The sequence below is a fragment of the Pantoea sp. AS142 genome, from assembly GCF_037152305.1.
Classification (GTDB): Bacteria; Pseudomonadota; Gammaproteobacteria; order Enterobacterales; family Enterobacteriaceae; genus Pantoea.
On record NZ_JBBCMO010000009.1, the window covers coordinates 57,672 to 173,014 of the forward strand.

The window sequence follows — 115,343 nt, forward strand, 5'->3', positions numbered from 1 at the left end:
TATCGTCACGCCAGAGGGCAACGTTCTGACGATTCACTGCGCCAATACCGGCGCCATGACCGGCTGCGCCACGCCAGGCGATCGGGTCTGGTATTCGACATCCGACAGCCTGACGCGCAAATACCCCCACAGCTGGGAGCTGACCGAAACGCAACAGGGCCACTGGATCTGCGTCAATACCCTGCGCGCCAACCAGCTGGTGGCTGAAGCACTGGCTCAGGATCGGCTGCCGGCGCTGGCCGGTTACGCCCATCGTCAGGCGGAAGTGAAGTATGGCAGTGAAAAAAGCAGAATTGATTTCCTGCTCAAAGCAGAGGCCCGACGCAACTGCTATATTGAGGTGAAATCCGTAACCCTTCTACATGAAGGCAAAGGTTATTTTCCGGATGCGGTGACGATCCGAGGACAGAAACACCTGCGTGAACTGGCGACAGTCGCGGCAGAGGGTCATCGGGCCGTTTTGTTGTTTGCCGTTTTGCACTCGGGGATTGAGGACGTTTCCCCGGCACGTCACATTGATGTGGCGTATGCAGAACAACTGGCTCAGGCGCAACAGGAGGGCGTAGAGGTGTTAGCGTATCAGGCAGACTTATCGGCGGAGGGAATGTTTCTTAAATCGCCGATCAACGTAACCTTGTAATATCTTTTGCAATTTTATGTGTTAAGAATGTTCTGAGCTAAAGGGCTGATTACGCTGTTCCTCACAGGCTTGTCAAGGTGTGTTCATGAAGAATTGCCAACCCTGACTGCTTCTGTTATTTATAGCGGCCTGTTTTTTTCCCCAATGGGGGATCGATGTACCCCGCAGACGTCAAATACAGGCTGGCAGCAAGGCCCCTGCGAGACGAAATTCGAAGGGTATAGTGCGTGTTATCCAGGAGAAGCAACATGCAAGAAGGTCAAAACCGTAAAACATCGTCCCTGAGTATTCTCTCTATCGCTGGAGTTGAACCTTATCAGGTGAAGCCTGGCGAAGAGTATATGAACGACGCGCAGCTGACCCATTTTCGCAAGATTCTGGAAGCCTGGCGTAATCAATTGCGGGACGAAGTCGATCGTACCGTATCGCATATGCAGGATGAAGCCGCTAACTTCCCGGACCCGGTTGACCGTGCCGCGCAGGAAGAGGAGTTCAGCCTGGAGCTGCGTAACCGCGATCGCGAACGTAAACTGATTAAAAAGATCGAGAAAACGCTGAAGAAAGTCGAAGATGACGACTTCGGCTATTGCGATTCCTGTGGCGTTGAGATTGGTATCCGCCGTCTCGAAGCACGTCCTACTGCCGATCTCTGCATCGACTGTAAGACGTTAGCAGAAATTCGTGAGAAACAAATGGCCGGCTGATGCCGTGTCCAGCCGGTTACCCCGCAGCGGAACAACCGTTGTTCTGTCCGCTGCGGGGTCACTTCTGAAACCTATGTCATCCTCCTGTATCGGTCGCTTCGCCCCTTCTCCCTCTGGTGAACTCCACTTCGGCTCGCTGATTGCTGCGCTGGGAAGTTACCTGAGCGCCCGCGCGCAAAACGGCGTCTGGCGGGTGAGGATTGAAGATATCGATCCGCCACGAGAAGTGCCGGGTGCCGCCAGCCGTATCCTGCATCAGCTGGAACATTACGGATTAGCGTGGGATGGAGAGGTGCTGTGGCAGTCACAGCGTCATGAGGCCTACCGCGAGGCGCTGGCCTGGCTGCAGCAGCATCGGCAGAGCTATTTCTGCACCTGTTCCCGGCGGCGTATTCAGCAGATTGGCGGGTTCTATGATGGTTACTGTCGTGAACGGCAACGCGGACCGGAAAATGCCGCGCTGCGGTTACGCCAGCATGCACCGGTCTTTGCGTTTGACGATAGGCTGCGCGGCCGCACCGAGGCAGACAGACGACTGGCACAGGAAGATTTTATTATCCATCGCCGTGATGGCCTGTTTGCCTACAATCTGGCAGTCGTCGTCGATGATCATTTTCAGGGCATCACCGAAGTGGTACGCGGCGCAGATTTGATTGAGCCAACGGTGCGACAGATTGCGCTCTATCAGCAATTTGGCTGGCCGGTGCCCGCCTGGCTGCATCTGCCGCTGGCGCTTAACCACGATGGCAATAAGTTGTCGAAGCAGAATCATGCCCCTGCGCTACCGGATAGCGATGCCAGACCGCTGCTGGTGGCGGCGTTACGCTTCCTGGGACAGCCTGTTTCAGGCGGCTGGCAGGACTTAACGCAGGACAAACTGCTGTCTGATGCGGTGTCGCAGTGGAATATGGCTTTGATGCCGCAACAGAACGCCCTGAAACCGGATGCGTAGACAACAGCATTCTCAAACGGTTCTCAACAGGCTATGATTAGCCGCTGATTTTACCTACACCCTAATTGCCACTGTCGAGGTGTCCCATTTTTACCCGAGTAGCTAATTTTTGCCGGAAAGTCCTGAAGCGTGATGAAGAGGAAGCCCCAGCAGAGGTTGAACCAGAGCATCTGATGACCATCATCCCTCGTGAAAGCCACACCATCTCACGTAAAGACATCAGCGAAAATGCCCTCAAAGTGCTCTATCGCCTGAACAAAGCCGGTTATGAAGCCTATCTGGTAGGCGGTGGTGTGCGCGATTTGCTACTGGGGCAAAAACCCAAAGATTTCGACGTGACCACCAACGCCACGCCTGAGCAAATGCGCAAGCTGTTTCGCAACTGTCGCCTGGTCGGCCGTCGTTTCCGTCTGGCACACGTGATGTTTGGCCCGGAAGTGATCGAAGTCGCCACCTTCCGCGGACATCATCAGGCGGAAGAGCCGGAAGAGGATCGCAACAGTTCCCAGCGCGCCCAGAGCGGCATGTTGCTGCGTGACAATATCTTCGGCTCTATCGAAGATGATGCCCAGCGCCGCGATCTCACCATCAACAGCCTCTACTACAGCGTGGCCGATTTCAGCGTGCGTGACTATGTAGGCGGCATCAGCGATCTCGAACAGGGCATCATTCGTCTGATTGGCGATCCGGAAACACGCTACCGCGAAGATCCCGTTCGCATGCTGCGCGTTGCACGCTTTGCCGCCAAACTCAATATGAGCATTGCGCCGGAAACCGCTGAGCCGATACCACGTCTGGCCTCGCTGTTGCGTGATATTCCGCCCGCTCGCCTGTTTGAAGAATCGCTGAAAATGTTACAGGCAGGCTACGGCTACAGCACTTATCTCAAGCTGTGTGAATATCAGCTGTTCCAGCCGCTGTTCCCGACGCTGGCGCGCAACTTTACGGAAAGCAGTGATAGCCATATGGAGAGGATGCTGGCGCAGGTGCTGAAAAACACCGATAACCGCATTCACAACGACATGCGCGTTAACCCGGCGTTCCTGTTTGCAGCGATGTTCTGGTATCCGCAGCTTGAAACAGCAGAACGCATTGCGCAGGAAAGTGGCCTGACCTATTTCGAAGCCTTTGCGATGGCGATGAACGATACGCTGGACGAAGCCTGCCGTGCGCTGGCGATTCCGAAACGTATTACTTCGCTGATCCGTGATATCTGGCTGCTGCAGTTACGCATGTCGCGCCGTCACGGTAAACGAGCCTGGAAACTGATGGAACATCCGAAATTCCGCGCCGCTTACGATCTGCTGGCGCTGCGAGCGGAAGTGGAGAATAACCCGGAATTGCTGCGGCTGAGCCAGTGGTGGGGGGAATTCCAGGTGGCTGCGCCGCCGCATCAGAAAAACATGCTGAATAATCTGGGTGACGATCCGGTGCCGCGCCATAAATCGCGTCGTCCGCGCCGCCGTCCTTCCGCGCCGCGTCGTGACAACCAGAATGTCTCATGACACGGGTTTACCTCGCGTTAGGCAGTAATCTGGCCGATCCGCTGCATCAGGTTGATGCCGCGCTGAGGGCACTTGATGCGTTGCCGCAGACGCAACGCATCGCCACCTCACCGTTCTACCGCACGCCGCCTTATGGCCCACCCGATCAACCCGATTTTCTCAATGCCGCCGTGGCGCTGGAGACCGATCTCAGCGCAGAAGCACTGCTTGACCATACCCAGCGGATTGAGCGGGAGCATGGCCGGGTGCGCAAGGCAGAACGCTGGGGGCCGCGGACGCTGGATATCGATCTGATGCTGTTTGGCGAGGCGCAAATCAACACGGAGCGGCTAATTGTGCCGCACTATGATCTGCTGAATCGCGCTTTTATGCTGGTGCCGCTGCTGGCGGTTGCGCCGGACGCCCGCTTACCCGATGGCCGGGCACTCAGCACCATTCTGGCCACCCTCGACAGTAGCAGCATCGCCCTGTGGCACCCCTGAACAGACAAATACACATCTCTGATTCCGCTCTTTAACGCTATCCAGTAAACTGCGCCCATCAGAATTCCTGAGTTGAGAGCGCCATGAAAACCACCACGATTTCACATCTGCGTCAGGCGAAAGCCAGCGGTAAAAAATTCGCGACGCTGACCGCCTACGATTTCAGTTTTGCCCGTCTGTTTGCCGATGAAGGCATACAGGTACTGCTGGTTGGTGATTCTTTAGGGATGACGGTACAGGGGCATGATTCCACCCTGCCGGTCACGGTCAGCGACATCGCCTATCACACCGCCGCCGTGCGCCGTGGCGCGCCACAGGCACTGTTGCTGGCCGACCTGCCGTTTATGAGTTATGCCACACCACAACAGACCTTTGACAACGCTGCACAGCTGATGCGTGCCGGTGCCAACATGGTGAAACTGGAAGGCGGCAGCTGGCTGGCTGAGACAGTGCTGATGCTGACCGAACGGGCCGTGCCGGTGTGTGGTCATCTTGGCCTGACACCGCAGTCGGTGAATATCTTTGGCGGCTATAAAGTGCAGGGCCGTGATGAAGCCGGAGCAGAGCAACTGTTGGCCGATGCGCTGGCGCTGGAAGCCGCCGGCGCACAGCTGATGGTGCTGGAATGCGTACCGGTGTCGGTGGCGCAGCGGATTACCCACGCGCTCACCATCCCGGTAATCGGTATCGGTGCCGGTAACGTCACCGATGGTCAGATTCTGGTGATGCATGACGCACTGGGCGTGACCGGCGGCCATATTCCCAAATTTGCCAAAAATTTCCTGGCGGAGACCGGCGACGTTCGCGCGGCAATTCGCCACTATATCGCCGACGTTGAGGCCGGTACTTACCCGGCGGCAGAGCACAGTTTCCAGTAATCCAGGAGAGTCACCGTGTTGATCATTGAAACGCTGCTGATGCTGCGCCATGACGTCCGTCGCTGGCGCCAGCAGGGTAAACGCATTGCGCTGGTGCCCACCATGGGCAACCTGCATGAAGGACATCTGACGCTGGTGGATGAAGCACGGGCGCGCGGCGACATCGTGATTGTTTCGATCTTTGTTAATCCGATGCAGTTCGATCGCGCCGATGATTTAGCGCGCTACCCGCGTACGCTGCAGGAAGATTGTGAAAAGCTGAACCGCCATAAAGTTGACGTGGTCTTTGCTCCCTCACCTGCTGAAGTCTATCCGCAGGGCGCTCAGAATCAGACCTTTGTTGAGGTGCCTGTGCTCTCTTCCCTTCTGGAAGGGGCCACGCGTCCAGGCCATTTTCGCGGCGTGGCGACCATCGTCAGCAAACTGTTTAATCTGGTGCAGCCTGATATTGCCTGTTTCGGTGAAAAGGATTTTCAGCAGCTGGCTATCATTCGTAAGATGGTGGCTGATATGGGCGTCGACATTGAGATTGTTGGCGTGCCAACTGTACGGGCGAAAGATGGCCTGGCGCTGAGTTCGCGCAACGGCTATCTGACGGCAGATGAGCGTAAGCTGGCCCCGGCGCTAAGCCAGGTCATGCACCAGATGGCTCAGCGGCTGGAGAACGGCGAGCGTCACATTGAAGAGATCATCGAGGCGGCCAGTGAGGCACTGCTGGCACAGGGATTGCGTCCTGACGGCCTGGCGATTTGTGATGCGGAAACGCTACAGCCGCTCACGGTGGACAGCCAGCGTGCTGTGGTGCTGATGGCCGCCTGGCTGGGCAAAGCCCGCCTGATTGATAATCAAACCGTTGACCTGACGCAGTAACTACGCCTGCTGCAGGTTATTTTTTTCTCTGACAAGGTTTCTGGCTATGATTCGCACAGTTCTGCAAGGCAAATTGCACCGCGTAAAGGTGACGCAGGCGGACCTCAATTATGAAGGTTCCTGCGCTATCGATCAGGATTTCCTGGATGCTTCCGGCATTCTGCAATATGAAGCGATCGATATTTATAACGTCACCAACGGTCAGCGCTTTTCCACCTACGCTATCGCGGCTGAGCGTGGCTCGAAAATTATTTCTGTCAACGGTGCGGCCGCGCGCTGCGCCTGCGAAGGCGATATTTTAATTATCTGCTCTTATGTGCAGGTAGAAGATGCCGAAGCGCGTCAATGGCAGCCTAAGGTCGCCTATTTTGAAGGTGACAACCAGATGAAGCGTCTGGCGAAAGCGCTGCCCGTGCAGATCGCCTGATTAAGAAAGGGCCGCCGGTAAAACGGACGGCCCTTTTCATTTCTGCTTCCGCAATTAAACCGGTTTGGTTGTCATTGGCATCGATGACTTTTTCATCGTTAAGAGGAAATTAAACCCGCCGCGTTTTCTCATCAGACACACTGTCCACGCCAACGCCATCATAAACGCCGAAATAAACTTCAGGTCATTCACCCAGGCTGACGGGCTTTCAAACTTCACAATCTTACTGAAGAACTGAATTTCCAGATAATGCGACAGGTAGAAGACGATAGAATTGAGGCCAATGTAGCAGACCAGTTCAGACTTCAGCTTCAGCGCAATCCAGACAAAAAACAGAACCGATAATAGTGCAAGCGGTGATAATAACGCCTGGGAATGAGGGTCCGGTACAAAGATATTCAGGCAGGAGAGTGGCACAAAACTGATCACTGAAATAAACAGCGTCAGGCCATGCTGCAGTTTCCCCGCGATCTCTCCCTGCTTTCTTACCACGTAATCGCCAGGATAGAAGAAAACAAATAGATACAGTGATTTGTTAATAGGCGCATTGTTGAAGCTGGCAAACACATCATCAGCGTCAATCGCCGGCAGCGCCCCGCTCAGTGTCATAGAGAAGGCAAATACCAGCAGGAATGGCAAATGACGGGCAAAGATAATCACAATAAAGAAGATAAACAGCGAATGCAGGAATCAGGTGATATCTCCGCCACCTGCCAGATGGGAAAGAATAATATTCATCGGTGATTGCGGCGTATTTCCATCGAACTGAACACGATTTTTAACCCGCCTTAGACTGTGACGCCTATCACAAACGGATAAATAATTCAGACCATCTTGTTATTAAAACAAGCACCCAGGCCTTTTCTCAACCCGGCATCGACAAATAAACCAGAAACAAAGCACATCAGTCCCCGTCTTACCGGTGAAATTATCTCATTTAACAGGCTACCGAAGGCGGTAAAATGTCCGGCATTATTATGTACGTCGATAGTGCCATGCAAAAAAATGATTGCGAGAATACTTAATCCACACAGATTATCAATCCATGTTATACGATTCATCCCTTCCTGCTTTTGACTAAAAAACGCCCCCAGGTAGAAGTCATTTTTCTTATCGAAAACACCACTTATCCATTTCATCCCTGAACAGAGAAATAACCTTATTTCGGCAGTATTTTTATAATTCACACTGAAAACCAATAACCGCCCTACGAGGCTATCCTTAAAAAGATTTAATAATTTAAAATCATTAAGATAGCGGCATTAGCTACATTACTATCAGATAATAATCAGGGCTATTGTTTGCCAGAAGAATGAAGGTGAGGCTATTACCAATGGCGGAGACCAAAAAAGCGATGAGGCAGCAATTAATGCCATTCTCAAGACCAGTCGCAACCCTAATTGTGGCTATCTTTATCCACTCAAAAAAAAGCCACGCCCTTATCGCAGCGTGGCCCTTACCATTCAATTTATTCTCAGGTGCGTAATCCGCGACCGCGCTGAATCAGCGCATAGACCAGCCAGTAGAAAACCAGAATAAAGGCTATCAGTACCGAGAGGGTAAACACCAGCGGCACATCATTAATGCCGAGGAAGCCATAACGGAAGCCGCTAATCATATAAACAATTGGATTGAGTTTAGAGACAGCCTGCCAGATCGGCGGCAGCAGACTCAGTGAATAGAATACGCCGCCCAGATAGGTCAGTGGTGTCAGCACAAAGGTCGGGATCAGGCTGATATCGTCAAAGGTGCGCGCAAAGACAGCATTCAACAAACCCGCGAGTGAAAACAGAATTGCAGTCAGCAGCAGTGTGATCGCCACCATTGCCCAGGAATGCACGTGGAACGGCACAAAGAACAGCGAGATGGCCGTCACCAAAATACCTACGCAGACACCACGCGCGACGCCGCCGCCAACATAACCGGCAATAATAATGTGGGTCGGCACCGGCGCGACCAGCAACTCTTCTATGTTGCGCTGGAACTTAGCGCTGAAGAACGACGACGCCACGTTGGCATAGGCGTTGGTGATGACCGCCATCATGATCAATCCCGGCACGATGAACTGCATATAGCTGAAGCCGTGCATCTCACCGATGCGCGACCCAATCAGGTTGCCAAAGATGATGAAATAGAGCGTCATGGTGATCACCGGCGGCACCAGCGTCTGAATCCAGATACGGGCGAAACGGTTAACCTCTTTGGCCCAGATACTCTTCAGCGCCACCCAGTACAGATGTGTCATGCTTTTGCTCCTGTTTTTCCCTGCGTCGTCAGGCCAACGAATAGCTCTTCCAGACGGTTGGCTTTATTGCGCATACTCAGTACCTGCACACCCTGTGCGCTAAGCTGGCTGAAAACGCTGTTAAGCCCCTGCTCACGCAGCACTTCCACTTCGAGCGTTGAGGTATCGGTCAGCCGGTACTGAAACCCTTCCAGCTTAGGCAGTGGACTGCGCGGTGCCAGATCCAGGATAAAGGTTTCTGATTTGAGCTTGGAGAGCAGCGCTTTCATCGAGGTGTTCTCTACCAGCTCACCGCTCTGGATGATGCCGATGTTGCGGCACAGCATCTCCGCCTCTTCCAGATAGTGGGTTGTCAGAATAATGGTGGTGCCTTTAGCATTGAGATCTTTCAGGAACACCCACATTGAGCGTCGAAGTTCGATATCGACCCCGGCCGTGGGTTCATCCAGAATCAGCAGTTTAGGCTCATGCATCAGTGCGCGGGCGATCATCAGGCGGCGCTTCATCCCGCCTGAGAGCATGCGCGCACGTTCACTGCGTTTGCCCCACAGATCGAGCTGCTTCAGATACTTCTCTGCCCGCTCGTTGGCTTCACGACGCTCGACGCCGTAATAACCCGCCTGGTTAACAACGATTTGCATCACCGTCTCAAACGGGTTGAAGTTAAATTCCTGCGGCACCAGGCCAAGCTGACGTTTGGCATTCACCACATCTTTTTCCAGATCGTAGCCAAACACCCGCACGCTACCCTCGGATTTGTTAACCAGCGAACTGATGATGCCAATGGTGGTTGATTTACCGGCACCGTTTGGTCCCAGCAGCGCATAAAAGTCACCCGCTTCAACGTTAAGATCGATGCCCTTCAGCGCCTGCACGCCGCCGGGATAGGTCTTGGTTAGCCGGGAAAGTTCCAGTGCATAAGTCATTCTGCATCCATACCCTGTTTTGATGGCATTGCAATGCCGTTTAAATTTATCAGGCCCTGGCATATAGTACGCGCGCGCACTCTGCGCAGTAACCGGTCGCTCAACGCCATGACAGACATCAATACCCTGATCAGAAACAACCGCGAATGGTCAAAATTGCTGGTTGAAGAAGATCCCAGCTTTTTTGAGCGGCTCGCCCAGACGCAAAAACCGCGCTTCCTGTGGATTGGCTGTTCTGACAGCCGTGTTCCTGCCGAACGTCTGACCGGACTGGAACCGGGCGAACTTTTCGTTCACCGCAACGTTGCCAATCTGGTGATCCACACCGATCTGAATTGTCTCTCCGTAGTGCAGTACGCTATCGAAGTGCTGGAAGTGGAACACGTTATCGTGTGCGGCCACTACGGCTGCGGGGGTGTGCAGGCGGCGATGGATAATCCGGAGCTGGGATTAATCGACAACTGGCTGCTGCACATCCGCGACCTCTGGTACAAGCATAGCGTGTTGCTGGGGGAACTCTCGCCGGATAAGCGCCTGGACAAACTGTGCGAAATCAACGTTATTGAACAAGTCTATAACCTGGGGCACTCGACCGTCCTGCAATCGGCGTGGAAACGCGGAAAGAATGTCTCCCTGCACGGCTGGGTATACGGCATTCAGGACGGCTGTCTGCGTAACCTTGACGTTACGGCAAACAGCCGGGAGACCCTTGAGCAGCGCTACCGTCACGGCATTGCTAATCTGTAGCTGGACGGCGAGGCCTGAGCCGATCGCGGCGTAAAGCGCAACATAGCCTACACCAGGCAACAGGTGCAGGCCCTGGAAGAATGTGCGGTCAGAACGGTATCAGGATTCCAGCGGCACCACTTTGCCGATATAAGGCAGATGACGATAGTGCTGAGCATAGTCGATACCAAAGCCCACCACGAACTCATCCGGAATAGCAAAGCCGACATACTCCACGTTCACCTCGACTTCACGGCGCTCTGGTTTATCCAGCAGGGTACAGATCGCCAGTGATTTGGGCTGACGCAGCCGCAGAATCTCACGCACTTTGCTCAGGGTGTTACCGGAGTCGATGATATCTTCGACGATCAGCACATCCTTGCCACGAATGTCTTCATCCAGGTCTTTCAGGATTTTCACATCACGCGTGCTGGACATGCCGCTGCCGTAACTGGATGCCGTCATAAAGTCGACTTCATGTGGCACATGAATGGCGCGACAGAGATCAGCCATAAACATAAAGGAGCCGCGCAGCAGCCCCACCAGCACCATATCGCTGCCGCTGTCGCGGTAGTGGTCGTTAATCTCTTTGCCCAGCTCAGCGATGCGCGTGGCGATTGCCTGTTCAGGGATCATCACTTCAACAGTGTGTTTCATTGCGTTCAGCCCGGTTACGTCAGAAAAGCCCGGAAGTCTATCATAGACACAGGCGTGACGGCTGTGCGGCACCACAAGCAAACGATTACGTCGCGAAAATTATTAGCCGCAGCCTGACGGTGGCTGAAATGCGCATTACCTTAGAACATTCTGGCATTTACCAGCATGATTCGCTGCGTGGTAGCCTTTATCCAACAGATCGTTACCCTACTCGTGCCGCAGGCCGGAGATCACAATGACCTCATCTTCAAGCAAACGAACACATATCGGCGACAGGCCGCTGCACCCTGAAACGCAGATGCTGAACTATGGCTATGATCCTCGCCTCTCTGAGGGTGCAGTGAAGCCACCGGTGTTTCTGACCTCGACCTTTGTCTTTGACAGCGCTGAAGAGGGGCGGGATTTCTTTGATTACGTCTCTGGCCGACGTGAGCCACCGGAAGGTAAATCGGGCGGGCTGGTCTATTCCCGTTTTAACCACCCTAACAGCGAAATCGTTGAAGATCGTCTGGCAGTCTATGAGCAGGCAGAGAGCTGTTCGCTTTTCTCTTCCGGCATGGCCGCCATCTCCACTGCCCTGCTAACATTTGCCCGTCCGGGCGAGGTGATTCTGCACTCCCAGCCGCTCTATGGCGGCACCGAAACCCTGCTCAGCAAGACGCTGCACAATCTGGATATTCAGGCAGTGGGTTTCAGCGACGGGAATGATGACGTCACAGTGCGTAAAGCCGCTCAGCAGGCGATGGCCCAGGGCCGGGTGGCGGTAATCCTGATTGAAACACCGGCGAATCCTACTAACAGCCTGGTCAATATTCGTCTGATGGCGCGCATCGCCGATGAGATTGACCAGCAACAGGGATCACGCCCGATTATCGCCTGTGACAACACCCTGCTCGGCCCGCTGTTCCAGCAGCCGCTGATGTTGGGCGCAGACCTGTCGCTCTACTCGCTGACAAAGTATGTGGGCGGTCACTCTGACCTGATTGCGGGCGCGGCGATGGGCAGTAAAACACTGATGGCGAAAGTGCGCGCCCTGAGGAGCGCAATCGGCACGCAGCTTGACCCGCATTCAAGCTGGATGCTCAGCCGCTCGCTGGAAACGCTGTCGCTGCGAATGGAGAAAGCCTGGCAGAATGCGGAAGCGGTCGCAGCGTTTCTGCGCGATCACCCGAAAGTGGCGAAGCTGCACTGGCTGCCCTATCTTGATGCGGAGAGCGCCGAAGGGAAAACGTATCGTGAGCAGTGTAGCGGCGCCGGTTCGACCTTCTCATTTGATATCATCGGCGGTCAGCCCGCTGCGTTTCGTTTTCTCAATGCGCTGTCGCTGTTTAAGCAGGCGGTGAGTCTGGGCGGCACCGAATCACTGGCCAGTCATCCTGGCAGCACCACCCACTCCGGCGTGCCGCAGGCGGTGCGTCAGCGTATTGGCATTACTGACGCCACGGTGCGGCTGTCGATTGGCATTGAGAACGCTGGCGACCTGATTGAAGATGTGAAGCTGGCGCTGGATCAGGCGTGATCAGCTCACAGTAAAGCCCAGCATCATGCCGGTGTCTTCATGCTCCAGCAGATGACAGTGGGCCATATAAGCGTGCTCGGCGGCGGCGACATAGTTGAAGCGTACCAGCACTTCACTTCGCCAGCCGTCGACATTCACCATATCTTTCCAGCCCTGACGATGAGGGGCCGGAGGTTTGCCGTTCTCGGAGAGAATACGGAACTGGGTACCGTGAATGTGGAACGGATGCAGCATCGCGTCACCTTCACCGGAAATGGTCCACTTCTCATAATCACCCAGCTTCACCGCAAACGACGGCTTCGTCATATCAAAAGCCTGGCCATTAATCTTGTTGCCGTTCCGGAAATCGTAACCTGCGGGCTGTGCCATGCCGTGCATGCTGTGATCCCTGTTTTCCATCGGCGGCATCGGCTGTGCAGCCGTTTTTTCGTGCATCTGCGGCATCGCGTGATGAGTGCCGTTACCCATCGCTTTTTCGCCGTAGCGCTGCATCAGCGCCTGCATTCCCTGTTGATCCAGCTGCGGGTCCATCATCAGCTGTAGCCAGCGTGTCGTCAGCCCATCGGTTGATAGCAGCGCGGGCAACGTTGCCAGCTGATCTGGCAGCGTGGCGCTGGCCATCACCCGCAGCGGCAGGATCTGAACCAGGGGCAGAGGCTGGTCAAACGGCGGCAGCGTCATGCCCATCTGTTCGGTCGGCAACGTCATCAGATCAAAGCTCTTACCGTCAGAGGTATCGATCATCACCTCAAAACGCTCGCCCGGCAGGATTGGCAGCGCGTCGAGCTTCACCGGCTCAGCCAGCAGGCCACCATCGCTGGCGATCACATAGAGAGGACGGCGATCGCTGGCGGCGATGTGCAGCGAACGGGCATTACAACCGTTGAGCAGACGCAGACGCAACCAGCCGCGCGGCACTGCATGCTGCGGATACTGGACGCCATTGGTCAGCATCATGTCACCAAACCAGCCTACCGCCGCGCGCATCACGTCGAGCTGATAATCGATGCGGCTGCCCTCTTTGGTCAGCTGTTTATCCTGAAAAATCAGTGGCACATCATCTACGCCCCACTGCGTGGGCAATCGCAGTGTTCCGCTCTCTTTGTCTTCCAGCAGGATCAATCCCGCCAGCCCCTGCGCCACCTGATGCCCGGTCTTGCCGTGCTGATGCGGGTGATACCAGCAGGTCGCGGCGGGTTGATCGGGCGTAAAGGAGACCTGACGCGAGCCGCCTGGCGCAATTACCGCCTGCGGGCCACCATCCACTACGCCAGGAATTTCCAGCCCATGCCAGTGCAGGGTTGTCGCTTCGCTGAGCCGGTTATGGATGTTCACCGTCACCGGTTTACCGCTCTGCAACTTCAATACCGGCCCCAGCAGGCTACCGTTATAGCCCCAGGTTGGCACCGCTTTGCCGTTCCACTGGGTGGTGCCCTGCATCGCCGTAAGGCTGTAACTGCCCCTTGCATCGGGTTCCAGCAGAGGCGGGATCGGCAACAGCGGACGAGTGGCAGCCATCAGCGAACGGCTCCAGAGCGGCAGAGCACCAGCTGCACTGAGTGCAGCCGTCATTTTCAAAAAGTATCGTCGTTGCATGATAATCATCCTTGTCACATGGGAACAGAAAGCCTAAACCCTGCCCTTAGGGCAAGGTCAATAATTGGCCCCCGAAAAAGACTCAAAAAGTGCAGCCGGAACGTGCCCGCGGCAAATTAATCGAAAACCTGAGAGCAACTGTGCTAACGTCATTAACAATATCCATTGAAGAGAACGACTATGAAGCAAAGCATCAAGATCCTGCTGTTGACGGGACTCCTTGGCTTCTCCTCCACCAGTTTTGCCCTGAGCGAATCCGAAGCGGAAGATCTGGCCGATCTTACGGCGGTTTTCGTCTATCTGAAAAATGATTGCGGCTATCAGGATTTACCGGACGCGCAGATTCGTAAAGCGCTGGTCTTTTTTGCTCAGCAGAACCGCTGGGATCTCAGTAACTACAGCAATTACAACATGAAGGCGCTGGGTGAAGATAGCTATCGCGATCTCAGCGGCATTGCCATCACCAACGACAAAAAATGTAAGTCACTGGCCCGGGATTCGCTAAGCCTGCTGGCCTACGTCAGGTAACGATTCTGCCCTCTGCTGCCGGACATTGACCGTGCAACCACGGTCAGTGTTAGCTATCATGTGCCGCCCATCTTCATGGCGATGTCATCAGAGGAGAGCACCATGGCCCACAATGAAACGTGGTATGAAACCCTTCATGCCGGTTTTGGCCAGTATTTCACGGTAGATAAAGAGTTGTACCGTGAGAAGACTGCGCATCAGGATTTAATCATTTTCGAAAATGCCGCGATGGGCCGTGTTATGGCGCTGGACGGCGTGGTGCAGACCACCGAACGAGACGAATTTATCTACCATGAAATGATGACCCACGTTCCGCTGCTGGCGCACGGTGCGGCGAAGAGCGTTCTGATCATCGGCGGCGGTGATGGCGCAATGCTGCGTGAGGTGTCACGTCATCCGGAGGTCGAAAAGATTACCATGGTAGAGATCGATGCGGGCGTGGTCACCTTTTGTCGCCAGTATCTGCCGAATCACAGCGCAGGCGCCTATGACGATCCGCGCTTTACGCTGGTGATTGATGACGGGGTTAACTTCGTTAACCAGACGCAGGACACGTTCGATATCATCATTTCCGACTGCACCGATCCGATTGGTCCGGGCGAGAGTCTGTTTACTTCAGAATTTTATGCCGGTTGCAAAGCGGCCCTTAATGAAAATGGCATCTTTGTCGCGCAGAATGGCGTCTGCTTTCTGCAGCAGGATGAGGCCGTTAACAGCCATCGCAAGCTGGGGCATTACTTTACGGATGTCAGCTTCTATCAGGCGGCGATTCCGACCTACTATGGCGGCATCATGACCTTTGCCTGGGCGAGTGATAATCCGGCGCTGCGCCAGCCTGATATTGCGACCCTGCAGGCGCGTTTCGGGACTGCTGGCCTGACCTGCCGATACTACACGCCAGCAATCCATACCGGCAGCTTTGCCCTGCCGCAATATCTGTTGAATGCGTTATCTGCCGCGGGCTGATAGTGCATTTCTAAGGGGGTGACCGAAATTGCAAAAGCTAAAACTACACGGCTTCAACAACCTGACGAAAAGCCTGAGTTTTTGTATTTACGATATCTGCTATGCGAATACTGAAGCTGAACGCGATGGTTACATCGCCTACATTGACGAACAATATAACGCTAACCGCCTGACAGAAATCCTGACGGAGACCTGCTCAATCATCGGGGCTAACGTGCTTAACATTGCGCGCCAGGATTATGAACCGCAGGGGGCCAGCGTCACGATTCTGGTGAGCGAAGAGCCGATCGATCCCAAAGATATCGACAATTCCGAGCATCCAGGCCCGCTGCCAAACTCGGTGGTGGCGCATCTCGACAAAAGCCATATCTGCGTGCATACCTATCCGGAGAGCCACCCGGAAGGCGGGCTGTGCACTTTCCGTGCGGACATTGAAGTCTCAACCTGCGGCGTGATTTCACCGCTTAAGGCGCTGAACTACCTGATCCACCAGCTGGAGTCAGACATTGTCACCGTCGATTACCGGGTGCGCGGTTTCACTCGTGACGTGAAAGGGATGAAGCACTTTATCGATCACGAGATCACTTCGATTCAGAATTTTATGTCTGACGATATGAAAGCGATGTATGACATGGTGGATGTGAATGTCTATCAGGAAAACATCTTCCATACCAAGATGTTGCTGAAAGAGTTCGACCTTAAACACTATTTGTTTAATACCCGCCCGGAAGACCTCAGCCCGCAGGAGCATAAGCGCATTACTGACCTGTTGTGGAAAGAGATGCGTGAGATCTATTACGGCAGAAATATTCCCTCTATGGGTCTGAAGACACTCTGATTACCCGACGCGCAGCGTTACAATCCGTGACGTGCGCGTCTTCCCCCCCGCCCACTTTTTTCACAGTACGGCGACTACCGGAATTCTCTGTTCGAAAACAATCATTATCCGCCTCGGGAATGTTATGTTCTGCGCTGGATGCTTGCCTCTCATACACCTTCAGGCAGAAAAAATGGCAAGTATTAACAGCATTGATTTTGATGCCGTTCCAGATGCCATTTTCCTTTCCACTCAGGCTATTCAGCGTGTTATCGACAGCGGCGCAGAGGGCGATACCGTGCAGGTTCCCGCAGGCCGCCCCACTGGGGGAGTGGGTGCTTAACGCCAGCGCACGCTTATGGTAACGGCATGTTGCCGTTGCAGAACAGATGGCGAATCATTTTGCCCGCCGGATGAGTGCTGCTGGCAGGATCGTACTGCAAGGACGCCGCACGACAGGTGGGGCCGCAGTCAGTATGTGGACCACCAAATCGGCGATGATCGGCAGGCAGGGTACGAAGCTGGGCACCGTTCGGCATTACGGCCAATATTGTGGCGCCAGGTGCCCCCGAAATACCGATGTTGCAACCGCCGGGCCGGGCCAGTTCACCGCCTCGTCTGCCACCAATGGGTCGCTATATTCAGCTGCAGGAAGTAGCCGGACGGGTGAATTTCCTGCTCTCCCCAGCGGCTGTGGCGATGACCGGCCAGCAACTGGTGATGTGCGGCGGTGCATCGCTGAGTCAATGAACAGGCTGGGCAGCTCAGGTCGCCGGGCTTTTACTGCCTTACTGGTTTGCCGTACTGGTTCACAAACTGGCGGTAGGCGGCAATCACCAGCTGAAAATCTTCGATGCCGCAGAATGAGAGGCTTTCTTCGTCATAGTAATTCATCCCCTCTTCCATGCCGTCATCTTCCAGTGCCAGCAGATTAGCGCGAATCATCACCTCTTCCTCATCCAGCAGAATGGTGTACTCGCTGCCGATGCGCTGCCACTGCCGCACGCTACCTTTGACATCCTCTATTGCGGCTTCAACTTCATCCAGTAAGCCCGGATCGTTCTTCACTTCTTCGTTGAACCAGTGGCCGACCGCTTCATGATCCATCGACATGCGAACCTTAATCTGTCCGGTCACATCGCGTAAAAATTCGTATTCCATCGCCCGTCCTCTCAACGTCGTCGCGTCATCAAATGAGTGTCAGTGCTGCCTGAGTGGATAAGTTTGACACGTCGCGCATTATTGCAGGCTGTCTGGCGAAATCCAGCATTTGATCGTCTCTCTACCCAGCGCTGAGACGTAAAAAAGGGGCGAATCATCGCCCCTTTCTGTTGTTGCTGACAGGAGAATAGTCAGACCGCGGTCTGGAAAATCACGCCATCAGCTTTGTCGGTGTACTGCGTTAACTGGTCGAAGTTGAGATAGCGATAGGTGTCATTGGCCGTTTTATCGACCTGCGCCATAAATTGCTGATACTCATCCGGCGTTGGCAGCCGGCCTAGCAGAGAGGCAACAGCAGCCAGTTCTGCAGACGCCAGATAAACGTTAGCGCCGGTACCCAGACGGTTCGGGAAGTTACGGGTCGAGGTGGAAACCACCGTCGAACCATCTGCTACACGTGCCTGGTTACCCATGCAGAGTGAACAACCTGGAATCTCAATGCGCGCGCCGCTTTTACCGAAAACGCTGTAGTAGCCCTCTTCGGTCAACTGCGCCGCATCCATCTTGGTTGGCGGCGCTACCCACAGACGGGTAGGCAACTGGCCTTTGTGGCTATCGAGCAGTTTACCGGCGGCACGGAAGTGACCAATGTTGGTCATGCACGAGCCGATGAACACTTCGTCGATCTTCTCGCCCTGAACGTCAGAGAGCAGACGTGCATCATCCGGATCGTTTGGTGCACAGAGGATCGGCTCTTTAATCTCGGCCAGATCGATTTCGATCACGGCGGCATATTCAGCATCGGCATCCGGCTCAAGCAACTGAGGATCGGCCAGCCATTTCTCCATACCTTCAATGCGACGCTCCAGCGTACGACGATCGCCGTAGCCTTCTGCGATCATCCACTTCAGCAGCACAATGTTAGAGCTGAGGTATTCGATAATTGGCGCTTTATCCAGCTTGATGGTACAGCCCGCAGCGGAACGTTCAGCTGATGCATCGGACAGCTCAAACGCCTGCTCGACTTTCAGATCCGGCAGACCTTCAATCTCCAGGATTCGGCCGGAGAAGATATTTTTCTTACCTTTCTTCTCAACGGTCAGCAGGCCCTGTTTGATGGCATACAGCGGAATAGCGTGAACCAGATCGCGCAGAGTAATGCCTGGCTCCATCTTACCTTTGAAGCGCACCAGTACCGATTCCGGCATGTCGAGCGGCATAACGCCCGTCGCTGCGGCAAACGCCACCAGACCTGAACCCGCCGGGAAAGAGATGCCGATAGGGAAACGAGTATGCGAGTCACCACCGGTACCTACGGTATCCGGCAGCAGCATGCGGTTCAGCCAGCTGTGGATAATACCATCACCCGGACGCAGCGACACACCGCCACGGTTCATGATGAAGTCCGGCAACGTGTGGTGCGTGTTCACATCAACCGGCTTAGGATAAGCGGCGGTATGACAGAAAGACTGCATGACCAGATCGGTCGAGAAGCCCAGGCAAGCCAGATCTTTCAGCTCGTCACGGGTCATCGGGCCGGTGGTATCCTGCGAGCCAACCGAGGTCATCTTAGGTTCGCAATAGGCTCCCGGACGAACACCGGTAACGCCACAGGCGCGGCCAACCATTTTCTGCGCCAGCGAGAAGCCACGGGTGCTCTCCGCAACATCTTTCGCCTGACGGAATACGGTGCTGTGTGGCAGACCCAGCGATTCACGCGCTTTAGTGGTCAGGCCGCGGCCGATGATCAGCGGAATACGGCCACCGGCGCGCACTTCGTCAATCAGCACTTCGGTTTTGAGTTCGAAACTGGCCAGCAGTTCATGGGTTTCGTGGTTGCGCACTTCACCTTTGAACGGATAGATGTCGATCACATCTCCCATGTTCAGGTCGTTGACGTCAACTTCAATCGGCAGTGCGCCCGCATCTTCCATGGTGTTGAAGAAGATGGGTGCAATTTTGCTGCCCAGCACCACGCCGCCGCCTTTTTTATTTGGCACGTTCGGGATGTCGTCGCCCATAAACCACAGCACTGAGTTGGTGGCAGACTTACGTGAAGAACCCGTTCCGACCACATCTCCCACATACGCTAGGGGGAAACCTTTGGTCTTCAGTGCTTCGATCTGTTTGATCGGGCCGATATTGCCCGCTTCATCCGGCTCAATGCCTTCGCGGGCATTTTTCAGCATCGCCAGGGCGTGCAGAGGAATATCTGGACGTGACCAGGCATCCGGGGCCGGAGAGAGGTCGTCGGTGTTGGTTTCACCCGTGACTTTGAACACCGTTACGGTGATCTTCTCAGCCAGTTCAGGCCGTGACAGATACCATTCCGCCTCTGCCCAGGATTGCATCACCTGTTTCGCGTATTCATTACCCGCTTTCGCTTTCTCCTCGACATCATAGAAGTTGTCGAACATCAGCAGCGTGTGTGAAAGGGCTTTCGCAGCGCCAGGAGCCAATTTGCTATCGTCCAGCGCTTCAATCAGCGGATGAATGTTGTAACCACCCTGCATAGTGCCGAGCAGTTCAACCGCTTTTTCAGGAGATATCAGAGGAGAGGTTGCTTCGCCTTTGGCGACAGCCGCCAGGAAACCGGCTTTGACATACGCCGCTTCATCGACGCCAGGTGGGACTCGGTTGACCAATAAATCGGTCAAAAATTCTTCTTCACCCGCAGGTGGATTTTTCAGCAGTTCAACCAGCGCGGCCATCTGGGAAGCCTCTAAAGGCTTAGGTACAATTCCCTGGGCAGCACGCTCGGCAACGTGCTTACGGTATTCTTCTAGCACGACGTTATCCTCGCTCTCATTATGTAGGGCTTTCCGACCACCTTGCTCACTTATGGAGAACACACTTCCCTTTCTCGTCCAGGTTGAGGTGCCCGGTTTCGCGGAGGGCAGAATAGCAGGATTTCGTCTGTTTGTTAATCTGTTTACAAAAATACAACATAATCGACTGTGCGGCTTCTACCCGTATATTTCCCCGCATCAGCCCGCTGACTTAGCTGAAACGGTCAGTTTGCCGCGTAGCGGATTCCGTAGAAATAACGGCATGATAACGTCATCTTTGCAGCGGTTTTAGATAAGTGATTCAGTGAAATAGATAACGGGCAGGAATAGAAGTCGAAGTACGTCTGGTTTACAGCAGAGGTGAGTTCGTCACCCTATCCATACCAGGCCGAAAATCTGCCTGGTGCTCTTTATGCTGAAGATGATTACAGCGTGGTTTTCATTTCCCGCAGGGATTCTGGCCAGTCACCCGACCAGACGTAGTGATCTTTCAGAATCCGCGCGCTGTAGTCGAGACAGATTTTCACTGGCAGGTTGGGATAAATTCGCTCCATTTCCTGCACCAGCTCTTCGCTGTCGTTGACCTTATGCAGCGTCTTAATGAAATCTTTGATATAGGTGCGGGTAAAGCCTATCGCCGACGGGCTAAGGGTTGGCGTGGTTCGCGAGTGCCCGGGAATCAGCACTTTCGGCTCCAGCGCGTCGAGCGTATCCAGACTTTCCATCCATTTCGCCATACGCTCCGGCGTACGCATATCGGCAATCCAGACGTGTGCGTCAGCGAAGACCACATCTGAGGCAATCAGCGTTTTGGTCGAGGGGATCCAAAGCGGTGTGACCCGGATACAATCGCCGCTGAGACCGCTCAGAATTTTAATCTGCTGCCCTTCCAGCCAGATTGTGTCCTCCTCCAGTTCAGTAATCGGAAAGGTAGTGCGGGCACCATTCTCTTTTAATACCTGCTTACCCCAGTAATCAATTTTGAAGTCGAAGGCATCATTAACGTCCTGGGCGACCTGCTTATAAGAGAAAATTTCGGCATCCGGAAAGACGGATTTAATCACTTCAAGACCCAGAAAATGATCGGGGTGCAAATGCGTAATAAAAATGCGTTTCAGGTCGAGACCAGTTTCGATAATTTCCGCGACTAACCGATGGGCATTCGCCAGCGTAAACTGGGCATCAACTAACATCGCCTCTTTCTCGCCCATGATGAGGGTGGAACTGACACCGAAACCGTCATGCTGGTCACTACTGATAAAAACCTTCGTCGATAAATCCATTTTTCGTCCTCGCAAGTTACGCGTCAGAAGCTACAAGACAGAAACTGCTATTCAGAAGAGGTCGTCATGACCTCTTCTGTACATGTTTAATTTTTCAGATTTTCCGGAAAATTGGCGGGCAACTGGTCAGGCGGACAGTCGATCACGCTTTCGTTATTTTCACCCACATCACGGATTACGGTCAGCGTCGCGAACTCATCAATCACTTCGGTTGGATAAGCCGGGCCCGCTTCGCGGAATTTTGCCATCTCTTCCAGATAATCATTCTGGAAGCAGACGGTTTTTTCCGGATTGTTCATTACCCAGCGTGGGAAGAAGATAGTGCCATGGAAAATTTTATCAGCCAGATTAACGGCCAGGCTGACATCGGTACCGGTTGGTTCAGTCCAGGAGACTTTATAAACATCCTGCGCCAGGCGAACGACATAGACGTGCTGATTTTTAACCCAGCGATTACCGACCATGCCACTGTGAATGCGATAGTCGATGGTACTGGCATTTTTAATGTAGAGCTCGTAGTTCCAGCCGTTGTCATAGGTGTAAACCAGATGTTTGCCGACAATGCCAGACAGGTCATGTTTATCAAAAGTGATCATGATTAATTCCTCATTTATTTTCCTTGAGAAGATTATTGCGCGTTACAAAATCGATTAATAACGCTATTTTTAGAACTAAATCATCCAATTTTTAGATGAGTATTCATGTACAAAACAACACTTGAACAGTGGTATCTGCTCGACGCAGTGGTAAATGAGGGAAGTTTTGCGCTGGCAGCGGAGAAGAACAATCGCAGCCAGTCCTCACTGAGCTATCAGCTCAGCCTGTTACAACAGCGGCTGGGTTTGACCCTGTTAGAACAGGAAGGCCGCCGTGCCATCCTCAGCGCGGAAGGACATCAGTTGCTCGCTCAGGTTCGTCCGCTGCTGGAGGGATTCGGCGCGCTTGAGGCTCAGGCCAATGCACTGCAGCGCGGCGAGCGTTCGCGCATCGATTTGATGGTCGATGCGACGCTGCCCAAACCTTTGCTGTTTGATGTGCTCCAGACCTTTCAGCAGCGCTATCCACATGTGCGCATCTGGTTCAGCGAAATCGTCCGAAGCGAAACGCCTGACAGACTGGCGGAGCATCAGGCGGATCTCTGGCTGGTGGCGCAGTATGGCGATACGCCCGTAGCAGGCGAAAGTCTGATGAGTGTCGATTTTATTGCCGTCGCTCATCGCGACCACCCTCTACACCGCGAAACCGCCCCGCTTAATGCTGCCACACTGGCACGCTGGCCCTGCATTACTATTCTGGATCGTCAGCAACAGCAGCAGTCAGAGGTTAATGGCGATCAGGCGGAGAACTGGTCCTTCACGACGCTGTCGGCAGCAATTGAAGCGGTCCAGCATGGGTTAGGTTATGGCTGGCTGCCGGAACAGAACATCGCCGCGCTCCTGGAGAGCGGTGAACTTCGGCCCCTGCCACTGCTGCAGGGCCGCCGACGCAGTAGTTCGCTGGTGATGCATATGAACGAAGAAAGACTGCCCGGCAACAGCGCCATTGCTGCACTGGCGCAGATGTTTGTTGAGCGGGTGGCGCAGAGAGCAGTGCGTGACTGAGTGAAAGATTTGCAGGGGTTTGTGTAGGACAGGCCGGGTATTGAAAACAATATCGGCGGCGAACTGCGGGTGTGTTCCCCAGTGTACAGGACAATGACGTAATCATACTTTGGGAATTGAGTCACATCGGTTTACCCCCTCTCACACAGGGAATATTTTACGCTATCACGCTGATTACAATGCATTTTTACGCCCGATGATTTCACCGGATTTTACACCCTGAATGAACTGCAATGCACACTGAGTCTACAGCACAAAATCCAGGCGAAAAAAAAGCCCCCGAAATGGGAGCTTTTTTCTTTAGTAGCAGAAACTTATTTCTTCTTCGCTTTCGCGTTAGGCAGATCGGTGATGCTGCCTTCGAAGATTTCTGCCGCCAGACCGACTGATTCATGCAGGGTCGGGTGAGCATGGATGGTCAGCGCAATATCTTCCGCATCACAACCCATCTCAATGGCCAGACCGATTTCGCCTAACAGCTCGCCGCCGTTAGTACCGACAATCGCGCCACCAATAATCCGGTGGGTCTCTTTGTCGAAAATCAGTTTGGTCATACCGTCTGCACAATCAGAAGCGATAGCACGGCCTGAGGCTGCCCACGGGAAGGTGGAGGTCTCATAGCTGATGCCCTTCTCTTTCGCTTCTTTCTCGGTCAGGCCAACCCAGGCAACTTCAGGCTCAGTATAAGCAATAGAAGGAATGACTTTAGGATCGAAGTAGTGCTTCAGACCAGAGATCACTTCAGCCGCCACGTGGCCTTCATGCACGCCTTTGTGCGCCAGCATTGGCTGACCGACGATGTCGCCGATAGCATAGATGTGTGGCACGTTGGTGCGCATCTGTTTGTCGACGCGGATGAAGCCGCGATCGTCCACTTCCACGCCCGCTTTACCGGCATCCAGACCTTTACCGTTCGGCACACGACCGATGGCCACCAGCACCGCATCATAACGCTGCGCTTCGCCTGGTGCTTTTTTACCTTCCATGGAAACGTAAATGCCATCGTCTTTCGCTTCAACGGCAGTCACTTTAGTTTCCAGTATCAGGTTAAATTTCTTGCTGATTTTTTTGGTAAAGACTTTTACCACGTCTTTATCCGCAGCCGGGATAACCTGGTCGAACATCTCAACCACATCGATCTCTGAACCCAGCGCATGATAAACCGTCGCCATTTCCAGACCGATGATGCCGCCACCCATAACCAGCAAGCGCTTCGGCACTTCTTTCAGCTCCAGTGCATCGGTAGAATCCCAGACGCGTGGATCTTCATGTGGAATGAAGGGCAGTTCGATTGGACGTGAACCCGCAGCGATGATGGCGTTATCGAAGTTGATGGTGGTTGCGCCGCCTTCTCCTTCAACCACCAGGGTATTAGCACCCGTGAATTTGCCGAGGCCATTAACGACAGTGACTTTACGGCCTTTTGCCATACCTGACAGGCCGCCAGTTAACTGGTTGATGACCTTCTCTTTCCAGCTGCGAATCTTGTTGATATCAGTAGAAGGCTGGCCAAACACAATGCCGTGCTCTTCAAGGGCTTTCGCCTCTTCAATCACTTTAGCAACGTGCAGCAGCGCTTTAGATGGGATACAACCGACGTTCAGACAAACACCGCCCAGGGTGCTATAACGTTCTACCAGTACGGTTTCCAGACCTAAATCCGCACAACGGAAGGCTGCAGAGTAACCTGCAGGACCTGCCCCAAGTACCACGACCTGGGTTTTAATCTCTGTACTCATCATGACCTCTTAATTGATATCCGGCGGGTCAGACGTTCTTATAATGCCCTTGTTCCACCGGGACTTTCACCGCAAGAGTTTACAGAATTGTTAACAAACTGCCAACCGCGGCGCGACGAATCGTTAAAGGAAGGCCGGCATCCGCCGGCCTTCTTTACATTTACATAACTAAACGACGAATGTCGGACAGCATATTGCCGATAATGGTGATGAATCGCGCACCATCAGCACCGTCGATCACGCGGTGGTCGAAGGAGAGAGAAATCGGCATCATCAGACGCGGCGTAAACTCTTTTCCGTTCCACACCGGCTCCATCGCCGATTTAGAGACACCCAGGATAGCCACTTCCGGCGCGTTAACGATCGGCGCAAAGTGTGTGGTACCCAGGCCACCCAGGCTGGAGATGGTGAAGCATCCGCCCTGCATGTCGCCCGCGGTCAGCTTACCGTCACGCGCTTTCTTCGAAATCGCCATCAGTTCACGCGACAGCTCGGTGATGCCTTTTTTGTTCACGTCTTTAAAGACCGGAACGACCAGACCATTTGGCGTATCAACCGCCACACCGATGTTGATATATTTTTTCAGCGTCAGTTTCTGCGCATCTTCAGACAGCGAACTGTTGAAGCGAGGCATCTGCTCAAGCGCCGCCGCGACCGCTTTCATGATGAACACCACCGGGGTGTACTTCACATCCAGCTTACGCTTCTCTGCTTCAGTATTCTGCTGCTTACGGAAGGCTTCCAGATCGGTGATATCGGTTTTGTCGAAATGCGTAACGTGCGGGATCATTACCCAGTTACGGCTCAGGTTTGCGCCAGAAATTTTCTGGATGCGGCCCAGTTCGACTTCTTCGATTTCGCCAAACTTACTGAAATCAACTTTCGGCCATGGCAGCATGCCAGGCAGACCGCCACCACTTGCCGCAACTGGCGCCGCTTCAGCGCGTTTCACCGCGTCTTTCACGTAAGTCTGAACGTCTTCTTTCAGAATACGACCTTTACGGCCAGTGCCTTTGACTTTCGCCAGGTTAACACCAAACTCGCGCGCCAGGCGACGAATCACCGGAGTAGCGTGAACGTAAGCAGCGTTCTCTGCGAACTCACCTTTGCTCTCTGCTTTGGCGGCTGGTGCCGCGGCTGCTGGCTTAGCATCAGATTTCGCAGCCGGTGCCGGTGCAGCTTCCTGTTTCGCTGCCGCAGGGGCGGCCGGAGCAGCACCTTCGACGTCGAACACCATGATCAGTGATCCGGTGCTGATTTTATCGCCCGTCGCGACTTTCAGCGCTTTGACGGTACCCGCAAATGGCGCTGGCACTTCCATTGAGGCTTTGTCGCCTTCAACCACAATCAGTGACTGCTCAGCTTCAACTTTGTCGCCAACCTTGACCAGGATCTCGGTGACTTCAACTTCATCACCCCCGATATCCGGCACGTTAACGTCTTTGGCGCCTGCAGCCGCGGCAGGTGCCGTTGCCGCGTCTTCTTTCACTTCTGGCTTCGCATCAGGGGCAGGTGCTGCGCCTTCTGCTTCAAAAACCATGATGGCTGAACCGGTGCTGACTTTGTCGCCGGTCGCAATGGTGATCTCTTTGACCACACCCGCGAACGGTGCCGGGACTTCCATAGAGGCTTTGTCGCCTTCAACCACAATCAGTGACTGTTCGGCTTCGACTTTGTCGCCAACCTTCACCAGAATCTCCGTGACTTCAACTTCGTCACCACCGATATCCGGAACAGCGACTTCTTTGCTGGCAGTCGCAGCAGCAGCGGCTGGCGCAGGCGCCGCGTCCGCTTTTTTCTCTGCAGCGGGGGCCGGTGCTGCTTCAGCAGCACCTTCGGCATCAAACACCATGATCAGCGAGCCGGTCTCAACTTTGTCACCGGTGGAGATTTTGATCTCTTTGACTACGCCAGCCTGCGGCGACGGCACTTCCATTGAGGCTTTGTCGCCTTCCACGGTGATCAGCGACTGCTCGGCTTCCACCTTGTCGCCAACTTTCACCAGAATCTCGGTGACTTCAACTTCGTCAGACCCGATATCCGGTACCTTAATTTCGATAGCCATTACTCTATTACCTCTTAAGCCAGACGCGGGTTAACTTTATCGGCATCGATATTGAATTTGGTGATCGCGTCGGCCACCACGTTCTTCTCGATCTCGCCGCGTTTAGCCAGCTCACCCAGCGCGGCGACCACTACATAAGATGCATCCACTTCAAAGTGATGACGCAGGTTTTCACGGCTGTCAGAGCGACCAAAGCCATCGGTACCCAGTACGCGATAATCGCTGGCCGGGACGTAGCTACGAACCTGCTCAGCGAACAGTTTCATATAGTCGGTTGACGCAACAGCAGGTGCCTCGTTCATCACCTGAGCGATGTAAGGTACTCGCGCTTCTTCTGTCGGATGCAGCATGTTCCAGCGCTCACAATCCTGGCCATCACGCGCCAGTTCAGTGAACGAGGTAACACTGTAGACATCAGAACCGATACCGTAATCTTTCGCCAGGATCTGTGCAGCTTCACGCACATGACGCAGGATAGAACCTGAACCCAGCAGCTGCACTTTGCCTTTGCTGCCGTCTACCGTTTCCAGCTTATAGATACCCTTGCGGATACCCTCTTCCACGCCCTGCGGCATGGCAGGCATGTGGTAGTTTTCGTTCAGCGTGGTGATGTAGTAGTACACGTTCTCCTGCGCTTCGCCATACATACGCACCAGACCATCATGCATGATGACTGCGACTTCATAAGCGTATGAAGGATCGTAAGAGATACAGTTCGGGATAGTCAGCGACTGAATGTGGCTGTGACCATCTTCATGCTGCAAACCTTCACCGTTCAGGGTAGTACGACCGGAGGTGCCGCCGACCAGGAAGCCGCGCGCCTGTTGGTCGCCCGCCAGCCACATCAGATCGCCGATACGCTGGAAGCCAAACATCGAGTAATAGATGTAGAACGGGATCATCGGCAGGTTGTTGGTGCTGTAAGAGGTCGCCGCAGCCAGCCAGGATGAACCTGCGCCCAGTTCGTTGATTCCTTCCTGCAGAATCTGGCCTTTCTCGTCTTCTTTGTAGTAAGCCACCTGCTCGCGGTCCTGTGGCGTATACTGCTGACCGTTCGGGCTGTAGATACCAATCTGACGGAACAGACCTTCCATGCCAAAAGTACGCGCTTCATCAGCAAGAATAGGAACCAGACGATCTTTGATCGACTTGTTCTTCAGCATCACGTTCAGGGCACGCACAAAGGCGATGGTGGTCGAGATCTCTTTGTTCTGTTCATCCAGCAGCGCACTGAACTCTTCCAGCGCTGGCATTTCCAGCTTTTCAGTGAATTTCGGCTGACGCGTTGGCAGGTAGCCGCCTAACTTCTCACGCTGACCGTGCAGATAAGCGTGCTCTTCTGAGCCTTTTTCAAAGGTCACGTACGGCAGTGATTCAATCTTGTCATCGGCAACTGGCACGTTGAAGCGGTCACGGATATAGCGTACGCCATCCATGTTCATCTTCTTCACCTGGTGAGCAATGTTTTTGCCTTCCGCAGTGTCGCCCATACCATAACCTTTGATGGTATGGGCCAGGATGAGTACCGGTTTGCCTTTGGTATCCTGCGCTTTTTTCAGTGCCGCGTAGATTTTCTTGGGATCGTGACCGCCACGATTCAATGCCCAGATTTCATCATCGGACAGATCTTTAACCAGCGCTGCGGTTTCCGGATATTTGCCAAAGAAGTGCTCACGCACATAGGCACCATCACGGGATTTAAAGGTCTGGTAGTCACCGTCAACGGTTTCATTCATCAGCTGAATCAGCTTGCCGCTGGTATCTTTGCGCAGCAGCTCATCCCAGCGGCCGCCCCAGATGACTTTGATCACTTCCCAGCCCGCGCCGGCAAAGATGCCTTCCAGCTCGTTGATGATCTTGCCATTACCGGTAACCGGGCCATCCAGACGCTGCAGGTTGCAGTTGATGATGAAGACCAGGTTATCCAGTTTTTCACGGGTGGCGATAGTGATCGCACCTTTGGATTCAGGCTCATCCATCTCACCATCACCCAGGAAGGCGTAAACGGTCTGCGCAGAGGTATCTTTCAGACCACGATGTTCCAGATATTTCAGGAACTTCGCCTGATAGATAGCCGACAGCGGGCCCAGACCCATTGATACGGTCGGGAACTGCCAAAATTCTGGCATTAATTTCGGGTGCGGATAAGAAGAGAGACCTTTACCCTCAACTTCCTGACGGAAGTTATTCATCTGATCTTCAGTCAGGCGACCTTCAAGGAATGCTCGAGCATAGATGCCTGGAGAGATGTGGCCCTGGAAATAGACCAGATCGCCGCCATCTTTGTCACTGCGTGCGCGGAAGAAGTGGTTGAAGCACACTTCATAAATGGTGGCAGAAGACTGGAAGGAGGACATGTGGCCACCAAGTTCCAGATCTTTCTTCGATGCGCGCAGCACCGACATAATGGCGTTCCAGCGGATTGCGGAACGGATACGACGTTCAAGAGAGGTGTTGCCCGGATAGTCGGGTTCATCTTCAATGGCAATAGAGTTGATGTAGTTGCTGATTGCAGAAGATCCTGCAGCCACTTTTACGCCGCCTTTTCGGGCTGCACCCAGTACCTGATCAATCAGATACTGTGCACGTTCAACACCTTCTTCACGGATGACCGATTCGATCGCCTGTAGCCAGTCACGAGTTTCAATCGGGTCCACGTCATTGTGTAAACGTTCTGACATGGGTGTATTCCTTATCTGTGTCTAATACGTTGAATAATCGGGAGCCTGTTAAAGCAGATGCAGGCAGGCTCGTCGCACATGTCCGTACGATCTTTGTCGCACGTTATTCCTTACGTTGCTGTAAACGACGCAGGGAGCGTTCTCGACGGCTCTGCTCCCGACTTCTATCCAGCAAGATTTCCTCTATGAACGCCAGGTGACGGTGTGAAGCCTCGCGCGCTTTTTCTGGCTCACGAGCCACAATCGCCTCAAAGATTCTGGCGCGGTGACCGCTCACTTTTGCCAGCATTTCCCGGCGCGAGTAGAGCAATTCGAAATTCTGACGGACGTTTCGTTCCAGCATAGGGCCCATTGAGCGTAGCAAATGTAAAAGCACAACATTATGGGCCGCTTCTGTGACAGCGATCTGATACTGCATCACTGCGTCTGCTTCGGCGTCTAAATCGCCGCTGTCCTGCGCCTGCTGGATGTGCAGATGGCAGTCGCGTATGCGCAGCAGGTCTTCTTCGGTTCCGCGCAGTGCCGCGTAATAGGCGGCGATGCCTTCTAAGGCATGGCGTGTTTCCAGCAGATCAAACTGTGATTCCGGATGGTCAGCAAGAAGCTCAACGAGTGGATCGCTCAGGCTTTGCCAGAGATGCTCCTGTACGAACGTTCCGCCGCCCTGTCGGCGCAGCAATAATCCTTTGGCTTCTAAGCGCTGGATCGCTTCGCGGAGAGACGGACGTGAGACATCGAATTGTTTAGCGAGTTCGCGCTCAGGGAGCAGCTTCTCTCCCGGACGCAGTGTCCCTTCCATAATCAGGGATTCGAGCTGTTGCTCGATAGCGTCGGAGAGCTTAGGTTGGCGAATCTTACTGTAAGCCATCGTCCCTTCTTAATTAAGCCAATCGTCCAGAGTAAATTGGTAATACCAATTGCAACGAGGTGTCGGTAAAGTAACAAAGTATTCACCTTGTGTCTATATGGTGTCTGCCTTATTCACATCCCCCGAAAGCCTGTGCTGACGCTAACTTGCGGTTAAAAAAATGAAAATATGGCGTGACTGAAATTGTTAAATAAATTCACTTTTACCAAACCTTACACCCGTTAAGCGCCTGAGTGCAGCGGCAACCATAAGTGAACCCTATTCGTCATTATGGGAATTTCATGGCAGAAGTTTCTGTAGAAAGACGTGACCAGAACGGTGGTTTTTCAGTCAATGCTCAGCACGAAAGGCGAAAGCAGGTGCAAAGCGATTCGCTTATCACTATTCTTGTCGCCAGGGTAGCAGATGGCATCATTCAGCACGTCAGATACCGTAAAATAATCAATACGTTATTGTAACCACTTCATTACAGCGAACTGCGCTGCGAACGAAGAATAAAAACATCACGAGGTTTGTATGGAACAACAGCATGGCGAAGCGCTGAAACGTGGTCTTAAGAACCGCCATATTCAGCTCATCGCGCTGGGGGGTGCAGTGGGAACCGGCCTGTTCCTGGGCAGTGCATCGGTCATTGAATCCGCCGGACCGGCCGTTATTCTGGGCTATGCGATTGCTGGTTTTATTGCCTTTTTAATTATGCGCCAGTTGGGTGAAATGGTGGTCGAAGAGCCAGTAGCCGGCAGCTTTAGCCACTTTGCCTACAAATACTGGGGCAACTTTGCTGGTTTTGCTTCGGGCTGGAACTACTGGGTACTCTATGTACTGGTTGCCATGGCGGAACTCACCGCTGTAGGCAAATATGTTCAGTTCTGGTGGCCAGACTTTCCGACCTGGGCCTCGGCAGCCATCTTCTTCGTAATGATCAACGCCATCAACCTGACCAATGTGAAAGTGTTCGGTGAGATGGAGTTCTGGTTCGCCATCATTAAAGTGATTGCGGTGATTGGCATGATTCTGTTCGGTGGCTGGCTGCTGTTCAGCGGTCACGCGGGTCCGCAGGCTACCGTGCGCAACTTGTGGGAACAGGGCGGATTTTTCCCGCATGGCATCGGCGGTCTGGTGACGGTCATGGCGATCATCATGTTCTCGTTCGGGGGGCTGGAACTGGTGGGGATCACCGCCGCAGAAGCGGATAACCCGGAAGTGAGCATTCCCAAAGCGACTAACCAGGTGCTGTGGCGTATCCTGATTTTCTACATCGGTTCGCTGGCCGTGCTGCTCTCACTGATGCCATGGAGCCGCGTCACGTCAGAAGTCAGCCCGTTTGTTTTTATCTTCCACGAGCTGGGCGATGCCATGGTGGCAAATGCACTGAACGTGGTGATCCTGACGGCTGCCCTGTCGGTCTATAACAGCTGCGTTTACTGCAACAGCCGCATGCTGTTTGGTCTGGCACAGCAAGGTAACGCACCGAAATCGCTGATGAAAGTCGATCGTCGCGGTGTACCGGTGTTAACCATTCTGGTCTCTGCTGTTGCCACTGCGCTGTGTGTGCTGATCAACTACCTGATGCCCGGTGAAGCGTTTGGCCTGCTGATGTCGCTGGTGGTCTCTGCGCTGGTCATCAACTGGGCGATGATCAGCCTGGCGCACCTCAAGTTCCGTCGTAAGAAAGATCAGCAGGGCGTAACAACCCGCTTTAAAGCGCTGCTCTATCCGGCGGGTAACTGGATTTGCCTGATTTTCCTGGCGGCGATTCTGGTGCTAATGGCGACCACGCCGGGCATGGCAATCTCTGTCTGGTTGATCCCGGTATGGCTGGTGATTCTGGGGATGGGCTACTTTATTAAGAACCGAACACAAAAAGCCTGATGCTTTACCCCGTGCTGCGACCTCCTGGCGAGGTTACAGCACGTCATCTGCCATCCTGCCGCCTTATCTGGGGCACGATCCAGTTCACACTTCTTCCCCCGCGCCTGTTTTGTCCATCTTCATGACGGATTACTACCGTTCATCCCACTGATTTCCTGATAATAATTCCTGTTTACAGCGAATGTGCAGGATAAAAACATGCAAGGTGCAGCCCTCTCGTTTCGGGAAAAACTGGGTTATGGCATGGGCGATGCCGGATGCAACATGATCGGCGGTGCCATCATGCTGTTTCTGAACTACTTCTATACCGATGTTTTCGGCCTTGCCCCGGCGCTGGTAGGTACTTTATTGCTCTCGGTCAGGGTGCTGGATGCGGTAACCGATCCCATCATGGGCGCAATAGCCGATCGCACCCAGAGCCGCTGGGGCCGCTTTCGTCCCTGGCTTTTATGGATTTCCGTGCCCTATGTCCTGTTCAGCGTACTGATGTTTACCACGCCGGACTGGAGTTACCACAACAAGGTGATCTGGGCGTTCGCCACCTACTTCCTGATGTCGCTTACTTACACCGCAATTAACATTCCTTACTGTTCTCTGGGCGGCGTGATTACCAACGACCCTGGCGAGCGCGTCTCCTGCCAGTCATACCGCTTTGTCATGGTTGGTATCGCCACGTTGATACTTTCACTGTCGCTGCTGCCCATGGCAGAGTGGTTTGGTGGTGAAGATAAAGCGCGTGGCTACCAGATGGCGATGGCGGTACTGGCAACGATAGGTCTGGCGATGTTCCTGTTCTGCTTTGCCACAGTACGTGAACGTATCCGCCCTGCCGTGCCCAGCAATGATGACCTGAAAAAAGATCTGCGTGACGTCTGGAAAAATGACGAGTGGGTACGCATTCTGCTGCTGACCTTCTGTAACGTCTGCCCCGGCTTCATCCGCATGGCAGCCACCATGTATTACGTTACCTGGGTCATGGGCCAGTCAACTCACTTTGCCACGTTGTTTATCAGCCTGGGTGTCATTGGCATGATGGTCGGCAGCACGCTGGCGAAACTGCTCACCGACCGTTGGTGCAAACTCAAAGTCTTCTTCTGGACCAATATCGTGCTGGCGCTCTTCTCCAGTGCTTTCTACTGGATCGACCCCCACGCCACCGTGTTGGTGGTGGTCGCCTATTTTGTGCTGAACATCCTGCATCAGATCCCCTCTCCGCTGCACTGGTCATTGATGGCCGATGTGGATGATTACGGCGAGTGGAAAACCGGCAAACGTATTACTGGCATCAGTTTCTCCGGCAACCTGTTCTTCCTCAAAGTGGGACTGGCGGTAGCCGGTGCGATGGTCGGCTTTCTGCTGTCAATCTATGGCTATAGCGCGGGTGCAAAACAGCAGTCACCTGAGGCGATTAACGGCATCATGCTGCTCTTTACCGTCATTCCGGGCGTCGGTTATCTGATTACCGCAGGGGTGGTGCGGCTGATGAAGGTCGACCGCAAAATGATGCTCACCATCCAGCAGGATCTCGCCCTGCGCCGTGAAAACTTCCATGATTTACAGACTGTTCGCCTGCGCGACGGTGCTGCCACGCCAACCGGAGATGTAAAATGACCACAACCTGGCCGAATCCTTTTATCGAGCAGCGCGCCGATCCCTTTATATTGCGCCATGACCAGCACTACTATTTTGTGGCTTCGGTACCGAAGTATGACCGGCTGGAGGTCCGTCGCGCCATGACGCTGGCGGGCCTGCGCAGCGCCGAGCCGGTTGTCGTCTGGCGTAAGCCTGAAAGCGGTTCCTGCAGCGAATTAATCTGGGCACCCGAGTTGCACTACGTTGACGGCCAGTGGGTCATCTATTTCGCGGCAGCGCCGACGCGTGATACCAAAGAAGGACTGTTTCAGCACCGGATGTATGCGCTGGTGTGTGAGGCTGAAGATCCGCTGCAGGGCGAATGGCAGCCCTGTCGCCGGGTCTTCAGCCAGTTTGACAGCTTTTCACTGGATGCCACCCACTTCGTGCATCAGGGCAAAAACTGGTATCTGTGGGCGCAGAAAGATCCGGCGATTCCCGGCAACTCCAACCTCTATCTGGCTGAACTGGTAAATCCCTGGACGCTGAAAAGCGCGCCGGTGATGCTGAGCCGGCCTGAATATGAGTGGGAGTGCGCAGGGTTTAGCGTCAATGAAGGACCGGCTGTCATCTGTCACGGCGATCGGCTGTTTGTGACTTACTCCGCCAGCGCCACCGATGAAAATTACTGTCTCGGGATGCTATCGATAGCTGCTGATGCCGACCCACTCGATGTTGCAGCATGGCAGAAATCTGCGCGCCCGGTATTTGTCTCCAGCTGGGACAACCATCAGTATGGGCCGGGTCACAATAGTTTTACTCAGGATGAGGCGGGACGCGATGTGCTGGTTTACCACGCGCGTAGCTACACTGAAATTGAAGGCGATCCACTATGGGATCCGAACCGCCATACCCGACTGAAATATTTCAGCTGGCGGGAAGATGGCACGCCCGATTTTGGCGTGCCGCCTGCCGATTACACCAGCGTGCCGTAAATCGTCAGCAACGCGACGGCGACCACCAGAACCAGTGAAGTCCGTTTCGCTAACGCCACGGCAACCCGTGGCGTTTCAACTTTATCAGTGTGCGGATCGCGTGACAGCGAAAACTGCGCCAGGGTAGTCAGCACCTGATACTGAGAACGGTGACGATCAGTCAGCGAGGCAAACCAGGCAGGCAACGCCTTTTCCCCGTGGCCTAACAGGGCGTAAGCCACACCCGCCAGCCGCACCGGAATCCAGTCGAGAAGATGCAAAATCGCATCTACGCCCGATTGCGCACGCGCCATCGGCGTACCGTGTTTGGCCAGCCAGCTTTGCCAGGCTCGCAGAAAAGCGTACCCCACCAGCAGCACCGGCCCCCACGCTCCACCCACTACCAGCCAGAACATCGGCGCGAGATAGAAACGGAAGTTTATCCAGATCAGTGCATTTTGCAGTTCGCGCAAAAATTCGCGTTCGCTGCATTCAACCGGCACGCCATGAATCCGTGTCAGCTCAGCCGCCATCGCCTGATGCGCAGCGTCGTCGTCGTGACTGGCCGCTTTCAGGTAGCGGTGGTAGTGCTGCCGCATCGAGCCAGCACCGATACAGAGCAGCCCGGCAACGATCCAAAACAGCAGCTGCAGCACGCCAAACAGCAACCCTTTCAGACTCCAGACCACCAGCGCGGTCAGCGCCATCGCCAGCACGGTCATCAGCAGGGTACACATCATTGAGAAACGGCGACGAGGGCGAAAGATCGGCTCCAGCCGGTGTTCGAGCTGCCAGTGCTCGCCCAGTTTAAACAGGCGCTCCCAGCCTAAAACCAACAACAAGGTAAACAACGTCATACTGACCCCGCAAAAATCAGGATTTTTGCTGCGTTAACAGCTGCTTGTAGTAATCCCAGTCAAAAGCCGGTCCGGGATCGGTTTTGCGTATCGGTGCGATGTCGCTGTGCCCCGTGATACGTGAAGGCGTTAACGGGTAATGTTGCAGCAGCAATTGCGTCACTTGCTGCAAGGCCCGATATTGTGCCCCGGTATAAGGTTCGCTGTCTGTCCCTTCCAGCTCGATACCTATAGAGAAATCGTTGCAGTTTTCACGTCCCTTAAACTGCGAAATGCCCGCATGCCAGGCTCGTTTATCAAAGGAGACATACTGCACAATCTCTCCGTCACGACGAATCAGGCAGTGTGCTGCTACTTTCAGCGCGGCAATATCCGCAAAATAGGGATGGGCATCGGGTGGTAGTGTGCCGGTAAACAATTTATCGATCCACGGCCCGCCAAATTCACCGGGTGGCAGACTGATGTTGTGAATGACCAGCAGCGAAGGCGCCTCATTATCAGGGCGTTCATTGCAATGCGGCGACGGCATATGGCGCACGCCCGTCAGCCAGCCCTGTTTGATTTTCATACCGGTTTTCCTTGTTCCACCAGGCTGAGAATAGCATGAATAATAAAGGATTCTTGCCTCTTAATGTGGCGCTCTGGGGACATTAAATCGCCGTTTGTTAAGGATACTAAACAAAATACCATGCATGGCTGGAACCGAATGGGGGTTCGGGTTATTGTGACCCTCTCTGTCATACCCCTTTTTTTGGAGTTAAACATCTATGTCTCTGCGTGGTTATGATCCAGACAGTCGCCGTCAGGCGCTGATTGAACGCATTGAAAGTGACATTCCGGATGGTGTGGCACTGGCGTTAAAAGAGGATCTCGGTGGCGAGATCGATGCTGACCGCGATATTACCGCGCAGCTGTTACCCGCCGATGCGCAGGCCCATGCGCAGGTGATCACCCGCGAAGCCGGTGTTTTCTGTGGTAAACGCTGGGTTGAAGAGGTATTTATTCAGCTTGGCTCGAACGCGACGCTGAGCTGGCATGTTGAAGATGGTGATCAGATCGAGGCTGACCAGTTGCTGTTTGACATTGAGGGCCCCGCTCGCCTGCTACTGACCGCCGAACGTACGGCGCTTAATTTTGTGCAGACGCTCTCAGGTGTTGCCACCGAAGTCAGCCGCTATGTCGCGCTGCTGGCGGGAAGCCAGACGCAACTGCTGGACACGCGCAAAACCTTACCCGGACTGCGTACCGCACTGAAATATGCCGTACTGTGTGGCGGTGGGTCTAATCATCGGCTAGGTCTGTCTGACGCCTATCTGATTAAAGAGAACCACATTATCGCCAGCGGATCGATTGGTCAGGCGGTGGAAAGAGCACATTGGTTGCAGCCCGAGGTGCCAGTTGAAGTTGAGGTGGAATCGCTGGATGAGTTACGTCAGGCGCTGGAGGCCAAAGCAGACATTGTCATGCTGGATAACTTCAGCCTGGAAGCGATGCGTGCCGCCGTCGAACTCACTCAGGGCCGGACACTGCTGGAGGTCTCCGGTAACGTCACCGAAACCACTCTGCCGCAGATCGCCCTGACCGGGGTGGACTATGTTTCGGTTGGCGCACTGACCAAACATGTGCAGGCGCTGGATCTCTCGATGCGTTTCAAACAAAAACAGACTGCCTCACCGTAACCCAACACGGCGATTTTGCGACCCCGCTTCCGGCGCAGTTTCTACTGCGCTGCAATTCTGAAATCTGTTCACATCACGCTTTCCAGTTTGCCCATATCTGACTGTCTTTTACTGCCCTCGATTTTTAACCTGTCGCCTTCTTAATCAGGAGACGATGTGATGAATTATCAACGTGGATTTACGCTGGTTGAACTGATGATTGTAGTGGGGATTGTGGCGATCTTAAGTGCCATTGGCCTGCCCGCTTATCAAAATTATCTGCAGCGCGCTGCCCTCACGGACATGCTACAAACCATGGTGCCCTACAAAACCGCTGTTGAGCTTTGCGCCATGGAACGCGGCGGCCCGACGCAGTGCAAGGCCGGAGAGGCAGGTATTCCTGCAGCCAGAAAATCGCGCTATGTCTCGGCATTGAGCGTGACCAATGGGGTAATTACGCTGACCGGCCAGGAAAGTCTGAATGGCCTGAGCGTTGAAATGCTGCCAATCTGGGACAGTACTGATGGCGGCATCAGCTGGCAACGCAGTTGTACCAGCAGCAACACCAGCCTGCGTGACAATTGCCGGGAACAGTTCCGTTTTGCAGATAAAGGAGCCAGCGATGCACAAGCCTGATGAGGCGATCGCGGCAGTATGTCAGCGCTACCGCGCCCTGGTTTTGCACCATGATGCCAGTCATTTATGTGTTGCCGTTGCGGAGAGCGTGCCACCCGGGCTGGCTGAAGCGCTCCATTTCGCCAGCCAGTGTCAGATTGAGATCGAATGCTGGCCGCAGGCCCGGCTCGACCAGCGCCAGCACGCTGACAAACCACTGGTAGCGCGCGAAGAGGCACCCACAGAGTCAGCGATTGAGGCAACCCATTTGATCCTGTGTCAGGCACTGGAGCGCCGCGCGTCAGATGTGCATATCGAACCCTGCCATGATGGTATGCGGGTGCGACTTCGTATCGATGGCGTACTGCATCCTCTCTCCTCACTGCCTGCCACACAGCCTGCGGCGCTGCTGGCGCGACTGAAGATCCTCGGCGGGCTGGATATCGCTGAACGCCGGTTACCGCAGGATGGTCAGTTCAGCCTGGATATCGCCGGAAAACCCGCCTCGTTCCGCCTGGCGACCTTACCCATCTACGGGGGTGAGAAAGTGGTGGTGCGGCTTTTGCAAAGTGAAAGTGAGGCGCTGTCACTGGATAAGCTCGGCTTACGCGCTGCGCAATTGCGCCTGTTCTGCGCCGCGCTGGCCCAGCCACAGGGACTGATTCTGGTCACCGGCCCCACCGGCAGCGGCAAGACGTTTACGCTTTATAGCGGCCTCAGCGCGCTGAATACGCCGGAAAAAAATCTGTGCAGCGTTGAAGATCCGATTGAGATCCCGCTGCCCGGCATTAACCAGACGCAGATCCATACCAAAAATGGCCTCGATTTTAACCGCGTGCTGCGGGCGCTACTGAGACAGGATCCGGACGTGATCATGGTGGGGGAGATTCGTGATGCTGAAACAGCGGAGATTGCGGTTAAAGCAGCGCAGACCGGACATCTGGTACTTTCGACGCTGCACACTAACTCTACCGCAGAGACTCTGACCCGACTGCGACAGATGGGAATTCCCGGTTACCTTCTGGGGTCGGCGCTGAAATTGATCGTTGCTCAGCGCCTGGTTCGACGCCTCTGCCCCCATTGCCGTCAGCCCGCCCAGACGGTGGCGCACTATCCTCCGGAACTCTGGCCCGGGACCTTGCAAACCTGGCGGGCACCAGGCTGCGACCACTGCTTTTCCGGCTATTTTGGCCGGCTGGCGCTGTTTGAACTGCTGCCGATAAATGCCAGGCTGCAAAATGCGATCGCCGCCGAAATGCCGCTGGAGAATCTGCTTAATCTGGCGAAACAGCAGGGATTGCGCACCCTGCAAGTTTCCGGCCTGGAAGCGGTAAGCCGGGGCGATACCTCGCTGGAAGAGATGCAACGAGTGATTGGGCTGGATGATGACTAATGCGGCTTTATTTCGCTGGCAGGCGGTCGATAGCCAGGGCCAGTTGCGCAGTGGTCAGCTACTGGCTATCGACGGTGACAACCTGCTGCTAATGCTGGCGCAGCGCGATCTTCTGCCGGTGAGCTGGAAGCGAGAAAAAGTCTGGCGACAGCGGGATTGGAAGTGGCAGCACAAAACCGATTTGATTCGCCAGCTGGCAACCCTGCTCAAAGCGGGTCTGCCGCTGGCAGAGAGTCTCGCTTTGCTGGCTGAGGGCCATACTCATGCAGGCTGGCGGGCTCTGATGCTCGCCCTGCATCATCGGGTACTTAGCGGTGCCCCTTTTTCACAGGCTTTACGTGAATGGCCTCAGATTTTTCCGGCACTCTATCCGGCGCTGATGGAGGTGGGCGAACTGACCGGTCAGTTGGATATCTGTTGCAGTGAGTTGGCCCAGCAGCAGATCCGGCAGCAACTGTTATGGCACCAGGTCGCAAAGGCGCTTCGCTATCCTCTGTTCATTCTGCTGGTGGCGATTGCGGTCACCTGCGGCATGCTGCTGTTCGTTCTGCCAGAGTTCGTTGCTGTTTATGACTCCTTTGATGCGCCCCTGCCCGCCTTTACGACAGCGGTAATGCAGTTATCTGCCGCGCTTCAGGCGTGGGGCGGTGTGTTAGCCATCGGCGTTTCGCTGATGCTGGCGGCCTGGCATCAGCTACGACGACGTTCTGCGGGCTGGCAACGCCGCGAGCAGGCGTTTTTCCTGCGTATCCCACTGCTTTCCAGGTTATGGCGTGGCACGCAACTGACGCAAATCTACACCATACTGAATCTCACGCAGCGCGCTGGGTTAACCCTGCTACAGGGACTGGCTGCTGTTGAAGTGACGCTCTCATCATTGCTATGGCGGGAAGCCATTATCGGACTGCAGCAGCATATTGCTCAGGGGAGTCCTCTGCATCAGGCGTTGATGCATCATCCGCTGTTCACACAATTATGTGGTCAGCTAGTTCGCGTAGGCGAAGAGGCGGGCGCCCTGGATTTGATGCTGGCACGTCTGGCGGAATGGCATGAGGCAGAAACCCGAGAGCGCGCTGACACGCTGGCCGCTTCGCTGGAACCGATGATGATGGTGGTGATTGGCGGCATTGTCGGCACGCTGGTGATTGCGATGTATCTGCCGGTATTTGGGCTGGGTGATGCAATGCATTAAGGGGCGCGAGCTGCGCCCCAAATGACTATCGGTTGAAAACGCGATTTTCCTGCTCATTAACCCGAATAAATGTGGTGCGCTTGGTCAGCTCTTTCAGACGCTCCGCCCCCACATAGGTGCAGGCGGAACGCAGTCCACCCAGAATATCGCGCGCGGTGTCAGCTACCGGGCCACGTAATGGCAGCTTCACCGTTTTACCTTCAGCTGCACGATATTGCGCTACCCCGCCGACGTGACGCTTCATCGCCGATTCGGAACTCATGCCGTAAAACAGCATAAAGTTTTCGCCATTCTCTTCGACCACCTGCCCTTCACACTCCTCATGTGCCGCCAGCATGCCACCTAGCATCACGAAGTCGGCTCCGCCGCCAAAGGCTTTCGCGATATCGCCCGGCACTGAACAACCGCCATCACTGACAATCTGACCGCTTAAGCCATGCGCTGCATCGGCACATTCAATGACAGCGGAAAGCTGCGGATAACCCACGCCGGTTTTTACCCGGGTTGTACAAACCGAACCCGGGCCAATGCCGACTTTGACGATATCCGCGCCAGAAAGAATCAGCTCTTCCACCATTTCGCCCGTTACCACGTTACCGGCACAGATGGTTTTAGCCGGGAAGGTTTCACGGGCACGCTGCAGAAAGTCGACAAAATGTTGTGAGTAACCGTTGGCCACGTCAATGCAGATAAACTGCAGATCGTCTGAAAGCGCCATAATAGCGACCAGTTTACTGAGATCGGCCTCTGATGTGCCGGTTGAAACCATCACCTGTTTCAATACAGTCGCGGGCACGCGCTCAATAAAGGCGCGCCACTCATCTACGCTGTAATGTTTGTGGACTGCGGTGAGGATATTGAAGCTGGCCAGCGCTTCGGCCATTAAAAATGTGCCGACCGTATCCATGTTGGCAGCGATGATCGGTACGCCACACCATCCCTGACCCGAATGTCTGAAGATAAAGCGGCGTTCAAGCTCAACCTGTGAGCGACTTTGCAGCGTGGAGCGTTTGGGGCGGATTAAGACATCTTTAAAGCCCAGTTTTAAATCTTCTTCAATACGCATAAAAAGTGTCCTGGTAAGTGGCAATGAATCGTAGTTCACGAAGTAAGCACAGCTCCAGTGACGTTATGATACGCGCCTCTCGCTGCGCGACAAGACTGCGAATTTCACTTTATTTACGCTACAATCCACTAAATTTAGTTGTGCTTTATCGGTGTGATCTGACACGCATTTTTGCGTTTTTTATTCAGATCATTACCCTAAAGCCATGTCGAAAAGAGAAGTCAGGTGAAAAACATGCCTTATATCGTCGCGCTTACAGGGGGGATCGGCAGTGGAAAAAGTACGATTGCCCAGGCATTCGCAGCGTCTGGCGTGGAAATTATTGATGCTGACCTGATCGCTCGTGAAGTTGTTGAACCTGGCACGCCTGCTTTGCAGGCCATCCAGGCACGGTATGGTGCGTCGATAGTAACGGAACAGGAGATGCTTGATCGTGCCCGGCTTCGCGAGATTATTTTTCAACAGCCGGAAGAGAAAGACTGGTTAAACGCGTTACTGCATCCACGGATTAACGCCCGGACGCGACAGATGATCGCTGGAGCCACCTCACCTTATGTGATCTGGGTGGTGCCGCTACTGGTGGAAAATCAGTTACAGCACCAGGCTGATCGGGTACTGGTGGTGGATGTTGATGAGGCAACGCAGTTAGCACGTACCCAGCAACGTGATCATCTTTCCGTCGAGCAGGCGAAACGTATTCTTGCCGCACAGGCCTCGCGTCAGCAGCGCCTCGTCTGTGCCAATGATGTTATTGATAACAGTGGCGAGCCTGACGACGCCTTGCCACAGGTTGCCGAACTCCATCAGCGCTACCTCAGGCTGGCGGCAACGAAACAGGATTAATACCATGAGCACACCCGTTCTTTTTGAACACCCACTGAATGAAAAAATGCGAACCTGGTTACGGGTTGAATTTTTGATCAATCAGTTAGATGAAACCACTCCCTTGGATAAAACCGTTAGTGCGCTGACCTTTTTTCGCCTGGTTGGTGAGTTGCTCGACATTTTCGAGCGGGGTGATATGCGTACAGAACTGTTGAAAGAACTTGAGCGTCAGCAGCAAAAGTTACGTGCGTGGGCTGATGTGCCCGGCGTCGACATGACGCTGGTTGACGCTCTGCGCGATAAGCTCAAAATTCAGTCAGCCCAATTGATGAATGCACCGCGTATGGGGCAGCAACTCCGTGAGGATCGTCTGATTGCCCTGGTACGCCAGCGGCTGAGCATCCCTGGCGGATGCTGCAGCTTTGATCTGCCGGGTCTGCACATCTGGCTCCATCTGCCCCAGGAAGCACGCGATGCGCAGGTCGAAGCCTGGATGAAGACGCTGGAGCCCCTGCATCATGCGCTGGCGATGATATTGGATCTTATCCGCCAGTCCGGCGCATTCCATGTGCAGACCAGTCTCAATGGTTTTTATCAGGATAATGCTGAGGGTGCCGATCTGCTGCGACTGCAGTTGTCACTGGACGATGCGCTCTATCCACAGGTGTCCGGGCATAAAAGCCGCTACGCCATTCGTTTTATGCCACTTGATAGTGAGCGTGGTGACGTTCCAGCCCGCCTTAATTTTCAACTGGCCTGTTGTTAGAGGTAAACATGCAGCAAGAAGTGATGACTGTTTCCTGTCCGCAGTGCGGAAAAGATGTAATCTGGGATGAGCTCAGCCCGTGGCGCCCCTTTTGCAGTAAGCGCTGCCAGCTCATTGATTTAGGCGAGTGGGCTGCAGAAGAGAAGCGCATTCCCAGTAGCGACGATATGAACGACAGTGACAACTGGAGCGAAGAAGATCGTTGATAGCCGGATGGGGCGCGCAGCCCCATCCGATCAGAGTTCGCCGGCGATCAGACGCGCAATCAGCTGATGATTCGCAGGCGGAAACTCATCCGCCACCAGTGCGTGCTGATCAACCCACCGCTGCGGCTGGCCCTCTTTGCCCCACGGCTCGCCTTTCCACCCTTCAACCAGAAAGAAATGTAGCGTTACGCGCAGATCGTCGTAGCTGTGGTCAGCATGACCAATCGGGCGAGCCTCAGTGACTTCAATTCCGGTCTCTTCGTGGAGTTCCCTTATCAGTCCCTGCTCTGCGCTTTCGCCCGCTTCAATCTTACCGCCAGGAAACTCCCACTTGTTCGCCATGTAAGAGGTCGCCGCGCGCTGGGCAAGGAAAATTTGTTTATTGGCATTGCGAATGATGCCAACTGCAACCTGCAGGTGCTTCATGGAGAATATCCGGTAGTCATAGGTAAATGAAGGCTGATTTTAGAACATGCTGTAGCGGAAGTTAACCGCTTTAGCTCAGCGCTGGCACAGATGCTAAGGTGGCAAATACCATAAAAAAAGGAGCCAGCGGCTCCCTTTGATTAGCATTCAGTCTCAGGCGATACGGCCATGACACTGCTTGTACTTTTTACCAGAACCACATGGGCAGGGATCGTTGCGGCCCACTTTGCGTTCGCCACTCTGCTCCGCCACAGGCTCTGCTGCCAGCAGATCCTCTTCAACATGGCTCAGCTGCTGTTGCTGTGCCAGACGTTCAGCTTCTTCACGACGTTGTTGCTCCATCGCTTCCACTTCTTCTGGCATGCGCACCTGGACCTTGCTCAGCGTACTGATCACTTCATATTTCAGTGATTCAAGCATCGCGGCAAACATGGAGAACGATTCACGCTTGTACTCCTGCTTTGGGTCTTTCTGTGCATAGCCGCGCAGATGGATACCCTGACGCAGGTAGTCCATCGCAGCCAGATGTTCTTTCCACAGCGAATCCAGCGTCTGAAGCATCACGCCTTTTTCGAAGTTACGCATCATATCCGCACCGACGATCTCTTCTTTGGCAGCGTAACTCTCCATGGCGTGGGTCATGATGCGATCACGCAGCACTTCTTCGTGCAGGTCGGGCTCTTTATCCAGCCATTCCGCAATTGGCAGGTTAAGATCGAAGTCAGTACGCAAACGCTCTTCCAGGCCTGGCACATCCCACATTTCTTCCAGCGACTGCGGCGGAATGTAAGTATCAATGGTGGCTTTATAAACATCCTGGCGAATGCTGTTGATGGTTTCGCTAACGTCAGACACATCCAGCAGCTCATTACGCTGACTGTAGATAGCGCGACGCTGGTCATTAGCCACATCATCATATTCCAGCAGCTGCTTACGAATATCAAAGTTACGGCTTTCAACTTTGCGCTGTGCATTGGCAATCGCTTTAGTGACCCATGGATGCTCAATCGCTTCGCCTGGCTTCATGCCCAGTTTACGCATCATATTTGACACACGGTCTGAGGCAAAAATACGCATCAGCGCATCTTCCATCGACAGATAGAAACGTGAAGAACCGGCATCACCCTGACGGCCTGCACGACCACGCAGCTGATTATCAATACGACGCGATTCGTGACGCTCAGTACCGACGATGTGCAACCCGCCTGACGCCAGCACCGCATCATGACGAACCTGCCATGCCGCTTTGATCTCTTCAATTTGCGCTTCAGTCGGCTCTTCCAGTTCGGCCACTTCAGCGTGCCAGCTACCACCCAGCATAATATCCGTACCACGTCCGGCCATGTTGGTGGCGATAGTAACCGCACCTGGCTGACCTGCTTGTGCCACGATATCCGCTTCGCGGGCATGGAATTTGGCATTCAGAACGTTATGTTTGATACCGGCACGGGTCAGTTCATTAGAAACTACTTCCGATTTTTCAATCGAAATGGTCCCCACCAACACCGGCTGACCATTGGCGGTGCGCTCACGAATATCTTCGATAATGGCATCAATCTTCTCTTTCTCGGTCATGTAGACCAGGTCAGCCAGATCTTTACGCACCATCGGACGGTTGGTCGGCACGACGATAGTGTCGAGCTTATAAATGGAACTGAATTCGAATGCTTCGGTATCTGCAGTCCCGGTCATACCGGCCAGCTTCTCGTATATACGGAAGTAGTTCTGGAAAGTGATAGAGGCCAGCGTCTGGTTCTCGTTCTGAATCTCTACGCCTTCTTTCGCTTCAATCGCCTGGTGCAGGCCATCAGACCAGCGGCGCCCCTGCATGGTACGGCCGGTATGTTCATCAACAATCACCACTTCGCCATCTTTGACGATGTAATCAACATCGCGAGTAAAGAGTGCGTGTGCACGCAGTGCCGCAGTGACGTGGTGCATCAGCATGATATTGGTCGGAGAGTAAAGTGACTCGCCCGCTTCCATAATGCCTTCGCTGACCAGCAGCTCTTCCACTTTCACCAGACCGCGCTCAGACATGTGTGCCTGACGCGCTTTCTCATCGACCCAAAAGTCGCCTTCACCCTGATGGGTTTCGGTATCTTCTTTGTCCTGGCGAACCAGATGCGGGATGATCTTGTTCACTTTGGTGTAAAGCTCAGAACTGTCTTCTGCGGGACCTGAGATGATCAGCGGCGTACGCGCTTCATCAATCAGGATAGAGTCGACCTCATCCACTAGCGCATAGTGAAGTTTACGCTGTACGCGTTCTTCCGGGCTGAAGGCCATGTTGTCGCGCAGGTAGTCGAAGCCATATTCGTTGTTGGTACCGTAAGTAATATCTGCGGCGTAAGCTTCACGTTTCGCCACAGCTGGCAGGCCCGACATGTTGATACCAATGCTTAAACCCAGGAACTCAAACAGTGGACGGTTGTTTTCCGCATCACGCTGTGCCAGATAGTCGTTGACGGTAACCACATGAACGCCTTTCCCGGATAGCGCATTCAGGTAGGCTGGCAGCGTTGCGGTCAGAGTTTTACCTTCACCGGTACGCATCTCAGCGATGCAGCGATCGTTTAGTACCATGCCGCCGATCAGCTGCACGTCGAAGTGACGCATTCCGAACACGCGTTTACTCGCTTCACGCACAGTAGCGAATGCTTCCGGGATCAGGCTTTCCAGTGATTCGCCTTTTTTCAGGCGTTCGCGGAACAGGTCGGTTTTAGCTTTCAGTTCATCATCTGTGAGCTTCTCAAAATCGGGCTCCATCTTATTGATGACGTCCACCACTTTGCGCATACGACGCAGCGTACGATCATTACTGCTACCAAAAACCTTGGTTAATATTTTGCTTAACATAATAAATATTTTCTCAATTCAGCCGGAGCATTCCGGACTGCGAAATCTAAACAGAGTGAATAAAACCAAAAATATTAGCAGAACAATCGGGCGGGTCCGGCGCGAATGCCATGCACGCTGGCATGCCATTCTACCCATGAGCGGATTAAGGCCGTGAAAAGAGGCGGCGTAGTGATCTGCTGCGGTACAGTGTGCAGCGCAGAATGCGATGTGAGTAGATCATGCAGTGAGTCGATCAGCGCCAGCTTTTGTGCAGCCAGCGGTAATGTCTGTTGCTCAGCCTGCGCCTGGGGCGCCAGCGTAAAAGAGAGATGACGAATAACGGTGCGAATAGCATGCTGATGCCAGTAATCCACACTGAAGCTCGGGCGTCGGGACGCTTCCTGAAGCCGGATCAGGTGATCAAAGCGTGTGGCATTGCCAAGAAAGAGACTACTGGCAGGCGACTCAGAGGAAGTGTTGAGTTCGGAGTTTTGCGCACAGGCTGGCAGGCCAAAACTGGCCGCTACCATCCCTAACAGGAGATGAGGCCAGAAGTAGCGTCTACCTAATTGTCGCCAGCGCAGAAGAATCCCGATCACAACCGTCCCATCGCGCATACTTTTTTGCGCTCTTGTTTTCGTGTACCCGCCGCGAGCCGCAACGGATTTCGGCCTGTAAAAGCGCCACAGATAGTATCATTAATATGGGGCATCCACACCTGGGATTAAAGTGGCGGCGTGAGAAAACGAGAGTGATTGTTCAGCAATTCAGCAGAAAAGACAACGGTTTGCGAACGAGGTCTCAGTCATCAGGCGTGTTACTTGAGGCAATAAAAAACGGCTGGCGCCGCTGACCGGAGAGGGTGTCAGCGTAACCAGCCGTTTCACGTTCTGGAGTAATTAAGCCAGAACCAGATTCGGTGCTTTGAATGCCAGCGGCAGTTCAGCTTCGTCTTCGAAGGTTGCCCATTCCCAGGCTTCCTGCTTAGCCAGAACCGCTTGCAGCAGCTTGTTGTTCAGCGCGTGACCCGATTTAAACGCAGTAAATGCGCCAATGATGTTGTGACCACACATAAACAAGTCGCCAATCGCGTCCAGCATTTTGTGACGGACAAATTCGTCCTCAAAACGCAGACCTTCTTCATTCAGTACGCGGAAATCATCAAGACCTATCGCACAATCTAAGCTACCGCCCAGGCACAGGCCTTTAGACTGCAGATATTCAATTTCACGCATAAAGCCAAATGTACGCGCCCGGCTGATTTGACGAACAAAGGCGTCAGCAGAGAAGTTCATTGCATAACGCTGGGAGCTGGAATCGATAGCCGGGTGTTTGAAGTCGATGGTGAAATCGAGCGAGAAACCATTAAATGGTTTGATCTCGGCCCATTTGTCACCCTCTTCCACACGCACGGTCTGCTTAACACGCACAAATTTCTTCGCGCTGTTGAGCTGCTCGATACCCGCATCCATCAGCAGATAGATAAACGGTGCTGCGCTGCCATCCATGATCGGGATCTCTGGCGCATCAACTTCAACAATAATGTTGTCAATACCCAGACCCGCCAGAGCGGCATTAAGGTGTTCTACCGTTGAAATACGCACGCCTTCATCATTCACCAGGCAAGTACTCAGCATGGTGTCGCGCACGTATTTTGCATCAGCCGGAAAATCTACCGGTGGATTCAAGTCGGTGCGACGATAGATGACCCCGGTATTAGCCGACGCAGGGCGTAATGTCAGGGTGACTTTTTTGCCGGTATGTAAACCAACACCAGTCGCCTGAACAATACGTTTTAATGTCCTTTGTTTGATCATCGCATTATCTCGCAGTATCACCTTTCCGACCGCTAGTATACTTTACCAGCGGACAGACACTTTAGCACAAAGAGCGGAGAATCCCAATTATAGGGTTAATCCTAGTCGGCCTGCTTACGTAAAAAGGCCGGAATATCAAGATAATCTGGCTCTTTGTTTGACTGTGCAGCCTGGTCGTTAACGACTTTGGCAGCCGGTTTCTGCTCCTGCGGCAGCGGGGACATACCGTGCTGCTGATAGCGATGATCCATCACTGGCTGACTGGCTGGCTTGTTAGTCACCAGGGTGATCTCAGGACGCTTGTCCATACCGATACCGGTTGCCACCACGGTGACGCGCAGTTCGTCATTCATTTCCGGATCCAGCGAAGTACCGATTACCACGGTCGCGTTGTCAGAGGCGAAGGCGCGGATAGTGTTACCCACGGTCTCAAACTCATCCAGACGCAAGTCGAAGCCCGCCGTAATGTTGACCAGCACGCCACGGGCGCCTGACAGGTCGATATCTTCCAGCAGCGGGCTGGAAATCGCCATTTCAGCGGCCTCTTCAGCACGATCTTCACCACACGCTACGCCTGAACCCATCATCGCATAACCCATTTCGGACATCACTGTACGCACGTCAGCAAAGTCGACGTTCATCAGGCCCGGACGAGTGATCAGCTCGGCAATACCCTGAACTGCGCCTTTCAGCACGTCATTGGCAGCACCAAAAGCATCCAGCAGGGAGATACCACGGCCCAACACTTTCAGCAGCTTGTCGTTAGGAATGGTAATCAGTGAATCGACATGCTTAGAGAGTTCAGCAATGCCCTGCTCGGCAAACGCCATGCGTTTTTTGCCTTCGAAGTTGAACGGCTTGGTGACAACAGCCACCGTCAGGATACCCAGATCCTTTGCCACTTCAGCGACCACAGGTGCTGCACCGGTACCGGTACCGCCGCCCATGCCTGCGGCGATAAAGACCATGTCTGCCCCTTCCAGCGCAGAACGCAGTGCTTCGCGATCTTCTTCTGCAGAGTTACGGCCAACTTCCGGGTTCGCACCCGCACCCAGACCCTTGGTAATGTTATTACCGATCTGAATGGTCTGGCCAACAGCTGTTTTACGCAGCGCTTGTGCGTCGGTATTCACAGCAAAGAATTCTACACCTTCGATACGTTCGCGTACCATGTGCTCTACGGCGTTACCGCCGCCGCCACCGACGCCGATGACTTTAATCACCGCGTCGTTGGTTAATTCCATAGGTTCAAACATGATTTCTCTCCGTTATGTGCCTGTCGCCTGGAGATCACTAAAGAAAACAGCATGATCCCCTTTTACAAAAATTAAAACTCTTTTTTTAACCAACTGTTAATACGCTTGAACCAGTTACCTACTGAAACCCGTTTTTCGGTCTCTGCATCACCGTTCATGTGCGACTCTTTGCCGTAATGCAACAGTCCCACGGCGGTGGAGTAGTACGACTCCTGCGCATAGTCAGTCAGGCCGGTAATATTCAGCGGCTGTCCTATACGCACCTGGGTATGAAATACCCGTTGCGCACAGGCCGCCAATCCTTCGATTTGCGCTGCACCCCCGGTCAGGACAATGCCTGCGGCCAAGTGATGCTTCACGCCCTGCTGACGCAGTTGTTCCTGTAACTGCAGAATCTCGTCATTGACCAGATTCAAAAGTTCGGTATAACGCGGCTCAATCACTTCCGCCAGCGTCTGACGTTGCAGGCTGCGCGGTGGACGTCCACCCACGCTTGGCACTTCAACGTTCTCATCTTTGCCGACAATCGAGCCCAGCGCGCAACCATGGCGCACTTTAATCGCCTCAGCATCCGTTGGTGGTGTGCCAAACGCATAGGCGATATCGCTGGTAACAACGTTGCCCGCATACGGAATCACCTTAGTGTGCCGCAAAGCGCCGCCGGTATATACGGCAATGTCCATTGTACCGCCACCAATATCGACAACACAGACACCCAGTTCACGTTCGTCTTCCGTTAAGACGGCAAAACTGGAGGCGAGACCGGCAAAAATCAGCTGATCCACTTTCAGCCCGCAACGCTCAACGGCTTTAACGATGTTCTTCGCCATGTCGTTGTGGCAGGTAATCAGGTGCACTTTCGCCTGCATACGCACACCGGACAGCCCGACGGGATTCTTAATCCCTTCCTGATAGTCAATTGCATATTCCTGAGGAATCACGTGCAGGATGCGATGCTCGTCACGCACTCTCACCGATTTGGCGGTATGTACGACGTTCTCTACATCATCCTGAGTCACTTCCTCTTCGGAAATCGGAACCATCCCGATTTCGTTCTGACAACTGATATGTTTGCCCGATAAAGCAAGGTAAACAGAGGAGATCTGGCAATCTGCCATCAGCTCGGCCTGATCGATGGCGCGCTGAACGCATTTCACCACCGACTCAAGGTCATTTACGCCACCTTTATCCATACCGCGGGAGGGACAACTGCCCACCCCAATAATGTTGACCATACCATCGGGCAGAATTTCCCCAACCAGGGCGGCAACCTTCGCAGTGCCGATTTCGAGTCCAACTACCAGTTTTCTGTCCGTTGCCTTGATCATTGTTGTTTAGCCTGTACCTGGTTCTGTTGCTGATTACTGTCCTGTGGCTCCATCACGACCGGTGTCCAGCCAACAGAAGCACCCGAGTCGTATCGCAAATCCACATAGCTGATACGTTTGCTCTCGTTCTGACCTTGCTGTTGCAGCACCGGGTAGAGCTCAATAAAGCGATTCAGTCGTTTCATGGTGTCGCTGCGCCCCAGTTCGATACGTACATCATCGCTGGTGACCAGTTGCCAGGAACGCCGGGCCGTCATCGACGCCACCTTCAGAGTAAACTTCCGGGCTTTCAGCACATCGTCCATGCTGTGATAGCCCGCCAGGACCTCTTTCTCACTCCCTTCCGGCCCATACAACATCGGCATTGTCTCTTTGCCGCTATGACTGGCGGGTACACTAAAGGAGACACCTTCAGCATCCACCATATGCAAATCGTTCCAGCGCGCCACTGGCGTATACTCAACCAAATGGATTTTCAGTTCGTCCGGCCACTGCTTACGCACGCTGACCTGCTTAATCCACGGCAGCCGCTCAATCTGCTGCTGCAGAATGTCCACATCCTGAGACATAAAAGTGCCAGGTGGACCAAGCGACAAAATTGCCTGACGAATATCATCGTGAGTGGTGTAGTGCGTCTGCCCTGTCACCACCAGTTTGGACAACGGCAGCCGGGACGCATCGTTCATCCACTTCAGTACTACCAGCCCGCCAGCAACCATAATCCCGATGACGATCAGCAGAAAAACAATGCCGAATAGTCTGGCTCCGTTACTGCGCCCGGTGCGAATACGCTCCTGCGGTTCACGGTTTCGAACTCTCATTGCCGCCTGTGACATATCAGTCGGCCAGATCCAGAATATGGGCAACCAGCTGCGGGAAACCTATGCCCGCCTGTTTCGCTGCCATAGGCACCAGACTGTGGCTGGTCATGCCTGGTGAAGTATTCGCTTCCAATAGCTGGAAATTTCCTGCCCCATCGGTCATCACATCAACCCGTCCCCAGCCACGACAGCCCAATGCGCGCCAGGCCGCCAGTACCAGCTGCTGTAATTCAGCTTCACGTTCAGCGCTTAAATCGGCCGGACAGACATACTGAGTATCGTCAGAAATGTATTTAGCTTCATAGTCATAGAACTCGCTGGCGCTCTTTATTTCAATTGAGGGCAGAATACGATCGCCCACAATCGCGACGGTATACTCCGCGCCGCTCAGAAACGCCTCGACCAGTACGTCGTTGTCGTGCTTAAACGCCATTTCCAGTGCAGCAGGCAGCGCGCTCAAGTCGTTAACCCGACTGATGCCCACGCTGGACCCTTCACAGGCCGGCTTAACAAATAATGGCAGACCAAGCGCTGTTATCGCCGCGTTGCTCTCTGCATCCAGCCCGGTATCCCACTGCTGACGCGTCAGCCAGACAAACTTTCCTGACGGTAAACCGCGCCCCTGCCACAGCAGTTTGGTACGCAGCTTATCCATGGTCACGGCCGATGCCATCACACCGCTGCCGGTATAAGGCAGTTGCAGGAACTCCAGTACCGCCTGCATCGTGCCATCTTCTCCGCCCCGGCCGTGCAGCGCGATAAAGACTTTTGTAAAGCCCTGCTCATTCAGTGTCAGCACCGAGACATCACGGGTATCGATGCCATGCGCATCAAGGCCCATTTCCCGTAATCCGGCGACGACAGCCTGACCCGAGTTCAGCGAGACCTCACGCTCTGCCGAGGTGCCGCCCATTAATACTGCCACTTTATCCGCCATGACGATCCTCCGCTTTACGTTCTGGCTGGAGCTTAGTATCAGCCAGCTTGCGGGCAACCTTGCCGACGTTACCTGCCCCCTGCACCAGAATCAGGTCATTGCCTGACAGCAGCGGTGCGAGCATCTCCGGCAGTGCGTTATGTTCCGGCACCAGAATCGGATCAACCTTGCCCCGATTACGAATTGCACGGCACAGTGAACGGCTGTCAGCGCCTGGAATGGCGGTTTCACCGGCAGAGTAAACATCCAGCATCAGCAACACATCCACATGCGACAGCACGTTGGCGAAATCATCAAACAGATCGCGGGTTCGGCTGTAACGGTGCGGCTGAAACACCATCACCAGTTTTTTATCAGGCCAGCCTGCACGGGCGGCTTTAATCGTCGCGTCCACTTCGGTGGGATGATGACCGTAATCATCAACCAGCATCGCGCTGCCCGGCTGACCGTTTACCGGCTCTGTCGGGAATTCACCCAACAGATCAAAGCGACGGCCCGTGCCCTGGAAACTCTCCAGCGCCGCCAGGATGGCATTGTCTTCAATGCCCTCTTCACTGGCGACAGCGACAGCGGCGGCAGCGTTCAGGGCGTTGTGGCGACCCGGCGCGTTCAGCGTAATCTGCAGCGGCGCTTTGTCCTGACGGATGAGTGTGAAATGCCCCTGCGCGCCACTTTGCTCGTAGTTTTCAATGCGCAGGTCAGCATCGTCACTGAAACCGTAAGTGGTGATATGGCGTCCCACTCGTGGGATCAGGTCACGGATGACCACATCATCCACACACATTACCGCACGGCCGTAAAACGGCAGGTTATGCAGGAAGTTAATAAACGTCTGCTTCAGGTTTTCAAAATCCCCCTGATAGGTGTCCATATGATCAGCTTCGATGTTGGTCACAATCGCCACCATCGGTTGCAAATGCAGAAACGACGCATCGCTCTCATCCGCTTCCGCAATCAGATACCGGCTGTTACCCAGGCGGGCATGGGTGCCTGCTGCTTTGACCAGTCCGCCATTAACAAAAGTCGGATCGAGGCCCGCTTCCGCATAAATACTCGACACCATCGCCGTAGTCGTCGTTTTGCCATGGGTGCCCGCAACGGCTATGCCGTGACGGAAACGCATCAGTTCAGCCAGCATTTCCGCACGACGGATCACCGGGATACGCTGTTCACGTGCCGCTATCAGTTCGGGGTTATCCTGTGAAACGGCACTGGAGACCACGACGACGCTGGCATCAGTCACATTTTCGGGGCGATGGTTAAAATAAAGGGTGGCGCCCAGCGCAATCAGGTTCTGCGTCACCGGGTTAGGGGCCAGATCTGAACCACTGATGTGGTAGCCTTCATTTGCTAACACTTCGGCAATACCGCCCATGCCAGCACCGCCGATGCCGACAAAGTGAATGTGTCGGACGCGACGCATCTCGGGCACGATAGAACGCAGTTTTGCCAATTGTTGTGTATTCATCGTTCTCAGTTACCTGCTATTTCAGTTTGTACCCTCTCCGGGTACAGGTCAGACGCGCTGACCGGAATGATTACTTTGCGGCGCGAGCCACTTCCTGAGCGACCCGGCTGGTCGCATCGGGGACCGCCACCTGACGGGCCTGTTCAGCCATCGTCAGCAGTGTTGCGCGATCCCAGTGGCGTAGCTGATCCGCTACAGCCTCCGCAGTAAATTGCGGCTGCTCAAAAATTCTGGCGGCGCCCGCTTTCTCCAGCGGCAGCGCGTTCCAGTACTGCTGGCGATCTTTATGCTGAAAAGGCACGAAAATCGCCGGTAAACCTGCGGCAGCGACTTCGCTCACGGTTAACGCGCCGGAGCGGCATACCACCACATCAGCCCAGGCGTAGGCGGCAGCCATGTCATCAATAAACTCGGTCACCTTATGCTGCGTCTGGCCGACCTGCTGATAAGCTTTCTCTACTTCCGGCAGCGCGCCTTTACCGGTCTGGTGCCACAAGGTGATCTCATCACTCACCAGCGCTGCAACCTGAGGCAGCGTCTGATTTAGTATCCGCGCCCCCTGACTTCCACCAATCACCAGCACCCGTATCGGGCCATGACGATCCACCAGACGTTGCGCGGGTAAAGGCAGTGCCAGTACATCAGTACGAACCGGATTTCCCACCACATCGGCGGCAGGAAAAGCACCAGGGAACGCCTGCAATACTTTAGTGGCGATTTTCGCCAGCCATTTGTTGGTCAGCCCGGCGATCCCGTTCTGCTCATGCAGCACCACCGGAATACCACAACTCCAGGCCGCTAAGCCGCCAGGACCGGAAACATAGCCACCCATACCCAGCACGACATCCGGCTGCCAGGCTTTCATGATGCGACGCGCCTGACGCCATGCATTAAAGATGCGCAAGGGTGCCAGCAGCAACGCTTTAACACCTTTTCCGCGTAATCCGCTGATGCGGATAAAATCGATGTCGATGCCGTGCTTTGGCACCAGATCGGCTTCCATACGGTCGGCGGTGCCTAACCAGCGAACCTGCCAGCCCTGTTCCATCAGATGATGGGCGACAGCCAGACCGGGAAAGACATGTCCGCCGGTGCCGCCTGCCATCACCATCAATCGCTTACCGCTCATCGACCACCTCGGGTAAACGCCTGCGCTTTCGCCAGGCGCGTTTCATAATCTATACGTAATAAAAAGACGATGGCGGTCGACATAATGATCAGACTCGACCCACCGTAACTAATCAGCGGTAAAGTCAGGCCTTTGGTGGGTAACATACCGGCGGCTGCCCCTACGTTAACCAGCGCCTGAAAGCTGAACCAGACACCGATTGAACAGGCTAAAAAGCCGGAAAAACGCTGATCCAGTTCCAGGGCACGACGGCCAATCGACATCGCACGAAAAGCGACGAAGAATACCATTAAAAGTGCCATTACCACACCGACGTAGCCGAGTTCTTCCCCGATGATGGCGAAAATAAAGTCGGTGTGCGCTTCCGGCAGATATTCCAGCTTTTGAACGGAGTTACCCAGTCCCTGCCCCCAGAATTCTCCTCGGCCAAATGCCATTAGTGACTGTGTCAGCTGATAACCACTGCCAAACGGATCTTCCCACGGGTTCCAGAACGAGGTAACACGGCGCATACGGTAGGGTTCAGCAATGATCAGCAGGATCACTGCGAAGATGCCAGAGCCGATGATTGCCATGAACTGCCACAGCTTGGCCCCCGCCAGGAACAGCATTGCCAGCGTGGTCACAAACAGCACAACTACCGTACCGAGGTCCGGCTGCGCCAGCAGTAACACCGCCAGCACCACCATCACACCCATCGGTTTACAGAAGCCCCAGAAGTTGTTACGCACCTCTTCAACTTTGCGCACCAGGTAACTGGCGAGATAGCAGAAAAGGGAGAGCTTCGACAACTCCGCAGGCTGGATACGCAGTGGACCCAGCGCAATCCACCGCGATGCTCCATTAACCGAGCTACCAACCACCAGAACAATCAGCAGCATCGCAACCGTGACCATCAGCATCACGTTGCTGTAGCGCTGCCAGAAATCCATTGGCACCCGCAGCGTGACCAGCGCCATCCCTAAAGCCAGCACGATGTAGAAAGCATCACGCTTGGCAAAGTAGAAGAGATCGTCATTAAGACGCTGGCCCACCGGCATTGACGCCGACGTCACCATCACAAAACCAATCACCGCCAGGCCCAGTGTCAGCCATAACAGTGTGCGGTCATAAAGCACCAGCGAAGAGTCATCACTTTCGCGTGCGCCCATGACCCAATCTTTCAGGCGTCCTGAGAAAAATCCCGCCAGTCCGGCGCCAGGGATACGCATCAGCTCAGCTCCTTCGCCAGTTGCGCGAACTGCTCACCGCGCTGCTCAAAGTTACGGAACTGGTCAAGGCTGGCGCAGGCTGGTGACAGCAGGACCATATCGCCGGTTTTAACCTGCGGCGCAATCTGCTCCATCGCCTGTCGCATTGTTTCAGTGCGAACGGCGATCTCCGGACGCAATGCCGCCAGCGCATCGCCATCGCGACCAAAGCAGTAAAGTCGCACATTGTCGCCCTGTAGCCAGGAGATCAGCGGCGTAAAATCGGCTGACTTGCCATCACCGCCCATCAGCAGCCATAGAGTTCCTTTCACCTGCAGGCCATTCAGCGCCGCTTCGGTGCTGCCCACATTGGTCGCTTTTGAGTCGTTGATCCAGCGCACGCCCTGATGCTCATGGACCAGCTGGAAGCGATGCGCCAGACCGTTAAAGTGCGTTAATGCCGCCAGGCTGGAGGCGCGTGGCAGACCTACCGCATCGGCCAGCGCTAGCGCAGCCAGCGCATTGGTATAGTTATGCTGACCCACCATCTTCATTTCAGCGGTGTTCAGCACTTTCTCGCCTTTCACCCGCAGCCAGATACTGCCCTGCTGTTTGTTGAGATGGTAATCACCAAAGTCGACACCAAAGCTGACGCAGCGGGTATCTGCACCGCGTACAGGCATCGTCAGGGCGTCATCGGCGTTAACGATGCAGATCTGCGCATTTTCATAGACCCGCAGCTTGGCGGCGCGATACTGCTGCATCCCCAGCGGATAGCGATCCATATGATCTTCACTGACGTTAAGCACGGTTGCCGCAGCCGCTTTCAGACTGTGCGTGGTCTCTAACTGAAAACTGGAGAGTTCCAGTACATAAAGTTGCGCCGGTGACTGCAGCAGACTCAGTGCGGGTAGACCAATATTGCCGCCTACCCCCACCTGCCAGCCTGCGGCTTTCGCCATCTCACCCACCAGCGTGGTCACGGTGCTTTTACCGTTGGAGCCGGTAATGGCCACGATAGGTGCCTGCGCCTCGCGGCAAAACAGCTCAATGTCACCGACGATTTCGACTCCGGCTTCCACTGCTTCGCTGAGAATCGGATGCGCCAGCGCGACGCCAGGACTGGCAACAATCAGATCGGCCGCCAACAGCCAGTCACCGTTGATGCCGCCCAGGTGGCGTTCAACCTGCCCGGGCAATTTATCTAACCCTGGCGGCGAGACACGGGTGTCCATCACGCGAGGCGTAACGCCCCGCGCTAAAAAGAAATCAACACAGGAGAGACCGGTGAGGCCCAGACCGATGATGACAACTTTTCTACCCCGATAGTCAGCCATGATTAACGCACCTTCAGCGTGGCCAGGCCAATCAGCACCAGCATTAGCGAAATAATCCAGAAGCGAACAATGACGCGCGGTTCCGGCCAGCCCTTGAGTTCATAGTGGTGATGGATCGGCGCCATGCGGAAAATACGCTGGCCGCGCAACTTAAACGATCCCACCTGCAGGATCACCGAAAGTGTTTCAACCACAAACACGCCGCCCATGATCACCAGTAAAAATTCCTGACGCAGTAACACCGCGATGGTTCCCAGCGCGCCCCCCAGAGCCAGCGAGCCTACGTCACCCATAAAGACCTGGGCTGGGTAGGTGTTGAACCACAGGAAGCCCAGCCCTGCCCCGACGATGGCAGTACAGACAATCACCAGTTCACCGGCGTGACGCAGATAAGGAATGTGCAGATATTCAGCAAACTTCACGTTACCGGTTGCCCAGGCAACCAGCGCGAAGCCCGCGGCAACAAAGACCGTTGGCATAATCGCCAGACCATCCAGACCATCGGTCAGATTGACCGCGTTACCCGTTCCAACAATCACAAAGTAGGCCAGCAGCACATAAAACAGACCTAACTGCGGCATGATGTCTTTGAAAAATGGCACGACAAGCTGGGTCGCAGGTGTATCTTTGCCCGCCGCATAGAGCCCGAACGCGACGCCAAGCGAAATCACCGACATCCAGAAATATTTCCAGCGGGCGATCAGGCCTTTAGTGTCTTTGCGTACGACTTTGCGGTAATCATCGACAAAGCCGATGATGCCAAAGCCGATTAGCACGAACAGCACGCACCAGACATAAGGATTCGACGGATAAGCCCACATCAGCACCGAAATGGTGATGGAGGTCAGAATCATGATGCCGCCCATAGTGGGCGTCCCGCGCTTACTGAAATGCGATTCGGGGCCATCGTTACGAACGACCTGGCCAATCTGTAATTTCTGAAGCCAGGCGATCAGGCGCGGCCCCATCCAGAGAGAGATAAATAACGCGGTCAGCAGGCTGACAATGGCGCGAAACGTCAGATATGAAAAGACGTTAAATCCTGAATAAAAAGCGACCAGATGCTCGGCCAGCCAAACTAACATGTTCCTTTCTCCTTTAAGCTCTGTACTACCTGCTCCATGGCGGCACTACGTGAACCTTTTATCAGGACGGTAATTTCTGAGTGTTCGGACAACAACTGACACAAACGTTCAATCAGCGCCGTCTTATCGCTGAAATGTTCACCAACTCCGCTGCTTTCACTGATGAAATGGCTGAAGTTTCCGGTGCTCAGCACGCGATCAAGGCCTGCATCACGTGCCGCTTCTCCGACTTCGCGGTGACATTTTTCTGTCTCTTCTCCCAGTTCCGCCATATCCCCCACGACAAGCATCCGGTAACCCGGCATCTCTGACAGGACCTGGACGGCGGCGGTCATCGATCCGACATTAGCGTTATAGCTGTCATCCAGCAGCAGCTGATGCGCAGAGAGGCGAACCGGGAACAAACGACCTGGCACCGACTGCAGGTTTTTCAGCCCCTGCTGAACGGCGCTAAGCGGTGCATCCACTGACAGAGCCAGTGCCGCCGCTGCCAGTGCATTGGCGATGTTATGTCGACCCGGTAACGGCAGAACTATTTCTGCTTCACCATGCGGTGTTTTCATCACAAAATGGGTGCCATCCTGAGCAATACGGATATCACGGGCGGAGAATTCGCACTCTGCCGCCTGCGGTGAGAAACGCCACACGGTTTTATCCTGCAGCGTGCTCTGCCAGTTGGGCCAGTCATTGCTCTCTGCGTTCAGAATCGCAATGCCATTTGCCGGTAAGCCCTGGAAGATCTCGCCCTTGGCCTTAGCGACACCGGCCAGCGAGCCAAAGCCTTCCAGATGCGCCGCTGCCAGGTTATTCACCAGCGCGCTTTCCGGTTTAACCAGGTCGGTGGTGTAGGCGATTTCGCCCTGATGATTAGCGCCAAGCTCGATAACCGCATACTGATGTTCTGCGGTCAGCCGCAGCAGCGTCATCGGCACGCCATAATCGTTGTTGAGATTACCTGCGGTGTAGAGCGTTTCGCCGCACTGACGCAGAATCGCCGCCGTCATCTCTTTAACCGAAGTTTTACCGGAGGAGCCGGTCAGCGCTACCACGCGGGCGGTTGACTGCTGACGCACCCAGGCGCCCAATCTGCCAAAGGCGAGACGGGTATCCTCAACCACCACCTGTGGCACAGCGACAGGTAAATGCCTACTTACCAGCAGCGCCTGTGCGCCATTCGCAATGGCATCGCCGGCGAAGTCGTGCGCATCAAAGCGTTCGCCCACCAGCGCAACAAACAGGCTGCCCGCCGTCACTTTGCGGGTATCGGTGGTCACGTCACTCAGCGTTAAATCGCTGCCGTGCAGCGTGCCGCCGGTGATCTCCGCCAGGGTTTTTAATGAAACCGGAATCATGCAACGCCTCCCAGCAGTGCCGCAACGGTGGCACGATCGGAGTAGTCGAGACGGCGGTTGCCAATGATCTGATAATCTTCGTGACCTTTGCCAGCCACCAGCACGATATCGTCGGGCTGCGCCTGCATAATGGTGTTGGTGACCGCCTGCGCACGACCAGACACCACGCGGGCGCGGCCAGGGTCCAGCAAACCGGTCAGAATATCTTTTACAATCGCCTGCGGATCTTCGCTGCGCGGATTGTCGTCCGTAATCACCACCACATCCGCGTATTGCTCAGCAATCGCGCCCATTAACGGGCGTTTGCCTTTGTCACGGTCACCGCCGCAGCCAAACAGGCACCACAGTTTTCCTTTGCAGTGCAGGCGTGCCGCCTCCAGTGCTTTTTCCAGCGCATCCGGAGTGTGGGCATAATCCACGACGACCGTCGGTTTTCCTGCGGCGCTGAACACTTCCATACGCCCATTGACCGGCTGCAACTGCGGTGCAACGCTTACCAGCGTCGCCAGCGGATAATCCAGTGACAGCAGCGTCGCCAGTGCCAGCATCAGATTGCTGACATTGAATGCCCCCATCAGTGGACTGTCGATTTCCCCGTTGCCCCAACTGGAGCTGAAACGAATATGTGCGCCGTTGTCGTGGTAATCCACAGCATCGGCTTTAAGCCAGCGCCCGTGGCAGCCTGGCTGGAGGTTATCCTCCATAGTGACGGCAACGGCATCCGGTAAGCGTGCCAGCCAGCGCCGCCCCACTTCATCATCTGCATTAAGAATGGCCTGGCCGACCTGATGCTCAGAAAACAGCAGCCATTTAGCAGACTCATAGCTCTGCATATCACCGTGATAATCAAGGTGATCGCGGCTGAGGTTGGTGAAGACCGCCGCGGCAAACGGCAGTGCAGCAACGCGATGCTGAATCAAACCGTGTGACGAGACTTCCATCGCGGTCAGGGTCGCCCCTTTTTCAGCCAGATCGTGCAGCAGATGCTGAACATCAACCGCTGAACCGGTGGTATTTTCCGCAGCCGATAAGTGCCCTACCAGCCCATTGCCGACGGTGCCCATTACCGCGCTGGTTTCATCCAGCAGCATCGCCCACTGCGCCAGCAACTGCGTGGTGGTGGTTTTACCGTTAGTGCCGGTCACACCAATCAGTGTCTGTTTTTCGCCCGGTTGCTGATAAAAACGTCCTGCTAAAGCTGACAGACGCTGATGCAGCTGTGCCAGATAGATAACCGGTACACCGTGCATTTCACGAATTTCGCCGTCAACCGCCTGGCCCTCGGCTTCAGCCACGACGGCAGCAACGCCCTGAGCAATCGCCTGCGGGATAAAACGGCGTCCATCAACCTGATGGCCTGCAACAGCGACAAACAGATCGCCAGAAGCCGCAATGCGGCTATCCAGAGTCATGTCACGCAGTGGGCGCGCCGGCGCGTCTGGCACCCAAGGGCCGAGTAAGTCGCGCAGGTTACGATCTGTCACTTGTTTCCTCACTTCTGTTAGTCACCAGCTCACTCTTGTCATTGGTCGGTAACGCGTCCGGCTCGATGTTCATGGTGCGCAATACCCCCCCCATGATGGCACCAAACACTGGTGCAGAAACCGCACCACCGTAATACTTGCCGGCCTGGGGATCGTTGATCACCACCACCAGCGCGAATCGAGGATGACTGGCAGGCGCAACGCCTGCGGTGTAGGCAATGTATTTATTAACGTAGCGTCCATCCGGCCCGACCTTTTTTGCCGTACCGGTTTTTATCGCAATGCGATAGCCCTTGATTGCCGCTTTGACTCCGCCCCCACCGGGCAATGCCACGCTTTCCATCATGTGCATCACAGTTTTCACCAGTGACTCATCGAAAACGCGTTGTCCCGCGACGGGTGGATCGACTTTGGTGATCGACAGCGGGCGATTAATGCCATAGCTGCCAATGGTTGCGTAGACTCGCGCTAACTGTAACGGCGTTACCATTAGCCCGTAGCCGAAAGAGAAGGTGGCCCTCTCTATGTCAGACCACCGTTGTTTTTTAGGGTATAAGCCACTGCTTTCCCCGACCAGCCCCAAATTGGTCGGTTTGCCCAGCCCAAAGCGCGCGTAAGTTTCTACCAGCGCAGAGGAAGGCATCGCTAACGCCAGACGTGAAACACCAACGTTACTCGACTTCTGTAGAACCCCTGTGAGGGTCAATTCGTTGTAGCGCGCCACATCTTTGATCTCATGACCATTGACGCGGTACGGCACAGTATTCAGCACGCTGTTCTCTCTCACCACGCCGCGCTGCAGCGCCGTCATCACCACCATCGGCTTCACGGTTGAGCCAGGCTCGAAAATGTCGGTGATGGCGCGGTTACGCATCAGATCTTTTGGCGTGTTGGTGAGATTATTCGGGTTGTAAGCCGGGCTGTTTGCCATCGCCAGCACTTCACCGGTGTTCACATCCACCAGCACCGCCGTACCCGATTCCGCTTTGTTAAAGGCGACGGCGTTATTCAGTTCACGGTAAACCAGCGCTTGTAACCGTTCATCGATGCTCAACGTCAGGTTATGGGCGGCCCGGCTGTCCACTGAAGAGATATCTTCGATGACCCGACCGTAACGATCTTTACGTACGGTCCGCTCGCCCGGCGCACCGGTCAGCCATTTATCAAAACTCTTCTCAATGCCTTCAATACCCTGCCCGTCGATATTGGTGAAGCCAATCAGATGGGAGGTGACCTGTCCGGCAGGATAGTAGCGGCGAGACTCTTCGCGCAGATGAATACCGGGTAATTTGAGCTTTTTGACATACTCGCCGATTGCCGGATTGACCTGGCGCGCCAGATAAACAAAGCGGCCTTTAGGATTGGCATTCATGCGGGCCGCCAGCTGATCAAGTGGAATGGAGAGCGCATCAGACAGCGCCTTCCAGCGGCTGTCCAGCGTCACGCCGCCACCGGCGTGCAGTTCTTTTGGATCAGCCCAGATAGCATTGACCGGTACACTGACTGCCAGCGGGCGTCCGGCGCGATCGCTGATCATTCCCCGCGAGGTCGGCACTGCCTGAACGCGCAGCGAACGCAGATCGCCCTCTTTAACCAGTTTGCCGGGATTGATCACCTGCAGCCAGGCAACACGCGACAGTAATCCACCCAGCGCCAGTAAAATACAGCCGCACAGCAACGCAAAACGCCAGCTTACAAAGCTGGCTTTATCTTCCGGTTTCTTCAACTTCAGCGTTCTGCCTTTGCCGCTCATTCGCTATCTGAAATCCTTATTTCTGCACCACGATATTTTCTTGTGAAGGATCAACGTGCTGCAGCTGCAGCTTCTCAGTGGCAATGCGTTCAACCCGACTGTGGTCGCCCAACGCATTCTCTTCCAGAATCAGGTTGCGCCACTCGATATCCAGTGCGTCACGCTCCAGCACCAGCTGTTCGCGCTGCGCGGTTAACAGTCGGGTTTTATGGGTGGTGGTTACCACCAGCACGGCAGAAACCACTACAGCGATCAGCAACAGCACTGGAATCTTGCCCTTTCGCAGCAGATCCCCGCCGATAACGGCAGGCAGACTGTGACGCTCATTACCGATCATGCCTCGGTTTTCTCCGCGATACGTAATACCGAGCTGCGCGCGCGTGGGTTCTCAGAAACTTCTGCGTCACCCGGCGACATTTTGCCGAGCAACTTCAATTCACGCCCCCCCAGAGCACGCAACTGATGTTCGGTCATTGGCAAACCGGCAGGCACCTGCGGTCCGCGACTCTGATCACGCATAAATCGCTTCACCAGCCGATCTTCAAGTGAATGGAAGCTGATGACAGAGAGGCGACCCTGCGGTGCCAATACTTCAACAGCCCCTTTCAGTGCCACATCGATCTCTTCCAGTTCGCTGTTAATCCAGATTCGAATCGCCTGGAAGCTGCGTGTGGCCGGATGCTTGAACTTATCTTTAACTGGCGTGGCGATGGCGATCACCTCAGCCAGTTCCCGGGTTCGGGTCATCGGCTGTTCGCGATTGCGCTCAACAATGGCTCGGGCGATACGTTTGGCAAATCGCTCTTCACCGTAAGTCTTCAGGACGAAAGCGATATCCGCCTCTTCCGCGTGCAGCAACCATTCTGCGGCGGAGTGACCACGCGATGGATCCATTCGCATATCCAACGGTCCGTCACGCATAAAGGAGAAGCCACGCTCGGCGTCATCCAGCTGCGGTGATGACACCCCCAGATCCAGCAAAATACCGTCAATTTTTCCGACTAAATCCCGTTCAGCGACATACTCTGCCAGGGCGGAAAAAGGGCCATGAATAATTGAAAAACGCGGGTCGGTGATCTCAGCGGCAGCGGCGATAGCTTGCGGATCACGATCGATGGCGATCAGTTTTCCCTTCTCTCCCAGTTGCGAAAGAATCAGGCGTGAATGCCCACCACGACCAAAAGTGCCGTCAATGTAAATACCGTCTTCCCTGATATTGAGGCCGTTAACCGCCTCATCCAACAGTACGGTGGTATGTTTGAAATTTTCCTGCATAGCTATAGCGACAAGTCCTGCAACCGCTCAGATAAAGGCTCCTGAGCCGACTGTTCTGCGTCAATATCGTCCCTGACTTGTTGATACCAGGTCTGTTCATCCCACAGCTCAAACTTGTTGAACTGTCCAACCAGCATCACTTCTTTGGTTAATTTTGCGTGCTGCCGAAGCGTGTTTGCCAGCAGCAAGCGGCCTGCATTGTCCATCTGACATTCACTGGCATGTCCCAGCAACAAACGCTGCACGCGGCGCTCAAGCGGGTTCATACTGGAAAGGCTTGCCAGCTTTTTTTCAATGATTTCCCATTCGGGCAGGGTATAAAGCAACAGGCATGGCTGGTGGAGGTCGATGGTACAGACCATCTGCCCCTGAGACTCCCCGATCAACAATTCGCGATATCGCGTGGGTACGGCGAGCCGCCCTTTGCTGTCGAGATTGACTAACGTTGCTCCGCGGAACATGCCAGTCTCTCCTCCTGGTCACCCGTTTACACCACTTTATCCCACTTTTTACCACGAAACGAGTTTAAGGATCCGATGAAATCCTTGTCAAGCCGGAGCGGTAGCCGAATATCACTATTTACAGAGCGCTGAATTAATCTCTGGCAACGATATAATCGAATAAAAGGGGAAAGTAAAAATTAAGCCAATGAATATCTGAATAAAAAAAAAAGCCTGAGAAAAAACGCCTAAAAATGAAACAATGTAAAGGGCTAAATATTTATCGTGGTTTCTGAGACAGCGGCGGCATTTTAGGGGATTTCCGAAAGGAAGCCCAGCGGCTTCAGGCCAGGCGGGGAGATAAGTTTGTTGAAGTTGTAAGCAGATAATAAAAATAACCCTTTCTGCTTTGTCAGAATTGATGAACAGAATTTACGCTTTTTTACGTCGACCTGTTTATTTAATCAGTTAAATCGTTAAATAAAATGAGCGGGCAGCGTAATACTGCCCGTGGCTCAGTTAACTCTTCGGCTTAATTGTCCGCGACGATATAAATTACGGCGAATGCGGGTTAAACCCGGTTTTGGTTTTCTGGGTTCATCCAGCGAGGCTAAAACTAATTCCAGCACGCGCTCTGCCACGTCACGATGACGCTGACCGACCGCCAGTACCGGACACTCAAGAAAGTCCAGTAAATCGTGGTCGCCAAAAGTGGCAATAGCCAGCTCGGTCGGCAGGCGGCCGTCTCGTTTCAGCGTCACATCCATTACCCCCTGCAGCAGACCAAATGAGGTAGTAAAAAGCGCCTCCGGCATCGGGTGTTCTTCAAGATATTGTTCAAACAGTGCAGCCGCGGCTGTGCGTTCGAAGCTGTTGCAGTAGATATAGTCTATGGAGCGGGGATCCTCTTTCCAGGCATCGCGGAAGCCCATCTCACGCAGGAAGCTCACTGATAGCTCAGGTAACGCACCGAGGAACAGCACATTTTTCACCTCAAGCTGGCGTAGTTCAGCCGCCAGCGTATACGCATCGTCCTGATCGGCCCCCACGACGCTGGTGAAATGTTCACGATCCAGCGCGCGGTCTAACGCAATAATCGGCAGAGGATCGTTGATCCAGCGCTGATAAAAGGGATGCTCTGGCGGTAACGAAGTAGAAACGATAATCGCATCGACCTGTCGCTGTAGCAGATGTTCAATACAGCGCATCTCGTTATCGGGCTGATCTTCTGAACAGGCGATCAGCAGCTGATAGCCGCGCTGGCGTGCCTGTCGCTCAAGATAGTTCGCAATACGGGTATAACTGGTATTTTCCAGATCGGGGATCACTAACCCAATAGAGCGCGTACGCCCGGCACGCAGCCCGGCAGCGACCGCATTAGGGTGATAATTATGCTCACGTACCACCGCCATGACTTTCTCAACGGTTTTGTCGCTGACACGATACTGCCGCGCTTTGCCATTGATCACATAACTGGCCGTGGTGCGCGACACGCCTGCCAAACGCGCAATTTCATCCAGTTTCACAATAACCCCACCATCAAATCCGCTTTTACGGCAGAAATAGCCGCAGTTAAGCTATGGATAACTCATGGCTATCATCTAACAGCAGAAAAGTGCGCGGAGCAACCGCTTTTCTGAATGTAACCCGCCTGGCGCATAAAAAATAAAAAAACCCGGCATTTCGCCGGGTTAGGAGAGGATTGATGATGACGTTGCGTGATTAACGCATGATGCGATCGCCGCGCGAAACGCCCACGATACCGGAGCGTGCCACTTCAACAATTTCGGCGACATCGCGAACGGTATTCAGGAAGGCATCCAGTTTGTCACTGGTGCCGGCCAGCTGAACCGTGTACAGCGTCGGTGTCACGTCGATTATCTGACCGCGGAAAATCTCGGCGTTACGCTTCACCTCTTCACGACCATAACCACTGGCCTGAATCTTCACCAGCATAATTTCACGTTCAACATAGGCGCCCTGCCCCAACTCGGTGACGCGCAGAACATCCACCAGCTTGTGCAGCTGCTTTTCAATCTGCTCCAACACCTTCTGATCGCCCACCGTCTGAATGGTCATCCGCGACAGTGTCGGATCGTCAGTCGGCGCCACGGTCAGGCTTTCAATGTTATAGCCGCGCTGCGAGAACAGGCCGACAACACGGGATAATGCGCCGGATTCGTTCTCCAGCAGAACTGATAAAATACGACGCATAATTATGTCCTCTCCGTTTTGCTTAACCACATCTCATCCATGCTGCCACCGCGAATCTGCATCGGGTAAACGTGCTCGCTACCGTCAACGGTGACATCCACAAACACCAGACGTCCCTTCGCCAGCGTTTCCAGCGCCAGCGCCAGCTTCTCTTCCAGCTCAGCCGGATGTTCAATGGCAATCCCGACATGACCGTAGGCTTCCGCCAGACGCACAAAGTCAGGCAGCGACTCCATATAAGACTGGGAGTGACGACCGGAGTAGATCATATCCTGCCACTGTTTTACCATGCCCAGCACCCGATTATTCAGGTTCAGCACCAGCACCGGCAGATCGTACTGCAGTGCGGTTGAGAGCTCCTGAATGTTCATCTGGATACTGCCATCGCCCGTTACGCAGATTACAGTTTCATCCGGCAGCGCCATCTTCACACCCAGCGCAGCGGGCAGGCCAAAGCCCATCGTGCCCAGACCACCGGAGTTGATCCAGCGGCGCGGCTTATCGAAAGGATAATAGAGCGCAGCAAACATCTGGTGCTGGCCAACGTCCGACGTGACGTACGCATCACCTTTAGTCAGACGGCTGATGGTTTCAATCACTGCCTGGGGCTTGATTTTGTCGCTGGTGCGATCAAATTCCAGGCAGTGACGACTGCGCCAGCCTTCAATCGCCTGCCACCAGTCGTGCAGACTCTCCGTGCGCGACTGTCTGTCGCTTTGCGCCAGCAACTCCAGCATCTGCTGAAGCACCTGTTTCGCATCACCCACAATCGGGATATCCGCCGCCACCGTCTTGGAGATAGAGGTCGGGTCAATATCGATATGCATCACCGTGGCGTGGGGACAATATTTCGCCAGATTGTTAGTGGTGCGGTCATCAAAACGAACGCCGATACCAAAAATCAGATCGGTGTTGTGCATCGTCATGTTGGCTTCGTACGTGCCGTGCATACCGAGCATACCGACGCACTGACGATGGGTACCAGGGAACGCGCCCAGGCCCATCAGCGAAGTCGTGACCGGGATATTCAGGCTTTCAGCCAGCTGTAATAGTTCCGCTTCGCAGCCTGCGGTAATGGCACCGCCACCGGCGTAGATCACCGGCTTCTTCGCGGCCAGCAATGTTGTCAGTGCGCGCTTAATCTGCCCTTTGTGGCCCTGAATAGTCGGATTGTAGGAGCGCATGCTTACCGAATCCGGCCAGTGATAAGGCAGTTTGTTGGCCGGGTTCAGAATATCTTTAGGCAGGTCGATCACCACTGGTCCCGGACGTCCGCTGGAGGCCAGCCAGAACGCCTTTTTCAGCACTGTGGGGATCTCTTCAGTGCTTTTTACCAGGAAGCTGTGCTTCACCACCGGCCGGGAGATGCCGACCATGTCGCACTCCTGAAAAGCGTCATAGCCTATCAGCGACGAGGGGACCTGCCCCGACAGAATCACCAGCGGAATCGAGTCCATATAAGCGGTGGCGATACCCGTGATCGCATTGGTTGCACCGGGTCCGGAGGTGACCAGCACCACGCCGACTTCGCCGGTGGCACGTGCCAGGCCGTCAGCCATATGCACCGCACCCTGCTCATGGCGCACCAGAATGTGATCGATACCCCCGACGGTTTGCAGCGCATCATAGATATCTAACACGGCGCCACCCGGATAACCGAATACCTGCTTAACGCCCTGATCGATTAACGAACGGACGACCATTTCGGCCCCTGACAACATCTCCATTTTCTGCCTCCAGGCTTCAGGACCCGGCTCTGTTAATACGCCCGTTTGCGCGTATCACGTTGCCCGGTGCCTGCTTTGCCAATCAAAATCTTATGTTTATGCATGACAGCGAAAATCTGTGCCGCTGTCCGGTTACAGAGAAATCTGTTGAGTTCATTGTTCTGATAGTAGGTCGATTACCATAACCGCAGTTAACCGGGCAGGCAAACCGCAAAGCCACGTAAATTAAAAGGCGGGGGATGTAAAGGCTCTGCCCGATAAGAATTGGCTACGCGGATTAAACTAATTACGCTGCAGAACCGCAGATGAAAATGCTGATTAAGAAATTATTTTCAGCGTGATATAAGAAATAACGAAAACTTATTAGCGGCTGCCATAGCCCACAATCGCCTGTCATTTTTCATTTCTGGCGTAATTAACCAGTAAATCGCTAGATCGCATTCGATTATGCTAAGCAGCAGGTGATAAATCCTGTGGCAGCACCGGATGCAATCAAGAAAAATATATCTATTTTTCAACAAAATAAAATGCATAACATTCCGCCAGCGCCATTATTTGCGAGTTGACTAGCCCCGAAGTCACGACGGCGCTGTTCATTACGCTGCGTGACCGTTAAATAACAGAATATCTTCCTTCAGCGCCACAGAGAATACCCCTGCACTGAAGGTTGACATCCCTTAATGATTCCAGTACCAATATGTGCAGCACAACATTTTATGAGGTTTGAATCCATGTCTCGTTCTGTTCGCCTTCTCGGTCTACTACTAAACGCACTCAGCTTGCGCGGTAGACTTGTGGGCGGAATCAAACACTGATTCAAACCTGCTGAAAGTTAAAAACCCGCGCCTGTCGCGGGTTTTTTTATGCTCGTTGCCAGGCCAGAAAAAGCAAAAGGATGATTACGATGAGCCAGCAAGTCATTATTTTCGATACCACTCTGCGCGACGGTGAGCAGGCGTTACAGGCCAGCCTGAGTGTGAAAGAAAAATTGCAGATTGCGTTAGCGCTGGAGCGCATGGGCGTGGATGTCATGGAAGTGGGTTTTCCGGTCTCCTCACCGGGCGATTTTGAGTCCGTGCAAACCATTGCGCGCACCATCAAAAACAGCCGGGTCTGCGGTCTGGCGCGCTGTGTGGAAAAAGATATCGATGCGGCGTATGAATCACTGCGCGTTGCCGAAGCCTTCCGTATTCATACCTTTATCGCCACCTCCCCGATGCATATCGCTACCAAACTGCGCAGCACGCTGCCAGAAGTGATTGAGCGAGCCGTGCATATGGTGAAGCGCGCGCGCAACTATACCAGTGACGTTGAGTTTTCCTGCGAAGATGGCGGCCGTACCCCGATTGATGACCTGTGCCGCATGGTGGAAGCCGCGATTAACGCCGGTGCGACCACCATTAACATCCCGGATACCGTTGGCTACACCCTGCCAGGCGAATATGCCCATATCATCAGCCAGCTGATCAACCGCGTTCCCAACATCGACAAAGCCATTCTGTCTGTTCATACCCACGATGACCTGGGTATGGCAACCGGTAACGCTCTGGCTGCAGTACAGGCAGGCGCGCGTCAGGTTGAAGGAACGATGAATGGCCTGGGTGAACGTGCCGGTAACTGTGCCCTGGAAGAGGTGATCATGGCGATTAAAACCCGCCAGCAGATTATGAATGTGCACACTAATATCAATCATCAGGAAATCTACCGCACCAGCCAGATGGTCAGCCAGATCTGCAACATGCCGATCCCGGCTAACAAGGCGGTTGTCGGCTCCAACGCCTTCGCTCACTCCTCGGGTATTCATCAGGATGGCGTCCTGAAGAACCGCGAGAACTATGAAATCCTGACGCCGGAATCGATTGGCTTACACAAAATCCAGCTGAACCTGACCTCACGTTCAGGCCGCGCAGCGGTAAAACATCGCATGGAAGAGATGGGTTATGCAGAACAGGATTATAATCTGGATTCACTGTATGACGCCTTCCTGAAGCTGGCCGACAAAAAAGGTCAGGTCTTCGATTACGACCTGGAAGCGCTGGCCTTTATCAACAAACAGAATGAAGAGCCGGAGCATTTCCAGCTGCACGAATTCAACGTCCAGACCGGTTCCAGCATCACCGCCACCGCCTCTGTCAATCTGGGCTGTGGCGAGGTCGCCAAATCGGATGCAGCCACCGGTAATGGCCCGGTAGACGCGGTCTACCAGGCGATTAACCGTATTACCCAGTTTGACGCTGAGCTGGTTAATTACAAACTGACCGCTAAAGGCCACGGCGAGAATGCGCTGGGTCAGGTTGATATCGTCGTGAGCTACAATGGCCGCAAGTTCCACGGCATTGGTCTGGCGACCGATATTGTGGAGTCCTCCGCCAAAGCAATGGTCAACGCCCTGAACAACATCTGGCGTGCCCGTCAGGTTGAACAAGAATTGCAGCGCAAATTTAAAGATCAGAAGGAAACCGTATAACCATGTCCAGCTCATCTCATATCGCAGTTTTACCCGGTGACGGTATCGGCCCGGAAGTGATGGCGCAGGCTATGAAAGTGCTGGATGCCATTCGTCAGCGCTTTGATATGCAGATCACCACCCAGGAATATGCGGTCGGCGGCATTGCTATCGATCAGCATGGCGAACCCCTGCCGCCTGCTACGGTTGCAGGCTGCGAGCAGGCCGACGCGATCCTGTTTGGTTCCGTTGGCGGCCCGAAGTGGGAACACTTACCGCCAGCATCACAACCGGAACGCGGTGCTCTGCTGCCGCTGCGCAAACATTTTAAGCTGTTCAGTAACCTGCGTCCGGCTGCGCTCTACCGTGGACTGGAGGCGTTTTGCCCGCTGCGCAGCGACATCGCCGCGAAAGGCTTCGATATTCTGTGCGTGCGTGAATTGACCGGCGGCATCTATTTTGGTCAGCCGAAAGGACGTGAAGGCAGCGGCCCGGAAGAGCGCGCCTTTGATACTGAGGTCTATCACCGTTTCGAAATTGAGCGCATTGCCCGCATCGCGTTTGAATCGGCGCGTAAACGTCGCAACAAAGTCACCTCGGTTGATAAAGCCAATGTGCTGCAGACCTCGGTGATGTGGCGTGAAATCGTCAACGAAGTGGCCCAAGCGTACCCGGACGTGGAGTTGAGCCATATCTATATCGACAACGCGACCATGCAGTTGATCAAAGACCCGTCGCAGTTTGACGTGCTGCTCTGCTCCAACCTGTTCGGCGACATTCTCTCTGATGAGTGCGCTATGATCACTGGCTCGATGGGAATGCTGCCCTCAGCCAGCCTGAATGCAGCGGGCTTTGGTCTGTTCGAACCGGCGGGTGGCTCAGCGCCGGATATCGCCGGTCAGAACATTGCTAACCCGGTCGCCCAGATTCTGTCGCTGTCACTGCTGCTCCGTTACAGCCTGAATGCCGATGAGGCTGCCGACAGTATCGAACGCGCCATCAGCCGTGCGCTGGAACAGGGCTACCGCACTAAAGATTTAGCCGGTGATGGCCCTGCGGTCAGCACAGATGAGATGGGCAGCATCATTGCCCGCTTTATCGCCGAGGAAAAATAAAAAAATGAAAACCTTATACCAGAAGTTATTTGATGCACATGTCGTCCACGAATCGCCAGATGAAACGCCGTTACTCTACATTGATCGCCACCTGATCCATGAAGTAACTTCGCCACAAGCCTTTGATGGTCTGCGCGCGCATGGACGTAAAGTGCGCCAGCCGGGCAAAACCTTTGCCACTATGGATCACAACGTCTCAACGCAGACCAAAGACATCAAGGCATCGGGCGAGATGGCGCGTATTCAGATGCAGGAGCTGATGAAGAACTGTGCTGAGTTCGGCGTACAGCTGTATGACCTGAATCATCCGTTCCAGGGCATCGTCCATGTTATCGGTCCTGAGCAGGGCATGACGCTGCCGGGCATGACCATTGTGTGCGGCGACTCGCACACCGCGACTCACGGTGCGTTTGGCTCGCTGGCCTTTGGTATCGGCACCTCTGAAGTCGAACATGTGTTTGCTACCCAGACCCTGAAACAGGGGCGGGCAAAAACCATGAAGATTGAAGTGCTGGGTCAGGCGTCAACTGGCATTACCGCTAAAGATATCGTGCTGGCGATCATCGGCAAAACCGGCAGCGCGGGCGGGACCGGCTATGTGGTTGAATTCTGCGGCCCGGCTATTCAGGCGCTGAGCATGGAAGGTCGTATGACCCTGTGCAACATGGCGATTGAGATGGGTGCGAAAGCGGGTCTGGTGGCACCGGATGAGACGACTTTCAACTATCTGAAAGGCCGCCAGTTCTCGCCACAGGGTGAGAAATGGGAACAGGCAGTGGAGTACTGGCGCACCCTGAAGTCTGATGAATGCGCGAAATATGATGCGGTGGTGACGCTGCATGCTGAAGAGATTGCTCCGCAGGTTACCTGGGGCACCAATCCGGGTCAGGTGATTGCCGTTGATCAGGTGATCCCAAACCCGGCCTCGTTCGCCGACCCGGTTGAGCGCGCCTCAGCGGAAAAAGCCCTGGCCTATATGAACCTGCAGCCAGGCATCAAACTCACCGATGTCACCATTGATAAAGTGTTTATCGGCTCCTGCACCAACTCACGCATTGAAGATCTGCGTGCCGCCGCCGCCATCGCCAAAGGCCGCAAAGTCGCACCTGGGGTAGTCGCCATGGTGGTGCCTGGCTCCGGCCCGGTCAAAGCGCAGGCCGAAGCGGAAGGTCTGGACAAGATCTTTCTGGAAGCGGGTTTTGAATGGCGTCTGCCAGGCTGCTCAATGTGTCTGGCGATGAATAATGACCGACTGAATCCGGGCGAACGTTGTGCGTCAACCAGCAACCGTAACTTTGAAGGCCGCCAGGGGCGAGGTGGACGTACCCATCTGGTGAGCCCGGCCATGGCCGCGGCGGCTGCCGTAACCGGCCACTTTGCCGACATCCGTGAACTGACGACAGGAGCTTAAGTCATGGCGAATAAATTTACTCAGCACACCGGCATTGTTGCGCCACTGGATGCCGCAAACGTCGACACGGACGCGATCATTCCCAAGCAGTTTTTGCAGAAGGTTACCCGCACCGGTTTTGGACAGCACCTGTTCCATGACTGGCGCTTTGAAGATGACGCCGGCACGGTGCCAACGCCCAGCTTTGTGCTGAATAAGCCTGAGTTCAAAGGCACCAGCATCCTGCTGGCGCGTGAAAACTTTGGCTGCGGCTCTTCACGTGAGCATGCGCCCTGGGCGCTGACCGATTTCGGTTTTCACGTGGTGATTGCGCCAAGCTTCGCGGATATCTTCTACGGCAACAGTTTCAACAATCAGCTGCTGCCGGTGAAATTAAGCGAAGAGGAAGTGGATGAACTGTTCCGACTGGTTGCAGCCGAGCCAGGCATCCGCTTTACAGTAGATCTGGAAGCGCAGACGGTCACCGCCGGCGACAAAGTCTATTCGTTTGAACTCGACAGCTTCCGCCGCCACTGCATGATTAACGGCCTTGACAGCATCGGTCTGACGCTACAGCACGAAGCCTCAATTTCGCAGTATGAGCAGAATCAGCCCGCCTACCTGCGCTGATGGAGTCAAAGCAGGGCGACATCCGGTCGCCCTGCTTGTTTATATGTCGCGCACCCGCGCCGACATCACCAGCGCCACAATAGCCAGCCCGAATGCCAGCCAGTAAACCGCCTCATGTCCCAGTCGCTCACTGAGCGCGCCCTGAATAACACCAGCCAGAATCATGCCGGTCGAGATCGAGTTGGTGAATATGGTGGTCGCTGCACCGGGCCGTCCGGGCATCAGATCCTGGAACCACAGCATTCCGATTCCGGCAATAATCCCGACGAACACCGCATTAAACAGCTGCAGTACCATCAGTGCAGTGCGGGAATTGAACAACACCAGCCCCAGGTAAAACAGTACGCCAGCCGCCACCGCCACCAGCATTAACCGGCGCTTGCCGATGCGGCGCGCGTAATGACCCGCCAGCAGCATCACCGGGATCTCCAGACCGGCCGCCGTCCCCATCAACAGACCGGCCAGCTTCTCCGGCAGGCCCAGCGTAGTGCTGATATAGAGCGGCATATCGATGATATACATGGTGTTACAGGTCCACATCACGACTGAAGCGAGGAACAACAAACGCACATCCCGATCGCGCCAGCCGCTTAGCGGCAGCCCGCCGCTTTGCATCAGTGGCTGCGTGCGTGGCACCGACGGCAGGGTAAACCAGACCAGCAGGATACAGATCAGAAACAGCGCGGCGGCCACCATAAACAGGGTGACAAAGCCGTAGTTCAGCGCCAGCGCGAAGGAAAGCGGCGGCCCGATGACCCACGCGAGGGACAGCTGCGCACGCATCACAGAACTGAACATCACCGCTTCACGCGCCGACTGATCGGCATATTCCCGCGCCAGCGCAAAGAGCTGAGGCATAGAGACGCTGGCCAGCGCCGACAGCAGCACCCCCAGGGTGAGCAGCGTCAAATAGTGGCGGGTAAAGGCAAACAGCAGCGCATTGGCCAGCGCCATCAGGCAGCAGAAGAGAATAATATGACGCCGGTCGCCGACGCTGTCAGAGCGCTTTGCCACCAGCATGCTCACCACGATACCGGCCACCGCATTGATGGTGAAGAACAGCCCAACCCAGAAAGGTCGTGCCTGCACCTCACGCGTCAAAAACAGACTGAGCGTCGGCGCCTGCAATGCGCCTGCAATGCCCAGCATGAATGAGGCGACCATAAAAGCGAGGTAAACCGGATTGATGCGGCGCTGCCGCGTTAACAGCGATTTCATACCGAAATCCCTTACACAACAAACAGAGGAAAAAAGAAGGGTAGACGATACCGCGCAACATGAAAAAAGCCAGCAGAGATCATCTGCTGGCCGGGTAAATGCACCCTACTCAGAAAAACACTCCGCTGAACAGCGAAGCGAGGGTCGAACGCCATTCACTGCTGAATGCCTCCCGCTCTTCCCATAGCGTAAAGTTTGCTCTTAAAATGAGGCAGGAAAAACAGAGCGCTTTTCACCAGGAGTTCCCCTTTTATGTCCTCATCACGTCTGAAGCAGCAGTTCATTCGCCTGTGGCAGAACTGCCAGGGGCAAACGCAGGAGATTACCCTTAGCGAACTGGCTGACCTGCTGCACTGTTCGCGCCGCCATATGCGCAATCTGCTTAACCGAATGCAGGCCGCAGGCTGGCTGATCTGGCAGGCTGAGGCCGGACGCGGAAAGCGTTCACAGCTTACCTTCTGCTACACCGGACTGGCTTTGCAACAGCAGCGTGCTGAAGATTTGCTGGAGCAGGATCGCATCGATCAGCTGGTCCAGTTGGTGGGCGATAAAAATCAGGTGCGGCAGATGATCAGCGCGCATCTGGGGCGCAGTTTCCGGCAGGGCAAACATATCCTGCGGGTGCTCTACTATCGTCCGCTGCTCAACCTGCTGCCCGGCTCGCCGCTGCGGCGCTCTGAAACCCACATTGCCCGACAGATTTTCAACGGCCTGACGCGGATAAATGAGGAAAACGGGGAAATCGAGCCAGATATTGCGCACCACTGGCAGCAAACTTCCCCGCTTCACTGGCGCTTCTTTCTGCGTCCGGCGATTCGCTTCCATCACGGCAGAGAACTGGAGATGGAGGATGTGCTCGCCACGCTGGAGCGTCAGCGTCCCCATCCGCTCTTTTCCCATATTGCGCAGATCGACTCGCCCGCTCCCTGGACGCTGGATATCCGCTTAAGTCAGCCCGACGAGGGTTTACTCTGGCTGCTGGGCAGCGTCAGTGCGATGATCCTGCCGCGCGAATGGCCGACGCTGCACGACTTTGCCCGTCAGCCCATTGGCACCGGCCCTTACCGGGCGATCCGCAATCAGGAGAGTCAGCTCAAGATCGAAGCTTTTGATGACTACTTTGGTTTTCGCGCCCTGATTGATGATGTCTCTATCTGGGTCCTGCCTGACATCAGCGATGAGATGGTCTACGCCGGCGTACGTCTGCAGGGCGACGGCGCTGATGAAATTCAGGAGGAGAGCCGCCTGGAAGAAGGTTGCTACTATCTGCTGTTCGACCAGCGTTCAGAGCAGGGACGCAACGAGGCGGTCCGGCGCTGGGTCAGCTACCTGTTTAATCCCATCGCCCTGCTTAATCACGCCGGTGTCGGTTATCAGCGTTACTGGTTTCCGGCTTATGGTTTGCTGCCACGCTGGCATCACCGGCGCGACCTGACGCCAGTAGAAAAACCCTCGGGCTTGACCCATCTGACACTGACCTGGTACAGCCAGCATGTTGAGCATGAAGGCATTGCCAACGCGCTGCGTCCGCTGCTGGCACAGCATGGCGTCACGCTGGAAACACGCGAAATCAGTTACGAAAGCTGGTATCAGGGCGAAGCGGAAAGTGATATCTGGCTCGGCAGCGTGAACTTTACTCTACCGCTGACTTATTCGCTGTTTGCGCAGCTCTATGAGATCCCGCTGCTGCATCACTGCCTGCCGATCGACTGGCATGGCGATGCCGCCCGCTGGCGCGAGAAAACGCTGCCGCTGGCCGAATGGAGTAAACAGTTAGTCGAAGACGCGGGTCTGCATCCGCTATTTCACCACTGGCTGCTACTTGAAGGTCAGCGCAGCATGCGCGGTGTTCGGATGAATACGCTGGGCTGGTTTGATTTTAAATCCGCCTGGTTTGCACCACCGGCGCTGTGACGCTTTCACCCCGGCGCTGAAATGACTAGAATGTGACGTTCTCAACGGGGTGCCGCCTGCCAACAGCAAGCAGCTGAGAGAGACCCGTCGAACCTGATTCGGTTAATACCGACGTAGGGATTTGAGAGGCCTCTGTGCTCAGATCCTTTGCGACTCATCCCCTACTCTCCTGAAGGAGCGCAAAGTGTTAAACAAAGTTCTGCCGGTGCTGCTGGTATTCTCCGCCCCCGTTCTGGCGGCAAAACCTGTTCTCACGGTCTACACCTACGACTCCTTCTCCGCTGACTGGGGCCCTGGCCCGGCAGTTAAAAAAGCCTTTGAAGCACAGTGCAACTGCGAGCTGAAATTCGTCACGCTGGAAGATGGCGTGTCGCTGCTGAACCGCGTGCGGATGGAAGGTAAAAACAGTAAAGCGGATGTGGTGCTGGGGCTGGATAACAATCTGGTGCAGGCGGCGCAGAAAACCGGTCTGTTTGCTGAAAGCAAGGTTGATACGTCAAAACTCACTCTGCCCGACGGCTGGCACAACACCACCTTCGTGCCGTTTGACTATGGCTACTTCGCCTTTGTCTACGATAAAAACCGTCTGAAAAATCCACCCAAAAGCCTGAAAGAGCTGGTCGACAGTCCGGAAAAGTGGCGGGTGATCTACGAAGATCCCCGCACCAGCACCCCCGGATTAGGCCTGTTGCTGTGGATGCAGAAAGTCTATGGCGATCAGGCTCCGCAGGCGTGGCAAAAGCTGGCGCAGAAAACCGTGACGGTGACCAAAGGCTGGAGTGAAGCGTATGGCCTCTTCCTCAAGGGCGAAGGCGATCTGGTGCTGAGCTACACCACCTCACCGGCTTACCACATCATCGAAGAGAAAAAAGAGAACTACGCCGCCGCGCCGTTTGCGGAAGGACACTATCTGCAGATTGAAGTTGCCGCTCAGCTAGCCAACAGCAAACAGCCAGCGCTGGCCCGGCAGTTCATGCAATTTATGGTCTCGCCCGACTTCCAGCGTACTGTCCCAACCGGTAACTGGATGTACCCGGTAATCGACACGCCGCTGCCTGCCGGTTTCGGCGCGCTGAACGTGCCCGCCACCGCCCTGCAATTCTCGCCGGAAGAGGTTGCCAGCCAGCGTTCAGGCTGGATTAGTCAGTGGCAACGCGCCGTCAGCCACTGATGCCGCGCTGGTTGATCCCTGGCTCATTCGCCACGCTGCTGTTAACCAGCGTGGCGTTTCTGGCCTTCGGTGCACTCTGGAACGCCGCGCCGGAAACGGACTGGCGCAGCGTGCTGCAGGATGACTACCTGCATCATGTTATCGCCTTCTCTTTCGGTCAGGCGCTGCTCTCGGCCCTGCTGTCGCTGCTGCCTGCGGTGCCGCTGGCACGGGCGCTCTATCGACGCCATTTTCCTGGCCGACAGCTGCTGCTGCGTCTGTGTGCCATGACGCTGGTGCTGCCGGTGCTGGTGGCCGTGTTTGGTCTGCTGACCGTCTACGGTCGTGTCGGCTGGCTGGCGCAGCTATGCCAGCTGCTGGGCATCGGTTATCACTTCTCACTTTACGGTCTGCCAGGCATTCTGCTGGCGCACGTCTTTTTTAACCTGCCAATGGCGACCCGCCTGATGCTGCAGACGCTGGAAAGCATTCCGCCGGAACAGCGTCAGCTGGCGGCACAGCTCGACCTGCGCGGCTGGCACCATTTTCGTCTGCTGGAATGGCCGTGGCTGCGGCGTCAGTTGCTGCCGACCGGTGCGCTGATTTTTATGCTCTGTTTCGCCAGCTTTGCCACCGTGCTGTCGCTGGGCGGCGGCCCGCAGGCGACCACCATCGAGCTGGCGATATTTCAGGCGCTGAGTTATGACTACGATCCCGGACGTGCAGCGCTGCTGGCGCTGCTCCAGCTCGGCTGCTGCCTGACGCTGGTGTTGCTCAGCCAGCGCTTCAGCAAGGCGATCCCCGCCGGAAACAGCCAGATGAACGGCTGGCGCGATCCACAGGATTCGCGCGGGGCACAGGTGGTCGATACGCTGCTGATTCTGCTGGCGCTGATCCTGCTGCTGCCACCGCTGGCGGCGGTCATCGTCGATGGTCTGCACGGCGGATTGCGAGGCGCATTGGCGCAGCCTGCCCTCTGGCAGGCGAGCTTTACCTCATTGCGTATCGCCACTGGCGCCGGTCTGCTCTGTGTAGTGCTGACCATGATGCTGCTCTGGAGCAGTCGCGAACTGCGTCTGCGTCAGCGTCCGGCAGCGGCACAGTTGATCGACACCAGCGGCATGCTGATTCTGGCGATGCCAGGCATCGTGCTCGCCACCGGCTTTTTCCTGCTGTTTAACACCACCATGGGTCTGCCCGATTCAGCAGAGGGGCTGGTGATCTTTACCAATGCGCTAATCGCTATTCCCTATGCGCTGAAAGTGCTGGAGAACCCGATGCGAGACGTTGCGGAGCGTTACGGCAGACTCTGTGATTCACTGGATATCCACGGCTGGAACCGGCTGCGGCTGATCGAGCTGCGCGCGCTGAAACGTCCGCTGGCTCAGGCCCTGGCATTTGCCTGCGTGCTGTCGATCGGCGATTTTGGCGTGGTGGCGTTGTTTGGCAACGCCGACTTCCGCACCCTGCCGTTCTACCTCTATCAACAGATTGGCGCCTATCGCGGCGCAGAGGGTGCGGTCACCGCCCTGCTGCTGTTGCTGCTCTGTTTACTGCTGTTCACACTAATGGAAAAATTACCAGGCCACCATGCTGACCCTTGATAATCTCACTTACCTTTATCAGCATCTGCCGATGCGCTTCAGCCTCAATGCCACACGTGGCGAGCGCATCGCGATTCTCGGACCCAGTGGGGCGGGTAAAAGCACCCTGCTGAGCCTGATCGCCGGTTTCCTGCCAGTGAAACAGGGCACCCTGATGATTGACGGCCAGGATCACACCCACAGCGTCCCGGCCAGACGACCGGTATCCATGCTGTTTCAGGAGAACAACCTGTTTCCACACCTCAACGTGCAGCAGAACATGGCGCTGGGGCTGCATCCGGGATTAAAACTCAGCACCGGGCAACATCAGCGCCTGACCGCATTAGCCGATCAGGTGGGATTAAACGAGCTGCTGACGCGTCTGCCGGGTGAGCTGTCAGGGGGACAGCGTCAGCGTGTGGCGCTGGCGCGATGTTTGCTGCGTGACCGTCCGGTGCTGCTGCTGGATGAGCCTTTTTCTGCGCTGGACCCGGCGCTTCGCGGCGAGATGCTGCAGCTGGTGCGTTCGGTGTGCGAAGCGCGCAGCATTACGCTGCTGATGGTGTCACACAGTCTGGAAGATGCGCAGCAGATTGCGCCGCGCAGCGTGGTGATTGTGGATGGCCGGGTTTACTGGGATGGCGAGACCCGACAACTGCTGTCGGGCGACACGCGGGAGGCCGAAGTGCTCGGCATCCCGCGTCGATAAGCATTTACGCGAAGAAAACCTGCCACAGCAGATGACGGAAAACGGGCATCATCGGGTGGAACTGAATACCAACGAAAGCCGCGACGGCGATCACCAGTCCCAGCGGCCCAGCCCAGCGTAAGCGCTCAGGCGGTAGCCAGGCGGTGGCCCAGTCGCGGCTCTTGCCGCTGCGCCACCAGCGCCAGCATAACCAGCCACCCAGCCAGATCAGTAGTGCTGCGCCGAGTAATAGCCATTTAAAGCTGCCGCCCTGTGCGGCTTTGGGTACGTCGATCGCCACACCGGCCAGAATACCGGGCAGCAGATAGAGCGGCGGCCAGAGAATACAGCCGATAAGATTCGGCGGCAGAAATTTGCGTACCGGCAGCTCCAGCATACCCGCTGCCAGCGGGATCAGCGGACGCGTAGGACCCACAAATCGCCCGACCAGAATCGTAAACATGCTGTGCTGATGCAGGGCGTGCTCGGTTTTATCCAGCAGGCCTTTATACTTTTGCAGATACTTCCAGCGATGCAGCGGCCCCTGGAATTTCCAGCCGATGCCATAGGAGACCCAGTCACCAATCAGGCAGCCGGCAAAACCCGCCGCCCATGCGGGATAAAGACCAAGCTCACCACTGCCGATCAGCGCACCCAGACTGGCCATCATCACCGTACCTGGCAGCAACAGCCCGACCAGCGCCAGCGACTCCAGAAACGTCACCAGCGCAACGGCAAACAGCGCCCATTCCAGGGACTGCGTAATCAGTTGTTGAATCCAGGCTTCCATAGTCGTCCTTAGTAAAAGCAGAAGGCTGGATTGTCCAGAGCCAGCCACACAGCGTCAAGGCAAGAATTGTAGGGCAATGTTGACAAAACCCGATGGCGGGAACTGTATAAACATCCATGGTATACTTAAGCGGTTTTCTCACCCCTGAAATGCTGAGTCCGGAGAACATCTGAATATGCCCCGCGCAGGTTTTCTGCTCACCCGCCACTGGCGCGACAGCCCACATGGCACCGACATTATCCTCTGGCTTGCCACGGATGCGGGCGCGCAGCGCGTGGTGCTGCCCGTGCAGGAGTCCGTTGCATTTATTCCTCAGGAATTTCAGACGCAGGTCGGCGAATTACTTAAAGATGAGCGTCAGTTTCGGATTCAGTCGCTGGCGCTAAAAGATTTCCGCCGGCGCCCGGTTTTTGGTCTCTACTGCGCGCAGAACCGACAGCTACAGCGCATCGAAAAACGGCTGCGCGAACAGGGCATTCCGGTCTATGAGGCGGATATCCGCCCACCGGATCGCTACCTGATGGAACGTTTTATTACCGCGCCAGTCTGGTTTGACGGCGATCAGCGCGGCGACAGCGTGGTCAATGCGCGGCTCAAACCCCATCCCGACTATCGTCCGCCACTGAAATGGGTTTCGCTGGACATTGAAACCACGCAGCATGGCGAGCTTTACTGTATCGGGCTGGAGGGGTGCGGTCAGCGCCAGGTCTATATGCTCGGCCCCGCCAACGGCGATGCCAGCACGCTGGATTTCGAGCTGATCTATCTCGACAGCCGCCCACAGTTGCTCGAAGCGTTAAACCAGTGGTTTGCAGATCATGATCCGGATGTCTTAATTGGCTGGAACGTGGTGCAGTTTGACCTGCGGGTGCTGCAAAAGCATGCCGATCGCTACGGCATTCCGCTGCGTCTTGGCCGCCAGCAGGCCGCGCTGGAGTGGCGTGAACATGGCTTCAAGCCCGGCGTTTTTTTCGCTCAGGCCAGCGGCCGGTTGATTATTGATGGCATCGACGCACTGAAATCGGCGTTCTGGGATTTTCCGTCGTTCAGCCTGGAATCGGTGTCGCAACAGCTGCTGGGTGAAGGAAAAGCGATCGATAATCCCTGGCAGCGCATGGAGGAGATCAACTGGCGCTTTGCCAACGATAAACCGGCGCTGGCACGCTATAACCTGAAAGATTGCGAGCTGGTGACGCGCATTTTTCACAAAACAGCGATTATGCCGTTTCTGCTGGAACGCGCGGCGGTGAATGGCCTGGCGGTGGATCGCCACGGCGGTTCGGTGGCGGCCTTTGGTCATCTTTATATTCCGCGAATGCATCGCGCCGGTTTTGTCGCCCCGAACATGGGTGATGTCGCCCCGGAAGCCAGTCCGGGTGGGTATGTGATGGATTCGCGTCCTGGTCTTTATGATTCAGTGCTGGTGCTGGATTACAAAAGCCTTTACCCGTCGATTATCCGCACCTTCCTGATCGACCCGGTGGGTCTGGTGGAAGGGCTGGCGCATCCGGATGATGCCGATTCAGTCGAGGGTTTCCGTGAAGCGCGTTTCTCACGGCATACCCACTGCCTGCCTGCGATTGTTGAGCAGATCTGGCTGGGTCGCGAAGCGGCGAAAAAGCAGAATAATCAGCCGCTGTCGCAGGCACTGAAGATCATTATGAACGCTTTTTATGGCGTACTGGGCACCAGCGCCTGCCGCTTCTTTGATCCGCGTCTCGCCTCCTCTATTACCCTGCGCGGTCACGCCATTATGCAGCAGACCCGCGCGCTGATTGAGGCGGAAGGCTACGACGTGATCTATGGCGACACGGATTCCACCTTTGTCTGGCTGAAGTCTGCCCACAGCGAAGAGCAGGCCGCCGCGATTGGTGACCAACTGGTGCAGAAAGTGAATGCCTGGTGGCACGACCACCTGCAGCAGACCCTGGGGCTGACGAGCGCGCTGGAACTTGAGTATGAAAGCCACTTCTGCCGTTTTCTGATGCCGACCATTCGTGGTGCTGAACAGGGCAGCAAAAAACGCTACGCCGGACTGATTCGTGACGCAGCCGATGAACGCATGGTCTTTAAGGGGCTGGAGTCAGTGCGAACCGACTGGACGCCGCTGGCAAAAGAATTTCAGCAGCAGCTTTACCACCGTATTTTCCACCGTGAGCCGTGGAAGGATTACATCCGGGACACCGTGGCGAAGCTGCTGGCGGGTGAACTTGACGATCAGCTGATCTACAAAAAGCGCCTGCGCCGTCCGCTGAAGGAATATGAACGAAACGTGCCCCCGCATGTGCGCGCCGCCAGGCTGGCCGATGAGCAGAATCGCAAATTAAACCGGCCATTGCAGTATCAGAATGGGGGCCGGATTCGTTACGTTATGGCCACGGCTGGCCCCGAGCCGCTAGAGGCACGCAGCACGCCGCTGGACTATGACCACTACGTGACGAAGCAACTTCAACCGGTCGCTGAGGGGATTCTGCCCTTTGTCGAAGGGGACTTTGCTACACTGATTACCGGGCAGTTGGGGCTTTTTTGACAGGTGACGAACGCCCTGCCATCCAGTACCATAGCGCCCTTCCTGAAACTCACCGCTCTTAAGTACGCTCCAGGCCTTGTTGTCTGGCGGTAACGCTATTGCCTGAGCTTTGGGAACACCTCTAAAAACGTTAAAATTCGAGCAAAAAATATATGGTTTTTACATTAGGTCAGCGCTGGATTAGTGATACGGAAAGTGAACTGGGACTGGGCACCGTGGTGGCGATCGATACCCGCATGATCACCCTGCTGTTTCCGGCCACGGGGGAAAACCGCCTCTACGCCCGCAACGATTCGCCGGTTACCCGCGTCATCTTTAATCCGGGTGATACCATCACCAGCCACGAAGGCTGGCAGATGCGCGTCGATGAAGTACGCAACGAAAATGACCTGATGACCTATATCGGTACCCGTCTGGATACCGAAGAAAGCGACGTGATGCTGCGCGAAGTGATGCTCGACAGCAAGCTGGTGTTCAGTAAGCCGCAGGATCGCCTGTTTGCCGGCCAGCTCGACCGGATGGATCGTTTTGCCCTGCGCTTCCGCGCCCGTAAATACCAGAGTGAGCAATATCGCCTGCCAATCAGCGGCTTACGCGGTATGCGTACCAACCTGATCCCTCACCAGCTGCATATCGCCCACGATGTGGGCCGTCGCCATGCGCCGCGCGTGCTGCTGGCCGATGAAGTTGGCCTGGGTAAAACCATTGAAGCCGGGATGATCATCCAGCAGCAGCTGCTGGCTGGCCGGGCTGACCGGGTGCTGATCGTGGTCCCTGAAACTTTACAGCATCAGTGGCTGGTCGAGATGCTGCGCCGCTTCAACCTGCGCTTTGCGTTATTTGATGACGACCGCTATACCGAAGCGCAGCACGACAGCGATAACCCGTTTGAAACCGAGCAGCTGATTATCTGCTCACTGGACTTCGTACGCCGTAACAAGCAGCGTCTTGAGATGCTGGCGGATGCCGAATGGGACCTGCTGGTGGTCGATGAAGCGCACCATCTGGCCTGGTCAGAAGGCGAGCCAAGCCGTGAATATCAGGTTATCGAACAGCTGGCAGAGAAAACCGCCGGGGTTCTGCTGCTGACTGCTACGCCAGAGCAGCTGGGCATGGAGAGTCACTTCGCCCGTCTGCGCCTGCTCGATCCTAATCGTTTCCATGACTTCGCCGCCTTTGTTGAAGAGCAACAGCATTTCCGTCCGATTGCCGATGCCGTTACGGCGTTGCTGGCAGATAAAGCGATCTCCCAGGAGGAGATGAACCGGATCAACGATCTGGTCGGCGAGCAGGACATTGAGCCGCTGTTGCAGGTCGCCAACAGCGATCGTGACGGCAAGCTGGAGGCACGTCAGGAGCTGATCTCAATGCTGATGGATCGCCACGGCACCAGCCGCGTGCTGTTCCGTAACACCCGTAACGGGGTTAAAGGCTTCCCGAAACGCGAACTGCATCAGATCCGCCTGCCACTGCCTGCGCAGTATCAGACGGCGATTAAAGTCTCCGGCATCATGGGCACGCGCAAAAGCGCTGAGGAGCGGGCGCGCGACCTGCTCTACCCGGAGCAGATTTATCAGGAATTTGAAGGCGACAGCGGCACCTGGTGGAACTTCGATCCGCGCGTGGAATGGCTGATGGGCTATCTCACCAGCAACCGTAAAGAGAAAGTGCTGGTGATCTGCGCGAAAGCCGCCACCGCGTTGCAACTGGAGCAGGTGTTGCGTGAGCGCGAAGGCATCCGGGCGGCAGTGTTCCACGAAGGTTTGTCGATCATTGAACGTGACCGCGCGGCAGCCTGGTTCGCCTCGGAAGAGAATGGCGCGCAGGTACTGTTGTGCTCCGAAATCGGTTCTGAAGGCCGTAACTTCCAGTTCGCCAGCCGTCTGGTGATGTTCGACCTGCCGTTTAACCCGGACCTGCTGGAGCAGCGTATTGGTCGTCTGGATCGCATCGGCCAGGCGCACGATATTCAGATTCTGGTGCCGTGGCTGGAGCAGACCGCACAGGCGGTACTGCTGCGCTGGTATCATGAAGGGCTGGATGCGTTTGAACATACCTGCCCGACCGGCCGGACCCTCTATGACAGCGTGCATTCGCGGCTGATCGGCTATCTGGCCGCGCCAGAAAACAGCGAAGGTTTTGATGCGTTTATCATAGACTGCCGCAAACAGCATGACGCGCTGAAATCGCAGCTTGAACAGGGTCGCGATCGCCTGCTGGAGTTAAACTCCAACGGTGGTGAGTCAGCTCAGCTGCTGGCAAATGCCATCAGCGAGCAGGATAACGACACCGGCCTGGTGAACTTCGCGCTCAACCTGTTTGATATCGTCGGCATCAATCAGGAGGATCGCAGCGATAACCTGATTGTGCTGACCCCTTCCGACCACATGCTGGTGCCCGATTTCCCTGGACTGCCGGAAGATGGCTGCACCATTACCTTTAACCGCGATCAGGCGCTGTCTCGCGAGGATGCCCAGTTCATTACCTGGGAACATCCGCTGATCCGCAACGGCCTGGATTTGATCCTGTCCGGCGATACCGGCAGCAGCGCACTGTCACTGCTGAAGAACAAAGCGCTGCCGGTAGGAACGTTGCTGGTCGAGCTGATCTATGTGGTTGAAGCGCAGGCACCGAAGCATCTGCAACTGACCCGCTTCCTGCCGCCAACGCCAATCCGTCTGCTGCTGGATCGCAATGGCACCAACCTGGCGGGCAAAGTGGAGTTCGAAAGCTTTAACCGTCAGCTGAATGCGGTTAACCGTCATACCGCCAGTAAACTGGTGAATGCGGTGCAGCAGGATGTGCATGCGATTCTGACCCAGGGCGAAGAGAGCGTGGTCAGCGAAGCGCGTGCGGTGATTGATGCTGCACGGGCCGAAGCGAACGAGAAGCTGGGTGCAGAACTCTCCCGTCTTAACGCGCTGAAAGCAGTGAACCCGAACATCCGTGACGATGAAGTCGAGGCGCTGGAAAGCAACCGTGCACAGGTGCTGGCTAGTCTCGACCAGGCCAACTGGCGCCTCGACGCGCTGCGCCTGATTGTGGTGACCCACCAGTAAGCTCAGAGGCCTGGCCCTTCCTGCTGACAACCGCCAGCCAGGTGGGTCTGGTCGCAAGCGGGAAACTCAACATGCAGGGAACACGGGCTGATGAGGAAAGCGTCCTTCGGATCGGACCGTGTTTCCTGCAATGGCACGCTCTCACCGCTTAGCGGGCCAGACTTTGTCAATTATCTCAGGGGCCTGGCCCTTTATTTTTGGAAAGCCCCATGGAACCTTATAATCCACCGCATGAACCCTGGCTGCACATTCTTTATCAGGATGCGCACATCATGGTGGTGAACAAACCCAGCGGTCTGCTCTCGGTACCCGGTCGGCTACCTGAGCACAAAGATAGCGTAATGACGCGGATACAGCGTGATTGCCCGCAGGCCGAATCTGTCCACCGGCTTGATATGGCGACCAGTGGCGTGATGGTGGTGGCGCTGACTAAGGCTGCTGAGCGCGAGCTGAAACGACAGTTCCGTGAGCGGGAGCCTTCCAAGACCTACGTGGCCTGCATCTGGGGTCATCCGGCAACAGAAGAGGGATTGGTTGATCTGCCGCTGATTTGCGACTGGCCAAATCGTCCGAAGCAGAGGGTCTGCTTCGAAACCGGCAAAGCTGCGCAGACGGCGTATCAGGTGCTGGAATACCGTGCGGATAACAGTGCGCGCGTGTCGCTGAAGCCGATTACTGGCCGCTCACACCAGTTGCGAGTGCATATGCTGGCGCTGGGCCATCCGATTCTGGGTGATAACTTCTATGCGCATCCGGAGGCCAAAGCCATGGCCCCCCGTTTGCAACTGCATGCTGAGTCACTGACCATCACCCATCCGGCATTTGGTAATGCCATGACGTTTCGTCAGCCCGCCGATTTTTGAGGTTTACTGCCCACGGCTGCCATGACCTCTTCTGTTGCAGAAGCGCCACGGCAGCAGCGTGATTACTTAAAGCCTTTCTCTTTACGAATCAGGTCATACGCCGCCTGAATTTCCTGCGCTTTCTGCTTCGCCATCTCCATCATTTCTGGCGGTAACCCTTTCGCCACCAGCTTGTCAGGATGATGCTCGCTCATGAGTTTGCGGTAGGCGCGTTTAATGGTGGTGGCGTCATCGCTGCTCTTCACCCCCAGCACGCTGCAGGCATCTTCCAGCGTTGGCCCCCGTTGCGCCTGCTGAAAACCGCCTGAACTGCGCTGACCACCGCCAAACTGCTGGCCCCCTTCCATCATGCGCAGGAACTGATCGAACTGACCGTGCGAAATGCCCAGCTCTTCGGCGATGACGTAGAGCACCTGTCGCTCATTGGGATGCAGTGAACCATCGGCAAAAGCGGCCTGAATCTGGATCTCCAGGAACATCCGAATCAGATCGAACCGGCCAAAACAGGCGCTACGCAGTTCACGCAGTTTGCTGCGCAACGGGTAATCCGCCTGCTTGCCTTCGCGGAACGCGCGCTGAGCAGCAGTGCGTGAGTCACCGTGCAGTTGCATCCGCTCCATTAACAGCGAAGCAATCTGAATATCAGCTTCCGTGACGCGCCCTTTTGACTTGGTCAGATGGCCCATCACCTGAAAGGTGGTGCTGAAAAACAGCGTCTGTCGGGTCTGATTATTTGAGAAGTAAGCCTTGCCTTTCGCGCCGCGTACTTTGTCAATCATATGGCCAATGATCAAACCGATCACAATACCCCAAAAGCCTGCGCCGGAAAGTAATCCCACCGCCAGACCCATAACTTTTCCCCAGTAGCGCATAAACTCCTCAATTCGCCATGCTTGCGGCTGAAAATTGCATTATCATACCTGTCATTTATCTCAGCGCCTAACGGCAACGCTGACAGACCAGGATTAACACTGGCACAACGCCGGGCAGTAAGTTAGTCTCTGACCCGATTGTCGGCATGATGCCAGTTTTCATGGAATTCTCGATACCGCGTATGAAAAAACATATACCTACCCTGCTGGCCACACTGATCGGCGCAGCCATTAGCCAGCAAGCCTTTGCCGACGATTTGATGTCGCAGTGTATGTTAGGCGTGCCGAGTTATAACCGCCCGCTGGTGAATGGCGATACCAATCAGATGCCTGTCACCATTCACTCCGACGCCGCTAAAGGGAACTATCCCAATGATGCGGTATTCACCGGCAATGTGAATATTGAGCAGGGCAACAGCCGTATGCAGGCTGATGAAGTTCAGCTTCACCAGCGCCAGCAGGAAAGCCAGACAGCCCCCCTACGTACCGTCGATGCCCTCGGTAATGTGCACTACGATGACAATCAGGTCATCCTCAAAGGTCCGAAAGCCTGGTCAAATCTAAACAGCAAAGATACCAATGTCTGGAATGGTCAGTACCAGATGGTAGATCGTCAGGGACGCGGCACCGCAGATCAGATGAAGCTGCGCGACAATAACCGCTACACCATTCTTGAAAATGGCACCTTTACTTCCTGTTTACCCGGTTCCAACAGCTGGAGCGTGGTAGGTTCAGAAGTGATCCAGGATCGCGAAGAGGAAGTGGCGGAGATCTGGAACGCCCGCTTTAAGCTCGGTTCGGTTCCGGTGTTCTACAGCCCCTATCTGCAGTTACCGATTGGCGATCGTCGTCGGTCCGGTTTCCTGATCCCGAATGCAAAATATGGCAGCAATAATGGCTTTGAGTTCATGCTGCCCTATTACTGGAACATTGCCCCGCAGGCCGATGCGACCATTACGCCGCACTACATGAGTAAGCGCGGCATGCAATTCCAGAACGAATTCCGTTATCTGACCACGCTGGGTGCCGGTCTGGTCGAATTCGACTACCTTGGCTCAGATAAACAGTACGATAACGACAAAGCGGTGCGCGGCATCGCCGAAAATGACAGCTCGGATCGTTGGTTGTTCTACTGGCGTCATGCTGGCGTTTATGACCAGAACTGGCGTTTCAGCGCGGACTACACCAAGGTCAGCGATAAATACTACTTCAACGATCTCGACTCGAAGTACTATAGCTCGACCGACAACTACGCCACACAGAAATTCAGCATTGGCTATGCAGACACCAATTGGGACGCCACGCTCTCCACCAAAGATTTCCAGGTCTTCGGCGATACCACCAGCAATAACGTCTACCGCGCCATGCCGCAGCTGGACGTCAATCTCTATCAGAACGATATCGGCCCATTTGATGGACGGGTCTATGCGCAGGCGGTGAAGTTCACCAACGTCAGCAGCCGCTATCCTGAAGCAACCCGCTTACATGTTGAGCCAACGCTGAACCTGCCGCTGTCCAACGGCTGGGCCAGTCTGGATACTGAAGCGAAGTTCCTGGCAACCCATTACCAGCAAACTAACGTTGATTATTACAACAATAATTTTGCGAACAATAATGGGAAAAGTGGCGATCTGGATGAGTCGGTAAACCGCACCCTGCCGCAATTTAAAGTTGATGGCCGGCTGGTGTTTGACCGCGATATGAATTCCGCTGTGGGTTACACCCAGACGCTGGAACCACGGGTGCAGTACCTTTATATTCCGTATCGCAATCAGAGCAATATCTATCCGTACGACTCAACATTGCTGCAAACCGACTACACCGGTCTGTTCCGCGATCGCACTTATAGCGGCCTGGATCGCATCGCTTCCGCCAATGAAGTGGCTACCGGCGTCACCTCGCGTATTTATGATACCGATCTGGTTGAACGTTTTAACGTTTCTGTGGGTCAAATCTACTCGTTTACCCCTTCTCGCACTGGTGTGAATCAAACCAGTAAAGAAGATGATACCGGCAGCCTGATCTGGGCTGGCGATACATACTGGAAAATCAGCGATCGCTGGGGCGTCCGGGGTGGGCTGCAATATGACACCAAACTCGACAACGTCTCCCAGGGCAATACCGTACTGGAATACCGTCGTGATGCCGACCGCATGGTGCAGCTGAGCTACCGTTACAGCAGCCCGGAGTATGTTGCGACCGCGCTGAACGATAGCAGCCTGGTTACGAATCCTATCTACAAAAATGGGATTTCACAGGTGGGTACCACGGCCAGCTGGCCGATTGCTGACGCATGGTCTGTGGTAGGCGCTTACTACTACGATACTCGTAACACGCGTCCGGCTTCACAACTGGTTGGCCTGCAATACAGCTCATGCTGTTACGCTATCCGGGTCGGTTATGAACGCAAAATTAACGGTTGGGAAAACAACGACAGTAAGTACGACAACCAAATCTCATTCAACATTGAGCTGCGTGGTCTGAGTCCGAACTATGGCTTAGGCACCAACGATATGCTGCGTCAGGGTATTATCCCTTACCAGCCTGCTTTCTGATGTTGTGATGTTTGACAGGCAATCCCGCAGTGCGGAACCAACAATGGATAAAGTATGAAGAACTGGAGAATGCTGATTCTTGGTGTGGCAATCAGTGCCAACACCGCGTTCGCAGCACCACAAGTCGTTGATAAAGTTGCAGCCGTGGTCAATAACGGTGTGGTTCTTGAGAGTGACGTGGATGGCATGATGAGCACCGTTAAATCTCAGGCCCAGCAGGCAGGTCAGCAGTTGCCGGATGATAAAACGTTGCGCCATCAGATTCTGGAACGTCAGATCATGGATAACATCATTCTGCAGATGGGTGAAAAAGCGGGGATCCAGATCAGCGACGAGCAGCTGGACCAGGCTATTCAGAACATTGCTGCGCAGAACCGCATGAGTCTTGATCAGCTGCGCAGCCGTCTGGCTTACGACGGCATGAACTACAGCGTTTATCGTTCTCAGATCCGCAAAGAGATGGCCATCGCCGAAGTGCGCAACAACGAAGTGCGTCGTCGCGTCACGATTCTGCCGCAGGAAGTGGATACGCTTGCCACCCAGATCGGTTCTCAGAACAGCCAGGGCACCGAGCTGAATGTCAGTCATATTCTGCTGCCGCTGCCGGAAAACCCGACGCAACAGCAGGTTGATGAGCAGGAAACGCTGGCGAAACAGCTGGTAGGCGAACTGAAAAATGGCGCCGACTTCGGCAAAATGGCCGTTACTTACTCTGCAGATTCCCAGGCGCTGAAAGGCGGCAATATGGGCTGGGGTAAAATCGAAGAGTTGCCAACCCTGTTTGCTCAGGCGCTGGCGACCGCCAAAAAAGGCGATATCGTCGGTCCGGTGCGCTCTGGTGTGGGCTTCCATATCCTGAAAGTGAACGACCTGCGTGGCGAGAGCAAAAATGTCTCGGTCACCGAAGTCCATTCACGTCATATTCTGCTGAAGCCATCGCCGATTCTTACCGACGATCAGGCACGGGCGCAGCTGGAGCAGATTGCTAACGATATCCGCAGTGGCAAAACCACCTTTGCGGCGGCTGCCAAACAGTACTCTGACGATCCCGGTTCGGCGAACCAGGGCGGCGATCTCGGCTGGACCTCTCCGGAAGTCTTTGATCCGGCGTTCCGTGACGCGCTGCTGCGTCTGCAGAAAGGCCAGACCAGCCAGCCGGTTCACTCCTCTTTCGGCTGGCATCTGATTCAGTTGCTGGATACCCGTCAGGTAGATAAAACAGACGCGGCCCAGAAAGAGCGTGCTTACCGTATGCTGTTTAACCGTAAGTTCTCGGAAGAAGCGCAGACCTGGATGCAGGAGCAACGTGCCAGCGCCTACGTGAAAATTCTGGATGGCAATGCGCAGTAATATCCGTGTGGTGATCACGCCCGGCGAACCTGCCGGGATTGGTCCCGATCTTACCGTTCAACTGGCCCAGCAGTCGTGGCCGGTTGAACTGGTGGTCTGCGCCTCGCCTGCCCTGTTGCAGCAGCGTGCGGCGCAACTCGGTCTGCCGCTGACCCTGCGTCACTACCAGCCTGAAGTAGCAGCAGAGCCACAGCAGGCGGGTACGCTGACTATCCTGCCGATTGAAACAGCGGAGCAGGCTACTCCCGGTGAGCTTTGCATAGCAAACAGCGACTATGTGCTGGCCACGCTGGCGCGCGCCTGCGACGGTTGTCTCGACGGTGAATTCGCGGCCCTGATAACTGGCCCGGTGCATAAAGGCGTCATCAACGATGCTGGCATCGCCTTTACCGGCCATACCGAATTTTTCGCCGATCGCGCAGGCGGTCATCGTGTGGTCATGATGCTGGCGACCGAAGCGCTGCGTGTCGCGCTGGCCACCACTCATCTGCCGCTGAAAGAGGTACCCGCTGCGGTGACCCGTGAATGTCTGCATGAAGTGATTACGATTCTGCATCGTGATCTGCAGCAGAAGTTTGCGATTGCCGACCCACATATTTACGTCTGTGGTCTCAATCCTCATGCGGGCGAAAGCGGCCACATGGGCCGGGAAGAGATCGAAACCATCACGCCGGCACTCAATGCACTGCGTCAGCAGGGCATTAAACTGACCGGCCCGCTGCCTGCGGATACGCTGTTCCAGCCTAAATATCTGCAACATGCCGATGCGGTGCTGGCGATGTATCACGACCAGGGTCTGCCGGTACTCAAATTTCAGGGGTTTGGCCGGGCGGTAAATATCACCCTGGGCCTGCCCTTTATCCGGACTTCAGTTGACCACGGCACCGCGCTTGAACTCGCCGGGCTGGGTCAGGCTGAACCGGGCAGCTTCATCACGGCGCTTAACCTCGCCATCACTATGATCAAGAGCAGTAATGAATAATCGCGTCCATCAGGGGCACTACGCCCGTAAACGTTTCGGGCAGAACTTCCTTAACGATCAGTATATTATCGACAGCATTGTCTCCGCTATCCATCCACAGCGCGATGAAGCGCTGGTGGAGATCGGCCCAGGCCTGGGGGCTTTAACCGAGCCGGTAGGCGAACGCCTCGATAGCTTAACCGTGGTTGAGCTGGACCGCGATCTTGCTGCGCGTCTGCAAACCCATCCTTTTCTTGGCCCGAAACTGACCATCTTCCAGCAGGATGCCATGACCTTCGACTTCGCCGCACTGGCGCAAGAGAGAGGCCAGCCGCTGCGGGTATTTGGTAACCTTCCTTACAATATTTCGACCCCGCTGATGTTCCACCTTTTCAGCTATACTGGTTCGATTAAAGATATGCACTTCATGCTGCAGAAAGAGGTGGTTAACCGCCTGGTAGCCGGTCCGGGTAACAAGACCTACGGTCGTCTGACGGTGATGGCGCAGTACTACTGCCAGATCATTCCGGTACTGGAAGTGCCTCCGCATGCCTTTACACCGCCACCGAAAGTGGACTCTGCAGTGGTGCGTCTGGTGCCGTATGCCGAGCCACCCTATCCGGTCAGCGATGTGCGTATTCTGAGCCGAATTACTACGGAAGCGTTTGGACAGCGTCGTAAAACGCTGCGCAACAGCCTGAGCCACATGGTGGCCGCCGGTGCGTTAGAAGAGTTATCCATAGATCCAACCTTGCGTGCCGAGAACGTCTCTGTCGCGCAATATTGTCAGCTGGCGAACTGGCTGGCGAATCATCAGGGAAAATCGCAGGAGTAAGTCATGAGTGAAACGGCCCGCGTCTCCGTCCATGTGCAAAGCCAGTACGTCGCCTCACAATCCTCACCGGATGATGATCGCTACGTCTTCGCCTATACCATTACGATACGCAACCTGGGCCGTTCCTCAGTGCAATTGCTGGGACGTTACTGGCTGATTACCAACGGTAACGGCCGCGAAACGGAAGTGCAGGGTGAAGGCGTGGTCGGTGAACAGCCGCATATCACGCCAGGCAATGAATTTCAGTACACCAGCGGTGCCGTGCTCGAAACACCGATGGGCACCATGCAAGGGCACTACGTGATGGTCGACGAACAGGGCGATACCTTCCACGTCGAGATCCCGGTGTTCCGCCTCGCCATTCAGACCCACATTCATTGATTTGCACCCTTTTTGCCCGTTAAGTCGGGCACATTCATGATGGATAAAACGTTATGAGCACATACCTGATTGGCGACGTTCATGGTTGCTACGATGAATTACGTGCATTGCTGCAACAGGTCGATTTCAATCCTGAGCAGGATACGCTGTGGCTGACCGGCGACTTAGTGGCGCGCGGTCCTGGCTCACTTGATGTCCTGCGCTATGTGAAATCGCTCGGCGACGCGGTACGTCTGGTACTGGGTAACCACGATTTGCATCTGCTGGCGGTCTACGCCGGTATCAGCCGTAACAAGCCCAAAGATCGCCTGACACCGCTGCTGGAAGCGGACGATGCTGATGAGTTGATCAACTGGCTGCGTCGTCAGCCGCTGTTACAGGTTGATGAAGAGAAAAAGCTGGTCATGGGGCATGCCGGTATCACGCCGCAGTGGGATATCGACACCGCGAAAAAGTGCGCACGTGAAGTCGAAGCAGTTCTGGCCAGCGACAGTTATCCCCTGTTCCTGGATGCCATGTATGGCGACATGCCGAACAACTGGAGTGAGGATCTGACCGGTCTGGCACGTCTGCGTTTCAGCACCAACGCCCTCACCCGCATGCGTTACTGTTTCCCCAACGGCCAGCTGGATATGATCTGCAAAGATGCCCCTGAATCGGCTCTTCCGCCGCTGAAACCCTGGTTTAACATTGAGGGACCGGTGGCACGTGACTATACCATTGTCTTTGGCCACTGGGCCTCGCTTGAAGGCAAAGGCACGCCTGCAGGAGTTATCGCTCTGGATACCGGTTGCTGCTGGGGCGGAACGCTGACCCTGCTGCACTGGGAGACGCAACGCTATGTGGTGCAGCCATCTAATCGCGAAAAAGCGCTGGCCTCCAGCGAAAGTCTGGCACCGCCTGCGCTTTAACACGGATGCTGGCCAATAAGGCCAGCATCCTGTTTTATGCGCCGATAATGCCGCCATCTTCGCGGGTTATCATCATCACCGAAGACCGTGGACGCGGACTGTTGTTGGGGAAATGTGAGTCCCCCTCTTCGCCGGGATGCTGTACATTCACGAACAGCGTTTTGTAATCGGGCGTGAAAGTAATGCCGGTTAGCTCGCACGATTTAGGACCAACCATAAACCGGCGGATCTCTCCACTATCAGGATCACCCACCAGCATCTGATTATTCCCCTGTCCCTGATAATCGGCTTTGTTACTGTACTTACCGTCGGTCAGGATCCATAACCGCCCCTGGGCATCAAACCCCAGACCATCCGGGCTGTTAAAGGTGTTCTCAGCAGTGATGTTTGGTGTGCCGCGATAGATCCCCTCAGGATGCGCTATCGGGTTACCGCACAACGTATAGATATCCCACTCAAACGTCTGTGTGGTGGCATCGCCCTTCTCATCCCAACGGATAATCTGCCCGTAGATATTTTTGGGTCGCGGATTCGCCGCATTGACCGGCATGCCTTCATTACCACGCTTATCATTGTTGGTCAGGGTGCAGTAGGCACGGCCATCATGCGGGTTAACGGCAATCCACTCCGGCCGATCCATTCGCGTTGCGTTAACCACATCTGCCGCAGCACGCGCATTGATTAATACATCTGCCTGGCTATTGAACCCCTTTTCAGCGGTGAGTCCATTTTTACCCCACTTCAGCGCCAGCCAGCGCCCACTTCCTTTAAGCGGTGTGCCTTGCTCGTCGCCGTTGAATTGCGCCACATAGAGCGTGCCTTTATCAAGCAGTCCGTGATTCGCTTTAGCATCCTCCGGGATGACCTTGTCATCTGAGACATATTTATAGATATACTCGCCGCGCTCATCATCGCCCATGTAAACCACCAGTTGCCCGGTTTTCGCGACCGTCACAGCGGCGTTCTCGTGCTTAAAGCGGCCCAGCGCAGTGCGTTTTACCGGCACGGAGTGCGGATCGAAGGGATCGATTTCGACAATCCAGCCGTGACGGTTGAATTCGTTCGGGTTTTTCGCGATATCGAAGCGGGGATCAAAATCGGCCCAGTTGCGCTCCGGCTCAGCGGCATTCAGGGTATAACGCTTCTGCTGTGGGGTCGGCGTAAAGTCCGCCTGATGAGTACCAAAGTAGGTGTCGTAATTCTCTTCGCAGGTGAGGTAGGTGCCCCACGGCGTTTTACCGTTGGCGCAGTTACCAAAGGTGCCAAGGACATTCATTCCCTGTGGATCGGCTGCGGTCTGCAGCGCTTTATCCCCCGCTGCCGGACCCGAAAAACGCATTGGAGTATTGGCGGTAATGCGGCGGTTGTAGTCAGAAGGACGTACCACCTGCCAGCGGTTAGCCTCACCCCGTTTGACTGCAACGACAGAGACGCCGTGTGCCGCCTGTGACTTTTTCACATCTTCCAGGCTGGTCGCTTTGCGGCCGCCGTGGGCAAAAAGCGTCGGCTCATTCACATATTCGTTGTTAATCGCCATCACACCGTGATGCTCATCAATGGCGAAGAAGCTCATACCATCGTTGTTGTCACCGAACTGCTTTTCCTGCTCTTCCGCACTGTTGGTGCCGTGCGGATCAAACGCGACTGCACCATCAACCAGCGGATCACCCCAGGAGATCAACACATCGGCGCGATAACCTGGTGCCACCACGACCTCATCGGCCGTGGACGCGGCAATTGCCTGAAAACCCAACAGGGGACTGCCCGCAGGCTTCTCCTTCGCCAGTGCGCTGCCCGAGAGCGTCAGGCCGCCGCTGAGAAAGCCGGTCAGCCCGACCGCGCCGGAACCGGCCAGGAATTTACGCCGCAGTGGATCAGGCAGCTGGTCAGTACTTAAAGCGGAGAGTTCAGTTTTCATGAGTGATTGCTTCCTTTATGACGATCCCAGAAAAGAAGCAATGCTAATGAATAAAGATGACAGCCAGGTTACAACCGACAGGGAGAAGGCTACCGACGACGGTCTAGGATCTCAAAGCAGTAGCTATGGGAATTTTGTTCGTCAGCGTCGTGGAATTCGCTGAAAGTTGACTGCCACTCATCCGGCTCGTAATCCGGGAACTGTGTATCACCTTCAACTTCTGCATCAATGTGCGTGAGATAAAGACGATCGGCACGCTTCAGCATCTGCTCATAAACGCGTCCGCCGCCAATCACCATGATCTCTTCTGCGTCACCGGCTGCCTGTACCGCCTCATCCAGCGAAGTGACCCAGGTGACGCCTTGATGGGTGCCCGGCTGGCTGCTGACCACGATATTCAGCCGGCCAGGTAAAGGTCGTCCAATGGATTCAAAGGTCAGTCGACCCATAATCACCGGTTTCTTCAGCGTATTGCGCTTGAACCACGCCAGATCTGCAGGCAGGTCCCACGGCATGGCGTTTTCCATTCCAATAATGCGATCTGCTGCTAATGCCGCGATAAGACTAATCATGTTAACCACTCACTGGAAAAATTGGCGCCATAATACGTAAAGGTGAAACTTTCGTCGATAGGGGGACAGGTCTAAATGCGTAAAGCTTTTCATGACGCCGTTTTTCACGGCCTGTGCAGCGTTTTTCACCACGTAATCACGCCAGTTTGCCGCAGCTCGGCATCAGACTGGCACAAAAATCGAGAGGAAAAGAAAACGGCTCCCGAAGGAGCCATCAGACTGCCGATAAACCCATATCAGAGTGAACCTGGTCGCAACGGATAAGCACAGTGCGCAGGGGATACGTCAGAAGACGAAAGCGTCCTGCGCGCCCGGATGGCGCGGGCCGAGCGGCCAGGGATTGGCATTAGCGTATGACCTGACTGTGTTCCCTGTCCTGGCACGGTCTCATAGCGAATCGAGCCAGGTTTTTACAACCGCCTGACGGCTCCCGCATGAAGCCGTCAGGGTTATCAGAAGTCGTAGCGCAGACGCACCAGATTCATATCACCCAGGTTATCGGTGCTGGAGGTAAAGACATGTTCGTAATCGACACGGAAACCGTAGTCGAGGAACAGCACCACACCCAGACCGTTGTCGATGCGCTGATAATCACGGCCTGTCGCATACTCAATGCGATCGCCCATGACATACGGCTGTACCGCTTTCAGACCATACTGCGCCACCGGAATCTTGTAACCGGCGAAATATTCAATGCCCCATGCATCGCCGGCAAAGTAGTCATGCACATCTTTGCGTTTGGTGGTCATGAAGTTCTGATACCAGCCACCGCCGGCTGACAATGTCCAGTTGCCTGGTGTCCAGCTTAGCGCGGTGCCGTAAATGTTCTGATCGTAATCTTTACTGCCGCCATTGTTCGGGTTACGCATCGCCGCGCGGGTATAGTTCCACGCCGTGCCCCAGCTAAGATCGTCAGTGATGTGGTAATCCACGCCCAGCGAGCCGCCGCCTTTGCGCTTATAGCGCAGGCCGTTGCCTGGCAGATATTCGTTATCTTCGAACAGGTAAGAGGCGTAGAGATCCGCCTCGCCGACGCTGTTTTTATACTTCAGCTGCTTACGTGAGCGGTAAGACCCGTCGTAGTCGCCGTTGATCCCGTTGCCCGGTGCCTGGCCGAGCATGTCGTAATCCCAGATATCAGTTTTGGCACCCACTGTGTCGTAATAGACGCTGTTCTGCTGACCAAAGGTGAGCTGACCCCAGGTTTTGCTTTTCAGACCGGTGTAGAGCTGACGACGCGTGGTGTTATGGGCACCCTCCGCATAGTGACGATCCCAACTGAAGACCGCCGGGACGTTAACGCCCAGCTCGTAGTAGCTGATCCAGCTGACGTCATCAAAAAGGGCGTAGTCAGCGCCGAAACGGAAACGGGTGCCACCATCAAAACCGTCGCGCTTGTAGGATTTGTCATCCACGCCGGTCTGATGATTGACCTGAGCACGAATGCTGCCGCCAAAAGTAAAGTTAAGACGGCTAAGCGGATCGCCTGCCTGCGGATCCTGTTTTAACAGGGTAATTTCCGCCTGGCTGGCGAAAGGAAGAATTGCCATCAGTGCAGCCACTGCACTCAGAGAAAAAGTACGCATTTTCATTTTTTATTTATGTCCTGATACGCTCCAGTGATGAGCGGCAGGCATAGTACTGGTGAACAATCCGCACAGGAAGTGTTTATATTATAAATTTGTGCAAACAGACCTTATCCGCACCTAAAGCTAAAAAATTAAGCCAAATCAGTTACTTTAACACAAATACCTTACTTTACCCGGACCTGTTTTTCAGATTATCGCCAATAAAACGGCAAAAAAAACGGCTCCCGTGGGAGCCGTTTATCACATTACATCGCCTTTATCTGGGCATGCATCTCCTGAACGGAGATAACCTGTTCCGTCGGGTCAGCATTCAGCGCCATGGCGGTCGCAAAGCCGCCGTTCAGCGTGGTGTCGTAGTGCACTTTATACTGAAGTGCGCTGCGGCGAATCAGCTTCGAATCTTCAATCGCCTGACGACCCGCCGTGGTATTGACGATGTAGCTATACTCGCCATTCTTCAGACGGTCCTGAATATGCGGACGTCCTTCATGCACCTTGTTAACCAGGCGCGGATTGATGCCCGCTTCGCCCAGCACCACCGCCGTGCCGTGGGTCGCATCCAGTTCAAAACCAAACTTCTGCAGCTTAGCGGCCAGGTCGACGATACGTTTCTTATCGCCTTCACGCACCGACAGCAGCGCACGGCCCGACTTCTTCATGTTGCTCTGTGCGCCCAGCATCGCTTTGGAAAACGCCTCAGCGAAGGTGCGGCCCACGCCCATGACTTCACCGGTAGAGCGCATTTCTGGCCCCAGAATCGGGTCAACGCCCTGGAACTTGTTGAACGGCAGCACCACTTCTTTGACAGAATAATAAGGCGGAATCACCTCTTCAGTGACGCCCTGCTCTGCCAGCGTTTTACCTGCCATCACGCGCGCGGCGACTTTCGCCAGCGGGACACCGGTTGCTTTAGAGACGAACGGCACGGTACGCGCCGCGCGTGGGTTGACTTCGATCAGGTAGACTTCGTTGTCTTTCACCGCGAACTGGACGTTCATCAGACCGCGAACGTTCAGCTCAAAGGCCAGTTTCTCAACCTGCTGACGCATGACATTCTGAATCTCCTGATTCAGGGTGTAGGCCGGCAGTGAACAGGCGGAGTCACCGGAGTGAACGCCAGCCTGCTCTATGTGTTCCATAATGCCGCCAATCAGCACCCGCTCACCGTCGCAAATCGCATCCACATCCACTTCAACCGCATCATCCAGGAAGCGATCCAGCAGCACTGGTGCATCATTGGAAACCGAAACCGCCGTCTGGAAGTAGCGCTTGAGGTCGATCTCATCGTAGACAATCTCCATAGCACGGCCGCCCAGCACATAAGAAGGACGCACCACCAGCGGATATCCCAGGCCAGCGGCTTTCTCCACCGCCTGCTCCAGTGTAGCCACCGTGGCGTTAGCCGGTTGCTTCAGGTTCAGGCGCTCAACCGCCTGCTGGAAACGTTCGCGGTCTTCAGCCCGGTCGATGGAATCCGGGCTGGTACCGATAACCGGTACGCCCGCCGCTTCCAGGGCACGCGCCAGTTTCAGCGGTGTCTGACCGCCATACTGCACAATCACGCCTTTTGGCTGCTCAATGCGCACAATCTCAAGCACATCTTCCAGCGTGACCGGCTCGAAGTAGAGGCGATCAGAGGTGTCGTAATCGGTCGAGACGGTTTCCGGGTTACAGTTGACCATAATGGTCTGGTAACCATCTTCACGCAGCGCCAGAGCGGCGTGAACGCAGCAGTAATCGAATTCGATACCCTGACCGATACGGTTTGGTCCCCCACCCAGAATCATGATTTTTTCGCGATCCGGACTCGGATTGGCTTCGCACTCCTCCTCATAGGTGGAGTACATGTAGGCGGTGTCCGTCGCGAACTCTGCGGCGCAGGTATCCACGCGCTTATACACCGGGTGCAGGGTAAACTGCTGACGCAGCTTGCGAATTTCGCTCTCTGCCACACCCGCCAGCATCGCCAGCCGTGCATCGGCAAAGCCTTTACGCTTAAGGGTGCGCAGGAAAGTCGCATCCAGGCTGTTAACACCTTCCCTGGCCACCTGATCTTCCAGCCGCACCAGCTCTTCAATCTGCACCAGGAACCAGCGATCAATGTTAGTCAGGTTGAACACGCCATCAACCGACATGCCGGCACGGAAAGCGTCTGCGATGTACCAGATGCGGTCTGAACCGGCATCTTTCAGCTCACGCCGGATGCGGGTTAACGCTTCCGGGTCGTCGAGGTGCACTTTCGGGTCGAAGCCGTTAGCACCCACTTCCAGGCCGCGTAGCGCTTTCTGCATTGACTCCTGGAAAGTACGACCAATCGCCATCACTTCACCGACTGACTTCATCTGCGTGGTCAGGCGATCGTTGGCACCGGCAAACTTTTCGAAGTTGAAACGCGGGATCTTGGTGACAACGTAGTCAATTGCAGGCTCAAAGGAGGCTGGCGTTAACCCGCCGGTGATATCATTCATCAGCTCGTCGAGGGTATAGCCGACCGCCAGCTTGGCCGCCACTTTAGCAATCGGGAAGCCAGTCGCTTTTGAGGCCAGCGCCGAGGAGCGTGATACGCGCGGGTTCATCTCAATGACAATCAGGCGGCCATCTTTCGGATTAACCGAGAACTGCACGTTAGAGCCGCCGGTTTCAACACCGATTTCACGCAGTACCGCCAGCGAGGCGTTACGCATGATCTGATACTCTTTATCGGTCAGCGTCTGGGCAGGTGCAACCGTAATGGAATCACCGGTATGAATCCCCATCGCATCGAAGTTTTCAATTGAGCAGACGATGATGCAGTTGTCGTTTTTATCGCGCACCACTTCCATCTCATACTCTTTCCAGCCAATCAGCGACTCATCAATCAGCAGCTCATTGGTTGGTGAGAGGTCGAGACCGCGTTCACAAATCTCTTCAAACTCTTCGCGGTTATAGGCGATACCGCCACCGGTGCCACCCATGGTAAAGGAAGGGCGGATAATGCAGGGGAAACCGACATCTTCCGCCACAGCCAGCGCTTCTTCCATGGTGTGCGCAATGCCGGAGCGCGCGGTATCCAGACCGATGCTTTTCATCGCCACGTCGAAACGACGACGATCCTCTGCTTTGTCGATGGCATCAGCCGTCGCGCCAATCATGGTGACGCCAAACTCTTCCAGCACGCCATGACGCTCCAGCTCCAGCGCGCAGTTCAGCGCCGTCTGACCGCCCATGGTTGGCAGTACCGCATCCGGACGCTCTTTTTCGATGATTTTACGCACCACTTCCCAATGAATCGGCTCGATGTAGGTTGCATCGGCCATTTCCGGGTCAGTCATGATCGTCGCCGGGTTGGAGTTCACCAGGATGACGCGGTAACCCTCTTCACGCAGCGCTTTACACGCCTGCGCGCCGGAATAGTCAAATTCGCAGGCCTGGCCGATCACAATCGGACCGGCACCAAGAATCAGGATGGATTTTAAGTCTGTACGTTTTGGCATGAATTAGCTCCTGATTACTTCGCTTGCAGACGGAATGCGTCAATCAATTCAATAAAGTGGTCAAACAGCGGCGCAGCATCACCGGGGCCAGGGCTGGCTTCCGGATGTCCCTGGAAGCTGAATGCGGGCTTGTCAGTGCGGTGAATGCCCTGCACGGTTTTATCGAACAACGAAATGTGGGTAACACGCAGGTTAGCGGGAAGATTGTTCTCATCGACCGCAAAACCGTGGTTCTGCGCGGTGATCATCACGCGATTGTTATCCAGATCTTTCACCGGGTGGTTGCCGCCATGATGCCCGAGTTTCATTTTTACGGTCTTAGCTCCGCTGGCCAGCGCCAGCAGCTGATGACCCAGGCAGATACCGAACACCGGGATCTCGGTTTTCAGGAAGGCCTGAATCGCACGGATGGCGTAGTCGCACGGCTCCGGGTCGCCAGGACCGTTGGAGAGGAAAATGCCATCCGGATTCAGTTTCAGCACCTCTTCGGCAGACGTCTGTGCCGGAACCACGGTCAGACGACAGCCGCGATCAACCAGCATGCGAAAAATGTTACGCTTGACGCCGTAATCGTAAGCCACCACATGGTAAGGCAGTGATTCAGCGTCAGACTGCGCCGGCAGACCCGCATCCAGCGTCCAGCTACCCTGCTGCCAGCTGTAGGTTTCAGTGGTGCAGACCTCTTTCGCCAAATCCATCCCTTTCAGCCCGGGGAACGCCTGTGCTTTTTGCAGTGCCAGCGCGGCATCCGGATTATCGCCAGCAATAATGCAGCCGTTTTGCGCACCTTTCTCACGCAGCAAGCGCGTCAGCTTGCGGGTATCGATATCGGCAATCGCCACAATGTTGTTGCGCTGCAGGTAGGCGGATAAGCCCTCTTCACTGCGAAAGTTGCTGGCAATCAGCGGCAGGTCACGAATAACCAGGCCCTGGGCATGAATTTGGCTGGATTCTTCGTCGGCGGCATTGGCACCGACATTACCGATATGGGGATAAGTGAGAGTAACGATTTGGCGGGAATAGGAAGGATCAGTGAGGATTTCTTGATAACCGGTCATTGAGGTATTGAAAACGACTTCCCCCACTGCCGACCCTGTTGCCCCGATGGCCCGACCGTGGAATTGGGTTCCGTCTTCCAGAACCAGGATTGCTGACTTAATCAAAACATCCTCCAGGGAATAAACAGTCACATTATCTGCATATTAATTCAAAATAGTCGCCTGAATCAATGCAAAAACCGCCTGAATTGTCGATTTTTGGCAAATTGCGCGCATTCTAATGATCGCCCTGGTCATTGTCTACCCTGCAACGGATTTTTTTCATCTTTATCCACCTTATGAGGAAAATAACGGGTATAAGCGTCAAAAACAGGGGGAAACTCGGTGGAATAATCGTTTGCCACGCCGCTTAAAATCAAAAGCAGTGGTGTAAGACCTTTAATTTTGACCAAATGGTCAAAAATGACGTTCAGCGGGGGAAATAAACCATGAAAATACAAAAAAATGAGATTCAGAGTTAACTTTTGAATCAGGAAGGTATTTTTTAGATAAAATTAAGGGCAATAAAAAAATTGCCCTTTTCAATCAATTAATTAGTGATTGATATAGTCACATCACGATGGTTTACAGTACTCACAACATCGACAAATCAAGCACATCACGCATATCAAACAGACCTGATTTCTTGCCTTTCAACCATAAAACTGACTTAACCGCGCCATTTGCAAAGGTCATACGACTTGAAGCTTTGTGGGTAATCTCTACACGCTCACCGATATCTGCAAAAATCGCCGTATGCTCGCCGACAATGTCACCTGCACGTACCGTCGCAAAACCGATGGTCTGCGGCTGGCGTTCGCCAGTGTGACCTTCACGCGTATAGACCGCATGCTCATCCAGTTTCCACTGCATCGCGTCGGCAATCGCCTCACCCATTGCCAGCGCGGTGCCAGAAGGCGCATCCACTTTATGGCGGTGGTGCGCTTCGACGATCTCAATATCCGCGTACTCACCCATCACTTTAGCGGCCTTATCCAGCAGCTTCAGCACCAGGTTCACCCCAACGCTGAAGTTAGCGGCGAACACAATGGCGATATCTTCCGCCGCTGCACGAATAGCCGCTTTGCCTGCCTCATCAAAACCGGTGGTGCCGATCACCATCGCTTTGCCCTGCTCACGGCAGATCGCCATATACTCCAGCGTGCCTTCCGGGCGGGTAAAGTCGACCAGCACATCAAAGTCGTTAATCACCGCGCGTAAATCATCAGCGATGATGATGCCATTCTTCCCTATGCCCGCTAATTCACCCGCGTCGCTGCCGGTCAGCGATGAGCCAGGACGAGCCAGTGCAGCACCCAGTTCTATACCCTCTGCCTGCTGCGTCGCCTGAATCAGATTACGGCCCATACGGCCCGGCGCGCCAACAATAGCAATGCGGATAGTGTTCATATTTATTCATTCCTAAAACAAAACTATGCATCCAAAGCGTCATCAGGTTAACCACGAGTTAACAGGCACGCCACTATTAATCAGTGATAATAAGAATTTTATGCCAGTCGCCTGCGATTATCAGTAAAAGCAATCACGCCAGCAAACCACCGCTTTTTTGACAGTCTAAAAACAAAAAAAGGCCGAACAGCGTCGGCCTTTTTATCAGTGATATCGAAGCGTTACTGCACGTTACGCACGTCGACGCGCAGCTCTTTTGGTACTTCGAAGACGATATTCTCTTCACGGCCAATCAGCTCAATCGCCGCTTCGCCGCCAAGAACACGCAACCGCTGGATCACCTGCTGCACCAGAATATCAGGTGCTGACGCGCCTGCGGTGACACCGATGCAGGCCACGCCTTTTACCCACTCTTCCTGAATATCATCCGCAGAGTCGATCAGCTTCGCCAGCTTACCGGCACGCTGTGCCAGTTCAGCCAGGCGGTTAGAGTTCGAGGAGTTCTTCGAACCCACGACCAACACCACTTCCGCATCTTTCGCCAGGATGCGAACCGCTTCCTGACGGTTGGTCGTGGCGTAACAGATATCATCTTTACGCGGCCCGATAATCGCCGGGAAACGCTGACGCAGGGCATCAATGATGTCAGAGGTATCATCCACAGAGAGCGTGGTCTGCGTCATGAAGCTCAGATTGTTTTCGTCTTTGACGGTCAGTCTGAAGACATCTTCCGGTGACTCCACCAGATACATGCCACCATTAGGGTTGTTGTACTGCCCCATGGTGCCTTCGACTTCCGGGTGACCAGCATGACCGATCAGTATCGCTTCAACACCTTTACGGCTGGCGCGCGCCACTTCCATATGCACTTTGGTCACCAGCGGACAGGTGGCGTCAAACAGCATGGTCAGATTGCGCGCTTTAGCTTCGGCACGTACCGCCTGAGAAACACCGTGCGCTGAGAAGATTAAAATCGCGTTATCCGGGACTTCACTGATCTCTTCAATGAAAATAGCGCCGCGCTCACGCAGGCTGTTCACCACGTAACGGTTATGCACCACTTCGTGACGAACATAGATCGGCGCGCCATACATCTCCAGCGCGCGCTCAACAATACTGATGGCGCGATCAACGCCAGCGCAGAAACCGCGGGGATTAGCTAACAGGATTTGCATCGTTCGCCTCCAGCGCCGGATCGATTTCCAGCACCTCTACATCAAACTGAATACGATGACCTGCCAGCGGATGGTTGAAATCCACGGTGATTGAGTCACCGGACACCTCACGGATCACGCCTGGCATTTCACTGCCACCCATGCCACTGAACAGCATGATGGCACCCACTTCCGGCTCACCTGCGTCGACAAAGTCCCGACGCGAGAAATACTGGATCAGGTCAGGGCTGACGCCGCCAAATGCCTCTTCTGGCGCCAGAGTGAACTGTTTTGTTTCACCCGCTTTCAACCCCAGCAGTGCCTGCTCAAGTGCCGCAGAGAGACTGCCATCACCGAGACGGAACAGCGCAGGTTTGCCGTTTGCACGGGTCGATTCCGCCGTCGAGCCATCTTCCAGCTTCAGCGTAAAATGCACCAACACCGCGCTTTCGCGCTGTACGGACTCAGTCATCACTTACCCTTTCTGTTTAGCCTGTTTGCCGTTCGGGCTGAAAAAGCCCTCCAGCACCACCAATGCCGCACCAATACAGATGCCGCAATCAGCGATATTAAATGTAGCGAAGTGCCAGTTACCGACATAGAAATCGATAAAATCGACCACAAAGCCATGGTATGAGCGGTCAAACAGATTGCCTATCGCGCCGCCAATAATCAGGGCATACGCGATGTTAGCGATCTTCTGGCTGGTATGATTGCGATACATCATCACCATCAGGGAAATCACGATAGCCAGCGCAATACCGGCAAAGAACCAGCGCTGCCAGCCGCCTTTATCCGCCAGGAAACTGAACGCCGCGCCGTAGTTGTGCGCATAGAACAGGTTCAGGTACGGCATCAGCGGCTGTGTTTCATGCAGCATCATGTGGTTCATCACCCACTGCTTGCTGACGAAATCGACAATGATTACCACCAGCACCAGCCACAGCCAACGCAATCCGGTTGATAAAATAGGTTTACGCATCAGGCAAATTCACGCTGTTCGCCGTCACCGGCTACGTTAGTGTAACAACGACCACAGACCTCAGCATGCTCAGGATTCTGTCCAACATCGGTAGTGTAATGCCAGCAGCGCTGACATTTCTCGCCTTCCGCCTTGTGCAGCGCGATTTTCAGACCTTTCAGCAGGTCACTCTGCTGCGCTTCGTCGTTCGCCAGTGCGTAATCAGCCACCTGTGCGCCAGAAGTCAGCAGCACAAAGCGCAGCTCGTTACCCAGCGCCTGCAGCTTGGCGGCCAGTTCCGGATCGGCATACAGTGTTACTGTCGCTTCAAGTGCGCCACCGATACGTTTGTCCGCGCGTGCCTGCTCGATCACCTTGTTCACTTCGCCACGCACTTTCAGCAGCTCAGCCCAGTAGGCGTCATTCAGCGCTTCATCTTCAGCAAGGCCAAACAGACCCTGATACCACTCTTCGGTAAAGACATATTGTGCACGCTCACCCGGCAGATAGCCCCAGATCTCATCCGCCGTAAAGGACATGATCGGTGCCATCCAGCGAACCAGCGCTTCGACGATATGCCACAGCGCGGTCTGACAGCTGCGACGCGCCAGGCCATCGCCTTTAGCGGTGTACTGACGATCCTTGATGATGTCGAGATAGAAGCTGCCCATCTCTACCGAGCAGAACTGCATCAGGCGCTGGATCACTTCATGGAAATCGTAGTTCTCATAGGAAGCGACGATATCAGCCTGCGCTGCCTGCGCGCGGCCTACCGCCCAGCGATCCACCACCACCATCTCTTCCGGTTTCACCAGATCGGTGGCTGGGTTGAAGCCGTTGAGGTTAGCCAGCAGGAAACGCGCGGTGTTACGGATACGACGATAGGCATCAGCAGAGCGCTTGAGGATCTCATCGGAGACCGCCATTTCACCTGAGTAGTCGGTTGATGCCACCCACAGGCGCAGAATATCGGCGCCCAGTTTATTCATCACATCCTGCGGCGCAACGGTGTTGCCGATTGATTTTGACATCTTGCGGCCCTGACCATCCACGGTGAAACCGTGCGTCAGTACCTGACGATAAGGGGCTTTGCCTTTCATCGCCGTGGAGATCATTAGCGAGGACATAAACCAGCCGCGATGCTGATCAGACCCTTCCAGATAAAGGTCAGGCGCATGTCCGCCAAATTCCGGACGCGCATCCACCACGGAATAGCTGGTTGAACCGGAGTCAAACCATACATCCAGCGTATCCGGCACTTTAACGTACTGATCGGCATCGTCGCCCATCAGTTCGCGTGGATCAAGATCCCACCAGGCCTGAATCCCCTCCTGCTCAACACGCTGTGCCACTTTCTCCATCAGCGCCAGCGTGTCCGGGTGCAGCTCTTCGCTCTCTTTGTGAACGAACAGCGCCATTGGCACGCCCCAGGTGCGCTGACGAGAGATACACCAGTCAGGACGGTTCGCCACCATCGATTCGATACGCGCCTGGCCCCAGTCCGGGATCCACTGCACGCCTTTGATCTCCTTCAGCGACTGCGCACGCAATCCTTTCTGATCCATACTGATGAACCATTGCGGCGTGGCGCGGAAGATGATCGGCGTTTTATGGCGCCAGCAGTGCGGGTAGCTGTGCAGCAGTTTCTCAACGTGCAGCAGCGCGCCCTTCTCTTTCAGCAACTCAACGATCATGTCGTTGGCTTTAAAGACGTTGATTCCATCCAGCGTCGGATAGGTGCCTGGCAGATAGCTGCCATCCGGTCCGACAGGATTAGCGGTTTCGATGCCATATTTCTGACCGATGACATAGTCATCAGGGCCGTGACCCGGTGCCGTGTGTACCGCACCGGTACCGGCGTCCAGGGTCACGTGCTCGCCCAGCACCACCAGCGATTCAAGCGCCAGGAACGGATGCTGGAATTTCTGCAGCTCCAGCGCAGCGCCTTTGCATTCGCCCAGCACCTGCCATTCGCTGACACCAGCGCGCTTCATGACGCTTTCCACCAGCTCTTTGGCCAGGATCACGGCACGTCCCTCGATCTGAATCAGCTGGTACTCAAATTCAGGATGCAAAGAGATGGCACGGTTAGCCGGTAATGTCCACGGCGTCGTCGTCCAGATCACCAGTGAAATCGGGCCATTAACCTGTGCCACGTCAAACGCCTGACGCACAGCATCGGCATTGATGGCGTTGAACATTACGTCAATCGACGGAGACGTTTTGTCGTAATACTCCACTTCCGCTTCTGCCAGAGCAGACCGGCAATCCAGGCACCAGTGCACGGGCTTCGCACCTTTATGCAGGTGGCCGTTGCCGATAATTTTACCCAGCGCACGAATGATGTTGGCTTCGGTAGTGAAATCCATGGTCAGGTAAGGCCGATCCCAGTCACCCAGCACACCCAGACGGATAAAGTCCGACTTCTGGCCTTCAACCTGTTCAGCGGCGTATTTGCGGCACGCTTCGCGGAATTCAGCAGCAGTGACTTTCTCGCCAGGCTTACCGATCATCTGCTCAACTTTGTGTTCGATTGGCAGACCGTGACAATCCCAGCCCGGCACATAAGGCGAATCGTAACCCGCCATGCCTTTCGACTTAACGATAACGTCTTTCAGAATCTTGTTAACGGAGTGACCAATATGAATGCTGCCGTTCGCATACGGAGGGCCATCATGCAGGATAAAGGTTTTTTTCCCTTTTTTGGCTTCGCGGATGATGCCGTACAGGTTGTCAGCATACCAGCGTTGCAACATTCCCGGCTCGCGTTTGGCCAGATCGCCACGCATCGGGAATCCCGTTTCCGGCAAATTCAGGGTAGATTTATAGTCACTCATCAGATTTTCGATTCCGTTTTTCGCTCGGGTTAAAGCAGCCCAAAGAACTGCCGGGCTGTTACCACATCGTTCGCAATTTGTTCTTTCAACGCCTCCAGTGAGGCAAAGCGCTGCTCGTTTCGTATTTTCTGTTTCAGCACCACATCAATGTGACGACCATAGAGATCCATATTGATGTCGAGCAGGTGAACTTCAAGCTGCTGGCGTAAACCTTTTACTGTCGGACGGGTGCCAATATTGGCGACACCTGGCAGTGGCTTGGGCGTCAGCCCCTCTACCTCCACCGCATAAACCCCTTTCACCGGCGAGACGCTGCGGCGTAAAGGGAGATTCGCAGTGGGGAAACCCAGCGTGCGTCCCAGTGCATCACCGTGCACGACGCGGCCGGAAATAGTAAAGGGATGACCTAAAAGCGACTGCGCCAGCGCTAAATCATCCGCGGCCAGCGCCTGACGCACGGCGGTGCTGCTGATTCGCTTACCGCCGTCACAGAAGGTTTCGGTGCTGACGACCTCAAAGCCATACTCTGCACCGGCTTTCTGTAATAACAGGAAATCCCCCTGGCGACCAGCGCCGAAGCGGAAATCATCGCCTACCGCAAGGTACTTTACGTCCAGCTTATCGATGAGCAGGTCACTGATAAAACGCTGTGCAGACAAGGCGGCAAAGCGGCGGTCGAACCGCACACACAACACTTTATCGACGCCGGCTTCCGACATGTATCGCAGTTTTTCACGCAGGCGTGTCAGGCGAGCCGGGGCTTTATCACCGGCAAACAGCTCCAGCGGCTGTGGCTCAAAAACCATGACCACGACCGGCAGATTACGCTTGCGCCCCTCTTCACACAGCCGGGACATCAGCGCCTGATGTCCACGGTGTACGCCATCGAAATTACCGATAGTCAGAACGCAGCCGCGATGCTGCTCGTTAAGATTATGAATACCGCGGATAAACTTCATGGCTGGCCCAAACCGGTGGAAATCGGCGGATTATACCCTTGAAAGCGACTCAGGTTAACCCGTCAGCACGCCTTTCATGCTTTACGCACTGCATTTCCTGTTACAGAAGCGCATGTTAAGAATTTTGTCGCGAAATACTGTATTCAGCGAGGGGAAGCTGGTAGAATCTTGCGCCATCAAATACGTAACCGAGTGCTGCTCATAGAGCGACGCTTATTTGCACAAATCCATTGACAAAATCAGGTTAGAAGGGCATAGTCCTCGGCCTTTGATTTGTCTCTATAGAACACATTTGGGAGTTGGACCTTGGCTAATATCAAATCAGCTAAGAAACGCGCCGTAACATCTGAGAAACGCCGTAAGCATAACGCTAGCCGCCGTTCAATGATGCGTACCTTCGTTAAGAAAGTATACGCGGCGATCGCTTCAGGCGACAAAGCTGCTGCGCAGAACGCATTCAATGAAATGCAACCACTCGTGGATCGTCAGGCCGCTAAAGGTCTGATCCATAAAAACAAAGCTGCACGTTATAAATCAAACCTGACTGCACAGATCAACAAACTGGCTTAATCGCCCGTTGTTAATCGCTTTGTTGAAAAAGCCGGCGCTTACGCCGGTTTTTTTTCGTCTGTACCCTGGCGGGGGAAAAGTCCACTGAAGTCAGCGCGACAGATACGCTGCACCGCCGGATGCTGAATCATCCGCCCGACAAAGATAACATGATACTCCTCGAACACTGTATCAAGCCGCCCGACCTCGGCAATCGCATCACGCTGCCAGCCATCTTGCTGACCCAGCGCCGACGCGACAAAAATCGCATGATGCTGCACACCAAAGGCTTTCATTAAAGCCGCATCATCAAACTCCCCGAGAATATCAACCTGCAGCCCCTGACTGCTGATCCAGTTGAGGATTTTCCGGCCCAGCATTGAGCGGCGTCCGGGGATCAGTAGCGGGCGCGTCTCCAGGCAAGCCGGAAAGGGCACCCCGGGCTGCGGCTGGGTTGACCAGAAGCTTACCGGACATTCGCCCAGTTTCACGGAAAAAAGCCCCTCCTGCTGTGTAGCGTCGATAGAGCAGTCAGAAATAATCATATCCAGCTTATGCTGACTGAGCTGCTCCAGCAGCATTTCGTGTGTGGATTCAAAACAGCGCAGATGGATTTTCTCTTCTGCGATCACCGCTGTCTCCAGCACCTTGCTAACCAGCTGTTTAGAAAGCCCATCTGCCACGCCAATATCCAGCAGCAGATGCGACTCTTTTCGATAGTTCACGATATCCAGCATCTCCTGACCCAGCATAAACATGCGGTCCGCATAGCGGAACACCAGCTGCCCCAGTTCAGTCGGTACCAGCCCCCGCCCCTGCCGCCGGAACAATTTGCCCTGCAGGCGCGCCTCCAGCACCTTAATTTGACCGGTTATGGTCTGCGGCGTCAGTGAGAGGGTCTCTGCTGCGCCAGCTATCGATCCCGCGCGGCAGGCGTGCCAGAAGTAGTAGAGATGGTTGTAATTAATATGCGCCATAGGATGCCCTACGCCGGACGCTGTTTCAGACGCCACCCAAGGATCACATAACCCAGCACCGCTGAGAGAATCGAGCCTGACAGAATCCCCAGCTTGGCCAGTGTCATCAGCTCAGCACTGATATCGCCATAGGCCAGCGAGGCGATAAAAATCGACATGGTGAAGCCGATGCCGCACAGCACCCCTACCGCAGCGATATCTTTGATATGGGTCTTTTCCGGCAGTCTGGCTAAGCCGGTTTTCACAGCCACCCAGCAGAACAGCGTGATGCCCAGTGGCTTACCAATCAGCAGACCGGCAATGACGCCCAGCGGCAGTAGCGAGAACAGGCTGCCGAACGAGACCCCTTCGAGCGACACACCCGCATTGGCAAAGGCAAACAGCGGCAGGATCACCCAGCGCACCCAGGGATGCAGCGCATGCTCAAGATGAATCGCCGGTGAGTGGCCCTCTTTTTTCGCCAGCGGGATCAGGAAGCCCACCACCACGCCAGCCAGCGTCGCATGGACACCCGACTTCAGCACCGCAACCCACAGCACCAGTCCCACCAGCAGATAGAGACCGGTGTTTCGTACATTAAGCAGGTTCATCAGCGCCAGCACGGCAATGGCGGCAGCGGCAACGCCAAGGGAGGCCATGGAAAGGTGGTGAGTGTAGAACAGCGCAATAATCACGATTGCCCCGAGATCGTCGATGATCGCCAGCGCCATCAGGAAAATTTTCAGGGCAGGCGGTACACGGCTCCCCAGCAGCGCCATAATACCCAGCGCGAAAGCGATATCTGTGGCGGTGGGGATCGCCCATCCGCTGCGGGTGTTGAGATTGGCACCGTTAAACAGCAGGAAGATGAGCGCCGGGGCGATCATGCCCCCCAGCGCCGCAATCAAAGGGAATAGCGCCTGTTCACGTTTGGCCAGCGCGCCCATCACCAGTTCGCGTTTGACCTCCAGTCCCACCATCAGGAAGAACAGCGCCATCAGCGCATCGTTAATCCACAACAGCAGATCTTTACTGATATCGAGAGCGCCAAAGCGAAACTCCACCGGAATCGCCAGCAGATCGCGATAGCCCTGTTGTGTAGCTCCATTATTGGCCAGCAGCATCGCCAGCGCAGCAGCGATGATAAGCACCACACCGCCGGTGGCATCGCTTTCCAGGATTCTTT

Annotated in this window: 99 protein-coding genes, 1 pseudogene and 1 riboswitch (2 of these 101 cut by a window edge); of the genes and pseudogenes, 45 read left to right on the forward strand and 55 right to left on the reverse strand. The window is 54.9% G+C overall.

Going from position 1 to position 115,343, the window contains the following annotated elements:
* The 8 genes from sfsA to panD form a co-directional block, all read left to right on the forward strand.
* Positions 1 to 640, forward strand: the 3' portion of a protein-coding gene (gene sfsA / locus WFO64_RS16185) for a DNA/RNA nuclease SfsA (RefSeq protein WP_337013096.1). 65 nt of this gene lie to the left of the window's left edge; only the last 640 of its 705 coding nucleotides appear in the window; its start codon lies off the left edge, out of view; the stop codon is at positions 638 to 640.
* Positions 641 to 888: 248 nt separating this feature from the next.
* Positions 889 to 1,344, forward strand: coding sequence for an RNA polymerase-binding protein DksA (gene dksA, locus WFO64_RS16190; RefSeq protein ID WP_010254035.1), 456 nt, complete (start codon positions 889 to 891; stop codon positions 1,342 to 1,344).
* A 73-nt stretch (positions 1,345 to 1,417) separates the two neighbouring features.
* Positions 1,418 to 2,296 carry a tRNA glutamyl-Q(34) synthetase GluQRS gene (gluQRS, locus tag WFO64_RS16195; protein WP_337013097.1) on the forward strand — a complete coding sequence of 293 codons (879 nt, stop codon included), beginning with the start codon at positions 1,418 to 1,420 and terminating at the stop codon, positions 2,294 to 2,296.
* Between the two features lie 86 nt (positions 2,297 to 2,382).
* Positions 2,383 to 3,801 (forward strand): polynucleotide adenylyltransferase PcnB, encoded by a 1,419-nt coding sequence (pcnB, locus tag WFO64_RS16200; RefSeq protein WP_337013241.1) that lies wholly within the window; start codon positions 2,383 to 2,385, stop codon positions 3,799 to 3,801.
* Positions 3,798 to 4,283: a 2-amino-4-hydroxy-6-hydroxymethyldihydropteridine diphosphokinase gene (gene folK, locus WFO64_RS16205; RefSeq protein ID WP_337013098.1), complete on the forward strand. Its 486-nt coding sequence runs from the start codon at positions 3,798 to 3,800 to the stop codon at positions 4,281 to 4,283. Before pcnB ends, folK begins: the two co-directional genes overlap by 4 nt.
* 83 nt (positions 4,284 to 4,366) lie before the next feature.
* Positions 4,367 to 5,161 carry a 3-methyl-2-oxobutanoate hydroxymethyltransferase gene (gene panB, locus WFO64_RS16210; RefSeq protein WP_337013099.1) on the forward strand — a complete coding sequence of 265 codons (795 nt, stop codon included), beginning with the start codon at positions 4,367 to 4,369 and terminating at the stop codon, positions 5,159 to 5,161.
* A 15-nt stretch (positions 5,162 to 5,176) separates the two neighbouring features.
* Complete coding sequence (gene panC / locus WFO64_RS16215; protein WP_337013100.1) at positions 5,177 to 6,031, forward strand: pantoate--beta-alanine ligase; 855 nt, start codon at positions 5,177 to 5,179, stop codon at positions 6,029 to 6,031.
* 46 nt (positions 6,032 to 6,077) lie between these two features.
* A complete protein-coding gene (gene panD / locus WFO64_RS16220; protein WP_090964354.1) occupies positions 6,078 to 6,458 on the forward strand; it encodes an aspartate 1-decarboxylase in 381 nt (126 codons plus the stop codon).
* A 54-nt stretch (positions 6,459 to 6,512) separates the two neighbouring features.
* Here the strand turns inward: panD and WFO64_RS16225 are convergent, their stop codons facing one another.
* From WFO64_RS16225 to WFO64_RS16240, 4 genes are all read right to left on the reverse strand, one after another.
* On the reverse strand, positions 6,513 to 7,067 hold the full coding sequence (locus WFO64_RS16225; RefSeq protein WP_337013101.1) for a hypothetical protein: 555 nt from the start codon (positions 7,065 to 7,067) through the stop codon (positions 6,513 to 6,515).
* A 215-nt stretch (positions 7,068 to 7,282) separates the two neighbouring features.
* Positions 7,283 to 7,645 (reverse strand): hypothetical protein, encoded by a 363-nt coding sequence (locus WFO64_RS16230; protein WP_337013102.1) that lies wholly within the window; start codon positions 7,643 to 7,645, stop codon positions 7,283 to 7,285.
* Between the two features lie 287 nt (positions 7,646 to 7,932).
* Entirely contained in the window at positions 7,933 to 8,703 is a 771-nt protein-coding gene (locus tag WFO64_RS16235) for an ABC transporter permease (protein WP_337013103.1), read from the reverse strand.
* Positions 8,700 to 9,629 (reverse strand): ABC transporter ATP-binding protein, encoded by a 930-nt coding sequence (locus WFO64_RS16240; protein WP_283546225.1) that lies wholly within the window; start codon positions 9,627 to 9,629, stop codon positions 8,700 to 8,702. The genes WFO64_RS16235 and WFO64_RS16240 overlap by 4 nt, the downstream gene beginning before the upstream one ends.
* 108 nt (positions 9,630 to 9,737) lie before the next feature.
* On the opposite strand from WFO64_RS16240, the gene can reads away from it, so the two are divergent.
* On the forward strand, positions 9,738 to 10,376 hold the full coding sequence (gene can, locus WFO64_RS16245) for a carbonate dehydratase (RefSeq protein WP_337013104.1): 639 nt from the start codon (positions 9,738 to 9,740) through the stop codon (positions 10,374 to 10,376).
* Between the two features lie 99 nt (positions 10,377 to 10,475).
* Here the strand turns inward: can and hpt are convergent, their stop codons facing one another.
* Positions 10,476 to 11,012 carry a hypoxanthine phosphoribosyltransferase gene (hpt, locus tag WFO64_RS16250; RefSeq protein WP_337013105.1) on the reverse strand — a complete coding sequence of 179 codons (537 nt, stop codon included), beginning with the start codon at positions 11,010 to 11,012 and terminating at the stop codon, positions 10,476 to 10,478.
* Positions 11,013 to 11,247: 235 nt separating this feature from the next.
* Between hpt and WFO64_RS16255 the strand changes: the two genes are divergently transcribed.
* A complete protein-coding gene (locus WFO64_RS16255) occupies positions 11,248 to 12,531 on the forward strand; it encodes a cystathionine gamma-synthase family protein (protein ID WP_337013106.1) in 1,284 nt (427 codons plus the stop codon).
* Here the strand turns inward: WFO64_RS16255 and cueO are convergent, their stop codons facing one another.
* On the reverse strand, positions 12,532 to 14,127 hold the full coding sequence (gene cueO / locus WFO64_RS16260) for a multicopper oxidase CueO (protein ID WP_337013107.1): 1,596 nt from the start codon (positions 14,125 to 14,127) through the stop codon (positions 12,532 to 12,534). It abuts the gene before it with no gap.
* Positions 14,128 to 14,307: 180 nt separating this feature from the next.
* Here cueO and WFO64_RS16265 point away from each other — a divergent pair, with 180 nt between their 5' ends.
* The 4 genes and pseudogenes from WFO64_RS16265 to WFO64_RS16285 all read left to right on the forward strand — a co-directional run bounded on the left by WFO64_RS16265 (position 14,308) and on the right by WFO64_RS16285 (position 17,188).
* Positions 14,308 to 14,655 carry a YacC family pilotin-like protein gene (locus WFO64_RS16265; RefSeq protein WP_150010759.1) on the forward strand — a complete coding sequence of 116 codons (348 nt, stop codon included), beginning with the start codon at positions 14,308 to 14,310 and terminating at the stop codon, positions 14,653 to 14,655.
* A gap of 102 nt (positions 14,656 to 14,757) precedes the next feature.
* Positions 14,758 to 15,621, forward strand: a complete 864-nt coding sequence (gene speE / locus WFO64_RS16270) for a polyamine aminopropyltransferase (RefSeq protein ID WP_337013108.1) — start codon at positions 14,758 to 14,760, stop codon at positions 15,619 to 15,621.
* Between the two features lie 28 nt (positions 15,622 to 15,649).
* Positions 15,650 to 16,459 carry an adenosylmethionine decarboxylase gene (gene speD / locus WFO64_RS16275; RefSeq protein ID WP_337013109.1) on the forward strand — a complete coding sequence of 270 codons (810 nt, stop codon included), beginning with the start codon at positions 15,650 to 15,652 and terminating at the stop codon, positions 16,457 to 16,459.
* 119 nt (positions 16,460 to 16,578) lie between these two features.
* Positions 16,579 to 17,188 (forward strand): annotated as a pseudogene (locus WFO64_RS16285) (SDR family oxidoreductase).
* 30 nt (positions 17,189 to 17,218) lie between these two features.
* On the opposite strand, the gene yacL reads toward WFO64_RS16285, so the two are convergent.
* From yacL to WFO64_RS16305, 4 genes are all read right to left on the reverse strand, one after another.
* On the reverse strand, positions 17,219 to 17,599 hold the full coding sequence (gene yacL, locus WFO64_RS16290) for a protein YacL (protein ID WP_337013111.1): 381 nt from the start codon (positions 17,597 to 17,599) through the stop codon (positions 17,219 to 17,221).
* Between the two features lie 191 nt (positions 17,600 to 17,790).
* A complete protein-coding gene (gene acnB / locus WFO64_RS16295) occupies positions 17,791 to 20,388 on the reverse strand; it encodes a bifunctional aconitate hydratase 2/2-methylisocitrate dehydratase (protein WP_337013112.1) in 2,598 nt (865 codons plus the stop codon).
* A 425-nt stretch (positions 20,389 to 20,813) separates the two neighbouring features.
* Positions 20,814 to 21,671: an MBL fold metallo-hydrolase gene (locus tag WFO64_RS16300; RefSeq protein WP_337013113.1), complete on the reverse strand. Its 858-nt coding sequence runs from the start codon at positions 21,669 to 21,671 to the stop codon at positions 20,814 to 20,816.
* 86 nt (positions 21,672 to 21,757) lie between these two features.
* Positions 21,758 to 22,267: a phenolic acid decarboxylase gene (locus WFO64_RS16305; RefSeq protein WP_337013114.1), complete on the reverse strand. Its 510-nt coding sequence runs from the start codon at positions 22,265 to 22,267 to the stop codon at positions 21,758 to 21,760.
* Positions 22,268 to 22,372: 105 nt separating this feature from the next.
* On the opposite strand from WFO64_RS16305, the gene WFO64_RS16310 reads away from it, so the two are divergent.
* The gene (locus tag WFO64_RS16310; protein ID WP_337013115.1) at positions 22,373 to 23,272 is read left to right on the forward strand and encodes a LysR family transcriptional regulator; all 900 of its coding nucleotides are present in this window, start codon (positions 22,373 to 22,375) and stop codon (positions 23,270 to 23,272) included.
* 314 nt (positions 23,273 to 23,586) lie between these two features.
* On the opposite strand, the gene lpdA is transcribed toward WFO64_RS16310, so the two are convergent.
* The 4 genes from lpdA to pdhR form a co-directional block, all read right to left on the reverse strand.
* Positions 23,587 to 25,011 carry a dihydrolipoyl dehydrogenase gene (lpdA, locus tag WFO64_RS16315; RefSeq protein ID WP_061063670.1) on the reverse strand — a complete coding sequence of 475 codons (1,425 nt, stop codon included), beginning with the start codon at positions 25,009 to 25,011 and terminating at the stop codon, positions 23,587 to 23,589.
* Between the two features lie 160 nt (positions 25,012 to 25,171).
* Positions 25,172 to 27,076: a pyruvate dehydrogenase complex dihydrolipoyllysine-residue acetyltransferase gene (gene aceF / locus WFO64_RS16320; RefSeq protein WP_337013116.1), complete on the reverse strand. Its 1,905-nt coding sequence runs from the start codon at positions 27,074 to 27,076 to the stop codon at positions 25,172 to 25,174.
* 14 nt (positions 27,077 to 27,090) lie between these two features.
* Complete coding sequence (gene aceE / locus WFO64_RS16325; RefSeq protein ID WP_337013117.1) at positions 27,091 to 29,757, reverse strand: pyruvate dehydrogenase (acetyl-transferring), homodimeric type; 2,667 nt, start codon at positions 29,755 to 29,757, stop codon at positions 27,091 to 27,093.
* Positions 29,758 to 29,860: 103 nt separating this feature from the next.
* Complete coding sequence (gene pdhR / locus WFO64_RS16330; protein WP_337013118.1) at positions 29,861 to 30,625, reverse strand: pyruvate dehydrogenase complex transcriptional repressor PdhR; 765 nt, start codon at positions 30,623 to 30,625, stop codon at positions 29,861 to 29,863.
* A gap of 281 nt (positions 30,626 to 30,906) precedes the next feature.
* On the opposite strand from pdhR, the gene WFO64_RS16335 reads away from it, so the two are divergent.
* From WFO64_RS16335 to WFO64_RS16350, 4 genes are all read left to right on the forward strand, one after another.
* Positions 30,907 to 31,083 carry a hypothetical protein gene (locus WFO64_RS16335; protein ID WP_337013119.1) on the forward strand — a complete coding sequence of 59 codons (177 nt, stop codon included), beginning with the start codon at positions 30,907 to 30,909 and terminating at the stop codon, positions 31,081 to 31,083.
* Between the two features lie 58 nt (positions 31,084 to 31,141).
* Positions 31,142 to 32,497: an aromatic amino acid transporter AroP gene (aroP, locus tag WFO64_RS16340; RefSeq protein ID WP_337013120.1), complete on the forward strand. Its 1,356-nt coding sequence runs from the start codon at positions 31,142 to 31,144 to the stop codon at positions 32,495 to 32,497.
* 198 nt (positions 32,498 to 32,695) lie between these two features.
* Positions 32,696 to 34,108 (forward strand): MFS transporter, encoded by a 1,413-nt coding sequence (locus WFO64_RS16345; protein WP_337013121.1) that lies wholly within the window; start codon positions 32,696 to 32,698, stop codon positions 34,106 to 34,108.
* On the forward strand, positions 34,105 to 35,064 hold the full coding sequence (locus WFO64_RS16350) for a glycoside hydrolase family 43 protein (RefSeq protein WP_337013122.1): 960 nt from the start codon (positions 34,105 to 34,107) through the stop codon (positions 35,062 to 35,064). Before WFO64_RS16345 ends, WFO64_RS16350 begins: the two co-directional genes overlap by 4 nt.
* Here WFO64_RS16350 and ampE read toward each other — a convergent pair.
* Positions 35,046 to 35,900 carry a beta-lactamase regulator AmpE gene (ampE, locus tag WFO64_RS16355; protein WP_337013123.1) on the reverse strand — a complete coding sequence of 285 codons (855 nt, stop codon included), beginning with the start codon at positions 35,898 to 35,900 and terminating at the stop codon, positions 35,046 to 35,048. The two genes, WFO64_RS16350 and ampE, sit on opposite strands and share 19 nt — an antisense overlap.
* A 16-nt stretch (positions 35,901 to 35,916) precedes the next feature.
* Positions 35,917 to 36,468: a 1,6-anhydro-N-acetylmuramyl-L-alanine amidase AmpD gene (ampD, locus tag WFO64_RS16360; protein WP_337013124.1), complete on the reverse strand. Its 552-nt coding sequence runs from the start codon at positions 36,466 to 36,468 to the stop codon at positions 35,917 to 35,919.
* A gap of 199 nt (positions 36,469 to 36,667) precedes the next feature.
* Between ampD and nadC the strand changes: the two genes are divergently transcribed.
* From nadC to hofC, 4 genes are all read left to right on the forward strand, one after another.
* Complete coding sequence (gene nadC, locus WFO64_RS16365; RefSeq protein ID WP_337013125.1) at positions 36,668 to 37,579, forward strand: carboxylating nicotinate-nucleotide diphosphorylase; 912 nt, start codon at positions 36,668 to 36,670, stop codon at positions 37,577 to 37,579.
* 159 nt (positions 37,580 to 37,738) lie between these two features.
* Complete coding sequence (gene ppdD / locus WFO64_RS16370; RefSeq protein ID WP_337013126.1) at positions 37,739 to 38,194, forward strand: prepilin peptidase-dependent pilin; 456 nt, start codon at positions 37,739 to 37,741, stop codon at positions 38,192 to 38,194.
* On the forward strand, positions 38,181 to 39,566 hold the full coding sequence (gene gspE / locus WFO64_RS16375; protein WP_337013127.1) for a type II secretion system protein GspE: 1,386 nt from the start codon (positions 38,181 to 38,183) through the stop codon (positions 39,564 to 39,566). The genes ppdD and gspE overlap by 14 nt, the downstream gene beginning before the upstream one ends.
* Entirely contained in the window at positions 39,559 to 40,758 is a 1,200-nt protein-coding gene (gene hofC, locus WFO64_RS16380; RefSeq protein ID WP_337013242.1) for a protein transport protein HofC, read from the forward strand. Before gspE ends, hofC begins: the two co-directional genes overlap by 8 nt.
* Positions 40,759 to 40,783: 25 nt before the next feature.
* Here the strand turns inward: hofC and WFO64_RS16385 are convergent, their stop codons facing one another.
* Positions 40,784 to 41,824 carry a GMP reductase gene (locus WFO64_RS16385; RefSeq protein ID WP_337013128.1) on the reverse strand — a complete coding sequence of 347 codons (1,041 nt, stop codon included), beginning with the start codon at positions 41,822 to 41,824 and terminating at the stop codon, positions 40,784 to 40,786.
* A gap of 234 nt (positions 41,825 to 42,058) precedes the next feature.
* Here WFO64_RS16385 and coaE point away from each other — a divergent pair, with 234 nt between their 5' ends.
* Genes coaE through yacG form a run of 3 tightly spaced genes read left to right on the forward strand, consistent with a single transcriptional unit; the run spans position 42,059 to position 43,621 of the window.
* The gene (gene coaE, locus WFO64_RS16390; protein WP_337013129.1) at positions 42,059 to 42,667 is read left to right on the forward strand and encodes a dephospho-CoA kinase; all 609 of its coding nucleotides are present in this window, start codon (positions 42,059 to 42,061) and stop codon (positions 42,665 to 42,667) included.
* Positions 42,668 to 42,671: 4 nt separating this feature from the next.
* Positions 42,672 to 43,415, forward strand: coding sequence for a cell division protein ZapD (gene zapD, locus WFO64_RS16395; RefSeq protein WP_337013130.1), 744 nt, complete (start codon positions 42,672 to 42,674; stop codon positions 43,413 to 43,415).
* An 8-nt stretch (positions 43,416 to 43,423) separates the two neighbouring features.
* Positions 43,424 to 43,621 carry a DNA gyrase inhibitor YacG gene (yacG, locus tag WFO64_RS16400; RefSeq protein WP_136196541.1) on the forward strand — a complete coding sequence of 66 codons (198 nt, stop codon included), beginning with the start codon at positions 43,424 to 43,426 and terminating at the stop codon, positions 43,619 to 43,621.
* A gap of 30 nt (positions 43,622 to 43,651) precedes the next feature.
* On the opposite strand, the gene mutT is transcribed toward yacG, so the two are convergent.
* The 22 genes from mutT to ilvI all read right to left on the reverse strand — a co-directional run bounded on the left by mutT (position 43,652) and on the right by ilvI (position 69,501).
* Complete coding sequence (mutT, locus tag WFO64_RS16405) at positions 43,652 to 44,047, reverse strand: 8-oxo-dGTP diphosphatase MutT (protein WP_337013131.1); 396 nt, start codon at positions 44,045 to 44,047, stop codon at positions 43,652 to 43,654.
* A 153-nt stretch (positions 44,048 to 44,200) separates the two neighbouring features.
* A complete protein-coding gene (secA, locus tag WFO64_RS16410) occupies positions 44,201 to 46,906 on the reverse strand; it encodes a preprotein translocase subunit SecA (RefSeq protein WP_337013132.1) in 2,706 nt (901 codons plus the stop codon).
* A gap of 74 nt (positions 46,907 to 46,980) precedes the next feature.
* Positions 46,981 to 47,487 carry a secA translation cis-regulator SecM gene (secM, locus tag WFO64_RS16415; protein ID WP_337013243.1) on the reverse strand — a complete coding sequence of 169 codons (507 nt, stop codon included), beginning with the start codon at positions 47,485 to 47,487 and terminating at the stop codon, positions 46,981 to 46,983.
* Positions 47,488 to 47,787: 300 nt separating this feature from the next.
* The gene (gene lpxC, locus WFO64_RS16420) at positions 47,788 to 48,705 is read right to left on the reverse strand and encodes a UDP-3-O-acyl-N-acetylglucosamine deacetylase (RefSeq protein ID WP_010253894.1); all 918 of its coding nucleotides are present in this window, start codon (positions 48,703 to 48,705) and stop codon (positions 47,788 to 47,790) included.
* A gap of 101 nt (positions 48,706 to 48,806) precedes the next feature.
* Entirely contained in the window at positions 48,807 to 49,961 is a 1,155-nt protein-coding gene (gene ftsZ / locus WFO64_RS16425; RefSeq protein ID WP_009092127.1) for a cell division protein FtsZ, read from the reverse strand.
* 71 nt (positions 49,962 to 50,032) lie between these two features.
* The gene (gene ftsA, locus WFO64_RS16430; protein WP_003854739.1) at positions 50,033 to 51,289 is read right to left on the reverse strand and encodes a cell division protein FtsA; all 1,257 of its coding nucleotides are present in this window, start codon (positions 51,287 to 51,289) and stop codon (positions 50,033 to 50,035) included.
* Positions 51,286 to 52,125 carry a cell division protein FtsQ gene (gene ftsQ, locus WFO64_RS16435; protein ID WP_337013133.1) on the reverse strand — a complete coding sequence of 280 codons (840 nt, stop codon included), beginning with the start codon at positions 52,123 to 52,125 and terminating at the stop codon, positions 51,286 to 51,288. The genes ftsA and ftsQ overlap by 4 nt, the downstream gene beginning before the upstream one ends.
* Position 52,126: 1 nt before the next feature.
* The gene (locus tag WFO64_RS16440) at positions 52,127 to 53,047 is read right to left on the reverse strand and encodes a D-alanine--D-alanine ligase (RefSeq protein ID WP_337013134.1); all 921 of its coding nucleotides are present in this window, start codon (positions 53,045 to 53,047) and stop codon (positions 52,127 to 52,129) included.
* Complete coding sequence (murC, locus tag WFO64_RS16445; RefSeq protein ID WP_337013135.1) at positions 53,037 to 54,515, reverse strand: UDP-N-acetylmuramate--L-alanine ligase; 1,479 nt, start codon at positions 54,513 to 54,515, stop codon at positions 53,037 to 53,039. The genes WFO64_RS16440 and murC overlap by 11 nt, the downstream gene beginning before the upstream one ends.
* 70 nt (positions 54,516 to 54,585) lie before the next feature.
* Positions 54,586 to 55,644 (reverse strand): undecaprenyldiphospho-muramoylpentapeptide beta-N-acetylglucosaminyltransferase, encoded by a 1,059-nt coding sequence (gene murG / locus WFO64_RS16450; RefSeq protein ID WP_337013136.1) that lies wholly within the window; start codon positions 55,642 to 55,644, stop codon positions 54,586 to 54,588.
* Positions 55,641 to 56,855: a cell division protein FtsW gene (gene ftsW / locus WFO64_RS16455; RefSeq protein WP_337013137.1), complete on the reverse strand. Its 1,215-nt coding sequence runs from the start codon at positions 56,853 to 56,855 to the stop codon at positions 55,641 to 55,643. The genes murG and ftsW overlap by 4 nt, the downstream gene beginning before the upstream one ends.
* Positions 56,855 to 58,171, reverse strand: coding sequence for a UDP-N-acetylmuramoyl-L-alanine--D-glutamate ligase (murD, locus tag WFO64_RS16460; RefSeq protein WP_337013138.1), 1,317 nt, complete (start codon positions 58,169 to 58,171; stop codon positions 56,855 to 56,857). The genes ftsW and murD overlap by 1 nt, the downstream gene beginning before the upstream one ends.
* A 2-nt stretch (positions 58,172 to 58,173) precedes the next feature.
* Positions 58,174 to 59,256: a phospho-N-acetylmuramoyl-pentapeptide-transferase gene (mraY, locus tag WFO64_RS16465; RefSeq protein WP_003854755.1), complete on the reverse strand. Its 1,083-nt coding sequence runs from the start codon at positions 59,254 to 59,256 to the stop codon at positions 58,174 to 58,176.
* Positions 59,250 to 60,608, reverse strand: coding sequence for a UDP-N-acetylmuramoyl-tripeptide--D-alanyl-D-alanine ligase (gene murF / locus WFO64_RS16470; protein WP_337013139.1), 1,359 nt, complete (start codon positions 60,606 to 60,608; stop codon positions 59,250 to 59,252). Before murF ends, mraY begins: the two co-directional genes overlap by 7 nt.
* On the reverse strand, positions 60,605 to 62,092 hold the full coding sequence (gene murE, locus WFO64_RS16475; protein WP_337013140.1) for a UDP-N-acetylmuramoyl-L-alanyl-D-glutamate--2,6-diaminopimelate ligase: 1,488 nt from the start codon (positions 62,090 to 62,092) through the stop codon (positions 60,605 to 60,607). The genes murF and murE overlap by 4 nt, the downstream gene beginning before the upstream one ends.
* The gene (locus WFO64_RS16480; protein ID WP_337013141.1) at positions 62,079 to 63,845 is read right to left on the reverse strand and encodes a peptidoglycan glycosyltransferase FtsI; all 1,767 of its coding nucleotides are present in this window, start codon (positions 63,843 to 63,845) and stop codon (positions 62,079 to 62,081) included. The genes murE and WFO64_RS16480 overlap by 14 nt, the downstream gene beginning before the upstream one ends.
* A 16-nt stretch (positions 63,846 to 63,861) precedes the next feature.
* Positions 63,862 to 64,182, reverse strand: a complete 321-nt coding sequence (gene ftsL, locus WFO64_RS16485; protein ID WP_003854764.1) for a cell division protein FtsL — start codon at positions 64,180 to 64,182, stop codon at positions 63,862 to 63,864.
* Positions 64,179 to 65,120 (reverse strand): 16S rRNA (cytosine(1402)-N(4))-methyltransferase RsmH, encoded by a 942-nt coding sequence (rsmH, locus tag WFO64_RS16490; RefSeq protein ID WP_337013142.1) that lies wholly within the window; start codon positions 65,118 to 65,120, stop codon positions 64,179 to 64,181. Before rsmH ends, ftsL begins: the two co-directional genes overlap by 4 nt.
* 2 nt (positions 65,121 to 65,122) lie before the next feature.
* Complete coding sequence (mraZ, locus tag WFO64_RS16495) at positions 65,123 to 65,581, reverse strand: division/cell wall cluster transcriptional repressor MraZ (protein ID WP_337013143.1); 459 nt, start codon at positions 65,579 to 65,581, stop codon at positions 65,123 to 65,125.
* A 494-nt stretch (positions 65,582 to 66,075) separates the two neighbouring features.
* The gene (gene cra, locus WFO64_RS16500; protein WP_337013144.1) at positions 66,076 to 67,086 is read right to left on the reverse strand and encodes a catabolite repressor/activator; all 1,011 of its coding nucleotides are present in this window, start codon (positions 67,084 to 67,086) and stop codon (positions 66,076 to 66,078) included.
* Positions 67,087 to 67,282: 196 nt separating this feature from the next.
* On the reverse strand, positions 67,283 to 67,774 hold the full coding sequence (gene ilvN / locus WFO64_RS16505) for an acetolactate synthase small subunit (RefSeq protein WP_010253849.1): 492 nt from the start codon (positions 67,772 to 67,774) through the stop codon (positions 67,283 to 67,285).
* A 2-nt stretch (positions 67,775 to 67,776) separates the two neighbouring features.
* Positions 67,777 to 69,501, reverse strand: a complete 1,725-nt coding sequence (ilvI, locus tag WFO64_RS16510; protein WP_337013145.1) for an acetolactate synthase 3 large subunit — start codon at positions 69,499 to 69,501, stop codon at positions 67,777 to 67,779.
* Between the two features lie 731 nt (positions 69,502 to 70,232).
* On the opposite strand from ilvI, the gene leuL reads away from it, so the two are divergent.
* The 5 genes from leuL (at position 70,233) to leuD (ending at position 75,082) form a co-directional block, all read left to right on the forward strand.
* A complete protein-coding gene (leuL, locus tag WFO64_RS22600) occupies positions 70,233 to 70,316 on the forward strand; it encodes a leu operon leader peptide (RefSeq protein ID WP_442956156.1) in 84 nt (27 codons plus the stop codon).
* An 89-nt stretch (positions 70,317 to 70,405) separates the two neighbouring features.
* Entirely contained in the window at positions 70,406 to 71,968 is a 1,563-nt protein-coding gene (leuA, locus tag WFO64_RS16515) for a 2-isopropylmalate synthase (RefSeq protein ID WP_337013146.1), read from the forward strand.
* A gap of 2 nt (positions 71,969 to 71,970) precedes the next feature.
* Positions 71,971 to 73,062 (forward strand): 3-isopropylmalate dehydrogenase, encoded by a 1,092-nt coding sequence (leuB, locus tag WFO64_RS16520; RefSeq protein WP_337013147.1) that lies wholly within the window; start codon positions 71,971 to 71,973, stop codon positions 73,060 to 73,062.
* Positions 73,063 to 73,066: 4 nt separating this feature from the next.
* A complete protein-coding gene (gene leuC / locus WFO64_RS16525; protein WP_337013148.1) occupies positions 73,067 to 74,473 on the forward strand; it encodes a 3-isopropylmalate dehydratase large subunit in 1,407 nt (468 codons plus the stop codon).
* Between the two features lie 3 nt (positions 74,474 to 74,476).
* Positions 74,477 to 75,082, forward strand: coding sequence for a 3-isopropylmalate dehydratase small subunit (gene leuD, locus WFO64_RS16530; RefSeq protein ID WP_337013149.1), 606 nt, complete (start codon positions 74,477 to 74,479; stop codon positions 75,080 to 75,082).
* A 39-nt stretch (positions 75,083 to 75,121) separates the two neighbouring features.
* Here the strand turns inward: leuD and WFO64_RS16535 are convergent, their stop codons facing one another.
* Positions 75,122 to 76,300, reverse strand: coding sequence for an MFS transporter (locus WFO64_RS16535; protein WP_337013150.1), 1,179 nt, complete (start codon positions 76,298 to 76,300; stop codon positions 75,122 to 75,124).
* A gap of 252 nt (positions 76,301 to 76,552) precedes the next feature.
* Between WFO64_RS16535 and sgrR the strand changes: the two genes are divergently transcribed.
* The 4 genes from sgrR (at position 76,553) to thiQ (ending at position 81,656) form a co-directional block, all read left to right on the forward strand.
* On the forward strand, positions 76,553 to 78,214 hold the full coding sequence (sgrR, locus tag WFO64_RS16540; protein WP_337013151.1) for an HTH-type transcriptional regulator SgrR: 1,662 nt from the start codon (positions 76,553 to 76,555) through the stop codon (positions 78,212 to 78,214).
* Positions 78,215 to 78,249: 35 nt separating this feature from the next.
* Positions 78,250 to 78,352, forward strand: a riboswitch (TPP riboswitch).
* Between the two features lie 46 nt (positions 78,353 to 78,398).
* Positions 78,399 to 79,385: a thiamine ABC transporter substrate binding subunit gene (gene thiB / locus WFO64_RS16545; protein WP_337013152.1), complete on the forward strand. Its 987-nt coding sequence runs from the start codon at positions 78,399 to 78,401 to the stop codon at positions 79,383 to 79,385.
* A complete protein-coding gene (gene thiP / locus WFO64_RS16550) occupies positions 79,361 to 80,968 on the forward strand; it encodes a thiamine/thiamine pyrophosphate ABC transporter permease ThiP (RefSeq protein WP_337013153.1) in 1,608 nt (535 codons plus the stop codon). The genes thiB and thiP overlap by 25 nt, the downstream gene beginning before the upstream one ends.
* Positions 80,955 to 81,656, forward strand: coding sequence for a thiamine ABC transporter ATP-binding protein ThiQ (gene thiQ / locus WFO64_RS16555; protein ID WP_337013154.1), 702 nt, complete (start codon positions 80,955 to 80,957; stop codon positions 81,654 to 81,656). The genes thiP and thiQ overlap by 14 nt, the downstream gene beginning before the upstream one ends.
* A gap of 4 nt (positions 81,657 to 81,660) precedes the next feature.
* Here the strand turns inward: thiQ and WFO64_RS16560 are convergent, their stop codons facing one another.
* Positions 81,661 to 82,425 (reverse strand): DedA family protein, encoded by a 765-nt coding sequence (locus tag WFO64_RS16560; protein WP_283546274.1) that lies wholly within the window; start codon positions 82,423 to 82,425, stop codon positions 81,661 to 81,663.
* A gap of 169 nt (positions 82,426 to 82,594) precedes the next feature.
* Here WFO64_RS16560 and polB point away from each other — a divergent pair, with 169 nt between their 5' ends.
* The 3 genes from polB (at position 82,595) to rluA (ending at position 88,877) form a co-directional block, all read left to right on the forward strand.
* Entirely contained in the window at positions 82,595 to 84,955 is a 2,361-nt protein-coding gene (polB, locus tag WFO64_RS16565; RefSeq protein ID WP_337013244.1) for a DNA polymerase II, read from the forward strand.
* A 152-nt stretch (positions 84,956 to 85,107) separates the two neighbouring features.
* The gene (gene rapA, locus WFO64_RS16570) at positions 85,108 to 88,014 is read left to right on the forward strand and encodes an RNA polymerase-associated protein RapA (RefSeq protein ID WP_337013155.1); all 2,907 of its coding nucleotides are present in this window, start codon (positions 85,108 to 85,110) and stop codon (positions 88,012 to 88,014) included.
* 209 nt (positions 88,015 to 88,223) lie between these two features.
* Positions 88,224 to 88,877 (forward strand): bifunctional tRNA pseudouridine(32) synthase/23S rRNA pseudouridine(746) synthase RluA, encoded by a 654-nt coding sequence (gene rluA, locus WFO64_RS16575; protein WP_337013156.1) that lies wholly within the window; start codon positions 88,224 to 88,226, stop codon positions 88,875 to 88,877.
* A 62-nt stretch (positions 88,878 to 88,939) separates the two neighbouring features.
* On the opposite strand, the gene djlA is transcribed toward rluA, so the two are convergent.
* On the reverse strand, positions 88,940 to 89,749 hold the full coding sequence (gene djlA, locus WFO64_RS16580) for a co-chaperone DjlA (RefSeq protein WP_337013157.1): 810 nt from the start codon (positions 89,747 to 89,749) through the stop codon (positions 88,940 to 88,942).
* Between the two features lie 182 nt (positions 89,750 to 89,931).
* Here djlA and lptD point away from each other — a divergent pair, with 182 nt between their 5' ends.
* From lptD to apaH, 6 genes are read left to right on the forward strand one after another with little or no spacing between them, the layout of a single operon-like run.
* Positions 89,932 to 92,304 carry an LPS assembly protein LptD gene (lptD, locus tag WFO64_RS16585; protein WP_337013158.1) on the forward strand — a complete coding sequence of 791 codons (2,373 nt, stop codon included), beginning with the start codon at positions 89,932 to 89,934 and terminating at the stop codon, positions 92,302 to 92,304.
* 54 nt (positions 92,305 to 92,358) lie between these two features.
* Positions 92,359 to 93,654, forward strand: a complete 1,296-nt coding sequence (surA, locus tag WFO64_RS16590; protein ID WP_337013159.1) for a peptidylprolyl isomerase SurA — start codon at positions 92,359 to 92,361, stop codon at positions 93,652 to 93,654.
* Positions 93,644 to 94,636, forward strand: a complete 993-nt coding sequence (gene pdxA / locus WFO64_RS16595) for a 4-hydroxythreonine-4-phosphate dehydrogenase PdxA (protein WP_337013160.1) — start codon at positions 93,644 to 93,646, stop codon at positions 94,634 to 94,636. Before surA ends, pdxA begins: the two co-directional genes overlap by 11 nt.
* Positions 94,629 to 95,450: a 16S rRNA (adenine(1518)-N(6)/adenine(1519)-N(6))-dimethyltransferase RsmA gene (gene rsmA / locus WFO64_RS16600; RefSeq protein WP_337013161.1), complete on the forward strand. Its 822-nt coding sequence runs from the start codon at positions 94,629 to 94,631 to the stop codon at positions 95,448 to 95,450. The genes pdxA and rsmA overlap by 8 nt, the downstream gene beginning before the upstream one ends.
* A 3-nt stretch (positions 95,451 to 95,453) precedes the next feature.
* On the forward strand, positions 95,454 to 95,831 hold the full coding sequence (apaG, locus tag WFO64_RS16605; protein WP_337013162.1) for a Co2+/Mg2+ efflux protein ApaG: 378 nt from the start codon (positions 95,454 to 95,456) through the stop codon (positions 95,829 to 95,831).
* A 53-nt stretch (positions 95,832 to 95,884) separates the two neighbouring features.
* Entirely contained in the window at positions 95,885 to 96,742 is an 858-nt protein-coding gene (apaH, locus tag WFO64_RS16610; RefSeq protein WP_337013163.1) for a bis(5'-nucleosyl)-tetraphosphatase (symmetrical) ApaH, read from the forward strand.
* 34 nt (positions 96,743 to 96,776) lie between these two features.
* On the opposite strand, the gene WFO64_RS16615 is transcribed toward apaH, so the two are convergent.
* The 11 genes from WFO64_RS16615 to ribF form a co-directional block, all read right to left on the reverse strand.
* Positions 96,777 to 98,660: a PhoX family protein gene (locus WFO64_RS16615; RefSeq protein WP_337013164.1), complete on the reverse strand. Its 1,884-nt coding sequence runs from the start codon at positions 98,658 to 98,660 to the stop codon at positions 96,777 to 96,779.
* 89 nt (positions 98,661 to 98,749) lie between these two features.
* The gene (folA, locus tag WFO64_RS16620; RefSeq protein WP_337013165.1) at positions 98,750 to 99,232 is read right to left on the reverse strand and encodes a type 3 dihydrofolate reductase; all 483 of its coding nucleotides are present in this window, start codon (positions 99,230 to 99,232) and stop codon (positions 98,750 to 98,752) included.
* Between the two features lie 452 nt (positions 99,233 to 99,684).
* Positions 99,685 to 100,818 carry a porin gene (locus WFO64_RS16625; protein WP_442956157.1) on the reverse strand — a complete coding sequence of 378 codons (1,134 nt, stop codon included), beginning with the start codon at positions 100,816 to 100,818 and terminating at the stop codon, positions 99,685 to 99,687.
* A gap of 248 nt (positions 100,819 to 101,066) precedes the next feature.
* A complete protein-coding gene (gene carB / locus WFO64_RS16630) occupies positions 101,067 to 104,294 on the reverse strand; it encodes a carbamoyl-phosphate synthase large subunit (protein ID WP_337013167.1) in 3,228 nt (1,075 codons plus the stop codon).
* 14 nt (positions 104,295 to 104,308) lie between these two features.
* A complete protein-coding gene (gene carA, locus WFO64_RS16635; protein WP_337013168.1) occupies positions 104,309 to 105,457 on the reverse strand; it encodes a glutamine-hydrolyzing carbamoyl-phosphate synthase small subunit in 1,149 nt (382 codons plus the stop codon).
* A gap of 468 nt (positions 105,458 to 105,925) precedes the next feature.
* Positions 105,926 to 106,741, reverse strand: a complete 816-nt coding sequence (gene dapB / locus WFO64_RS16640; RefSeq protein ID WP_337013169.1) for a 4-hydroxy-tetrahydrodipicolinate reductase — start codon at positions 106,739 to 106,741, stop codon at positions 105,926 to 105,928.
* Between the two features lie 221 nt (positions 106,742 to 106,962).
* Positions 106,963 to 107,916, reverse strand: coding sequence for a 4-hydroxy-3-methylbut-2-enyl diphosphate reductase (gene ispH / locus WFO64_RS16645; RefSeq protein ID WP_337013170.1), 954 nt, complete (start codon positions 107,914 to 107,916; stop codon positions 106,963 to 106,965).
* Positions 107,897 to 108,367, reverse strand: coding sequence for an FKBP-type peptidyl-prolyl cis-trans isomerase (gene fkpB, locus WFO64_RS16650; RefSeq protein WP_337013171.1), 471 nt, complete (start codon positions 108,365 to 108,367; stop codon positions 107,897 to 107,899). The genes ispH and fkpB overlap by 20 nt, the downstream gene beginning before the upstream one ends.
* A 3-nt stretch (positions 108,368 to 108,370) precedes the next feature.
* A complete protein-coding gene (gene lspA / locus WFO64_RS16655; protein ID WP_337013172.1) occupies positions 108,371 to 108,877 on the reverse strand; it encodes a signal peptidase II in 507 nt (168 codons plus the stop codon).
* On the reverse strand, positions 108,877 to 111,693 hold the full coding sequence (ileS, locus tag WFO64_RS16660; RefSeq protein ID WP_337013173.1) for an isoleucine--tRNA ligase: 2,817 nt from the start codon (positions 111,691 to 111,693) through the stop codon (positions 108,877 to 108,879). Before ileS ends, lspA begins: the two co-directional genes overlap by 1 nt.
* A gap of 29 nt (positions 111,694 to 111,722) precedes the next feature.
* A complete protein-coding gene (gene ribF, locus WFO64_RS16665; RefSeq protein ID WP_337013174.1) occupies positions 111,723 to 112,652 on the reverse strand; it encodes a bifunctional riboflavin kinase/FAD synthetase in 930 nt (309 codons plus the stop codon).
* A gap of 306 nt (positions 112,653 to 112,958) precedes the next feature.
* Between ribF and rpsT the strand changes: the two genes are divergently transcribed.
* Positions 112,959 to 113,222 carry a 30S ribosomal protein S20 gene (rpsT, locus tag WFO64_RS16670; RefSeq protein WP_008925553.1) on the forward strand — a complete coding sequence of 88 codons (264 nt, stop codon included), beginning with the start codon at positions 112,959 to 112,961 and terminating at the stop codon, positions 113,220 to 113,222.
* A gap of 38 nt (positions 113,223 to 113,260) precedes the next feature.
* On the opposite strand, the gene nhaR is transcribed toward rpsT, so the two are convergent.
* Both nhaR and nhaA read right to left on the reverse strand, forming a co-directional pair.
* Positions 113,261 to 114,178, reverse strand: coding sequence for a transcriptional activator NhaR (gene nhaR, locus WFO64_RS16675; RefSeq protein ID WP_337013175.1), 918 nt, complete (start codon positions 114,176 to 114,178; stop codon positions 113,261 to 113,263).
* A gap of 8 nt (positions 114,179 to 114,186) precedes the next feature.
* Positions 114,187 to 115,343 carry the 3' portion of a Na+/H+ antiporter NhaA gene (gene nhaA / locus WFO64_RS16680; protein ID WP_337013176.1) on the reverse strand. 16 nt of this gene lie beyond the right edge of the window, so the window shows 1,157 of its 1,173 coding nt (coding positions 17-1,173); the start codon falls outside the window, past its right edge; its stop codon occupies positions 114,187 to 114,189.

Coding starts and splice junctions, on each gene's coding strand:
- lspA (WP_337013172.1), bottom strand. CDS start 108,877: ATGCGTAAACCTATTTTATCAACCGGATTGCGTTGGCTGTGGCTGGTG.
- gluQRS (WP_337013097.1), top strand. CDS start 1,418: ATGTCATCCTCCTGTATCGGTCGCTTCGCCCCTTCTCCCTCTGGTGAA.
- zapD (WP_337013130.1), top strand. CDS start 42,672: ATGAGCACACCCGTTCTTTTTGAACACCCACTGAATGAAAAAATGCGA.
- WFO64_RS16615 (WP_337013164.1), bottom strand. CDS start 98,660: ATGAAAACTGAACTCTCCGCTTTAAGTACTGACCAGCTGCCTGATCCA.
- WFO64_RS16225 (WP_337013101.1), bottom strand. CDS start 7,067: ATGACACTGAGCGGGGCGCTGCCGGCGATTGACGCTGATGATGTGTTT.
- WFO64_RS16255 (WP_337013106.1), top strand. CDS start 11,248: ATGACCTCATCTTCAAGCAAACGAACACATATCGGCGACAGGCCGCTG.
- WFO64_RS16335 (WP_337013119.1), top strand. CDS start 30,907: ATGGCAGAAGTTTCTGTAGAAAGACGTGACCAGAACGGTGGTTTTTCA.
- ribF (WP_337013174.1), bottom strand. CDS start 112,652: ATGAAGTTTATCCGCGGTATTCATAATCTTAACGAGCAGCATCGCGGC.
- ispH (WP_337013170.1), bottom strand. CDS start 107,916: ATGCAAATCCTGTTAGCTAATCCCCGCGGTTTCTGCGCTGGCGTTGAT.
- hofC (WP_337013242.1), top strand. CDS start 39,559: ATGACTAATGCGGCTTTATTTCGCTGGCAGGCGGTCGATAGCCAGGGC.
- cueO (WP_337013107.1), bottom strand. CDS start 14,127: ATGCAACGACGATACTTTTTGAAAATGACGGCTGCACTCAGTGCAGCT.
- ampE (WP_337013123.1), bottom strand. CDS start 35,900: ATGACGTTGTTTACCTTGTTGTTGGTTTTAGGCTGGGAGCGCCTGTTT.
- aceE (WP_337013117.1), bottom strand. CDS start 29,757: ATGTCAGAACGTTTACACAATGACGTGGACCCGATTGAAACTCGTGAC.
- WFO64_RS16560 (WP_283546274.1), bottom strand. CDS start 82,425: ATGGAAGCCTGGATTCAACAACTGATTACGCAGTCCCTGGAATGGGCG.
- rapA (WP_337013155.1), top strand. CDS start 85,108: ATGGTTTTTACATTAGGTCAGCGCTGGATTAGTGATACGGAAAGTGAA.
- aceF (WP_337013116.1), bottom strand. CDS start 27,076: ATGGCTATCGAAATTAAGGTACCGGATATCGGGTCTGACGAAGTTGAA.
- can (WP_337013104.1), top strand. CDS start 9,738: ATGACAGACATCAATACCCTGATCAGAAACAACCGCGAATGGTCAAAA.
- WFO64_RS16240 (WP_283546225.1), bottom strand. CDS start 9,629: ATGACTTATGCACTGGAACTTTCCCGGCTAACCAAGACCTATCCCGGC.
- folA (WP_337013165.1), bottom strand. CDS start 99,232: ATGATTAGTCTTATCGCGGCATTAGCAGCAGATCGCATTATTGGAATG.
- apaG (WP_337013162.1), top strand. CDS start 95,454: ATGAGTGAAACGGCCCGCGTCTCCGTCCATGTGCAAAGCCAGTACGTC.
- panB (WP_337013099.1), top strand. CDS start 4,367: ATGAAAACCACCACGATTTCACATCTGCGTCAGGCGAAAGCCAGCGGT.
- mutT (WP_337013131.1), bottom strand. CDS start 44,047: ATGAAGCACCTGCAGGTTGCAGTTGGCATCATTCGCAATGCCAATAAA.
- ftsW (WP_337013137.1), bottom strand. CDS start 56,855: ATGCGTATCCCTGGCGCCGGACTGGCGGGATTTTTCTCAGGACGCCTG.
- aroP (WP_337013120.1), top strand. CDS start 31,142: ATGGAACAACAGCATGGCGAAGCGCTGAAACGTGGTCTTAAGAACCGC.
- panD (WP_090964354.1), top strand. CDS start 6,078: ATGATTCGCACAGTTCTGCAAGGCAAATTGCACCGCGTAAAGGTGACG.
- WFO64_RS16350 (WP_337013122.1), top strand. CDS start 34,105: ATGACCACAACCTGGCCGAATCCTTTTATCGAGCAGCGCGCCGATCCC.
- pdxA (WP_337013160.1), top strand. CDS start 93,644: ATGCGCAGTAATATCCGTGTGGTGATCACGCCCGGCGAACCTGCCGGG.
- sgrR (WP_337013151.1), top strand. CDS start 76,553: ATGTCCTCATCACGTCTGAAGCAGCAGTTCATTCGCCTGTGGCAGAAC.
- lpxC (WP_010253894.1), bottom strand. CDS start 48,705: ATGATCAAACAAAGGACATTAAAACGTATTGTTCAGGCGACTGGTGTT.
- ppdD (WP_337013126.1), top strand. CDS start 37,739: ATGAATTATCAACGTGGATTTACGCTGGTTGAACTGATGATTGTAGTG.
- ftsQ (WP_337013133.1), bottom strand. CDS start 52,125: ATGTCACAGGCGGCAATGAGAGTTCGAAACCGTGAACCGCAGGAGCGT.
- ilvI (WP_337013145.1), bottom strand. CDS start 69,501: ATGGAGATGTTGTCAGGGGCCGAAATGGTCGTCCGTTCGTTAATCGAT.
- lpdA (WP_061063670.1), bottom strand. CDS start 25,011: ATGAGTACAGAGATTAAAACCCAGGTCGTGGTACTTGGGGCAGGTCCT.
- dapB (WP_337013169.1), bottom strand. CDS start 106,741: ATGAACACTATCCGCATTGCTATTGTTGGCGCGCCGGGCCGTATGGGC.
- thiQ (WP_337013154.1), top strand. CDS start 80,955: ATGCTGACCCTTGATAATCTCACTTACCTTTATCAGCATCTGCCGATG.
- lptD (WP_337013158.1), top strand. CDS start 89,932: ATGAAAAAACATATACCTACCCTGCTGGCCACACTGATCGGCGCAGCC.
- ampD (WP_337013124.1), bottom strand. CDS start 36,468: ATGAAAATCAAACAGGGCTGGCTGACGGGCGTGCGCCATATGCCGTCG.
- mraZ (WP_337013143.1), bottom strand. CDS start 65,581: ATGTTCCGCGGAGCAACGTTAGTCAATCTCGACAGCAAAGGGCGGCTC.
- ftsZ (WP_009092127.1), bottom strand. CDS start 49,961: ATGTTTGAACCTATGGAATTAACCAACGACGCGGTGATTAAAGTCATC.
- coaE (WP_337013129.1), top strand. CDS start 42,059: ATGCCTTATATCGTCGCGCTTACAGGGGGGATCGGCAGTGGAAAAAGT.
- mraY (WP_003854755.1), bottom strand. CDS start 59,256: ATGTTAGTTTGGCTGGCCGAGCATCTGGTCGCTTTTTATTCAGGATTT.
- yacG (WP_136196541.1), top strand. CDS start 43,424: ATGCAGCAAGAAGTGATGACTGTTTCCTGTCCGCAGTGCGGAAAAGAT.
- leuL (WP_442956156.1), top strand. CDS start 70,233: ATGTCTCGTTCTGTTCGCCTTCTCGGTCTACTACTAAACGCACTCAGC.
- WFO64_RS16300 (WP_337013113.1), bottom strand. CDS start 21,671: ATGGATTTATCGACGAAGGTTTTTATCAGTAGTGACCAGCATGACGGT.
- gspE (WP_337013127.1), top strand. CDS start 38,181: ATGCACAAGCCTGATGAGGCGATCGCGGCAGTATGTCAGCGCTACCGC.
- rluA (WP_337013156.1), top strand. CDS start 88,224: ATGGAACCTTATAATCCACCGCATGAACCCTGGCTGCACATTCTTTAT.
- ftsA (WP_003854739.1), bottom strand. CDS start 51,289: ATGATCAAGGCAACGGACAGAAAACTGGTAGTTGGACTCGAAATCGGC.
- dksA (WP_010254035.1), top strand. CDS start 889: ATGCAAGAAGGTCAAAACCGTAAAACATCGTCCCTGAGTATTCTCTCT.
- WFO64_RS16625 (WP_442956157.1), bottom strand. CDS start 100,818: ATGCGTACTTTTTCTCTGAGTGCAGTGGCTGCACTGATGGCAATTCTT.
- murC (WP_337013135.1), bottom strand. CDS start 54,515: ATGAATACACAACAATTGGCAAAACTGCGTTCTATCGTGCCCGAGATG.
- WFO64_RS16440 (WP_337013134.1), bottom strand. CDS start 53,047: ATGGCGGATAAAGTGGCAGTATTAATGGGCGGCACCTCGGCAGAGCGT.
- leuB (WP_337013147.1), top strand. CDS start 71,971: ATGTCCAGCTCATCTCATATCGCAGTTTTACCCGGTGACGGTATCGGC.
- djlA (WP_337013157.1), bottom strand. CDS start 89,749: ATGCGCTACTGGGGAAAAGTTATGGGTCTGGCGGTGGGATTACTTTCC.
- secA (WP_337013132.1), bottom strand. CDS start 46,906: ATGTTAAGCAAAATATTAACCAAGGTTTTTGGTAGCAGTAATGATCGT.
- surA (WP_337013159.1), top strand. CDS start 92,359: ATGAAGAACTGGAGAATGCTGATTCTTGGTGTGGCAATCAGTGCCAAC.
- murG (WP_337013136.1), bottom strand. CDS start 55,644: ATGAGCGGTAAGCGATTGATGGTGATGGCAGGCGGCACCGGCGGACAT.
- ilvN (WP_010253849.1), bottom strand. CDS start 67,774: ATGCGTCGTATTTTATCAGTTCTGCTGGAGAACGAATCCGGCGCATTA.
- nhaR (WP_337013175.1), bottom strand. CDS start 114,178: ATGGCGCATATTAATTACAACCATCTCTACTACTTCTGGCACGCCTGC.
- pdhR (WP_337013118.1), bottom strand. CDS start 30,625: ATGGCTTACAGTAAGATTCGCCAACCTAAGCTCTCCGACGCTATCGAG.
- WFO64_RS16235 (WP_337013103.1), bottom strand. CDS start 8,703: ATGACACATCTGTACTGGGTGGCGCTGAAGAGTATCTGGGCCAAAGAG.
- fkpB (WP_337013171.1), bottom strand. CDS start 108,367: ATGACTGAGTCCGTACAGCGCGAAAGCGCGGTGTTGGTGCATTTTACG.
- WFO64_RS16310 (WP_337013115.1), top strand. CDS start 22,373: ATGTACAAAACAACACTTGAACAGTGGTATCTGCTCGACGCAGTGGTA.
- leuC (WP_337013148.1), top strand. CDS start 73,067: ATGAAAACCTTATACCAGAAGTTATTTGATGCACATGTCGTCCACGAA.
- carB (WP_337013167.1), bottom strand. CDS start 104,294: ATGCCAAAACGTACAGACTTAAAATCCATCCTGATTCTTGGTGCCGGT.
- rsmH (WP_337013142.1), bottom strand. CDS start 65,120: ATGCAGGAAAATTTCAAACATACCACCGTACTGTTGGATGAGGCGGTT.
- WFO64_RS16345 (WP_337013121.1), top strand. CDS start 32,696: ATGCAAGGTGCAGCCCTCTCGTTTCGGGAAAAACTGGGTTATGGCATG.
- speE (WP_337013108.1), top strand. CDS start 14,758: ATGGCCCACAATGAAACGTGGTATGAAACCCTTCATGCCGGTTTTGGC.
- apaH (WP_337013163.1), top strand. CDS start 95,885: ATGAGCACATACCTGATTGGCGACGTTCATGGTTGCTACGATGAATTA.
- WFO64_RS16385 (WP_337013128.1), bottom strand. CDS start 41,824: ATGCGTATTGAAGAAGATTTAAAACTGGGCTTTAAAGATGTCTTAATC.
- ftsL (WP_003854764.1), bottom strand. CDS start 64,182: ATGATCGGTAATGAGCGTCACAGTCTGCCTGCCGTTATCGGCGGGGAT.
- WFO64_RS16480 (WP_337013141.1), bottom strand. CDS start 63,845: ATGAGCGGCAAAGGCAGAACGCTGAAGTTGAAGAAACCGGAAGATAAA.
- WFO64_RS16265 (WP_150010759.1), top strand. CDS start 14,308: ATGAAGCAAAGCATCAAGATCCTGCTGTTGACGGGACTCCTTGGCTTC.
- leuD (WP_337013149.1), top strand. CDS start 74,477: ATGGCGAATAAATTTACTCAGCACACCGGCATTGTTGCGCCACTGGAT.
- yacL (WP_337013111.1), bottom strand. CDS start 17,599: ATGGAATACGAATTTTTACGCGATGTGACCGGACAGATTAAGGTTCGC.
- ileS (WP_337013173.1), bottom strand. CDS start 111,693: ATGAGTGACTATAAATCTACCCTGAATTTGCCGGAAACGGGATTCCCG.
- WFO64_RS16535 (WP_337013150.1), bottom strand. CDS start 76,300: ATGAAATCGCTGTTAACGCGGCAGCGCCGCATCAATCCGGTTTACCTC.
- folK (WP_337013098.1), top strand. CDS start 3,798: ATGACACGGGTTTACCTCGCGTTAGGCAGTAATCTGGCCGATCCGCTG.
- leuA (WP_337013146.1), top strand. CDS start 70,406: ATGAGCCAGCAAGTCATTATTTTCGATACCACTCTGCGCGACGGTGAG.
- murF (WP_337013139.1), bottom strand. CDS start 60,608: ATGATTCCGGTTTCATTAAAAACCCTGGCGGAGATCACCGGCGGCACG.
- nadC (WP_337013125.1), top strand. CDS start 36,668: ATGTCTCTGCGTGGTTATGATCCAGACAGTCGCCGTCAGGCGCTGATT.
- rsmA (WP_337013161.1), top strand. CDS start 94,629: ATGAATAATCGCGTCCATCAGGGGCACTACGCCCGTAAACGTTTCGGG.
- WFO64_RS16305 (WP_337013114.1), bottom strand. CDS start 22,267: ATGATCACTTTTGATAAACATGACCTGTCTGGCATTGTCGGCAAACAT.
- murD (WP_337013138.1), bottom strand. CDS start 58,171: ATGGCTGACTATCGGGGTAGAAAAGTTGTCATCATCGGTCTGGGCCTC.
- hpt (WP_337013105.1), bottom strand. CDS start 11,012: ATGAAACACACTGTTGAAGTGATGATCCCTGAACAGGCAATCGCCACG.